At 67.9% G+C, this 109,694-nt stretch carries 115 protein-coding genes, 1 tRNA gene and 2 pseudogenes (2 of these 118 cut by a window edge); 50 read left to right on the forward strand and 68 right to left on the reverse strand.

Annotated elements, in window-relative coordinates; translation table 11 throughout:
- Positions 1–951 carry the 3' portion of a GGDEF domain-containing protein gene (locus MGN01_RS07065; RefSeq protein ID WP_147045891.1) on the forward strand. The gene continues 276 nt to the left of window position 1, outside the view, so the window shows 951 of its 1,227 coding nt (coding positions 277–1,227); its start codon lies off the left edge, out of view; it ends in the stop codon at positions 949–951.
- Positions 952–1,013: 62 nt separating this feature from the next.
- Here the strand turns inward: MGN01_RS07065 and MGN01_RS07070 are convergent, their stop codons facing one another.
- From MGN01_RS07070 to MGN01_RS07115, 9 genes are all read right to left on the reverse strand, one after another.
- Complete coding sequence (locus MGN01_RS07070; RefSeq protein ID WP_147045892.1) at positions 1,014–1,457, reverse strand: cytochrome c-type biogenesis protein; 444 nt, start codon at positions 1,455–1,457, stop codon at positions 1,014–1,016.
- A gap of 122 nt (positions 1,458–1,579) precedes the next feature.
- Positions 1,580–3,580, reverse strand: coding sequence for a heme lyase CcmF/NrfE family subunit (locus tag MGN01_RS07075; RefSeq protein WP_147045893.1), 2,001 nt, complete (start codon positions 3,578–3,580; stop codon positions 1,580–1,582).
- Positions 3,581–3,764: 184 nt separating this feature from the next.
- Positions 3,765–4,265: a cytochrome c maturation protein CcmE gene (gene ccmE / locus MGN01_RS07085; protein WP_147045894.1), complete on the reverse strand. Its 501-nt coding sequence runs from the start codon at positions 4,263–4,265 to the stop codon at positions 3,765–3,767.
- A 153-nt stretch (positions 4,266–4,418) separates the two neighbouring features.
- Positions 4,419–6,050 carry a c-type cytochrome biogenesis protein CcmI gene (gene ccmI / locus MGN01_RS07090; protein ID WP_147045895.1) on the reverse strand — a complete coding sequence of 544 codons (1,632 nt, stop codon included), beginning with the start codon at positions 6,048–6,050 and terminating at the stop codon, positions 4,419–4,421.
- A gap of 78 nt (positions 6,051–6,128) precedes the next feature.
- Positions 6,129–7,541, reverse strand: a complete 1,413-nt coding sequence (locus MGN01_RS07095; RefSeq protein WP_147045896.1) for a sensor histidine kinase — start codon at positions 7,539–7,541, stop codon at positions 6,129–6,131.
- A gap of 66 nt (positions 7,542–7,607) precedes the next feature.
- Positions 7,608–8,279 carry a response regulator transcription factor gene (locus tag MGN01_RS07100; RefSeq protein ID WP_147046042.1) on the reverse strand — a complete coding sequence of 224 codons (672 nt, stop codon included), beginning with the start codon at positions 8,277–8,279 and terminating at the stop codon, positions 7,608–7,610.
- A gap of 47 nt (positions 8,280–8,326) precedes the next feature.
- Positions 8,327–8,689: a PepSY domain-containing protein gene (locus tag MGN01_RS07105; RefSeq protein ID WP_147045897.1), complete on the reverse strand. Its 363-nt coding sequence runs from the start codon at positions 8,687–8,689 to the stop codon at positions 8,327–8,329.
- 204 nt (positions 8,690–8,893) lie between these two features.
- Entirely contained in the window at positions 8,894–9,118 is a 225-nt protein-coding gene (locus MGN01_RS07110; protein WP_147045898.1) for a hypothetical protein, read from the reverse strand.
- 53 nt (positions 9,119–9,171) lie between these two features.
- Positions 9,172–9,579, reverse strand: coding sequence for a hypothetical protein (locus MGN01_RS07115; protein WP_238257656.1), 408 nt, complete (start codon positions 9,577–9,579; stop codon positions 9,172–9,174).
- A gap of 302 nt (positions 9,580–9,881) precedes the next feature.
- On the opposite strand from MGN01_RS07115, the gene MGN01_RS23935 reads away from it, so the two are divergent.
- Positions 9,882–10,031 carry a hypothetical protein gene (locus tag MGN01_RS23935; protein WP_174804569.1) on the forward strand — a complete coding sequence of 50 codons (150 nt, stop codon included), beginning with the start codon at positions 9,882–9,884 and terminating at the stop codon, positions 10,029–10,031.
- Positions 10,032–10,153: 122 nt separating this feature from the next.
- On the opposite strand, the gene MGN01_RS07125 is transcribed toward MGN01_RS23935, so the two are convergent.
- Positions 10,154–10,717: a lysozyme gene (locus tag MGN01_RS07125; protein ID WP_147045900.1), complete on the reverse strand. Its 564-nt coding sequence runs from the start codon at positions 10,715–10,717 to the stop codon at positions 10,154–10,156.
- A gap of 100 nt (positions 10,718–10,817) precedes the next feature.
- Here MGN01_RS07125 and MGN01_RS24385 point away from each other — a divergent pair, with 100 nt between their 5' ends.
- Positions 10,818–10,940, forward strand: a complete 123-nt coding sequence (locus tag MGN01_RS24385) for a hypothetical protein (RefSeq protein WP_280178538.1) — start codon at positions 10,818–10,820, stop codon at positions 10,938–10,940.
- On the opposite strand, the gene MGN01_RS23995 is transcribed toward MGN01_RS24385, so the two are convergent.
- The 12 genes from MGN01_RS23995 to MGN01_RS07185 all read right to left on the reverse strand — a co-directional run bounded on the left by MGN01_RS23995 (position 10,941) and on the right by MGN01_RS07185 (position 21,985).
- The gene (locus tag MGN01_RS23995; RefSeq protein WP_210246070.1) at positions 10,941–12,536 is read right to left on the reverse strand and encodes a DUF2793 domain-containing protein; all 1,596 of its coding nucleotides are present in this window, start codon (positions 12,534–12,536) and stop codon (positions 10,941–10,943) included.
- A 108-nt stretch (positions 12,537–12,644) separates the two neighbouring features.
- Positions 12,645–16,508 carry a baseplate multidomain protein megatron gene (locus MGN01_RS07135; protein ID WP_147045901.1) on the reverse strand — a complete coding sequence of 1,288 codons (3,864 nt, stop codon included), beginning with the start codon at positions 16,506–16,508 and terminating at the stop codon, positions 12,645–12,647.
- Positions 16,496–16,957 carry an NlpC/P60 family protein gene (locus MGN01_RS07140; RefSeq protein ID WP_147045902.1) on the reverse strand — a complete coding sequence of 154 codons (462 nt, stop codon included), beginning with the start codon at positions 16,955–16,957 and terminating at the stop codon, positions 16,496–16,498. Before MGN01_RS07140 ends, MGN01_RS07135 begins: the two co-directional genes overlap by 13 nt.
- Positions 16,958–17,017: 60 nt before the next feature.
- A complete protein-coding gene (locus MGN01_RS07145; protein WP_147045903.1) occupies positions 17,018–17,911 on the reverse strand; it encodes a phage/gene transfer agent baseplate hub protein in 894 nt (297 codons plus the stop codon).
- A gap of 179 nt (positions 17,912–18,090) precedes the next feature.
- On the reverse strand, positions 18,091–18,732 hold the full coding sequence (locus MGN01_RS07150; RefSeq protein ID WP_147045904.1) for a DUF2460 domain-containing protein: 642 nt from the start codon (positions 18,730–18,732) through the stop codon (positions 18,091–18,093).
- Between the two features lie 45 nt (positions 18,733–18,777).
- Entirely contained in the window at positions 18,778–19,353 is a 576-nt protein-coding gene (locus tag MGN01_RS07155; protein WP_147045905.1) for a phage tail tape measure protein, read from the reverse strand.
- 7 nt (positions 19,354–19,360) lie between these two features.
- Positions 19,361–19,558, reverse strand: coding sequence for a phage tail assembly chaperone (locus tag MGN01_RS07160; protein WP_147045906.1), 198 nt, complete (start codon positions 19,556–19,558; stop codon positions 19,361–19,363).
- A complete protein-coding gene (locus tag MGN01_RS07165; protein ID WP_147045907.1) occupies positions 19,555–19,902 on the reverse strand; it encodes a gene transfer agent family protein in 348 nt (115 codons plus the stop codon). The genes MGN01_RS07160 and MGN01_RS07165 overlap by 4 nt, the downstream gene beginning before the upstream one ends.
- Positions 19,903–19,980: 78 nt before the next feature.
- Positions 19,981–20,391, reverse strand: coding sequence for a phage major tail protein, TP901-1 family (locus tag MGN01_RS07170; protein WP_147045908.1), 411 nt, complete (start codon positions 20,389–20,391; stop codon positions 19,981–19,983).
- A gap of 166 nt (positions 20,392–20,557) precedes the next feature.
- Positions 20,558–20,938, reverse strand: a complete 381-nt coding sequence (locus MGN01_RS07175) for a DUF3168 domain-containing protein (RefSeq protein WP_306437166.1) — start codon at positions 20,936–20,938, stop codon at positions 20,558–20,560.
- On the reverse strand, positions 20,935–21,276 hold the full coding sequence (locus MGN01_RS07180; protein ID WP_147045909.1) for a head-tail adaptor protein: 342 nt from the start codon (positions 21,274–21,276) through the stop codon (positions 20,935–20,937). Before MGN01_RS07180 ends, MGN01_RS07175 begins: the two co-directional genes overlap by 4 nt.
- Positions 21,277–21,412: 136 nt before the next feature.
- The gene (locus MGN01_RS07185) at positions 21,413–21,985 is read right to left on the reverse strand and encodes a head-tail connector protein (RefSeq protein ID WP_147045910.1); all 573 of its coding nucleotides are present in this window, start codon (positions 21,983–21,985) and stop codon (positions 21,413–21,415) included.
- A 28-nt stretch (positions 21,986–22,013) separates the two neighbouring features.
- On the opposite strand from MGN01_RS07185, the gene MGN01_RS07190 reads away from it, so the two are divergent.
- Positions 22,014–22,766, forward strand: a complete 753-nt coding sequence (locus MGN01_RS07190) for a S1 family peptidase (RefSeq protein ID WP_147045911.1) — start codon at positions 22,014–22,016, stop codon at positions 22,764–22,766.
- Between the two features lie 109 nt (positions 22,767–22,875).
- Positions 22,876–23,721, forward strand: coding sequence for a S1 family peptidase (locus tag MGN01_RS07195; protein ID WP_147045912.1), 846 nt, complete (start codon positions 22,876–22,878; stop codon positions 23,719–23,721).
- Positions 23,722–23,796: 75 nt separating this feature from the next.
- Here the strand turns inward: MGN01_RS07195 and MGN01_RS07200 are convergent, their stop codons facing one another.
- The gene (locus MGN01_RS07200; protein WP_147045913.1) at positions 23,797–24,372 is read right to left on the reverse strand and encodes a DUF2239 family protein; all 576 of its coding nucleotides are present in this window, start codon (positions 24,370–24,372) and stop codon (positions 23,797–23,799) included.
- 217 nt (positions 24,373–24,589) lie between these two features.
- On the opposite strand from MGN01_RS07200, the gene MGN01_RS07205 reads away from it, so the two are divergent.
- Positions 24,590–24,838, forward strand: a complete 249-nt coding sequence (locus tag MGN01_RS07205; RefSeq protein WP_147045914.1) for a hypothetical protein — start codon at positions 24,590–24,592, stop codon at positions 24,836–24,838.
- Between the two features lie 21 nt (positions 24,839–24,859).
- Here MGN01_RS07205 and MGN01_RS07210 read toward each other — a convergent pair.
- The 5 genes and pseudogenes from MGN01_RS07210 to MGN01_RS07230 form a co-directional block, all read right to left on the reverse strand.
- A pseudogene (locus MGN01_RS07210) lies at positions 24,860–26,130 on the reverse strand (phage major capsid protein).
- Positions 26,127–26,620: pseudogene (locus MGN01_RS07215) on the reverse strand (HK97 family phage prohead protease). Before MGN01_RS07215 ends, MGN01_RS07210 begins: the two co-directional pseudogenes overlap by 4 nt.
- Positions 26,621–26,694: 74 nt before the next feature.
- Complete coding sequence (locus MGN01_RS07220) at positions 26,695–27,858, reverse strand: phage portal protein (protein ID WP_147045915.1); 1,164 nt, start codon at positions 27,856–27,858, stop codon at positions 26,695–26,697.
- A gap of 176 nt (positions 27,859–28,034) precedes the next feature.
- On the reverse strand, positions 28,035–29,339 hold the full coding sequence (locus MGN01_RS07225) for a DNA-packaging protein (protein WP_147046043.1): 1,305 nt from the start codon (positions 29,337–29,339) through the stop codon (positions 28,035–28,037).
- A gap of 75 nt (positions 29,340–29,414) precedes the next feature.
- A complete protein-coding gene (locus tag MGN01_RS07230) occupies positions 29,415–29,948 on the reverse strand; it encodes a hypothetical protein (protein ID WP_147045916.1) in 534 nt (177 codons plus the stop codon).
- 387 nt (positions 29,949–30,335) lie between these two features.
- On the opposite strand from MGN01_RS07230, the gene MGN01_RS07235 reads away from it, so the two are divergent.
- The 4 genes from MGN01_RS07235 (at position 30,336) to MGN01_RS07250 (ending at position 32,537) form a co-directional block, all read left to right on the forward strand.
- Entirely contained in the window at positions 30,336–30,614 is a 279-nt protein-coding gene (locus MGN01_RS07235; RefSeq protein WP_147045917.1) for a hypothetical protein, read from the forward strand.
- 347 nt (positions 30,615–30,961) lie between these two features.
- Positions 30,962–31,177 carry a hypothetical protein gene (locus tag MGN01_RS07240; RefSeq protein WP_147045918.1) on the forward strand — a complete coding sequence of 72 codons (216 nt, stop codon included), beginning with the start codon at positions 30,962–30,964 and terminating at the stop codon, positions 31,175–31,177.
- Positions 31,178–31,746: 569 nt separating this feature from the next.
- The gene (locus tag MGN01_RS07245) at positions 31,747–31,962 is read left to right on the forward strand and encodes a DUF6894 family protein (RefSeq protein WP_238257653.1); all 216 of its coding nucleotides are present in this window, start codon (positions 31,747–31,749) and stop codon (positions 31,960–31,962) included.
- Positions 31,963–32,306: 344 nt separating this feature from the next.
- On the forward strand, positions 32,307–32,537 hold the full coding sequence (locus MGN01_RS07250; RefSeq protein WP_147045919.1) for a DUF6894 family protein: 231 nt from the start codon (positions 32,307–32,309) through the stop codon (positions 32,535–32,537).
- A 325-nt stretch (positions 32,538–32,862) separates the two neighbouring features.
- Here the strand turns inward: MGN01_RS07250 and MGN01_RS07255 are convergent, their stop codons facing one another.
- The 3 genes from MGN01_RS07255 to MGN01_RS07270 form a co-directional block, all read right to left on the reverse strand.
- Positions 32,863–34,737 carry a cation:proton antiporter domain-containing protein gene (locus MGN01_RS07255; protein ID WP_147045920.1) on the reverse strand — a complete coding sequence of 625 codons (1,875 nt, stop codon included), beginning with the start codon at positions 34,735–34,737 and terminating at the stop codon, positions 32,863–32,865.
- A gap of 982 nt (positions 34,738–35,719) precedes the next feature.
- Positions 35,720–36,379 carry a DUF1345 domain-containing protein gene (locus tag MGN01_RS07265; protein WP_147045922.1) on the reverse strand — a complete coding sequence of 220 codons (660 nt, stop codon included), beginning with the start codon at positions 36,377–36,379 and terminating at the stop codon, positions 35,720–35,722.
- 38 nt (positions 36,380–36,417) lie between these two features.
- A complete protein-coding gene (locus MGN01_RS07270; protein ID WP_238257651.1) occupies positions 36,418–36,648 on the reverse strand; it encodes a BrnA antitoxin family protein in 231 nt (76 codons plus the stop codon).
- Positions 36,649–36,894: 246 nt separating this feature from the next.
- Between MGN01_RS07270 and MGN01_RS07275 the strand changes: the two genes are divergently transcribed.
- From MGN01_RS07275 to MGN01_RS07285, 3 genes are all read left to right on the forward strand, one after another.
- Complete coding sequence (locus MGN01_RS07275) at positions 36,895–37,203, forward strand: hypothetical protein (protein ID WP_373319149.1); 309 nt, start codon at positions 36,895–36,897, stop codon at positions 37,201–37,203.
- A 129-nt stretch (positions 37,204–37,332) separates the two neighbouring features.
- Complete coding sequence (locus MGN01_RS07280; protein ID WP_280178539.1) at positions 37,333–38,079, forward strand: phosphatidylserine decarboxylase; 747 nt, start codon at positions 37,333–37,335, stop codon at positions 38,077–38,079.
- 22 nt (positions 38,080–38,101) lie between these two features.
- The gene (locus MGN01_RS07285) at positions 38,102–38,929 is read left to right on the forward strand and encodes a CDP-alcohol phosphatidyltransferase family protein (RefSeq protein WP_147045925.1); all 828 of its coding nucleotides are present in this window, start codon (positions 38,102–38,104) and stop codon (positions 38,927–38,929) included.
- Between the two features lie 34 nt (positions 38,930–38,963).
- Here MGN01_RS07285 and tam read toward each other — a convergent pair whose 3' ends face one another.
- Positions 38,964–39,737: a trans-aconitate 2-methyltransferase gene (tam, locus tag MGN01_RS07290; protein WP_147045926.1), complete on the reverse strand. Its 774-nt coding sequence runs from the start codon at positions 39,735–39,737 to the stop codon at positions 38,964–38,966.
- A 135-nt stretch (positions 39,738–39,872) separates the two neighbouring features.
- On the opposite strand from tam, the gene mscL reads away from it, so the two are divergent.
- Positions 39,873–40,301 (forward strand): large conductance mechanosensitive channel protein MscL, encoded by a 429-nt coding sequence (gene mscL / locus MGN01_RS07295; protein ID WP_147045927.1) that lies wholly within the window; start codon positions 39,873–39,875, stop codon positions 40,299–40,301.
- An 11-nt stretch (positions 40,302–40,312) separates the two neighbouring features.
- On the opposite strand, the gene MGN01_RS07300 is transcribed toward mscL, so the two are convergent.
- The 6 genes from MGN01_RS07300 to MGN01_RS07325 all read right to left on the reverse strand — a co-directional run bounded on the left by MGN01_RS07300 (position 40,313) and on the right by MGN01_RS07325 (position 46,244).
- Positions 40,313–40,579 (reverse strand): hypothetical protein, encoded by a 267-nt coding sequence (locus tag MGN01_RS07300; protein ID WP_147045928.1) that lies wholly within the window; start codon positions 40,577–40,579, stop codon positions 40,313–40,315.
- Positions 40,580–40,757: 178 nt separating this feature from the next.
- Complete coding sequence (locus tag MGN01_RS07305) at positions 40,758–41,171, reverse strand: DUF1236 domain-containing protein (RefSeq protein WP_147045929.1); 414 nt, start codon at positions 41,169–41,171, stop codon at positions 40,758–40,760.
- A 232-nt stretch (positions 41,172–41,403) separates the two neighbouring features.
- Entirely contained in the window at positions 41,404–42,150 is a 747-nt protein-coding gene (locus tag MGN01_RS07310; RefSeq protein WP_147045930.1) for a sigma-70 family RNA polymerase sigma factor, read from the reverse strand.
- A 181-nt stretch (positions 42,151–42,331) separates the two neighbouring features.
- Positions 42,332–43,150 (reverse strand): class II glutamine amidotransferase, encoded by an 819-nt coding sequence (locus MGN01_RS07315; protein WP_147045931.1) that lies wholly within the window; start codon positions 43,148–43,150, stop codon positions 42,332–42,334.
- A 101-nt stretch (positions 43,151–43,251) separates the two neighbouring features.
- A complete protein-coding gene (locus tag MGN01_RS07320; RefSeq protein WP_147045932.1) occupies positions 43,252–44,370 on the reverse strand; it encodes a hypothetical protein in 1,119 nt (372 codons plus the stop codon).
- Positions 44,370–46,244 (reverse strand): quinol:electron acceptor oxidoreductase subunit ActD, encoded by a 1,875-nt coding sequence (locus tag MGN01_RS07325; RefSeq protein ID WP_147045933.1) that lies wholly within the window; start codon positions 46,242–46,244, stop codon positions 44,370–44,372. The genes MGN01_RS07320 and MGN01_RS07325 overlap by 1 nt, the downstream gene beginning before the upstream one ends.
- A gap of 349 nt (positions 46,245–46,593) precedes the next feature.
- Between MGN01_RS07325 and MGN01_RS23450 the strand changes: the two genes are divergently transcribed.
- Together MGN01_RS23450 and MGN01_RS07330 are read left to right on the forward strand one after the other, a co-directional pair.
- Positions 46,594–46,755, forward strand: a complete 162-nt coding sequence (locus MGN01_RS23450; RefSeq protein ID WP_170245860.1) for a hypothetical protein — start codon at positions 46,594–46,596, stop codon at positions 46,753–46,755.
- Between the two features lie 259 nt (positions 46,756–47,014).
- Positions 47,015–49,615, forward strand: a complete 2,601-nt coding sequence (locus MGN01_RS07330; protein WP_147045934.1) for a P-loop NTPase family protein — start codon at positions 47,015–47,017, stop codon at positions 49,613–49,615.
- Between the two features lie 39 nt (positions 49,616–49,654).
- Here the strand turns inward: MGN01_RS07330 and MGN01_RS07335 are convergent, their stop codons facing one another.
- The 10 genes from MGN01_RS07335 to MGN01_RS07380 all read right to left on the reverse strand — a co-directional run bounded on the left by MGN01_RS07335 (position 49,655) and on the right by MGN01_RS07380 (position 56,326).
- Entirely contained in the window at positions 49,655–49,864 is a 210-nt protein-coding gene (locus MGN01_RS07335; RefSeq protein WP_147045935.1) for a hypothetical protein, read from the reverse strand.
- 230 nt (positions 49,865–50,094) lie between these two features.
- Positions 50,095–50,433, reverse strand: coding sequence for a hypothetical protein (locus MGN01_RS24000; protein ID WP_147045936.1), 339 nt, complete (start codon positions 50,431–50,433; stop codon positions 50,095–50,097).
- 335 nt (positions 50,434–50,768) lie between these two features.
- Positions 50,769–50,845, reverse strand: a tRNA-His gene (locus tag MGN01_RS07345).
- A 107-nt stretch (positions 50,846–50,952) separates the two neighbouring features.
- A complete protein-coding gene (locus tag MGN01_RS07350) occupies positions 50,953–51,318 on the reverse strand; it encodes a hypothetical protein (RefSeq protein WP_147045937.1) in 366 nt (121 codons plus the stop codon).
- A gap of 76 nt (positions 51,319–51,394) precedes the next feature.
- Entirely contained in the window at positions 51,395–51,841 is a 447-nt protein-coding gene (locus tag MGN01_RS07355) for a YeeE/YedE family protein (RefSeq protein WP_238257647.1), read from the reverse strand.
- Between the two features lie 11 nt (positions 51,842–51,852).
- Entirely contained in the window at positions 51,853–52,284 is a 432-nt protein-coding gene (locus tag MGN01_RS07360; RefSeq protein WP_238257645.1) for a YeeE/YedE family protein, read from the reverse strand.
- A complete protein-coding gene (locus MGN01_RS07365) occupies positions 52,281–52,718 on the reverse strand; it encodes a protein tyrosine phosphatase family protein (protein WP_147045938.1) in 438 nt (145 codons plus the stop codon). The genes MGN01_RS07360 and MGN01_RS07365 overlap by 4 nt, the downstream gene beginning before the upstream one ends.
- 271 nt (positions 52,719–52,989) lie before the next feature.
- Positions 52,990–54,711 carry an ATP-binding protein gene (locus tag MGN01_RS07370; RefSeq protein ID WP_170245862.1) on the reverse strand — a complete coding sequence of 574 codons (1,722 nt, stop codon included), beginning with the start codon at positions 54,709–54,711 and terminating at the stop codon, positions 52,990–52,992.
- Between the two features lie 180 nt (positions 54,712–54,891).
- Positions 54,892–55,896, reverse strand: a complete 1,005-nt coding sequence (locus tag MGN01_RS07375) for an alpha/beta fold hydrolase (protein ID WP_147045940.1) — start codon at positions 55,894–55,896, stop codon at positions 54,892–54,894.
- Positions 55,897–55,909: 13 nt separating this feature from the next.
- Positions 55,910–56,326: a DUF4174 domain-containing protein gene (locus MGN01_RS07380; protein WP_147045941.1), complete on the reverse strand. Its 417-nt coding sequence runs from the start codon at positions 56,324–56,326 to the stop codon at positions 55,910–55,912.
- 331 nt (positions 56,327–56,657) lie between these two features.
- Here MGN01_RS07380 and MGN01_RS07385 point away from each other — a divergent pair, with 331 nt between their 5' ends.
- Complete coding sequence (locus tag MGN01_RS07385; protein WP_147045942.1) at positions 56,658–56,840, forward strand: hypothetical protein; 183 nt, start codon at positions 56,658–56,660, stop codon at positions 56,838–56,840.
- Positions 56,841–56,894: 54 nt separating this feature from the next.
- On the opposite strand, the gene MGN01_RS07390 is transcribed toward MGN01_RS07385, so the two are convergent.
- Entirely contained in the window at positions 56,895–58,766 is a 1,872-nt protein-coding gene (locus MGN01_RS07390) for an ABC-F family ATP-binding cassette domain-containing protein (protein ID WP_147045943.1), read from the reverse strand.
- Between the two features lie 163 nt (positions 58,767–58,929).
- Here MGN01_RS07390 and MGN01_RS24100 point away from each other — a divergent pair, with 163 nt between their 5' ends.
- The 6 genes from MGN01_RS24100 to MGN01_RS07420 all read left to right on the forward strand — a co-directional run bounded on the left by MGN01_RS24100 (position 58,930) and on the right by MGN01_RS07420 (position 64,078).
- The gene (locus tag MGN01_RS24100; RefSeq protein WP_238257643.1) at positions 58,930–59,217 is read left to right on the forward strand and encodes a hypothetical protein; all 288 of its coding nucleotides are present in this window, start codon (positions 58,930–58,932) and stop codon (positions 59,215–59,217) included.
- Between the two features lie 99 nt (positions 59,218–59,316).
- On the forward strand, positions 59,317–60,324 hold the full coding sequence (locus MGN01_RS07400; RefSeq protein ID WP_147046049.1) for an LLM class flavin-dependent oxidoreductase: 1,008 nt from the start codon (positions 59,317–59,319) through the stop codon (positions 60,322–60,324).
- A 238-nt stretch (positions 60,325–60,562) separates the two neighbouring features.
- Positions 60,563–61,255 (forward strand): Crp/Fnr family transcriptional regulator, encoded by a 693-nt coding sequence (locus MGN01_RS07405; RefSeq protein ID WP_147045944.1) that lies wholly within the window; start codon positions 60,563–60,565, stop codon positions 61,253–61,255.
- Between the two features lie 38 nt (positions 61,256–61,293).
- On the forward strand, positions 61,294–62,388 hold the full coding sequence (locus MGN01_RS07410) for an ABC transporter ATP-binding protein (RefSeq protein WP_238257641.1): 1,095 nt from the start codon (positions 61,294–61,296) through the stop codon (positions 62,386–62,388).
- A complete protein-coding gene (locus MGN01_RS07415; RefSeq protein WP_147045945.1) occupies positions 62,385–63,299 on the forward strand; it encodes an ABC transporter permease in 915 nt (304 codons plus the stop codon). Before MGN01_RS07410 ends, MGN01_RS07415 begins: the two co-directional genes overlap by 4 nt.
- Positions 63,296–64,078 carry an ABC transporter permease subunit gene (locus MGN01_RS07420; RefSeq protein WP_147045946.1) on the forward strand — a complete coding sequence of 261 codons (783 nt, stop codon included), beginning with the start codon at positions 63,296–63,298 and terminating at the stop codon, positions 64,076–64,078. Before MGN01_RS07415 ends, MGN01_RS07420 begins: the two co-directional genes overlap by 4 nt.
- A gap of 74 nt (positions 64,079–64,152) precedes the next feature.
- Here the strand turns inward: MGN01_RS07420 and MGN01_RS07425 are convergent, their stop codons facing one another.
- The 5 genes from MGN01_RS07425 to MGN01_RS07450 form a co-directional block, all read right to left on the reverse strand.
- Complete coding sequence (locus tag MGN01_RS07425) at positions 64,153–64,302, reverse strand: DUF3309 domain-containing protein (RefSeq protein ID WP_147045947.1); 150 nt, start codon at positions 64,300–64,302, stop codon at positions 64,153–64,155.
- A gap of 103 nt (positions 64,303–64,405) precedes the next feature.
- Positions 64,406–65,449, reverse strand: coding sequence for a cysteine synthase A (locus MGN01_RS07430; protein WP_147045948.1), 1,044 nt, complete (start codon positions 65,447–65,449; stop codon positions 64,406–64,408).
- 265 nt (positions 65,450–65,714) lie between these two features.
- Positions 65,715–67,337 (reverse strand): ABC-F family ATP-binding cassette domain-containing protein, encoded by a 1,623-nt coding sequence (locus MGN01_RS07435; RefSeq protein WP_147045949.1) that lies wholly within the window; start codon positions 67,335–67,337, stop codon positions 65,715–65,717.
- A 68-nt stretch (positions 67,338–67,405) separates the two neighbouring features.
- Entirely contained in the window at positions 67,406–67,621 is a 216-nt protein-coding gene (locus MGN01_RS07440; RefSeq protein ID WP_147045950.1) for a hypothetical protein, read from the reverse strand.
- Positions 67,622–68,105: 484 nt separating this feature from the next.
- Positions 68,106–68,294 (reverse strand): hypothetical protein, encoded by a 189-nt coding sequence (locus MGN01_RS07450; RefSeq protein ID WP_147045952.1) that lies wholly within the window; start codon positions 68,292–68,294, stop codon positions 68,106–68,108.
- A gap of 290 nt (positions 68,295–68,584) precedes the next feature.
- Here MGN01_RS07450 and MGN01_RS07455 point away from each other — a divergent pair, with 290 nt between their 5' ends.
- The 3 genes from MGN01_RS07455 to MGN01_RS07465 all read left to right on the forward strand — a co-directional run bounded on the left by MGN01_RS07455 (position 68,585) and on the right by MGN01_RS07465 (position 72,389).
- Positions 68,585–69,478, forward strand: coding sequence for an outer membrane protein (locus tag MGN01_RS07455; protein ID WP_147045953.1), 894 nt, complete (start codon positions 68,585–68,587; stop codon positions 69,476–69,478).
- Between the two features lie 259 nt (positions 69,479–69,737).
- A complete protein-coding gene (locus MGN01_RS07460) occupies positions 69,738–71,000 on the forward strand; it encodes a hemolysin family protein (RefSeq protein ID WP_238257639.1) in 1,263 nt (420 codons plus the stop codon).
- A gap of 180 nt (positions 71,001–71,180) precedes the next feature.
- Positions 71,181–72,389 (forward strand): MFS transporter, encoded by a 1,209-nt coding sequence (locus MGN01_RS07465; protein WP_147046052.1) that lies wholly within the window; start codon positions 71,181–71,183, stop codon positions 72,387–72,389.
- Between the two features lie 23 nt (positions 72,390–72,412).
- Here MGN01_RS07465 and MGN01_RS07470 read toward each other — a convergent pair whose 3' ends face one another.
- From MGN01_RS07470 to MGN01_RS07480, 3 genes are all read right to left on the reverse strand, one after another.
- Complete coding sequence (locus tag MGN01_RS07470) at positions 72,413–73,558, reverse strand: DUF2778 domain-containing protein (protein WP_147045954.1); 1,146 nt, start codon at positions 73,556–73,558, stop codon at positions 72,413–72,415.
- Between the two features lie 287 nt (positions 73,559–73,845).
- The gene (locus MGN01_RS07475) at positions 73,846–75,189 is read right to left on the reverse strand and encodes a thermonuclease family protein (protein WP_147045955.1); all 1,344 of its coding nucleotides are present in this window, start codon (positions 75,187–75,189) and stop codon (positions 73,846–73,848) included.
- 26 nt (positions 75,190–75,215) lie between these two features.
- Complete coding sequence (locus MGN01_RS07480) at positions 75,216–75,992, reverse strand: hypothetical protein (protein ID WP_238257637.1); 777 nt, start codon at positions 75,990–75,992, stop codon at positions 75,216–75,218.
- 277 nt (positions 75,993–76,269) lie between these two features.
- On the opposite strand from MGN01_RS07480, the gene MGN01_RS07485 reads away from it, so the two are divergent.
- From MGN01_RS07485 to MGN01_RS07495, 3 genes are all read left to right on the forward strand, one after another.
- On the forward strand, positions 76,270–77,211 hold the full coding sequence (locus tag MGN01_RS07485) for a lipid kinase (protein ID WP_147045956.1): 942 nt from the start codon (positions 76,270–76,272) through the stop codon (positions 77,209–77,211).
- Between the two features lie 97 nt (positions 77,212–77,308).
- Positions 77,309–78,055: a TerC family protein gene (locus MGN01_RS07490; RefSeq protein ID WP_147045957.1), complete on the forward strand. Its 747-nt coding sequence runs from the start codon at positions 77,309–77,311 to the stop codon at positions 78,053–78,055.
- A 154-nt stretch (positions 78,056–78,209) separates the two neighbouring features.
- The gene (locus MGN01_RS07495) at positions 78,210–78,428 is read left to right on the forward strand and encodes a hypothetical protein (RefSeq protein ID WP_147045958.1); all 219 of its coding nucleotides are present in this window, start codon (positions 78,210–78,212) and stop codon (positions 78,426–78,428) included.
- Between the two features lie 16 nt (positions 78,429–78,444).
- Here MGN01_RS07495 and MGN01_RS07500 read toward each other — a convergent pair whose 3' ends face one another.
- The 4 genes from MGN01_RS07500 to MGN01_RS07515 all read right to left on the reverse strand — a co-directional run bounded on the left by MGN01_RS07500 (position 78,445) and on the right by MGN01_RS07515 (position 82,048).
- Positions 78,445–79,293: an acid phosphatase gene (locus tag MGN01_RS07500; protein WP_147045959.1), complete on the reverse strand. Its 849-nt coding sequence runs from the start codon at positions 79,291–79,293 to the stop codon at positions 78,445–78,447.
- A 77-nt stretch (positions 79,294–79,370) separates the two neighbouring features.
- Complete coding sequence (locus tag MGN01_RS07505) at positions 79,371–80,243, reverse strand: alpha/beta fold hydrolase (protein ID WP_147045960.1); 873 nt, start codon at positions 80,241–80,243, stop codon at positions 79,371–79,373.
- A 144-nt stretch (positions 80,244–80,387) separates the two neighbouring features.
- Entirely contained in the window at positions 80,388–81,242 is an 855-nt protein-coding gene (gene dapD, locus MGN01_RS07510) for a 2,3,4,5-tetrahydropyridine-2,6-dicarboxylate N-succinyltransferase (RefSeq protein ID WP_147045961.1), read from the reverse strand.
- 98 nt (positions 81,243–81,340) lie between these two features.
- Entirely contained in the window at positions 81,341–82,048 is a 708-nt protein-coding gene (locus MGN01_RS07515) for a glutathione binding-like protein (protein WP_147045962.1), read from the reverse strand.
- A gap of 159 nt (positions 82,049–82,207) precedes the next feature.
- Between MGN01_RS07515 and MGN01_RS07520 the strand changes: the two genes are divergently transcribed.
- The 7 genes from MGN01_RS07520 (at position 82,208) to MGN01_RS07550 (ending at position 89,095) form a co-directional block, all read left to right on the forward strand.
- Entirely contained in the window at positions 82,208–83,572 is a 1,365-nt protein-coding gene (locus tag MGN01_RS07520; RefSeq protein WP_147045963.1) for an oligosaccharide flippase family protein, read from the forward strand.
- A 35-nt stretch (positions 83,573–83,607) separates the two neighbouring features.
- Complete coding sequence (locus MGN01_RS07525; RefSeq protein WP_373319151.1) at positions 83,608–84,738, forward strand: GNAT family N-acetyltransferase; 1,131 nt, start codon at positions 83,608–83,610, stop codon at positions 84,736–84,738.
- 135 nt (positions 84,739–84,873) lie between these two features.
- The gene (locus MGN01_RS07530) at positions 84,874–85,623 is read left to right on the forward strand and encodes a YebC/PmpR family DNA-binding transcriptional regulator (RefSeq protein ID WP_147045964.1); all 750 of its coding nucleotides are present in this window, start codon (positions 84,874–84,876) and stop codon (positions 85,621–85,623) included.
- Between the two features lie 209 nt (positions 85,624–85,832).
- Positions 85,833–86,204 (forward strand): hypothetical protein, encoded by a 372-nt coding sequence (locus MGN01_RS07535; protein ID WP_238257634.1) that lies wholly within the window; start codon positions 85,833–85,835, stop codon positions 86,202–86,204.
- A 55-nt stretch (positions 86,205–86,259) separates the two neighbouring features.
- Positions 86,260–87,513 (forward strand): adenosylmethionine--8-amino-7-oxononanoate transaminase, encoded by a 1,254-nt coding sequence (locus tag MGN01_RS07540; protein ID WP_147045966.1) that lies wholly within the window; start codon positions 86,260–86,262, stop codon positions 87,511–87,513.
- A 148-nt stretch (positions 87,514–87,661) separates the two neighbouring features.
- Entirely contained in the window at positions 87,662–88,054 is a 393-nt protein-coding gene (locus tag MGN01_RS07545; protein ID WP_147045967.1) for a response regulator, read from the forward strand.
- Positions 88,055–88,423: 369 nt separating this feature from the next.
- Positions 88,424–89,095, forward strand: a complete 672-nt coding sequence (locus tag MGN01_RS07550) for a MarR family winged helix-turn-helix transcriptional regulator (protein WP_147045968.1) — start codon at positions 88,424–88,426, stop codon at positions 89,093–89,095.
- Positions 89,096–89,233: 138 nt separating this feature from the next.
- Here MGN01_RS07550 and MGN01_RS07555 read toward each other — a convergent pair whose 3' ends face one another.
- Both MGN01_RS07555 and MGN01_RS07560 read right to left on the reverse strand, forming a co-directional pair.
- Positions 89,234–89,416, reverse strand: coding sequence for a hypothetical protein (locus tag MGN01_RS07555; RefSeq protein WP_147045969.1), 183 nt, complete (start codon positions 89,414–89,416; stop codon positions 89,234–89,236).
- 194 nt (positions 89,417–89,610) lie between these two features.
- A complete protein-coding gene (locus MGN01_RS07560) occupies positions 89,611–89,877 on the reverse strand; it encodes a hypothetical protein (protein ID WP_147045970.1) in 267 nt (88 codons plus the stop codon).
- 362 nt (positions 89,878–90,239) lie between these two features.
- On the opposite strand from MGN01_RS07560, the gene ileS reads away from it, so the two are divergent.
- From ileS to MGN01_RS07585, 5 genes are all read left to right on the forward strand, one after another.
- Positions 90,240–93,227: an isoleucine--tRNA ligase gene (gene ileS, locus MGN01_RS07565; protein WP_147045971.1), complete on the forward strand. Its 2,988-nt coding sequence runs from the start codon at positions 90,240–90,242 to the stop codon at positions 93,225–93,227.
- Positions 93,228–93,300: 73 nt separating this feature from the next.
- A complete protein-coding gene (lspA, locus tag MGN01_RS07570) occupies positions 93,301–93,822 on the forward strand; it encodes a signal peptidase II (RefSeq protein ID WP_147045972.1) in 522 nt (173 codons plus the stop codon).
- Between the two features lie 123 nt (positions 93,823–93,945).
- Positions 93,946–94,680: a hypothetical protein gene (locus MGN01_RS07575; protein ID WP_147045973.1), complete on the forward strand. Its 735-nt coding sequence runs from the start codon at positions 93,946–93,948 to the stop codon at positions 94,678–94,680.
- Between the two features lie 177 nt (positions 94,681–94,857).
- On the forward strand, positions 94,858–96,234 hold the full coding sequence (locus MGN01_RS07580) for a M16 family metallopeptidase (RefSeq protein ID WP_147045974.1): 1,377 nt from the start codon (positions 94,858–94,860) through the stop codon (positions 96,232–96,234).
- A 58-nt stretch (positions 96,235–96,292) separates the two neighbouring features.
- Complete coding sequence (locus tag MGN01_RS07585; RefSeq protein WP_147045975.1) at positions 96,293–97,576, forward strand: M16 family metallopeptidase; 1,284 nt, start codon at positions 96,293–96,295, stop codon at positions 97,574–97,576.
- Positions 97,577–97,666: 90 nt separating this feature from the next.
- Here MGN01_RS07585 and MGN01_RS07590 read toward each other — a convergent pair whose 3' ends face one another.
- The 3 genes from MGN01_RS07590 to hemE form a co-directional block, all read right to left on the reverse strand.
- Positions 97,667–98,008, reverse strand: a complete 342-nt coding sequence (locus tag MGN01_RS07590) for a lysozyme inhibitor LprI family protein (protein ID WP_147046055.1) — start codon at positions 98,006–98,008, stop codon at positions 97,667–97,669.
- Between the two features lie 39 nt (positions 98,009–98,047).
- Entirely contained in the window at positions 98,048–98,485 is a 438-nt protein-coding gene (gene hemJ, locus MGN01_RS07595; protein WP_147045976.1) for a protoporphyrinogen oxidase HemJ, read from the reverse strand.
- Positions 98,486–98,569: 84 nt separating this feature from the next.
- Positions 98,570–99,634 (reverse strand): uroporphyrinogen decarboxylase, encoded by a 1,065-nt coding sequence (gene hemE, locus MGN01_RS07600; protein ID WP_147045977.1) that lies wholly within the window; start codon positions 99,632–99,634, stop codon positions 98,570–98,572.
- 499 nt (positions 99,635–100,133) lie between these two features.
- Here hemE and MGN01_RS07605 point away from each other — a divergent pair, with 499 nt between their 5' ends.
- The 8 genes from MGN01_RS07605 to MGN01_RS07640 all read left to right on the forward strand — a co-directional run bounded on the left by MGN01_RS07605 (position 100,134) and on the right by MGN01_RS07640 (position 106,546).
- Positions 100,134–100,964, forward strand: coding sequence for a pyruvate, water dikinase regulatory protein (locus MGN01_RS07605; RefSeq protein ID WP_147045978.1), 831 nt, complete (start codon positions 100,134–100,136; stop codon positions 100,962–100,964).
- Positions 100,965–100,972: 8 nt separating this feature from the next.
- Positions 100,973–101,599, forward strand: a complete 627-nt coding sequence (locus tag MGN01_RS07610) for a Maf family protein (protein WP_147045979.1) — start codon at positions 100,973–100,975, stop codon at positions 101,597–101,599.
- Positions 101,600–101,610: 11 nt separating this feature from the next.
- Positions 101,611–102,570 (forward strand): cation diffusion facilitator family transporter, encoded by a 960-nt coding sequence (locus MGN01_RS07615; protein WP_147045980.1) that lies wholly within the window; start codon positions 101,611–101,613, stop codon positions 102,568–102,570.
- On the forward strand, positions 102,570–103,403 hold the full coding sequence (locus MGN01_RS07620; protein WP_174804570.1) for a shikimate dehydrogenase: 834 nt from the start codon (positions 102,570–102,572) through the stop codon (positions 103,401–103,403). The genes MGN01_RS07615 and MGN01_RS07620 overlap by 1 nt, the downstream gene beginning before the upstream one ends.
- Positions 103,400–104,017: a dephospho-CoA kinase gene (coaE, locus tag MGN01_RS07625; RefSeq protein ID WP_147045982.1), complete on the forward strand. Its 618-nt coding sequence runs from the start codon at positions 103,400–103,402 to the stop codon at positions 104,015–104,017. The genes MGN01_RS07620 and coaE overlap by 4 nt, the downstream gene beginning before the upstream one ends.
- Before the next feature lie 37 nt (positions 104,018–104,054).
- Positions 104,055–104,789: a DNA polymerase III subunit epsilon gene (gene dnaQ / locus MGN01_RS07630; protein WP_147045983.1), complete on the forward strand. Its 735-nt coding sequence runs from the start codon at positions 104,055–104,057 to the stop codon at positions 104,787–104,789.
- A gap of 87 nt (positions 104,790–104,876) precedes the next feature.
- A complete protein-coding gene (locus MGN01_RS07635; RefSeq protein ID WP_147045984.1) occupies positions 104,877–105,284 on the forward strand; it encodes a ribbon-helix-helix domain-containing protein in 408 nt (135 codons plus the stop codon).
- An 80-nt stretch (positions 105,285–105,364) separates the two neighbouring features.
- A complete protein-coding gene (locus MGN01_RS07640; RefSeq protein ID WP_147045985.1) occupies positions 105,365–106,546 on the forward strand; it encodes an extracellular catalytic domain type 1 short-chain-length polyhydroxyalkanoate depolymerase in 1,182 nt (393 codons plus the stop codon).
- A gap of 87 nt (positions 106,547–106,633) precedes the next feature.
- Here MGN01_RS07640 and panC read toward each other — a convergent pair whose 3' ends face one another.
- Both panC and MGN01_RS07650 read right to left on the reverse strand, forming a co-directional pair.
- The gene (gene panC / locus MGN01_RS07645; protein WP_147045986.1) at positions 106,634–107,491 is read right to left on the reverse strand and encodes a pantoate--beta-alanine ligase; all 858 of its coding nucleotides are present in this window, start codon (positions 107,489–107,491) and stop codon (positions 106,634–106,636) included.
- Positions 107,492–107,538: 47 nt separating this feature from the next.
- Complete coding sequence (locus tag MGN01_RS07650) at positions 107,539–109,209, reverse strand: OpgD/OpgG family glucan biosynthesis protein (protein ID WP_147045987.1); 1,671 nt, start codon at positions 109,207–109,209, stop codon at positions 107,539–107,541.
- 57 nt (positions 109,210–109,266) lie between these two features.
- Here MGN01_RS07650 and mdoH point away from each other — a divergent pair, with 57 nt between their 5' ends.
- A protein-coding gene (gene mdoH, locus MGN01_RS07655; protein ID WP_147045988.1) for a glucans biosynthesis glucosyltransferase MdoH crosses the window boundary here: on the forward strand, positions 109,267–109,694 show its start. 1,462 nt of this gene lie beyond the right edge of the window; 428 of the gene's 1,890 nt are visible here — the first part of the coding sequence; it begins with the start codon at positions 109,267–109,269; its stop codon lies beyond the right edge, outside the window.

A 109,694-nucleotide genomic window follows, 5' to 3' on the forward strand; every position in this document is an offset into this window, starting at 1 on the left:
CCGCTCCGGCAGATGGCCTGCGTGCTCAGCGTGAGCCTCGTCGCCATGGGAGTGACCCTGAACAGCGCGCGGATCGTGTCGGAGCCTCACGGCGACGTCTATCTGATTCTCGCGGCGATCATCCCCCTCGTCGTGGGCATGATCGCGCCGCTCTCGTTCCGGCACGGCATCATTTACTGCACCGCCTGCTTCACCCTCTATGTCGGCTCGATCACGGTCTTCAGCCTCGGCGACCATGACGGGTTCGGCGTACCGATGCTGGTGGCGAGCCTGATCCTGGTGCCGCTGAAGCTGACCTACGCTCAGGAATGGGAGACGAAGCAGAGTTTCCTGCTCGGCCTGCGCGAGCGGATCCAGGCCCATGCCCTGGCCGAGGCGAATTCGCGGCTGATCGTCCTCTCGGAGACCGATCCCCTGACGAGCCTCGCCAATCGGCGCCTGTTCGATCAGCGGCTGGACGAGGCCTGGAAAACGGCGATCCGCGAGGAGCAATGGCTAGGCCTCGCCGTGGTCGACGTCGACCACTTCAAGGCCTTCAACGATGCCGCCGGCCATTCGGAAGGGGATCGCTGCCTGCGCGAGATCGCCTCCGCCCTGAGCGGGGCGGTGGCTGCACAGAATGGGCTGGTCGCGCGGTTCGGCGGGGAAGAGTTCGTGGCCTTGCTGCCAGGCGCGACGCCTGAGGCGATGCTGGAAGCCGGTCAGGCCCTGCACGACGCGGTCACCCGGCTGGCGCTACCGCATCCCGGCCGATCCGGAGCCTGCGTCAGCGCCAGCGTCGGCATCACCTCGGCACACGGCGCGACGGGCGCGTTCGGCGTGACATCGGAGGGGCTGCTCGAGGCGGCGGACCAGGCGCTCTACCGGGCCAAACATGCCGGGCGCAACCGCGTGGAAGCCGCCTGTCCGAGCCTGGCTCTGCCGACCGTACGGCCAGCGCGCGCTGCCTAGAGCAGGCTCGATCCTGATCGATCGATCACGGTTTCTGCGCTTTCACCGAAACGCAGCGCGATCTAGCGCCGCTCCAGCAGCGCATCGACCTCGGCCTGCTCGGCCTGAGACAATCCGGCAGGCTTTTCCGGCGCCTGGCGGCGGGACAGGCGCCAGATCCCGAACCCGCCGAGCAGCACCGCCAGCAGCGGCGTCAGCCAGAGCAGCAGCGTGTGCCAGGCGAGAACCGGCTTCAGCAGCACGAACTCGCCGTAGCGTGCCACGACATAGTCGACGACCTGCCTGTCGTCGTCGCCTGCGGTGAGGCGCTCGCGCACGATCACCCGCAGGTCCTTGGCGAGTGGAGCGTCCGAATCGTCGATCGACTGGTTCTGACAGACGAGACAGCGCAGGCCTTCGGAGATGTGGCGGGCGCGGGCTTCGAGGGCGGGATTCTTCAGGACTTCATCAGGTTGAACAGCGTGAGCTGGCGCAGCGGACAGCAGAAGCATGGCGGCAAGCGCCATGCGTCTCCACCACACAGCCTGCACCCCACCACGCTCCTCATGCCGAGCTGCTCGGAAGGAGCCCCGAAGCACGAGGAGTCGTGTGGCTGCCATCGGCCGCCCCGGCATCGTCCTGGGCGGCGTCATTCCGCCGGCACCGCATGCGGCGGCAGCTTCGCTTTCGCCTTTGCCGGGGCACCGACGCGGATGCGGCGGTCGGTGAGGGAGACCGCGCCGCCGAGCGCCATCACCACGGCGCCGAGCCAGATCAGCAGAACCAGCGGCTTGTAGTAGAGCCGCAGGCCGATGGAGCCATCGGGCATGACCTCGCCCAGGCTGGCATAGACCTGGCTGAACCCGATGGTCTTGAGGCCGGACTCGGTCACCGTCATCTTTCGGGATGGGTAGAAGCGCTTGCCCGTCTCCACCGGGCCGACGGCGTCGCCGTGGGCGGTACGCAGCGTCAGGAAGGCCGCGGTCTCCTCGTAGTTCTCGCCGGTCCGGGGGCCGACCTTATCGAGGGTCGCCACGTAGGAGCCGACGGCGAGCGTCTGACCGGGCTTGAGCGTCGCGAGGCCTTCGACCGCCCAGCTCTGGGCGGCGATTCCGATCACCACCACGCCGACGCCGGCATGGGCGATGGCCGTGCCCCAGGCCGAGCGCGGCAGGCCGGCAGCGCGCCGCCCGATCGTACCCCAATCGCGCGCCCGGCTGGCGCCGTAGCCGCGGGCACGGGCGATGATCTCCAGCGCCGAGCCGATGATGAGATAGGCGCCGAGCCCAATGGCGACGGGTGCCATCACCGGACCACCCCAGGCTAGCGCTGCGGTGCCGATGGCGACGACGAAGGCGATGGCGAAGGCCGCGAACAGGCGCTGCGTCGCGGCCGAGATGTCGCCGCGCTTCCAGGCGAGCGACTGGCCGAAGGGCACGATCAGCAGGAGCGGGATCGCCAGCGGCACGAAGGTCCAGTTGAAGAAGGGCGGACCGACCGAGATCTTCTGGCCCGTCAGCATCTCGAGCAGCAGCGGATAGAGCGTCCCGACCAGGACAGTGGCGCAGGCGGCGACCAGAAAGAGGTTGTTCAGGACGAGCGCGCCCTCGCGCGAGATCGGCGCGAAGATTCCGCCCTGGCGCAGCATCGGCGCACGCCAGGCAAAGAGCGTCAGCGAGCCGCCGATGAAGACGACCAGGATCGCCAGGATGAAGACGCCGCGGGTCGGGTCGGTGGCGAAAGTGTGCACCGAGGTCAGCAGCCCCGAGCGCACGATGAACGTGCCCATCAGGGAGAGCGAGAAGGTGAGCACCGAGAGCAGAACGGTCCAGACCTTCAGCGCGTCGCGCTTCTCCATCACGACCGTGGAGTGCAACAGCGCCGTGCCGGCGATCCAGGGCATCAGCGAGGCGTTCTCGACCGGATCCCAGAACCACCAGCCGCCCCAGCCGAGCTCGTAATAGGCCCAGTAGGAGCCCATCGCGATGCCGAGCGTCAGGAAGACCCAGGCGGTGAGCGTCCAGGGACGCACGGCGCGAGCCCAGACCGCGTCGATCCGGCCGTCGATCAGCGCCGCGGCGGCGAAGGCGAAGGTGATCGAGAAGCCGACATAGCCGAGGTAAAGGAGCGGTGGATGCACCGCGAGCCCGAAATCCTGCAGCAGCGGGTTGAGGTCGTTGCCCTCGATCGGCGCCGGGGCGACCCGGTCGAAGGGGTTCGAGGTCGTGATGATGAAGAGCACGAACACGAAGGTGATCGTGGCCTGCACCGCCAGCGTGTTGGTGCGCAGAACTGGCGGCACCGAATTCCTGGCCAAGGCAACCATGGCGCCGAACAGCGACAGGATCAGAACCCAGAGCAGCATCGAGCCCTCGTGGTTCCCCCAGACGCCGGAGATCTTGTAGATCAGGGGTTTCAGCGTGTGCGAGTTCTCGACGACGTTCTTGACCGAGAAGTCGGACATCACGTGCGCGTAGGTCAGCGCGCCGAAGGCAAACAGGATACAGGCGAAGACCCCGAGCGCCGCCGGCACGGTGGTTTCACGCAGGGCCTCGTCGCCCGAGCGCGCCGCCCAGATCGGCATCGCCACCTGGATCACGGACAGGGCCAGCGCCAGGGCGAGGGCGAAGTGGCCAGCCTCTACGAGCATCGGAAGGCACCCATTACGCCGATCCCATCCATCCACCTCATGCCGAGGTGCCACGAAGCGGAGGCCTCGAAAGAGGGCTCCAGTCTGCGTCCGGATCCCTGGAGCCCTGCTTCGAGGCTGCTCCGCAACACTTCAGAATGAGGTGTGTTGTTGGAAACGAGGCAGGCGAGGGCCGTTCCTGACATCACCGCTCGCTGCGCTTGCCGAGGGAACCCTCCGGCCCCTCGGCCTTCGGCACCGGCTTGCCGCCCGTGCCCTCCTGCCAGCGACCCTGCGCCTTCAGCGCATCGGCAACCTCGCGGGGCATGTAGGATTCGTCGTGCTTGGCGAGCACGGTGTCGGCGCGGAAGGTGCCGCCAGCATCGAGCGTGCCCTCCGCCACGACGCCCTGCCCCTCGCGGAACAGGTCCGGCAGCAGCCCCTTGTAGTGCACGGGGATGGTGCCCTTCGTGTCCGTCACCGAGAAATCGACCGTCTGATCGGCGCCGCGCTTGAGCGAGCCGTCGAGGACGAGGCCGCCGAGTCGGAAGCGGGTACCCGGCGCAACGCCCTGCGCAGCGACCTCGGCCGGCGAGCGGAAGAACACGATGGAACCGCTCATCTGCCAAAGGATCAAGCCCACCGCGACGGCGAGCACAGCGCCGCAGCAGGCAATCAGGGTGAGGCGGCGGCTCTTGCGGGTCACGTGTCCGTCCCAGGGCGCCGGCCTCGATGCGCACGAGCCTGACGTCGTTCTAAACTGTCGAGCCGGGTTTCCGACGCCCAGGCGCCGGGGTCAAGGCTGCCGGCCGGGACGTATTGTCAGGGGCGAAGCCGTGCCGCGGGCCGTGCTGCCACGTCATTGGCCGGCGGCAGCGGTCCTGAGGTTGAGATCGCGGGCGAGGCCGTCGAGACGCTGGAGGGCGCCGGCGTCAGCAGCGAGCGCCATGCGGGCGCGGTCCAGAGCGCCAGCCGCGGCCGGGCGATCGCCGAGGGCGGTATAGGAGCGCACCAGCCGCATCCACTCATCCACGCTGCCGCCCTTAGCCGCCAGGCGACGATCGAGGCCTGCCACCATGCCGCGGACCGCAGCCTCCCGCTCGGCCGCAGGCATCGCCTGGATCGCGGCGGCGGCCCCGTCCGCGGCTCCGCCGGAGGTTTCCGACGGCATCATCGCGTGAGGCCGAGGATCGGGGCGCAGGGCCGCATCAGCCTGCGGCGAGGCATTCCCGGCTTGCTGCGGCTGGGAGGCAGCGCCTGCATCGCCCTGCCGGCCGGGCTCGGCGAGATCGAGCGCCTTGGCTTCGGCCTCGAGCCGGGCGCGGCCCTCGGCATCGTCGGCGAGCGCCGTGCGGCCGCGCTCCAATGCCTCGCGCGCCTTGTCGCGCTCGCCGAGCGTGCCGTAGGAGCGCACGAGCCTCATCCACTCCTCGGCACTTCCGCCCTGCTGGGCCAGACGCCGGTCGAGGCCCTCGACCATGCTCCGGATCGCGGCCATTCGCTCGTTCGGCGGCAGCGACTGGAGGCCGGCAGCCGGGCTCGCCGGAGGCTTGGCCTCGGTGGGGCGAGGCTCGTCCGGCTTCGGAGACGCGGCCTTGGCATCCGCCTCGGCCTTCGACGGTTCGGAAGGGGGCGCCTCACCCTTCAGGCGGGCGAGGTTCTGGCGCACGAGGCCCATCCAGGGCGCGTCCTCGGGACCTTGTGCAGCCAGCGCTTCGAGACGTTTGGCAGCACCTGCCGGGTTACCGGCGAGCTCGTCGCCACGCGCCAGATAGAATTGCGGCTTGGCCGAGGTCGCGTCGAGGCTGAGAGCGCGCTCGAACAGCTTGCGGGCCTGCGGCGTGACGGCGCCCTCGCCGGCCGCGACCATGGCCTCGCCCCAGTTCGCGAGCCGCTCCGAATTCTCACCCTGCAGACGCACCACCTGCTCGTAGGCGCGGGCGGCATCATCGAAGCGGCCGATGCGCATGTAGACGGGCGCGATCACGGTCCAGCCACGGGCATCGTTCGGGTTGCTGGCGAGCTTGGCCTCGACCTGGGCGATCGCCTTCATCATGCCCTCGCCGCCCTGCTGCGCAGTCTTGCGGTCGGCCTCGGTCTGCGAAGGAAGGTTGGGGGAGCCGTAGAGCCCGTAGACCACGAGCGCCACCAGCGGCACGGTCGAGAGCGCGAAGGCGGAGGCTGCACGGCGCTGGCGCAGATGCGGCTCGGCGATCGGCCCGGCCTCTTCCATGCGGCCCTCGCGGCTCGCCCGCAGCAGGCGTCGCGCAGCCTCGGTGCGCGCGGCCTCGGCCTCCGACGGGCCGATCAGGCCGCGGCCGAGATCGCGCTCGATCTCGGCGAGCTGGTCCTCGTAGAAGGCGGTCTCGGTGGAGAGGCCGGCCTCACCGGACGAACCTTGCTCGGTCTTTTCGCGCCGGGCGAGCGGCCATAGCAGCGCGAGCACGGCCGAACCGGTCATGATTGCCAGGATGAACCAGATCGCCGTCATGGGAGCCTGAATGCGCGGAGCCGTCTCGTGCCGCGCATGCGGCTTAACACAGAGCAGGCGGATGGTAACGGCGACGGACTAACGCTGTGCGGCAGCCGCCGGCCCGTCTCCGGGCACCTCCAGCACCGCGCGCAGGCCGCCGAGGGCCGCCGCCTCCAGGCGGAAGCGCCCGCGATAGAGCGCGGCGAGATCCGCGACGATGGAGAGGCCGAGACCGGAGCCCGGCTTGCTCTCGTCGAGCCGACGCCCACGGGCGAGAACCGCAGCGCGATCCTCCTCCGGCAGGCCGGGGCCGTCATCCTCGATGGTGATGAGCAGGCGGGCGAAATCGTGGTCGGCCACCGGCGCGGCCGCGATGACGACGCGGTCATTTGCCCATTTCGAGGCATTGTCGACGAGGTTGCCGACCATCTCCTCGAAATCCTGCTTCTCGCCGCGGAAGCGCAAGCCGGGCGGCACGCGCACCTCATAGGCGATGTCCTTGTCGCGGTAGATCTTGCCGAAGGTGCGCACCAGGCCGGCCAGAGCCGGCTCGATCTCGGTCGAGGTGCCGAGCGTGCCGGCGAGCGCCGCGGCGCGGGCGCGGTCGAGGTGGTAATTGACCTGGTCGCGCATCACCGCAGCCTGCTCGCGGATCTTCTCGGCAAGCTCCGGCGGGGCGTCGCTCGCGCCCACCTCGTTGACGATGATCGAGAGCGGGGTCTTCAGCGCATGGGCGAGGTTGCCGACCTGGGTGCGGGCGCGCTCCAGGATTTCGCGGTTGGTGTCGATGAGCAGGTTCGTCTCGCTGGCGAGCGGGGCGATGTCGTGGGGATACTCGCCGGGGATGTGATCGGCCTCGCCGCGGCGGATGGCACCGAGCGCCGCACGCAGCCGTTTCAGGGGCGCGAGACCGAATCGGATCTGGAGCATGGCCGTCACCGCCAGCGACAGGCCGAGCAGACCGAAGGTCACGGCGAGCGAGAAGCGGAAACGGTCGACGTCATTGACGATCTCGTCGGCCGGGCCGGCGACGCGCACGGTGTAGCGCCCGTCCTGGCCGACATCGACGTCGCGCTCGACGATGCGCAGGAGCCGATCGTCCTGGCCGTGCCCGTAGCCCTGGCGGATCTGGCCGATCGTCGCCGTGCCGGCTGTGTCGGGCCCTTTGAGCGGCACGCCGACGAGGGAACGGGACTGGCGCAGATCGCGCGGCTTCGCATCCGGATGGCCCACCTGCCAGTACCAGCCCGAGAGCGGTAGGTCGAAGCGCGGATCGCCGAGCGCGAAGGAGCGCGCCTCCGGATCGGGGCTGACGAGATCGGTGGCGAGGTTGTTGGCATAGACCAGCAGCCGGCTGTCGAAGCTGCGCTCGGTATTCTCGCGATACAGCGTGGTGAGGATCCAGGCGGCGATGACCAGGATTGCCGCGCTCGACAGCAGCGCCGAGACCGCGAGGCGCACGCCGATCGAGCGGCGGCGCATGGGCAGCCAGGAGAAGCGGTCGGTCATGCTCTGTCGCGGCTGTTTACGGGCGAGGAGGTCATCCGCGCCGATCTCGGCAAGATCTGATCGTCCCTACCCCTTCGTCTGCGCCCCATCGATCAGGTAGCCCAGCCCGCGCACGGTCTGGATCAGGTCCACGGCGAGCTTCTTGCGCAGACGGCCGACGAAGACCTCGATCGTATTCGAGTCCCGGTCGAAGTCCTGGTCGTAGAGATGCTCGGTCAACTCGGCGCGGGAGACGACACGGCCGGTATGGTGCATCAGGTAGGAGAGCAGCCGGTATTCGTGGCTCGTCAGCTTCACCGGGTTGCCGTCGACGAAGACGCGACCGGAGCGCGTGTCGAGCACCACCGGGCCACAGGAAATCTGCGAGGTGGCGTGGCCGGCGGCACGCCGCAGGATCGCGCGCACCCGGGCCATCAGCTCCTCCATGTGGAAGGGCTTGGTGACGTAGTCGTCGGCGCCGGCATCGAAGCCGTCGACCTTGTCCGACCAGCGGTCGCGGGCGGTGAGGATGATGACGGGGGTCTTCACCCCGGCCCGGCGCCAGTTCTGGAGCACGGTGACGCCGTCGGTCTTGGGCAGGCCCATATCGAGGATGATCGCGTCGTAGGGCTCGCTCTCGCCGAGGAAGCCGCCCTCCTCGCCGTCGAAGGCCGTGTCGGCGACGTAGCCCGCCTCCTCCAGCGCCTTCACCACCTGCCGGTTGATATCCCGGTCGTCCTCGACGACGAGCAGACGCACCTCAGCCACCCCTCGTTTGGCAGCGCCCCGAAGGGGACGCGCTCACGTTATTGTCCATGCACTTGCCCGGACTGGGCGTCCACCATCACTCGCACGAACTGCCCGTCGCGGCGCAGGGCCGTGAGCACGTAGACGAGCCCGGCCTCCTGCTTGCACAGGGTCGCCCGCTGGATCTCGGCGCGCGGATAGACGTTGCGCGCCGCGCGGATCGCGGTGAGTGGCGGGACAACGCGCTTCTCGGCGACGGATTCGCGCATGTCGGCAGGCGAGAGGCAGCCTTCGATCCGGCCCAGAGGGCGCGTCTTGACCGGCGCCGGTCCCTCGGTCTCCTCGGCGAGCGTGCCAACAGCACCCGTCGCGATCACCGCGACGGCTGAGACGGCAAGCAGCATGGCAAGCGCGTGATGCATGGTGCCTCCTTGTCGAACCGAGGCACTGAATGCGTGCTGAATAGCCGCCGCCGTTCGAGATCCGAGATACTTCATGCAATCGCGCCGCGTCGAAGGCGCCCGCCACCCTGCGCCGGAAACAAGACTGGACATAAGGCCGGCGGATCGGCGCGGTTCCATGCGAAGGCCATGGCATCGCCCACAGGGTCCGCGAGCCCCGATCGCTCAGGCATCTGCGCCGAGGCGCTCGACGAGGCGGGTGAGGTTGGCCTGCAGGGCGAGGCTCGCGAGGTCCTGCAGGTCGACATGATCCAGGGCAGCCTTGCGCAACGCCAGCACCGAGAGGTCGAAGCTGCGCCGCGCGGCGTGAAGCCGCCGGATCACGGCGGCACTCCGGGTCCGGGGCCGGCCGGAGGGCAGGGCTCTCGCACGGGTGAACAGGCGGGTCATGCCGGCTTTCTCCCTCGTCGTGACGGGCGGCTGAGTGACAAGCCGCCGCGCCCTCATCCCTGGCCACCGAGCCGGACTTCGCCGATCCGGCGCAGGATCTCGTCGAACTTTTCGCGCGAGCGCTCGTCGCTGCGGTCGACCCCGCGTGCGATCTCACTGGAGATCCGGGTGAGGTCCTCCAGCACGCGAGTGCGGCTCTCCAGTGCCGCGGCGACGGCGGCGTTGGTCTGCGAGGCCCGCTCCAGGGCGGTGGCCGTGGTGCCGGTCTCCTCGATCCGGGCCTCCAGCGCGCGCAGGTTCTCGCGGTGCAGGTGCAGGCAGGCGAGGCCGAGCAGCACAGCGACGATCCAGCCGGCACCGCCGTCGCTGAAGAGCAGGTGGATGGCCTCCAGGGCGATCTTGTCCATGGCGCCCTCCCTCTCCCCGATCGCCGCACGGGCCGGGATGGTCTCGTGCGGCACGCTCAGTGACCTCAGGTGACCGCCCGGTGCCGGCGCGCGGCGTCGAGAGTGGGCGCGAGGGTGTTGGCGGCATTGGCCCCGCTTCGAGCGGAAGGCTGCGAAAGATCTTCTCGGCGATGCCGGTGGGTCCGCCCGCCGCCTCGATCAGCCAGGCCGGCGCCTGGTCGAGCGCCCGCTGCACGGCATGGGCGATCACGGCGGAGCCAAGAGGGATCGTCAGGCTCTTGCCGCGTACCGCTCCGGCAACGGCGTTGAGCGCGTAGTCGGCGGCGTTGCGCACCAGCCGCTCGACGAGCGTCGTGGTGACGAGGAAGCGCAACGGACCGGCGATCCGCGCCGCGGCGGCGCCGGCCGCGGTGACGGCGAGCGGCACCAGCACCGTGCTGAGCATCTGCGCGCCCGCGATGACGGCATCGCCCCAGTTCACGATCGCCTCGGTGGCAGCGGCCTGAGCCGGCGTGCAGCCCGCGGCGACGGCAGCGGGCAGGCCGGCGGCAATGGCGAGGCCGCGGATGTGATTGGTGACGGGCATGGCTGTCTCCTCGATGAGCGGACGATGCGGGGCGAGCGGGGTTCAGGTCGGCAGGAGCCGGCGGATGCGCTGCCGGAGCTCGGCGAGCCGGCCGGACGGCGCGGCGCCCGCCGGTTGGGCGGGTGCGGGCAGGGCGACGGGATGGGCGTCGCCCCGGCGGGCACGGGGTGCAGCCTTGGCGTAGGGCGTCACGAACTGGTCGTGCTCGGCCTGCCGTCGCGAGACGACCTCGGGCGGCTTTCGCCAAAGCAGGATGGCTTCGGCGCAGGCCCGCCGGTCGCCGCAATTGAGCGCGCGCAGGAAGCGCGACCGCTGGAAGCCGCCAATGCCGATGTTGAAGGCGATCGAGATCAGCGCGTCGCGCTCGTGATCGGCCACCGGCACCGTGATGCAGGTGAGGATCGGCAGGGCGTGCGAGGCGAGGTCGTCGAGGAAGAACGCGTCCGCCTGCGCCTGCGTGATCACCTGTCCGAGCATCACACCCCTGGTGTGCCCGTAGCCGATGGTCGGCACGCCGACACTGTCGCGATAGGCCTTGAGCCGCACGCCCTCGCGCGCCTTCAGCGCCGCGATGCCGAGCGGCGTCATGATCGCGGATGCGGTCATGGTCGGTCTCCGTGATGTCGAGGGAAGTCGCTGAGCCGTCGGCCGAAATTTTCGGGCAACACGACTGCGCTATGCGGGCCTCCCGATCGGGAGGAAGCCGATGACGCCTGAGGACAAGCGCTGGGACCGCGCCGTGTGGTCTCTCGACGCCGCCGCGGCCGTGATCGTGGCCGGTCTCTGCCTGATGCTGTGCATGCTGGTGTGGCTGCGCTGGGTCGGCTGATCACGCCATCTGGCGGCCGGCGAAGAGGGAATCGCCTGCCGCGACGTAGCCATCCGCGCCGGTGAAGCGGACGAAGACCTCGACGGCGTCGCCAGCGGCGAGCGTCAGGGCCGAGGTGAGGCCGAGCGCGGTGACGCCATTGACGAGCGCGCCGGTGGCGCAGGCGCGGCCTCGCCCAGCCGGGCTGCCGTTCCGGTAGAATTGAGCTTCGAAGGCGCTCGGCGCATTGCTGCCGTTCGCCTTGAAGACGACGGCTGCGTCGAACCCGTAGAGGCCGGCTTCGGGCGCCACGAAGCGGTTGCTCCCGGCCGAGAAGGCGCCCTGGTCGTTGCTGTCGGCGCTGTTGAACTGCACCTTCGTCCAGGCCGCGGCCGGGATGTAGTTGTCGAAATTGGTGGCCGCCGCGAACTTGGCGAAGTTGCTGATCCGGGCCCAGGCGGCGCCGGTGTGCCACTTTAGGGCTGTCGCGGTGCTGTCGGCATAGAGCTGGCCCAGGGCCAGGCCCGTCGTGGGGGCCGCGGCGAGCGGCGCCAGCCTTACCGCACCGTTGGCCTCGGCGGAGAAGACCTCGGCGCTGCCCGTGCTGCCGGCCGGCGTGGTTCGGATCGCGACGCGCGTCCCCTGTGCCGCGTCGGTCCAGGGCTCCGTCGCGAGGAAGGACAACTCGGCCCGCGCCGTCGCAGCATAGCCCGTCGCGCCGTGGCCGAGGGCGGAGACCCGGCCGAGGCTCGCGCCGCTGGCCAGTGCCGCGGGCGCAGCCGCCGTGCCTCCGGCCGTGCGAAACCTGATCGCGCCCGCCGCGCCCGCTCCAAAGCCGTCCAGCACCAGCCCTGCCGGCTGTCCGTCGGCGCCGGAGACGCGCAGGGCGGTCTGCAATGGAGCCTCCGGCAGCGCGCCGGCCTGGGCGCTGACCTCGAGCGGCGCCACGATCCGCGCAAGCGACAATTGTCCGGTCGCAGCCGAGGCCGTGAGCGCCGTGATGAAGCCGGCGCCGTCCGGCGAGACCTTCAGCGAAACGTCGTCCGAGCCGAGGGTGCCGAACAGCGCCCGTGTCGAGAAGCCGGTCTGGAAGGCTAGCGCGGCATCCCGCGCCGCCGCCTGCTTGTCGAGCGTCAGCCGCAGGTCGCCCGAGCCGGGGGTGAGGTCGTCCCAGGAGAACAGGGCGGCATCGGATTTCACCGCGAAGCGATTGGTGGCGTCGGGGCTCGTGCCGATGCCGAGCCGCGCCAGGCTCTGGATGGTGGCGAGACTCGTCTTGAGGCTGTTCCAGGTCGTGCCGTCGAAGACGTAAAGATCGGCCTCGTCGACGAGGTAGGCGAGCCAGCCGGGCCGGGGCCCGGCGCCGATCCAGACGCCATCCTCGAAGCGCACGACCTGGCCCGACAAGCCGGCCCAGGCCCCGGTCGGGCCGGCCGCAGTGACGAGATAGCGATCGCCCTCTGCCGGGTCGGCTGGCGGCGCAGACAAGTCCTTGTCGAGACAAGCGAGTTGAACCAGCGCATCGAGGGCGGCGAGCGCCTCGTTGTGCGTGACGTGCTTCTGCGCCTGGGCCGCCGCGAGCAGCGGCGGGCCGAGACGGGGCGTGGTGTCCGCCATCGGATGGGCTCCGTGTGGGTGAGGTCGAATGGGTCCAGGTCGATCTGACGGACCTGCGCGTTCCCTGTCCCCGCGCGGGGACAGGGAATGGACGTCGTTCGAACCCCTTCAGGCCGATCTGATTGGCACCCGCACGCGGGTCGAGGGTCCGCGCCCGGCGATGCCGCCGATCTGGGCGATCGCGGCGTCGATCATCGTCTGGGCACCCCCGAAATCGGCAGCTTCGTCGGCGGTCGCGTAGAGCGCGTTCGCCATGTCGGCGGAGAGGGTGCGGACGAGGCTGCCGTCGTCGCGATAGAGGTCGAGGGCATAGGCCTCGCTCGCCTCGTCGAGGGGGATGTCGGCTGGCTCCCAGGCATCGCCGTCTCGCCGCGACCGGCGGATCCATGTGAAGCGGACGCCCCCCGCCTCGCGCCGCGCCCGCAGGTAGACCGGGCGCATGGGTCGGAATGCGGCGAGCCCTGCCACCGCCGTGAAGCCGGTCACCGCGGGATCGCCCGGGTCGCGGTCAGCGGGGCCGACACGGTAGGCGAATTCGCGGCCGGCCTCGTCGAGGCGCTCGACCAGGGGGACCACAGCGCCGTCGTCGAGGCGCACGATCAGCGCGCCGGCCGGCACGGTCCGCGACGCCGCGGCCTCGCTGCCTGCAAGCCCACGCAGGAGGGTGGTCAAACGGAAGGTGCCGGCGCCGATCAGCTCGGCACAGGCGGCAGACAGGATTTCGGTCGTGCCGTCGGAGCCGATCAGCGCGAAGGTATTGGCACCGGCCAGCGCCGCACCCTCGTCCACCGAGGCGAAGCCCTCGGCATGCCGAAGCGTGACATCGAGCCTCGCGGCGCGGTCGAAGCGCCAGAGCGGTCCCGGCGGCAGCGGCGACAGCGTGGACCCGAGGCAGGCCGGGTGCTCGACGAGGCGCTGCACGATAAACGGCGCGCCCAGACCGGCCGCGCGCCAGACGGCCATCAGGCCGGGCCACGGATCGGCGGCAATGGCGAGGTATTGCAGCGCTCCCGGATCGCCGCGGGTGACGGGCAGGTCGAGCGCGACCGCGAAGGGCGGGCCGGGCAGAGCCGGCGGTCCGGCACGCGAGCGGGTGTCGGTGGTCAGCGCATTTCCGCCATCTGCCGTCACGACCGGGGCTCCGGCAGTCTCCACCGCCCGGCCCGAGGGACTGTCGCTGATCCGCGTGATGCGGTGCAGGCTGCCGTCGGGCAGAATCAGCCGGTCGCCCGGCTCCAGGTCGAGCCGGCGCGGACTGACGGAGAAGCGTGCGGTGTCGCGCGCGGCAAGCGCGGCATCGAGCGCACCCTCCGCCAGGGCTTGCGCGGCACCGCGCCGGGAGACGATAGCCGCCTCGATGCGGCTCTCGCGCCGGCGCGTGCCGCCCGGGCGCAGGGCAGCGGCGGTGGCACGCCGGTATTCGTCGCTCTCGCCGTCGCTGAAGCCGATCTCCAGGCTGCGGGGCAGGGCGCCGTCCTCGACGCGGATGTGGCTCAGCGGAGCGCTCCCATTCTGCGGCTCGACGAGATCGGCCACCGAGAGGGTGATCGGCCGTGCCGCCTGCGGCCCGCGGATCAGCAGCCGCCCTGCCGCCACCGACACGTCGAGGCCGAAGAGCCCGCAGAGACTTTCGAGCACGCCGCGCGCCGAGAGCGGTCGGTCGATAACGAAGCCATCGACGAAACCGTCCGCCGCGATCGTCGCCGGCGCGGTGATGCCGAAGGCGGCGAGGATCGCGGCGATCAACCGGTCGAGTTCCTGGCCCTCGCTCCGTCCTGTGATCCAGTGACCGAGCGCCCAATTGCTGGCATCGGACCAGACCGTGTCGAAGGCTGGGAAGGCGGGAAACGGCCGCGCGTCCCAGCACCAGACGAAGATGCCCTCCGGGTCGACCATGCGCAGGCCGCTCCCTGGCCAAACCGTATTATGAGCCGGCTCGAAACCGGTCATGGCCGGGTCGAAACGGGAGAGAATGGCCTCCAGGCCACGAGCCTGGATCAGCGCGTCGCGGCTGCCGCGGGAGAAGGGCGGCAGGGCGTTCTCCGAGGATTTCGGGTCGGGAAAGGCGTTGGGGCCGTTGGTGCTGCGGTCGACCGCCGCCACGCCGATCTCGGTGAGCCAGATCGGTTTCGAGCCCGGCACCCAGGCCGTGGTGCGCGTCTCGATCCCGCCGTCGCGCTCGACATGCGGGTTCGACCACCAGGCGACGAGATCCTTCGCCCGGTAGATCCATGGCTTGCGGTAGGCGCCGTCGCTGATCGGGGTGCGGATCTGGGCCGCGCGGTCGTCGTCGCTCGCATAGTACCAGTCGAAGGCCTCGCCCGCGCCGAGGCGGCTCTTCAGATAGGCGCGGTCGTAGATCGTGGGGGCCAAAGCCGCGTCAGCATGGGCATCGCCGTCGCGCCAGTCGGAGAGCGGCGGGTAGTAGTCGATGCCGACCGCGTCGATCGCCGGATCGGCGAAGAGCGCGTCGAGGGGAAAGCGGATCGTCGCGCCGCCCTCGCGGACATGGGCTCCGTACTCGGTCCAGTCAGCCGCGTAGACGAGTTTCGCGGAATGCCCGAGGATTGCGCGGACATCCTGTGCGAGCGCGCGAAGCGCCTCGACCGCAGGATAGCCATCTGGGCCGCGCACCCGGGTCAGGCCCGGCAATTCGCTGCCGATGATGAAGCCGGCGAGACCGCTGGCGCGCAGCAGGCCGGCGTAATGCAGCACCAGCCGGCAGTAGCCCTCGAAGAAGGCCGCCACCTGGCCCGCAGCCGTGGCGGTCCCGTCCGGGCTGCCGGGCTGATCGGGCGCCGGATCGCAGGTGATGCGCCCGCGCCAGGGAAAGGCCGGCTGGCTCTGCGTCGGACGATAGGGATCGGGCAGGGCGTTGCCGGCCGGCACGTCCATCATCAGGAACGGGTAGAGCACGGTGCCGAGCCCGCGCCGGTTCAGCTCCGCCACGAGGCGCACCAGCCCGGCATCCGAGGGCGTACCGCCATAGGCCGGGTTTCCATCGACCAGCGAGACCATGCCCGCCGTGAGCCGGGTCAGGCCGGCGACGCTCCACCTGTCGCCAATGGTCGCCTTGGTCAGGCTGTCGACGCGCGGGGCGATCTTGCAGTGTCCGGCGCGCAGGTCGCTGCCGAACCAGCTCACCACCACCGAGACCCTCTTGAGGTTCGGGCAGAGCGCCTGCAGCGCGTTGAGGGAGGCGAGGACGTCGCTGGCGTGGGAGAGCTGGAAGCGGTTGGCCGGCCGCGTCGCGCCGAGACCGGCATCGACGCTGACCGGCGTGGGATCGAGGCCGAATTCGGTGGAGCCGGGAATCAGGCAGACCGCCCTGATGTGCCCCGCGATGCCGTCGACCGGCCGGACCACCTCGAAGGCGAGCTGCGGGATGCGGTTGCCGAAATCGGCGAGCGCCAGCCGCTCGAACACGACGTAGGCCAGCCCGCGATAGGCAGGCGCGCGATCCGCGCCCTCCTTGGCGACGATGAGCGGGTCCGCCGCCTGGTCGGCGCGGCCGGTATGGACGCGCATCGCTCGCGTGGTGAGGTCGATCTCGCGGCCATCGGCCCAGACGCGGCGCACGAAGGCGATCTCGCCAGCGCAGATCCCGACCGCGATGTTGGCGTAGTAGCCATAGCTCGTCGTGACGGTTCTTGAGCCGCCGCCCTTCGCGCCCGAGGACGAGCGCTGCACAAGGGTGTTGGCCACTTCGAGCGGCCGCGTCGCCCAGATCAGCGTACCGCCGAGGCGGGCGCGGCCGTAGACGCGCGGGATCGGCTCGCCCTCGGTGGAGGTCAGCCCGGCGACGTCGCTGAGGCGCGGCCCCTCGACATAGCGCGTGCCGCCGCCGAACAACGCGCCGTCGATGAGCGATCCGCCGGCCGCGCCGAGCACCTTGCCCATCGCCGAGCCGATCGGCCCGCCGAAAGCCGTGCCGACCACGCCGCCGACCGTGCCCAGGATCAGGGTTGCCATGAGGGCGTCTCCGGGAAGCGGAAGACATGCGCGAGGTGCCGCCGCCACCAGGGCGTCAGCGCCACCTCGGTGACGGCCGCACCGTCATGCGCGTGGATCATCGTGCCCTCGCCCGTCGCGAGGGCGCAGTGCCGGGCCGGCAGATGCGCGTGGAAGGCGAAGAGCAGGACATCGCCGGCCGCAGGCTCGCTGCCTGCCTCAACCGGCACGAGATGCCGTCGCGCCGCCTCGACCAGCGGGTCGGTGCCGCCGGGCGCGGATTCGGCCCAGCTCGCCGCATAGGGCGGCGGCGCCTCCGGTTCGGGGCCGAGCACCCCGCGCCAGACGCCGCGCAGGAGGCCGAGGCAATCGCAGCCGACATGCTGGAGCGACGCCTGATGGCGATAGGGCGTGCCGATCCAGGCGCGGGCTTCGGCGACCAGGGCACGGGCGAGATCGGGTGGCGACATGCGGCTCTCTCATCTGAAGCGCACAAAGCCCTCTCCCCTCCATGGGGAGGGTTCACCGGGTCACCGGAACAGGCTTCCGCCATCGAGCGCGGTGCTCGATCCCGGCGCCGGGCGGATGACGAAGTCGTTGCCGGGCATATGCGGAAAGCCCTGGAAGTTCAGGCTGTTCGCGATCTTCTCGCGGCAGGTCGCGAAGCGCTTGTCGCAGCCGGCCGTGAGCGTGAAGGCATCGCCGGGGCTGATCGCGCGGGCCGGCGGCTGCCAGAGATCGAGGGTGACAGTGGTGCCGGATCGGCCGTGCGCCCGTAGATCCGCGTCGAGGCTGGCATTGGCGCCCGACATCCAGCGCAGGCGCCCGGCCGCGAACCAGCATTCAGCGAAAGCGCCGCCGAGGCCGACGGCCAGCCGGCTCGGACCGGCCAGCGCCAGCACGGTCCCGCTGGTCCGCCAGCGCGGATCGGCGAGATCGATGCCGCAGCGGGGCTCGCCGAGTTCGGCGTCACAGGTGGCGCGGTAGAGACGGCCTTGCTCGACGTCGAGCGCCTGCATCAGCCCGCGCAGTTCCGCCACGAAGGCCGTGCCGGCGCGACGGATCTCGCCGAGGGTGGCGACGTCGAGGAGCAGCCGCGCCTCGGGCGCGCTCCAATCGACCAGCCAGGTCTCGACGCTCGCCCCGTCATAGAGCCCGGCCGCGATATCGTCGGGCGCGATGCCGGCGGAACTCAGCGCGCCCGCGACGTCCCCGCCGCCCACGGCGAAGCCGAGCTCGGCGCTCGCTTCCGCCGCTTCGAGGCCGCTGCCGGCGGCGTAGGTCAGGCCGTCGAGGGTGAGGTCGCGGTCGTGGTCGGTGAAGCCGAGCGCGACGCCGTCGCGGCGGGTCAGTGACCAGCAATGGCAGAGCGTCGTTGCGCCCTCCGCGAGGCGCGCGGCGAGAGCGGCGGGCATTTCTCGCATCGGGGGCTCCGGGTTGCGTGAGGCCCAACCATCCCCCTCATCCTGAGGTGCTGCGCAGCAGCCTCGAAGGAGGCCTTCAGAAATCGCGCGATCGCTGGAGCCCTCCTTCGAGGCTCCGCTGCGCTGCGCACCTCAGGATTAGGGCGGTGGGTGGGACGGGTTGTGCGCAGCGCGTGGCGCTACGGCACGATCTCGACGAGCGGCACCTTCGGGATCTCGCCGGCGGTGAAGGCGGCGAGGTCGATGACGAGGTCGTCGGTGTCGAAGCGGACCGGCACGTCGAACGCGTAGCCGGCTGTGATCGCCGCGCCCGGCGCCGGCACGGCAGGGGCGGCGAAGGTGACAAGCCCGGTCGTGACATCGCAAGCGAACGCGTTGGAGGGCAGCTCGATGCCGTTCACCGCAACCCGCACGCTGCCGGCCACCGGCTTGGTGATGGCGCGGCGATAGGGGGCAGGACCGTTGCCGTAGGTCTTGGCAAGGGCGAAGGCGGCCGTGCTGCCGTCGCCGGTGGCGATGGGTTGGTCCGTGGGCGCGGGCGCGCGGCTCGGTGGGCCGGAGCGCCAGTCGACCCGGTCGCGGTAGCGAAAGCCGTAGAGGCGCCCGCGCCGCTCCTCGAAGAAGGCGAGCACGGCGTGCAACGCGTCGAGCGTGCGGATGCCGAGGCCGGCATCGTAGCGCCGCCGGGAATCCGCCCAGCGGCTGTTGCGGTGCTCGCGCCCTGAGGCCAGCGCGACGATCTCGGTGAGCTGGCTCGGGCCGCCACTGCCGCGAAGCGCCACGTCGAGGGGAAAGCAGACCTCGTGGAAGTCGCAGGGCATGTTGGGTCCTCGGAAGCGCGGGGTGGAGCGGGCGGGTCTGGAGGCTCACAACGCCCTGCGGCCCCGCGCCACCGCCCGGGCCAGGCTCGCGGCGACCTGTGCTTCGGACCTGCGAAAGCTCTCGGCATCGGGCGTGGCGATGCTGACGTTGATCGAGACCGGGCGCTCGCCGGAGGAGGCCACGCCGAGGCGGCCGTCGCTGCCGCGCCGGAGGGGGAGGATCGCCTCGGGGCCGGCCTCGCCCATCAGGCCGGTCCCGCCCTGCATCGGAAAATAGGTTGGCGCGGCGACGATGCCGCCGCTGGCGAAGGGCTTGACCCGGCCGGCCGCGATCACACCGCCCCGGGCGAAGGCGCTGGCAGCCGCCTCCCCGGCGCCGCCGAGGAGGCCTTTGACCAGGCTTGCCAGCCCCTTGCTGACCGGCGTCAGCGCCGCCTTGAGGGCGATGCTCGACAGCTTGGTGGCGAGCGTGCCGAGCACGCCGTCGAGCTGGCGCCCGGCATTGAGATTGGTGGCGAGGGCGCACGACAGGCTCTGCCCGAAGCGTCTGGACAGCCGGTCGAGGGTTTCGAGCTGCCGCGCCCGGCTCGCATTGGCGCGGTCGAGGTCGGTATCGGCCATGGTGCACTCACGGATCAGGGAAGGCGGCGAGCAGGCGGTCGAGATCGGCCCGGCTGGCGGCGGGCGTGCCTCTCACACCGGAGGAGGCGGCGAGTTCGCGCGGCGTGGCGGCCCAGAAGGCTTGAGGAGTCCAGCGCAGGGCGTGCAGCCCGAGCGCCAGGGCATCGTCCCACGGAAAGGCGAAGGCGGCGGCCTCCGAGGTCACGCCCTCCGTGGCACGCGAGGGTCCGGCGGCATCTCCGCCTCGCCGAAAGCGGCAACCAGGGCTTCGCCGACGGCCGCCGCCACCGCGGCGAAATCGCCGGCCAGCGGCAGCCGGGCGACCGCCGCGTCGTCGAGATCGTGCCCGCCGCCGCGTAAGGCTGCACCGAGCAGGGTGATGACGTCGCGGGTCGAGAGCCGGCCGGTCGAGGAACGCTTGGCGAGACCGACCACGTCGCCGGCCTGAAAGGCGTCCTCCAGCTCGGCCAGCGCGCCGAGGGTGAGGCAGAGCGTGTAGCGCTCTCCGCCGAAGACGAGCGGCACCTCGCCGCGTCTGCGATTGGGCATGGGGGCTCCGGATTCTTTGGAAAATCCCACCTGCATCTCAGGATGAGGGGATTTGGGTAGGACGAGGGTGTGATCGGCTCAGAGCGCCGTGAAGCCGAGCGGCCCGGCGGAATCGAGCGCCATGTCGAAGGTGACTTCGCCGGCATGGTCGCCCCGGTATTCGAGGCTGGTGATCTGGAAGAGGCCCTCGATGGTGCCGAAGGACGGCACCACGACCTGGTAGGCGTCGATCGCGCCATCGAAGAAGGCTTGGCGCAGCCGGGCATCAGAGGCGCCATCGCGAAAAACGCCGGAGCCTGAGATCGAGGCGCGGCGCATGCCGGCGCCGGCCAGCAGCTCGCGCCAGCGCCCGGCGGAATCCGCGTTGGTCACGTCGACGGCCTCGGCGTTGAAGGCGATCTGCCGGGCGCGCAGGCCGGCCACCGCGACGTATCCGCCGGCACCGTCGCTGGCCCGGATAAGCAGGTCCTTGCCTTTCTGGGCGGTCATGATGGGCTCCAGGATTCTCGATTGCGATCAAACACCTCCCCCGTCATTGCGCGCGCAGCGAAGCAATCCAGGGCAGCATCGATCGCGGTGGCCTGGATGGCGTCGGCTTCGCCTCGCAATGGCGGCGAGATTCAATGGGCGATGGCATCGGTGACGGCGGTCAGCCTCACCGTGGCCCGGATCTCGCCGGTGGCCTCGTCACGGTGGGTGGCATGGCATCGAGGCGCAGCCAGCCCAGAGCGTGGCCGTCGAGCGTGAGCCCGGCTCCGTCGACGAGCGCGGCGATGCGCTCGGCGGCGTCGAGGGCGGTGCGGGTCGAGCCGCGCTTGCCGAACACGGTGAGAGCGAGGCTGATCCGGTATCGCCTTGCGCCGTCGACGGAATCGTCGCGGGCCTCGGCGTCGCCGAACACGGCGTAGAGCGGCACGGCGCCCGGCGGAGGCTCGTCGGAGAGGCGCAGCGCGCCGCCCATGGCCTCCGCGAGGATCGCGTCGCCGCCGAGTGCGGCGAGGATGGCGGCGCGCAGGGGAAGCAGGGGGCTCGTCATGCCGCCTCTCCCGGTGAGATTTCCTCGACCTCGCAGACGAGGTCGCGGCGGCCGCCATCCGGGTCGGCGGCGGAGCGGATGGCGAAGCGGCGCGGGCCTGCGGCGAGGCGCATCTCGGGGGACACCCCCGCGCGCCAGCGCAGGGCGAGGCGATAGACGACAGCCGCATCCCCGCGGCCGTTGCGTCGCCGTGCGTCGGTCTCAGCGCGTTCGAGTGAGCCCCAGACCACGGGCCCGGCCACGTAGCGGCGCAGGCTGCCGCCGAACCCGTCCGGCGCGTCGAGAGGCATTTCGAGCACGAAGCGTCGCCGCCGCGCGCCGATGGGCGTGTGGGTCATGGGGAACGTTCCGATGGTGGAAGGCGGGCCTCGTCCCCGCCCGGGGGCGCCGCCGCGCGCTGCGCCGGCCCGCTCCACGGCGGTTTGGCGCGGGCGAGGAAAAGGCGGCGCGCAGGGGGCCGGGCGTCCGGAGCGTTTAGAGGTGCATCAGCCAATGCTGCGCCACGAGTTCGGCGACGGCCGGCGGCGGTGCGAGCAGGTTGTCGGGGGTCGCATCTCCCCGGTTCTCGAACCAGTCGGCGACGAGCATGCGGATCGCCTGGGCGAGCGGGGCCGGAACGGGTGGCCCGTCGCCGCCGCAGCCGGCGGTGACCTCGATCAGGGCGGCCTTGCGCAGCAGCAGCGGCACGGCCGGGTCGACGCGCAGGCAGGGCGCCTCCCATGGGTCGGGGCCGACGCGCAGCAGGCCGGTGTCGATCTCCTCGACCACCGCATCCGCGCCGACGATCCCGGCCCGCACGACCGACAGAAGTGGGCTGAGCGGCAGCGGCAGCACGCCGCCGGCCGGCCAGGCGGTGAGCATCAGCCGGTAGCGGGCCGGCCGCACGAGCCGGCGCGTCGCCGCCTCGATGCTGGCGCGGGCTGCGGTGATGAGGCCAGTGATCAGGGCATCCTCGCCGCTCTCGTCATCGTCGAGCCGCAAGTAGCCGCGCATCTCGGTGAGGCTCACCGGCTCGACGCCGAGATCCGCGACGCGTATCGGGGTCATGCTTCACCTCCCGCAGAGATGGTGTTCGATGCACAGGGCGCGACACGGCGTGGGCCGGCTTGCCAGCTTCGTATTGCTGGCGTTTTGCGGCCTCGGTCTCGGCTCCGCCGCTGCCATCACGGGCGGCCGCGACGCGCCGCATTCGGCCGAGGCGCGCTCCGCCGTGATGGTGCTCACCTCGAAGGGCGGCGCCTGCACCGGCGTCGTGGTGGCGCGCGATGCGGTGCTCACGGCCGGCCATTGCGTGCAGGGCTTCGCCGAGAACCGCGTTCATTTTCGCGACGAGGCCGGCAAGCCCGTTCTGCTCGATGTCGCGGCCCGTGCGGTCCATCCGGGCTACGACGCGGACGCGATTCGCGGCCGCACGCGCTCGATCGATCTCGCCCTTGTGCGCGCGCGTGAGCCCCTGCCCGCCCGATTCGTGCCGACGGCCTTGAGCGATGCGATGCCCGGCCAGGGCCAGTCCCTCACCTTCGGCGGCTACGGCGCGGTGCGCGGCGACGATTTCCGCTCCACCGGCACATTCCGTCTGGTCGATCTGCCGGTGGTCGAGCCGCACGGGCCGAGCCGCATCCTGGTCTGGCTGCACGCGGCCCGGGCCGGCGGCTGCAACGGCGATTCCGGTGGGCCGATCTCGGACGGCAGCGGGGTGCTCGCCGTCGCGGCCTGGGTGCAGAAGGTCTGCGGCGGCCTCACGCAAGGCGTGCTAGTCGGGCCGCAGCGCGCCTGGATCGACCGGACCCTGGCGGGCTGGGGCAGCGCCGCGCGTTGGTCACACTGAGCGCCGCAGGCCATCTTCGCCAGGGAACTCCAGCTTGGCCAGGGCATTGGCTTCGGCTAGCCTGGACGTCCGAAGGTTTCGAGGCGCGCCGGGCGCTGGAGACAACACCATGGCCGCAGGTCCCGTCCGTGCCGCGATTGCCGGCGCCGTTCTCGGGCTCGTTCCTCTCTCAGCCCAGGCCGTGGTGCAGGGTCAGGTCAGCCGCGATCCCGACGGGTTGCGCGCCTCGGTGGTGCGTATCGAGAGCACGACCGGCGAGATCTGCTCCGGCACGCTGATCGCGCAGGATCTCGTCCTCACCGCCGCGCATTGCGTGCAGCATCAGGCCGGATACAGCGTCGTGGTGGTCGATCCCTCCTTCAGGCAGCGGCGCATCCCGGCCCTGGCGGCGACAACCCATCCCGATTTCGTGCCCGGCACCTCGCCGGAGGATCAGCCCGGCATCGACCTGGCGATGCTGAAGCTCGCCCAGCCCGTCGGCCCCGGCTTCCGCCCCCTCGATCCGAGCGGCAACGGCTCCATCGATTCCGGCGAGGGCGTCGACATCGCCGGCTTCGGCGTGGTGGCCGAGAACAAGCGCGGCACCGCGCGCACCCTGCGCACGGCCCGCCTCGTCTCGATCGGCTCGCTCCAGGTCGCCAACCGGGTCACGGTGGTCACCGACGCGCGCCGCCTCGCCGAGACGGCCGGCGCCGGTGCCTGCCTCGGCGATTCCGGCGGGCCGATCCTGCGCAACGGCCGCATGGTCGGCGTGGTGAGCTGGTCGAGCGGCGCCATGCGCCAGGACAAGCGCGCCCGCACCGCCTGCGGCGGCTTCACCGCCGTCACGCCCACCGGCGAGCATGCGAGCTGGATCCGGGCCCGCGCCTCGCAGCTCGAGGCGATGCAGGCCTCCGCGACCGAGGTCCGCCCGGTGGAATGGGCGGCGAAGCCCGGCCGCCGCCGCGCGCGCTGAGCGTCACGCGCCGGTCCCGGCTGGATCGCTTCGGCCTCGCCCTGCACCGACGGGCGAGACGGGAACCCGATCCCGTCAGCCGGAAGCCGGGCGAAATGCCGGTTCGGCCAGATGCGCGGCGTGCTCGCGCAGGTCGTCCGGCCATGCCGTGATCGCCGCCGCGAAGCCTTTCGCATCGCCTGCATAGAGCGCCCGCGCCGCATCCTCGTAGCCGGGCCGGTCGCCGGCGGCCGTCGCCATGAAGCGGTCTGCGGCTTCCTGGGCGCGCCGCCGCTCCTCCGGACCCGAATCGGCACGGCGCGCCTCCTCGACGAGCCGGCGCAGGGCCACCGAGGCTCCGCCCGGCTGAGCGCCGAGCCAGTCCCAGTGGCGCGGCAGCAGCGTCACCTCGCGGGCGACGACGCCGAGCTTCGGCCGGCCCGGCCCCCGCGCCGGTGGCTCCGGCGCCGCGAGCCGAGCCCGCAGCTCGGCCTCCGATCCGCGCAGGTCGGCATCGACCGTGCGTCCCGTGGCGTCATCGAAGACGAGGACCTGGGCGCTCACATCCTCCGCGAGCAGCGCCTTCACCGTGACGAAGACGTCGCCCGGCGCTCCGCGCGCCAGGCGGTTGCCGCCATGAAAGGCCGTGTAGATCCGTTCGTCCCTGGCCATCGCCGCCTCCTGTCTGACGGCTATTTTACCCGGATCAATCACGGAATCAATATCATCCGGATAAAATATGAAAGTCAGTTATCATACAGTATGCCACCAAAATACTTCGCGTCGGATACGGAGATCGCAGTACCCAAGCAGAAAAAATTCCGGTCATTGATCAAATCGTAATCAGTAAAGCGCCATGTTCATGCTGGCTTTCACTGAGTTCGCTGCCATGAGCAAATGGGTTCCCGCCGTCGCCTCGATCGGGCTGATCTGCATCATGGTGCTGCCGACGCCGGGCGTGCTCGGGATCACGATCGGCACCTGCTGCCTTCTCGCCATCATCATTTCGGCCAGCCTCATCCTGTTCGAGCGTGTCCTCGACACGGTGGCGAAGCCGGTGGCTGACGCATTTCGCCGGGTCGTGAAGGGTAAGAAGCGCTCCGTCCATGCCGCCTCCCTCGTGACGCGCAAGCGATAGCGGCCTGCGCGCCAGCCGAGGTCAGGCGAACTTCAGAAGCTTGATCGCGTCGAAATCCTGCACGCCGCCACCGACGCGCTTGGTCGTGTAGAACAGCACGTAGGGCTTGGCGGAGTAGGGATCGCGAAGCGTCCGCAGCCCGGTCCTGTCGACCACGAGATAGCCGCGCTTGAAATCGCCGAAGGCGATCGAGAGGCTGCCCGAGCCGATATCGGGCATCGCCTCGGCCTCCGCGACGGGGAAGACCATCAGCGTCGCGGCGCGGTCGGCCGCGCTCGGCGGCTGCCAAAGGTAGTTGCCGTCGGCATCCTTGAACTTGCGGATCGTGCTCTGCACGCGGCGGTTCAGGACGAAGGTGGCGTTCTGGCGGTAGCCGGCGCGCAGGGCATAGATCAGGTCGAACAGCACGTCGGCCGGGTTGCTCGCCGGGAAGGCCGAGGCCGTGCCGGTGCCGAGGAAGCCGATCTTGCCGGGCGCCCAAGACGCGTTGGCCACGGTGTCGTAGGCGAGGAAGCCGTGCGGCCGGCCGATGCCGTTGCCGGTGACGAAGGCCGTGCTCTCCTGCTCGGCGAAGACGTCCTCCACCTCGGCCGAGAGCCAGGCATCGATGTCGACCACCGCGTCGTCGAGCAGCGTCTGCGTCGCCGCCGGCATGGCGTAGAGCTCCATGGCCGGGAAGCTGAGCTCCGAGAGGTTCGGCGCGTCGGTCTGCGGCCGCGCCGCCGTCTCCGCCACCCAGCCGGCGGCCGGGCCGGTGGGCGAGAAGGCGCGCTTGTAGAGGCCGCCGGAGATGGTCTGCACCGTCGCCAGCGCCCGGATCGGCGAGATCTGCGCGAGGCGCCGCAGCACCTCGCGCTCGATCGTCGCCGGCACGAGGTAGCCGCCATCCGGCCCGGAGCCGGCCGAGAGCGCCTTCTCCTCGAGCCGCTTCAGTCCCGTGCTCTCGCCGGCCCGAACATAGAGATCGAAGGCAGCCTTATGCTCGGTGCCCGCGATGTCGCGCGGCCCCCGTCGGAGCCGGCGAGCGGCGGCCGGGCGCGGTCGAGGCTGATCCGGTCGAGCCGGAACCTGGCCTCGTCGAGGGCCGTGTCGATCCGGGCGAGCTTCTCCTCGGTGAGCACGTCGGCCGAGAGCCGGGTCTCGATCTCGCCGAGCCGGGTGTCGTTGGCCTCCTTGAAGGCCTCGAAGGCGCGCGCGAAACCCTCGAGCGCCGCATCGACGGCGCCGGTGGCGGCCTTGTGCTCGGTGAGCGGAGAGGCGGACTTGGTCTCGATGGGGCTGTGTGCGGTCATGCAATCCTCGACGGTTGACGGTGATCGTGAATGCAGGCGCGCATGCGCTGCGCCTGGCTTCGGAGACGGCCGGCGAGATCGGTCGATGCCTGCGTCAGCATGCGCGCGCCGGGCTGGAGCGGGAAGGTCACCAGCGAGACCTCCCAGAGATCGACCGCGACGAGCCGTCGCCCGCCGCGCTCGGGCATCGCCCTCACCACGCGAAACCCGATGGAGAGACCGTCGAGACGCCCTCGCGCATCAGCGCGTCGACCTCGCGAGCCCGCTGCACGGCGAGATTCAACCGCCCCTCGACGCGAAGCCCCCGCGCATCCTCGACGAGCGAGAGCCAGCGCCCGATCGGCTCGGCCGGATCGTGCTGCCAGAGCATCCGCACCCCGGCCGCGCCCCGCCGGGCGACGCTCGCAGCGAAGGCGCCTGCCACCACCGTGTCGCGGCCGAGATCAGGCACGCCGAACACACTGGCAAAGCCGGCAAAAAGACCGTCCACTGGGACACCTCCGGTGATGCAGAGTGCCGGGCGCCGTCATGGCACGGCAGCGAAAAGGCGACGGGCGCGCGGGCTCAGTCCCCGCCTTCCGCCATGGCGGCCGGATATCCTGCCGCCTGGCGCTTCTCGGCCAATGTGAGGAAATCCGCGTTCGCCACGCGCCGCCACAGCGATTCCCGCTCGACGGCGAGCGCCTCGATGGCATCGAGGTCGGGCTCCAGCCGGGCCGGGCCAAGGGCCGGCTCGAGCCAGGTGGCGATGGCGGCCGCGGTGCGACGCACGAGCGGCACGATGGTCTGGCGGTAGAAGGCGCGGTTCGCCTCGGCGTAATTGGCGTGGGTGTTGTCGCCCGGCAGGCCGAGCAGCAGGGGCGGCACGCCGAAGGCCAGCGCGATCTCGCGGGCGGCCGAGGCCTTGGCCTCCACGAAATCCATCTCCTTCGGCGACAAGGCCAGCGGCCGCCAGTCGAGGCCGCCGTCGAGGAGCAGCGGGCGGCCGGCATTGCCGGCACCCTGGTAGTTCGCCTCCAGCTCGTTCTTTAGCCGGCTGAATTGTGCCTCGCTCAGCGCCGCGCCGGTCGAGGGTGCGAAGACCAAGGCGCCGGAGGGGCGGGCAGCGTTGTCGAGCAGCGCCTTGTGCCAGGCGCCGGCCGCGTTGTGGATGTCGAGGGAGACGGCCGCCGCCTCCATCGGCGAGAGACCGTAATGGTCGTCGAGCGGGTTGAACTGCGCGAGATGCAGGATCGGCGGAAGCGGACCGGTCTGCTCGTAGCGGATGCTGCGCCCGCCCGCGCTGTACAGGTAGGCGCCGATCCAGCCATCGGGGCCAGGGACGGCGCGCATCCGGTCGGGGCGAAGGCAGAACAGCTCACGCGGAACGCCCTCGAGGCCGACGGCTTCGAGATAGGCGTTTCCCGACACCATCAGATGCCCGTAGACGCCCTCCAGGAAGCCCGCGCCGCCCTCGCGCGGGTTCGGCCGGGCCAGCAGCGCGAGCAGCGGATGCGCGTCGCTGCCGCCGTCGAGCGTGAGCGGCAGCGTGGCCGCCGCCTCGGCGACGAGACGCACGCAGCGGTGGGCCACGGCGTTGCGGGCATAGCCCTCGCGGGCGAAGGCCACGGGCTCGCGGGCGGACCAGACCGGCCGGCCCTCGCCGTAGAAGGCCACCGTCGCGGGGGCGGCCTTGGTGGCCGGCGCGTAGCCGGCCGCGCGGGCGAGGCGGTTCAGGAGGTTGGGCATCTGACCTCGCTTCTGCTGCGTCCACCCGACCGGCTCTTCCTGATCTGCCGCGAAGCAGCCTCGCAGCCGGAGGCCAGGAATCGCCGAGACGTCCGGAGCCCTCCCGCGAGAGCGACGCCCCGCGCCGCCACCGGATGAGGGGGCCGGGTGGGATTACCATTCGGGGCTGGCCTGCCTCACAACACCCGCACGCGCGGCTCGGCCTGGGGCGTCAGCATGAGATGCGTCAGCGCCCAGACCAGGGCATCGAGCCGATCGGGCGAGGCGCCGGTGGAGAGGCCGCCGGGGCCGAAATCGCAGAGTTCGTCCTCCAAGGCCGGCAGGGCGCCGACATGGTGGACGCGGCCCCTGGCGTAGAGCAGCGAGACCGGCTCGGCCCGCAGATACTTTCCGCGCGTGGCGCGCACCGGGGTGACGGGCACCGAGGGGTCGACCTCGGCCATCACCGAGGTGACCATCTCGCCGCCCTGGTTCACCTCGACGACGAGGGCGTCGGCGCGCAGCCTGTGATAGAGCGCCAGAGCCGCCCGCGCCCAGCGTTCCGGCGGGGCCTGCCCCAGCGTGGCGTCGGCGATCACATAGGCCGTGCCGTCGGAGGCGAGCCCGGCGGCGACGATGCCGCAGGCATCGGCTCCGGCACGGGAGGAGGCTGGCGGATCGACCGCCACCACCAGCCGCACCAGGACCGGCGCGGCGGCCACACGGGCCGCCTCGATGGCCTCGCGGGTCCAGAGGGCGTCGGCCCGGTCCTCGATCAGCTCACCGTCGAGTTCCTGCCGGCCGAGGCGGGTGCCGGCATAGCGGCCGACCACCGTCTCCAGAAAATGCGGCGCCAGGTTGTGCGCGTTGTCGGCCGTGCGGGCGCGGGTGACGGCGGTGCGCGGATCGTCGAGCAGCCGGCGCAGCAGCGGGACCGGCCGCGGCGTCGTGGTGACCAGGCCGCGCGGATGCGTGCCGAGGCGCAGGCCGAACTGGATCATGTCGAAGGCGGTCTCGGCGTAGCGCCATTTCGCCACCTCGTCGGACCAGGCCGCCCCGAATTGAGGCCCGCGCAGGGAATCCGGCTCCTCCGCCGAGAAGGCGAGGGCGACCGCGCCGTTGGCGAAGGTGAGCCGGCGCCGCGAGGGCTGCCAGAGCGGCCGCGCCCCGCCGAGACAGGGCAGCGCGAGCAGGCCCGAGGGCCCCTCGATCATCACGTCGCGCACGTCGGCATAGGTCTCGCCGACGAGGGCGATGCGCCCGACCGGCTCCGGCGTCAGACCGGGATCGCCATGGGCAAGCCCGCGCACCCATTCCGCGCCGGCCCGCGTCTTGCCCGCGCCGCGCCCGCCGATGAAGGCCCAGGTCGTCCAGTCGCCGGGCGGCGGAAGCTGGTCGTCGCGGGCGAGCTGCAGCCAGTCATCGGCGAGCGCCGCCAGATGCTCGGGCGGCAGGCTCTCCAGGAAGGCCGTCAGCGTGCCGGCCTGCCGCGAACGCCTCATAGCGTCGCGCGAGATCCGCGCGGAGGGCGGCGAGATCCTGCCAGCGCTCTCCATCCGCGTCTCCGTCGGGGTCGGTTAAGCGTGGGCCGAGAGGTCGTCGAGGAGGCGCTTGAGGCCACCGAGGTCGCGCAGGAGCCGCGCGGTGTCGTCGGCCGGGCCGGCGCTGCGCAACTTGTCGTCGAAGGCCGCGATCTGGCGGGCGATGTGGTAGCGCAGGGCCGCGTCGAGATCGGCGAGGTCCGGTGCCCCCGCCGGCAGCGGCCGCGTCGCGGGGGCCCTCACCGCCGTGAGCCCGCAGGCCAGCATCAGGACGCCGGTCTCGTCGCGCTTCACCCCCATCGCCTCGGCGAGGTCGCCCGGATCGAGGTCGCCGCGCCCGAGTAGCCGGGCGGCCGCCGCCACGCGCCGCTTCGTCCAGTAGCGCGGATTGGTCTCGAGCCGGGAGGCGCGTGTCCAGGGCCGGATGCGCGCCTGGCTGTTCCAGAGACGCACGGTCGCGACGGGGACGCCCGTCTGCGCGGCGATGGCCACCATGCTGAGATCGCTGTCTTCCAGCAGGGCCAGGACGCCTTGGCGCGTCTCCGGCGTGTGCGGGCTCCGGAATGCCATCGCCGCCCCCGCCGTCTCGTCACACCTCTGGAACGTTCACTGTTTGTACTCAAGCAGCGTCGCGCTGTCAATCGCAAAATTCCTATCGAAGGAATTTATTGTGAGATGAGGGGATGCAGAGGAAAAGCGGCGGACCGGAACCCGTAGCGCGAAACGCGGCTCGGTCCGCCACCCGTTCGGCTTCGCCGTGACGAAACCGGAGCGGTGTCCTTTAAGAGCGCCCGCAGGCCTCGGCTGCAATGGGTAGAAAGTACGCCTTCGAAAGGAGCACGCCGATGGTTGCTGCCGGCGAGCGGGGGCAGCCCGGTGCTGAGCGTCATCCATCGTACAGTTCGGGAAATTTCTCCTCAGCGCCGCGTTCGTTTGTATTCCCCTACAGGAGACACGATGAACACGATCCGACTCGCCCTTCTGGGTGGCTTGATGCTCGCTTCCCCGGCGATCGCGCAGCCCGCGACGGCTCCGGGCGCGGGGCAGCCGGCCTCCCGTCCCGTCACCGGCGGGCAGAACAACACCGGCAACGACCGAGACGCCGTCGTGCCGCGCGGCTCCACCGGCGCCGACACCTACCAGTCAAATTCCTCCGCGGCCGGCAACGCCGCCCAGCCGGAGCGCGCCGTGCCGCAGGGCAGCGGTGGCGCGAGCGGCAGCGGATCGTCCCAGTAAGGCGCGTCCCGAGGCCGCCCGGCACCGGCTGGGCGGCCTGCCGCAGGATGGGCCTCCCCGACGTCAGGGATAGACGAACGGGTCGAGACCCCGGCCTTCCCGGTGATCGACTGCCGCGCGCAGTCGCCCCCTCCATTCCGACCCCTCTGCCATGCCGACCGGCCCCGGACGCTCAAGGCCGCTGCCCGGCCAGCCGGGCTGCGTGCGGCGCGGCACATCGCTCCGGTAACCGGGATGCGAGGCTCGCGAACATGAACGGAAGCCGACAGACGATCTCACCGCCCGTTCAAGAGGACGTGGCTAGGGTCGCTGGGCTCAGAGATCCCTCGAAGGGAAGTTACGACGCCATGGAAACCGAAGCCCTTGAACGGCCCGCCGATCTCGCTGTCTGGCCTGCTCTCACCGAGAGTGCCGCGCAGATGGTCTCCACGCATTACGCGAGTCTGCGCGAGGCGCTCGCCGCCGCGGCCCGCGTCCTGGCCGATTCGTCCCGGCAGCCCTGGATCATCACCGAGGACGGCGAGATGCTCGCCCCAACCGCCATCCGCGGCTATCTGAACTGAGTAATTCATCCGCACGCATCGAATCGTGCACCGGCCCGTTCGCGCCCATCGGGGCTGCGTCGGCATCCCAAGGCCGCCCATCGAGGCGGCCTTTTTGCTGTCGATCGCGCGGCTATGCTGCCAATTGTGAAGCGGCGGTGAGACGCCAAGAACTGACCAAATCTTCTCCCGCGTAGCCCAATGTGGTGTTGTCGCAGGGATCTTATCGAACTATTGAATAGTTAATCTGGCCGAATCAGTCGACGCCCTATTCCGGGCGAGTTCTGTCGTGAAGAAGGCGAGTGAGTTTCTGCAGAACCTTGCGGATATGCTCGCGAACCTGCGCGTCTTTATCCGAAGAGACCTTAACAGTATTTTCTCTTAGGGTCCGCTCCTCTTCAGGCACGACATGGGTACTCCTCTGCTAAAAAGGCTGAGTACTCGACTTAGCGGATATCCAATTCAACATTCATACCACATATTAGATCAACAATACAGTGAAGATTGCAGCGGTCCACCCTCAAGCTTGTGGTTTACTGCGTACTCACGGGCCGAAATGGCTGTCCTGGCCGTCAGCCTAGGAGAGGAAAGTGTTGGCGCGATATTATTTCGACTTGGATGACGGGCAAACGATCATCCGCGACGAGGATGGCGTCATTGCCGACAACTTCGCTCAAGCCGTTGAGCAGGCCCGTCGCGCCGTCGAAGAGATGCGCGCCAGCGGGGAGCTTCCCGAGACGACCGATGGCTGGTTCCTCATCATCCGCGACGAGGATGGCGACGAGCTGAAGCGCGTTCAGCTTTGACGCCGTGACGGTCGCCCGATGCCGCCGCCAAGCGCGGCCCAAGACTGGAGCCTGTATGCGTCTCGACGCCAAAACCGCACGGGAATCAGCGGGTTGCAGGTCTTCCGTCCGTGCCCCGAGATCCACGTCCCGTAGGTCGATATCGATGTAAGCGACGGACGGCGAACCTTCAGAGACGCCACCGGCAAAGTCATCCGTGAAGCCTCGCTCTCGCGACGGAGCAACGGGCGGATGAGAGAACGCTTTCGAACCTTTGCTTTGCGCGCAATCCGGAATGCATTAAGTATCCAATCCGACCGCCGGCAACGAAGCTTGCGGCAACCCAAGGCGGAAACCTGGGCGCGATGGGGCGGTTTTTCTTCGATATTTACGATGGCGTCGAGCTACGCGACGATGTCGGCCGCGACATGGAGGACGGCGCGATCCTGCGCGCCGAAGCGCTCAAGGCCGTGACCCATCTCGCTGCAGCCGAAGCGGAAGATGCAAGAGAGACGACGCTCGTTCTGACAGTGCGGGACGAGGGGGGTAACCGTCGGCTGAAGGTGCGTCTGGTGTGTCAGGTCGAGGAGTTCTAGCCGCCTCCTTCCCGAGCTCCATCAGAACCATATCCAGGAGAGTTCGAAGGCGGAAACTGCCTTTCCTCCCGAGGATGGACCGAGCCTCCTGGCAGAGAGCCGTGACACCCCCGAGAGCGCAGTGATCGTCCGGCACGTACAACCTCGATCGATAGTCCCATTCTTAAGCAGGCTAGTTCTTCTTTTCCGGAGGCGTCCAGCAGCCTTCGGTTGAATGTCCGCAACTGTACAGTTCCAGGGCGATCACCTCGCTAGCCGCGCCGTCATGGCGAGGCGAAGAGCCGGTGCAGGCGCTCCCATCATGTGGCGGCCCCGAGCGGAGACATCACAGAAACCGGTCTGTGCCCTCATCGTGCTGATGTCTCAGTTCAGGGGTTCCCCTGACGGGTCCCGTTGTCTTGTCCGATCCGAAGCGGCTTTCGGTCCGGGCCGAATCGATGAACAGGCGGGCCTCGCCCTCTCTGATGCCGAGACTGCGCAAGGCGTAGAGCGACATGCCGAGCGACAATTCCCGCTCTCCCATCAGGACAAGCCCCACCCGATCCTCCTCGAGCCGCAGCCGCTCGGCTTCACTGTGGGTGCGCACCACCGTGTCGATCGCCGGGTTCAACGCGCGTGCGGCCTCCACGAGCCGGTGGGCCTGATGCGGATCGGGCGTGGCGATCACGAGCAGATGCGCCTCCCGGATGCCGGCCGCTTCGAGAATCCCGGGCGCCGTTGCGTTCCCGAAGACCGCCGGAATGCCGGCTGCGCGCAGATCCAGCACGCGACGCCGGTCGCGCTCCACCACCACAAAGGGCAGATCCCAGGCCTGCAGCGTCGCGCCGATACTGCTGCCCACGCGCCCGTAGCCGACGATCACGACGTGGTTGCGTCTGCGCGACGTCTCGGACGAGGCGGCCGCGTCGGCCGCGCCTCGGCCCTTGAAAGGCGCAGCAAGGCCCGGATGCCTGGCGACAACCTGCTTCATCTGCGCCGCGAGGGCGAAGAACAGCGGGTTTAACGTGATCGAGAGCAGGGCGCCTCCCAGGATCAGATTGCGCCCCTCTTCCGGCAGCAGTTTCAGAGAGAGGCCGAGCGTCACCAGGATGAAGGAGAATTCGCCGATCTGGGCCAGGCTCGCGGCGATGGTCAACGCCGTGCCGATCGGGTGCCGGAAGGCGACGACGATCGCCACGGCGGCGAGTGACTTGCCGATCATGATCACGCCGAGCACCGCGAGGACCGAGAGCGGCTCGCGCAGGAGAATGCTCGGATCGAACAGCATGCCGATCGAGACGAAGAACAGGACCGCGAAGGCGTCTTGGAGCGGCAGGGAATCGGCTGCGGCCTGATGGCTGAGATCCGACTCGGCGAGCACCATTCCCGCGAAGAAGGCCCCGAGCGCGAAGGAGACGCCGAACAGCTCCGCCGAGCCGAAGGCGATCCCCAGCGCCATGGCCAGAACCGCGAGGGTGAACAGCTCACGCGAGCCGGTCCGCGCCGCCTGATCCAGCAACCAGGGGATGACGCGGCGTCCGGCAACCAGCATCAGGCCGGCGAAAAGCCCGACTTTGGCGAGCGTCAAAACGACGGTGAGCAGCAGGCTCCCGGCATAGCCGGGCCCGACCAGATGCCCGATGAAGGCGTTGACGGTGCCGGCCGTCGTGTGGGTGGTAGCCTTCGCTTCGCCGCCGAGGGAGGGCGCGATCGCCGGCAGGACGACGAGCGCGAGCACCATCGCCAGATCCTCGACGATGAGCCAGCCCACGGCGATGCGCCCGTCATCGGTGTCGAGCAGACCGCGCTCCTCCAGGGCCCGCAACAGCACCACGGTGCTCGCGACCGACAGCGCGAGGCCGAAGACCAGTCCCTGGCCGAGGCTCCACCCCCACGCCGCGGCAAGGCCGACGCCCATGGCCGTTGCCGCCACGATCTGCACGACGGCCCCCGGCAAGGCGATCGCGCGCACGGCCATGAGGTCCTTGAAGGAGAAGTGCAGACCGACGCCGAACATCAGGAGGATGACGCCGATCTCCGCCAGCTGGCCCGTGAGATTGCTGTCTCCGACAAATCCCGGCGTGTACGGCCCGAGGAGAACGCCCGCGAGCAGATAGCCGACCAGGGGAGGCAGCCTGAGACGCTGCGCGAGCATTCCGCAGACGAAAGCGAGCGTCAGGCCGACAGCGATGATGGCGATCAGTTCGGTCGCATGCGGCAAGGGATCGTGGCCTTCGGAAACGGACGGGGTGTTCGCAACAATGATCTTAGACGCAGGCGGCCGGGAGACAGATCCCGGCGGGAGCGCCATGCGGCCTCAGCGCAGCCGAACGGGCGAGGCAGGCAGGGGCGAGCGGAAGCCGCCGACGCCACGGCCGTCGGGAGGCCGCCAGACGCGGTCGTCCCGGGCGCAAAGGCTGCGACGCATCCTGGCCCGGGAGGCATGGCCCGCGCCGGGGTGACCGGGGCAGCCTCGTCCGGCCGGCTCGCGAGACCTCGCGGCCCTCCACCGATGCGGGCGGCCCGGATGCTGGGACCTGCGGGGAGGGCATGTTCGACGAGGCGGGCTGCGCGGCCTTCCCGACGCGCGTGCGGTTCCCTGCCTAAGCGGGGAGCGGCGATGCGGCGGGCCGGCTGGAGCCTTACCCGCCCTTTGCGCTGGCAGACGGCTCGGATGAGTCTGCCTCATCCACGAGCCCGCGCCGTTGGGGTCTGGCCTTGCACCCTGCACGCCGGAGAGGGGGAAACGTTCAGCTGAGAGCTCCCGTGACGTCGACGAAGCCTTGCGCCCCCGTTGCCAGGCAGGCCTCGAGCAGCAGGCAGAGTCCGCCAAGGAGCACGACCCCGGTCGCGGCTCGCACGAGATCTCTCGTGCGAACGGGCGGCCTGGCCGGCCGGCCGGCGAGCGAGCTTCGCGCTCTGCGAGCATGCGAGGAGGTGCGGTGCATGGGGCGACTCCGCAGCGGAAGGTGTCGTTTTGTGAACGCTCCCTGGTTGAGCCTTCATCCCGGCGCGCGCCGCTTGCCGACCTTGCCTGTGCGCTGTCGCACAAGGTTTGAGGGGAAAAGAGATTTCGCCCTGCTCGTTGTCGACGATGACTGAGCTTGGACTGTTCTTCAGGCCGAGGCAGGCCCTCACGAGGCCCCACCATTCCGCAAAGACCGATCGGGCCGGAGCCGGGACAATCGCCGCTGCCCCGCGGCTCAATGCTGGACGAAGCCGGCCGCCATGTTGATGGCGAGGGCCAGGATGCTGGTGTTGAAGAAATACGCGTAGATCGTCTGCACCGTCGCGATGCGGCGCATGCGCTTCGAGGTGATGTCGGTGTCGGAGGTCTGCGACGTCGCGCCGATCGTCACGGAGAAGTACAGGAAGTCCCAGAAATCAGGGTTCGCGTCGCCGTTAAAGTCCAGCCCGCCGCGGCTGCCGCCCTTCTCGTCCGAGCCGTAATAGACATGGGCGTAGTGGATCGTGAAGACGATCTGCACGAAGACCCAGGTGCAGACCATCGTCGCGGCGGCCAGGGCGAGATGGGCCGCCTTGTAGCCGTCATGCTCCTGCTGGCCGAAGACCAGCATGGCGACGGAGCCGATGCTCGCGGCCGCGGCCAGGATGGCGAAGAGCGAGATCACCGGCGCGCTGTCGTCGAGGCGCGAGGCCTCGCGGCGCAGGGCGTCGGGTGTGCCGTCGGCGGCGTTCCAGGTCACCATGGTCGTGTAAACCACGACAGCGGCGCACCAGCCGAGGAGCAGGCGCGTCCAGATCGAGGCGAAGGGCAGGGCCGCCGTCAGCACGAGCGCGACGAGGATCGCGCCGAGGAGGCGCGGGCGCATCCAGAAGGCCCGAAACGGGTTCACGGACATGCGGCGCTCCCCGCCTCGGGCAGGCCGGGCCGCCTCGCTCAGGACAACCCGGCCGCCTCGCGGAGCGCGGCGTTGAGGCGATCCTGCCAGCCCGGCCCGTCGGCCTGGAAGTGTTCCAGCACGTCGCGATCGATGCGCAGCGAGACCTGCTCGCGCGCCCCCGGAATGACCGGCCCCTTCGCCACGGATGCGGCCTCGACCGGCTTCGTGGTGGTCTTCTTGAAGGCCGCCTCCGCCGCGTCGCGGGCGCTCATCGTCGATCGTGCCATGGCTCTCGCTCTCCGCCGGCCGGAGGATCCGCCGGCCCGTCCCGCTCGTTGCCGTATCGATGCGCCGAGCCGCGCGTCCGCGCAATGGGGCACGCCGACATCCCGTTCCCGCCGCGCAGTGGGGTGATGACAGGAAATCAGAGGATCGAAGCGATCGCGGCGATCGATGTCGTGCCTGCCCCTGGTGTTGAGGGGGCAAGCCGTGTTTCAAGCAGCCTGCAACAAGAGACGTGAGGGAGCGAAACCTTGAAGAGATTCTGGATGGCGGCCGTTGTCGGGCTCGCCACGATTGTTCCGGCCCTGGCACAGCCCTATGGCGGGCGGGACTACGGCTACGACAGACGCGATTACGACCGCGACTACCGTGACCGCGGTTACAATGACCGCGACTACCGCGGACGCGAGCGCAACCGCGGCGACTATGCCTTCGACGAGCGCGAGTACCTGCGCTGCAACCCCGATGTCCGCCGCGCCATCGTGAACGGGCAGGTGACCTCCGGCCTCGCCCATTACCGCACCTTCGGACGCCGCGAGAACAGACGCCTGAGCTGCTGACCGGGGCCCGTTCCGGGACATGGCCGCCGCCGGGGCGGCCGACGATGCGGCCCGCCCGGCTCTCGCCGGACGGGCCGCAGCCGCTATGGGCCGCAGCCTCGCCGGTTGACGGCGGCGCGGGTGCCTGCCATCGCGAGACGACGCGCGAGACAGTGCCAGGGCGCCATGACCGACCTCTTCGAGACGATCCGCCGGACCCTCGTGCCGATCCACAAGGAGGGCTACCCCTTCATCCTGATCGGCATCGTGCTCACGGTGCTGCTCGGCTACTTCGCCCAGGCCTTCTTCTGGATCTTCCTGATCCTGACGCTCTGGGTCTGCTACTTCTTCCGCGATCCCGAGCGGGTGGTGCCCTCCGGCGAGGGCCTCGTCATCGCCCCGGCCGACGGGCGCGTGAACCTGATCTCCACCGTGGTGCCGCCGCCCGAGCTCGACCTCTCGCACGAGCCGATGCTGCGCATCTCGGTCTTCATGAACGTGTTCGACTGCCACGTGAACCGCGTGCCGGTGACCGGCCGGATCGGCCAGATCCACTACACGCCCGGGCTCTTCCTCAACGCCGAGCTCGACAAGGCCAGCGACGACAACGAGCGCAACGGCCTCGTCATCGAGACGATCCACAAGGGCGTGCCGCTGCGCGTCGGCGTGGTGCAGATCGCCGGGCTGGTGGCGCGGCGCATCGTCGGCTTCGTCTCGGCGGGCGACACGCTTCAGACCGGCGAGCGCTTCGGCCTGATCCGCTTCGGCTCGCGGGTGGACGTCTACCTGCCGACCACCGCCCGCGTGCTGGTTGGACTCGGCCAGAAGTCGGTGGCCGGCGAGACGGTGCTCGCTGATCTCGGGGGCGGCCCGGAGCGGGCGTTCCGCCGTATCTGAGCGCCGAGCGGACGGAGGCGACATGGACGATCTTTTCCCGCCCTTCGCGCCGGATGCGAACGAACCCCGGCGGCGGCGGTTCAAGCCGATTCCGTTCCGGATGATCGCGCCGAACATGATCACGCTGCTCGCGCTCTGCCTCGGGCTGACCGCGATCCGGCTGGCCTTCGAGGGGCGATTCGAGCCGGCCGTGATCTCGGTGGTGGTGGCGGCGGTCCTCGACGGGATCGACGGGCGCGTGGCGCGCCTGCTCAAGGGCACCTCGCGCTTCGGCGCCGAGCTCGACTCGTTGGCCGACTTCGTGAATTTCGGCTGCGCGCCGGCCCTGATCCTCTACGGATTCGCGCTCCACCACCTGAAATCGGTCGGCTGGATCGTGGCGCTCGTCTTCGCCATCGCCATGGCGCTGAGGCTCGCCCGCTTCAACGCGATGCTCGACGATCCGAACCGGCCCGAATGGAAGAAGGACTTCTTCGTCGGCATGCCGGCACCGGCCGGCGCGCTCACCGGCATGCTGCCACTCTACCTGCACTTCCTCGGCCTGACCTTCGAGCGCTGGGCCGCGCCGGTGCTGCTCGTCTACGTCCTGTGCATCGCCCTCCTCGTGGTCTCCACCGTGCCGACCTTCTCCGGCAAGACCTGGGGCAAGCGCGTGCCGCGCGAGCACGTGCTGCCGATCTTCCTCGTCCTCGTCGTGGTGTTCGGCCTGGTGATCAGCTTCCCCTTCGAGACGATGGTGACGCTGGCGGTCGTCTACCTCCTCGCCCTCCCGGTCGGCGCGATGCAGTACCGCCGCCGCGTGAAACTGGAGGCGGCTGCGCCAACGCTGAACGAGACCCACGAGCCCTGACCCCTTCCCGGGCAGGGTGGGACGGTGCGATCGCTCAACCCCGCCGCGCCACCACGAAGAGGCGTGGAAAGCGCAGCAGCACCCGCCCGTCGCGCCGCCGCGGATAGGCCTCTTCCAGCGCCGCCTCGTAGGCCGCGAGGAAGCCGGCCCGCATGTCGTGGTCGAGCGGTGCCAGGAAGGGCCTCAGGCCCGTCGCCTGGAGCCAGGCGACGATCGCAGCTGCATCGGCCAGTGGGTGGACATAGGTCGTCTCCCAGGCGTCAACGCTGCAATTGGCCTCCCGCAACCAGTCGTAATAGGCCGCTGCCGGCGGGATCCGCTCGCGCATCGACTCGGCATCGCCGATCAAGTCGCTCCAAGGTCCGTCGGCCGCCACCCTGCGCATCAGAGCATGCGAGGGTTCGTTGAGGTTGTTGGGCACCTGGAACGCGAGGCAGCCGCCAGGCCGAAGCAGGCGCGCGAGCCGCGGGACCAGGGTCTCATGGTCGGGCAGCCATTGCAGCACGGCGTTGGAGAAAATCAGGTCCGGCGGATGGTGCGGCGCGTAGTCGCGAAGGTCGGCCTGCACGAAGTCGACGCGCGGCAAGGTGCTCCGAGCCTGGGCGAGCATGTCCGGTGCGCTGTCGATCCCGGTGATGCGGGCCTTCGGGAAGCGCGCGGCGAGCAGTGCGGTCGAATTGCCCGGGCCGCAGCCGAGATCGCAGACTGAAACGCCCTGGTCGAGCGGCACGCGGGCCAGGAGGTCGGCGGCTGGCCGGGTCCGCTCCGCGGCGAAGCGCAGGTACTGCGCGGCGTTCCAATCCGACATGCCGCCCTCACCCACGCGGTGCCTGAATTTCGACCGAGGGATGCAATCGATCGTGGAAAGTCGAGCCCAGCCGCTTGGCATGCCCGCATCCTGCAATAGCCTGACTGCCGGACTCGCAAATTCAGGAGACGACGAATGTTGGAGGAATTCAAGAAGTTCGCTCTGCGCGGCAACGTCGTCGATCTCGCGGTCGGCGTGATCATCGGCGCGGCCTTCGGCGCCATCGTCACCTCGCTCGTACAGGACATCATCATGCCGATCATCGGCGCGGTGACAGGCGGCCTCGACTTCTCGAACTACTATGTCGCGCTGTCATCCAAGGTAACTCCGGGCCTCGCCTACGGCGATGCCAAGAAGCTCGGTGCGGTGGTCGGCTACGGCCAGTTCCTGACGCTCGCGGTGAATTTCACGATCGTCGCCTTCGTGCTCTTCATGGTGATCCGGGCCATGAACAAGCTGAAGACCAAGGAGGAGGCCAAGCCCGAGGCCGTTGCCGAGGTCCCGGCCGATGTGAAGCTGCTCACGGAAATCCGCGACATCCTCGCCGTGCGCACAAAGATTTGAGCCCCACGGCCTCAGCCGGTTTGGAGCGGCGGCTTCAATGTGGGTCCGAAGGCTTCGACAATCTGGTCGAGCGCCTGACCCACGGCCTCAGTGCCCTCCTCGTGCGTCTTGAGGCGGGTCTCAAGCCGTTCGATCTGAGGCACAAATTCGTGTGGTACGCCTGCCTCGTCACCGAGGAAGCGCGGCTTGCCATCGCCAACTGTGTAGATCGTACGAAGCTGTTGGCCGAGATGATCACGCACCGGTTCTGGCAGGCTCGTATCGCTGTCGTCGTTCATAGGTCGTTCGCACCTTGCATCTCTCAGGCAAATCAACGGGCGAACGGATCAAACGTTGCCGAAACGAGGTGAAAACTGTCGAGCAGTGAACGCTGCAACGGTCATTCTATGAAAAAGGCTCCGGCACGAGGTGCCGGAGCCTGTTCTCGACGAGTCGAATAAACTCGTCAGCGTGGGATCAATTGATCACTTCGATAATGTGGCCGCGGGTATCGACGAGGACCGGCGTATCGTTCACGACGGTGTAGCGGGTGCCGCGTGCGACGCGGTACTCGCTCGGCACATCGTAGTAGGTCACGCCGGAGCGGGGCAGCTCGGCACCCACAGCGACGCGGCCATTATAGTCGTAGGAGCGAACGTTGCGCTCACGCACGTAGGAGCGAAAGCGCGGGCGATCGTCGACGCCGAGAATGCCGCCGACCGTGCCGGTCGCAGCGCCGACGGCACCGCCAACCACGGCACCGATTGGCCCGCCGACATCGGCGCCTTCCTGCGCGCCGCGCTCAGCGCCGCGAATGGTGCCTTGCGCCTGCGCAGCCATCGGCAGCGCCAACGCGATGGTGGTCACAGCGAGAAGAGTCTTGAGTTTCATGGGACGCGTCTCCGTTTCCGATTTCTCGCAACGCAGCGAGCGTTGCGGACACGGCCCGGTAACTCCGCGACTCCGAAAAGGGATGCATCGAAAAATAAAAAGAGCCGATTCTTTTCGGCTAAGCCTCTCGCTCAGAACAGAATTTTTCAAGCCTAGTGATGGGCATAAGATCCGCTTCACGGCTGCCGGCATCGCTTCGGTGAGCCCGTTCCGGCTCTCCTACAGGGAGAGTTCAGGCTTCCTTTGGCATCGCCGATTGGATGAACCGGTCGGAGCCGAGGTCTTCCTCGTCGTAGCCGAGCAGCTCGGCGAGGCGGCCACGGGCGCGGCTGACGCGGCTCTTCACCGTGCCGACCTTGCATCCCATGATCGTCGCGGCCTCCTCGTAGGACACGCCTTCGGCACCCACGAGCACCAGCGCCTCGCGCTGGTCCGGCGGCAGCTTGGCCAGCGCTGACTGGAGGTCCTCTACGTCGAGCCGGTCTCCCTGGTGCGGGGCGGTGGCGAGGCGCGCCGCGTAGGAACCATCCTGGTCCTCGACCTCGCGCACGCGTTTGCGGTGGTCCGAGTAGAAGATGTTGCGAAGGATCGTGAATAGCCAGGCATTCAGGTTGGTGCCGGGCTGGAAGCGGGCGCGGTGCTGCCAGCCCTTCATCAGCGTGTCCTGGACGAGGTCGTCCGAACGAGCCGGGTTCGAGGTCAGAGAGAGCGCGAAGGCGCGAAGTGAGGGCACGGCCGCGAGCAGGCCGTTGCGGAAATCGGGATCGACGCGCTCGCCCTGCGCCTTCAGCGCGGCCTCGAGCTTCGTGATGAGATCGGCGAAGCGGGCGGTGACCGCATCCGGTGTTTCGATCGACTCGTAGACGGTGCGCAGCTGGTCGCCGAGATGCGTACGGATGCTCGCAGAGAGGTTCGGACGCCCTTCGGCGCCGTCCTCCGCGGGACGATCGAGGGTATCGGCGGTCTCGTTGCGGCTCATGATGCGATAAGCGTGCTTCGATCGGTGAATGTCGGGCGGCCCCAGCACCATCCCTACGCAGACGCCGTGACTGTATCGTATCGCGAAGGCGGGCGCACCCCGAGGAGCGAGCATGCCGGCCCGGCTATGATCGCTATCAGACCTTTTTCCGACCGGCGTGTCCCGCCCGCATCCGGATGGCTCAATTGCAGCCGCAGGGCAGGGCAACCTGGACGGGGCGGCGTCCCGGCCGCAGCAGACGCACGGCGCCGTCCTTGAACGCCACAGTGTCGCCGCGGGCAAGCTCGGTCCAGGTCTCATCGCGGGTGAGCGCCCGGGTCGCGATCATGGTGACCACGTCGGTCTCGGTCGTCTCCTGCGCGAAGTCGACGCGCCAATCCTCGTCGACCAGCGTTGCGGTGCCGAATGGCGCGCAGCGGGTGAGGTAGCAAAGCCGTTTGCCGCAATGGGCGTAGAGTACCCGGCTGTCCGAGAGGAGCATGTTGAAGACGCCGAGCGTGCCCAGGTCGCGGCACAGCTCGGCCACGAAGGTGTCGAGTTGCGCCGGTCGAGGCGGCTTCGGCCAGCGCTCCTGGAGCTGCGACATGATCCAGCAGAAGGCGTGCTCGCTGTCCGTCGAACCGACCGGCTCGAAGCGGCCGAGGGGCCGCCGCTTGATGCCCTTGAGCTGGCCGTTATGCGCGAAAGTCCAGCGCCGCCCCCACAGCTCGCGGCTGAAGGGATGTGTGTTCTCCAAGCTGACCCGGCCGCGATTGGCCTTGCGGACGTGCGCGACAACGATGCGGCTCTTGATCGCGTAGCGGCGCAGAAGCTTGGCGAGTTCCGACTGCGCGCTCGGATCGGGATCGTGGAACGAGCGGCAGCCGCGGCCGCCCTCGTAGAAGGTGATGCCCCAGCCGTCGGCATGCGGCCCGGTCTCGCCGCCGCGCTTGGCTAGGCCGGCGAAGGAGAAGCGGATGTCAGTGGGCACATTGGCGCTCATGCCGAGCAGTTCGCACATGGGCTTTCGAGATCAGCTCGTGTCGCGCGCCGCGAACGCGGCTGTCGATTGCCCCTTGATGTAGGACAGGCGAAGCGGACTTGGGAAGCGGGGAGCAGCCCTCACCGCGCGGGAAACAGCCTGCGCGCCAGAGGGATCAGTCCGACAGCCATGCCGGCGACGCCGACGAGCGTCAGGGCGTCGGTCAGCGTAATCTTGAACGAGCCGCGCATCGCGGGCGTCACGAACCAGTAGACGGCGAGGACCTGCACCCCTAGCGCCAGTGCCGCCACGACACGGGTGCGGTACTCGCCGGGCTTCAGGGTCACCGCTGCCGCGAGGAGGACGACCACTCCGGCGAAGGCGGCGAGCACCAGCCCCTCGCCGACGAGGCGCGCGCCGTACCAGAGTGTGGCCTCGGGCGAGCCGAGCACCAGCGCCTGCACGAGATGCATCACCGCCCATATCGCGAGCAGAACGGCGAGTGGTGTGAGCCGATCGAGCCGGCGTCGCGAGGGACCGACATCCGGCGGGGCAACCAGGATCGCCGCGCTCAGCGCCAGCGCGCTCCAGCCCGCGAGCAGCACCAACCCTGCGAGGCTTGAATGAAACCGTGCGAACACCGCCATGACCAGATCGGCTGCCGCGAGCGTCCCACAGACGATGTGCAGCCCGAGGCCGAGGATGGCGCGTCCGTCGTCGATGCGGCCAGCCTTGCCCCAGGGTTCGCCGCCGCGCCGCGCGAACATCATAGATAGGCCGATCCAGATCAAGAACACGAGGGTGAGGCGCAGGATCAGGAACGGCGTGGTAAACCAGATCGCGGCGAGCGGCGTCTCAGGCGGGGCTCCAGTTGCCCAGGGATAGAGATCTGGCAGGACAGCCAGGATTGGCAGCGCGAGCAGCGCCGCAACCGGCATCAGGCCGAGCAACCAGCGCAGGGTCTCAAGCAGGGCCGTCTCAGGCTGGGGCCGCCAGGCATCGGCCCGCTCGACCATGATCGCCACAGGAAGCGCCCCCACGGGCAAGGCGAGCAGGCAGAGCCAGGCCGGCAAGTAGGAGACTGCTAGCCGATGCCAGCCGCCCAGCAGCAGGGCGAGGCCGAAGGCCACCGCGCCGATGCCGAGCCCGGCGGCGCTGCGCCTGGCCGGGGCGAGCAGGAAGGCGCGCGCGGTTCGGGGCAGCGCGACCTCCTCCCTACGGCCGGCCTCGTCCCGCGATGGGTCCCACGGGAGGCTCATCAGGCGACTTTCCGGATCGTCAGCGGCCGGCCGTCCGCCGCGGGCAGAGCCATCAGCCGCTGCTCGATGCGCTCGGCCTCGCCTGGCTCGCCGCCGACCCGCGCCGTCAGCACGAAGCTACTGCGTCCGGCCTGCCAGACATCAGCATCCCTGGGCTGACGCCGGCCCCGCGCCGCAAGGAGCGCCGCCAAAGCCGCAAGTGTGCCTGCGGTCAGCGCTGCCATCAGACTCGGAAGGACGAGGGAGGGCCAGGCGCCCCAGGGTGCAGCGCCGGCCGCCAGCGGGATTGCAGTGAGGCAGACCGCCAGAACGCCGCATCCGCCGAGAAGCGCGCCGGCCAGTGCGGTGAGTCGAATCGGGGTGACGGCCGGTCGCAAGACCTCGAGAGCCTCCGGGATCGGCACCGGGCCCAGCGCGTCGAGACGCAGGCTGCGGTCGCGTGCCCGTAGTACACTGGCCGCGGCGGCGAGCGTCCTGGCGGAGGCGAACTCGGCCGCAACAAACCGGACTCCGGCAGAGGACAAAATCCCTGGGTCCGGGATTTTCGGTGGCGGGGCGGTGAGTGCTCCCACTGGATTGTGAGCGAGGACAAGCGCACGCATCTGCGCGATCGAGACGATCGGCAGCGTCTGCAGAACGAGGATCAGTCCGGTCAAGAACAGGGCGACAGAGCCCGCGAGAGCGGCGATGCCTGCGATATCGGCTGCGGGCGGGACCAGTGCGGACGCGTCCCGGAGCGTGACGGCGAGACCCATCGCGCGGTCGGCATAGGCGCCGACGGCAACGAGCGTGCCGACCACGGCGACGGCCAGACCCGAGCGGCGCAAGCGCGGCAGCCAGAAGAGCTGTGGCGGCAGCAACCCGCAGGCGACCACCGTCCAAAAGGCCGGGGCGAGGTCGCCGTGGAAGCCCCGCGCCACGGTGTCCCGCGCCGCCGCCTCGCCATGCAGCAGTACCGCCAGGATGGTGGTAGCGTGGCAATACAGGCTGGAGAGGCCGAGGACGAGGATCAGCCTGGCCAAGATGTCGAGATGGCGGCGGGTAATCAGGCCGCAGAGCCCGTGCGTCGCGCGGATCACAACGACCGCGGCGGCGCTCGCTCCAACCCCGGAGAGCACGGCGTCGACGAGAAAGGTGACCGGCAGGAGCGTGTCCTGCCGTCCCGGCGCCGCCGTGGCTGCCTGCATGACCGAGGCGCCTACCTGCAACGCGATGGCGAGCAGGGCACCGAGCAGCGCCGTAGAGCGATGCGCCTCCTCCCAGAGTCGCCATTGCAGGGCCGAGCCGCGCCAGCCACCCGCCAGCCAGCCGTAGAACCGGGAGGCGCCAGGTTCGTGCAGGATCGCGAGATCGGGCAACAGGCCGATGAGCCAATGGCTGGCGCAGACCACGACGAGGCTAGCGGTGCCAGCCACCTGCCAGGAGGCGGCCGATCCGAAGGGCGGAGACAGGCCGATACCGTCCATCCACGGCGCCGCCGGTGCACCGGCGCAGAACCCAGCGGCGATGGCGGCGAGCAGCGCCACCGTCTCGGTGATGCGGCCCACCGCACAGCGCCACTCGACACCTGCAAGCAGCAGTACGGCCGAGACCAGCAGACTTCCTTCCGCGATTCCGATCCAGCCCTCGTAGCTCGCCACGGCGACGAGCGCGCCCTGCTCGGCCGACCTCGGGACGAGGGCGCAGACAGCCGCCAGCGCCCCGCAGGCCCCGGCTGCGATCAGCCAGCGTCGCCGCCCGGCCCGCGGCGCGAGCACGATGTCCGTGACGATGCGGGCGACGCTCTCGACACTCTCGCCCGGCGCGACGATCCGCTCGCCATAGAGACTCTCGGGCAGGGGCGTGAGAACCTTGGGGAACGCTTTCGCCGTCACGATGCCGAAATCCGCGACTGCCGGTGACGTACTCGCTCACTCATCGCCGATCGCCCGCTCCCCTCGACGACACTTCGGTTCCTCCATGGGCCGTGCCAGCTTTTCGCTGGCACCCTAGCGGGATCGCCAGCATTCGGAAAACCGAGGGCATCCGCGCGATAGCGCAAGGGCCTAGAAGCGTCACACGCGTGGGTAACGGACCATGGGCGAAGCCACTGCCGATCCGCTCGCACGCTATGAGCGGTTCTTCGCTCGCCCCTCGCCGGCGAGCCCGACTTGGAGGAGATGGCTTCACTCTAAGCCTCGGCTTTCATCGCGGCGACGTCCACGGGCGTGATGGCCAGCCGGAATGACGATCGGATCCAGGGCGATGCGGATGCACGGCATCGACACCGTGCTGATCGACTGGATCGCGCCCTATGCCACGGAAGCCAAGCCGGACACGGACATCGCCTTACCGTCGGCCCTCTCGGCCAAGTCCTCGACGGATAGCCCCCGGGTGTTCGGCTGATGACCGGCGACGAGCTCGCGCTGCTGAGGGAGTACGGGAACGTCTGAGGATGTGCCGCGCCGCACCTGTCGAGTGCATCCCCAGCCTCTCCATGCCCCGCAATCCGACGCGTCTTCGCGGAAAATAGCTGGAGCTTCAGGCGGTTCGTTTCGTACGGCCTCGCTGGAGAACCGGTTTCCACTTTTGCGCATCATGCTCTAAGCCCGCTCGTGCATGAGACGCATCGAGCCCCGCCATCGCAGCCCCGTGCGGCCCGTCGATGGAGCGTGATCCGATCCTGTTCGGTTGGCGCTCGGCGCCGCGGGCGCACGCCCTGGCCGTGGCGCTCGGCGTCGGGCTCGGTACCCCGCTCGCCCTGTTCGCGCTGCTCTGCCTGCGCGACCTGATCGACCTTCTCGTACCGGGAGCCTCCGAGCCGCGGCGCTTCCTGGCGCTGGCCCTGCCGCTTCCCGGCCATCCACCGGCAGTGCTTCCGATCGCCTCCGGCTTGCCCATGAGCGGGCATGGGCTGCTGCTCGCGGCGTTGCTCGGGCTCGCCGTCGCGGCTCTGGCCTTCGCCGGGCTCGGCTGGCTGGTTGCCCGCGTCTGCTTCTCCGCCCAGGCTCGGGCAGCATCGCGCCTGCGCGCCACGGCCGTCGATGCGATCCTGCGCGCTCCGCCTGGCGCCCGCGAGGACGTACGCGCCTTGCCCGGCCTGACAGGGTCGGCGCTCGCCGGATTGCCTGCTGCCGGCATCCTGGTGCCGGCTATGACGCTCGCCGCCGTGCTGCTGGCGCTCGCCACCGCTGCGCTCGTTGCGGCGCGCCTCGTCCCGGCGATGGCGATCGGCCTCCTTGCCGTCGGCCTCGCCCGCGCTCTTCAGATCCGACGCGGACTCGAACGCACCAGCCTGCGTCAGCAGGAACAGGCGGCGGTGGAGGCCGGGCTCGGTGACCTGATCCTGCGGATGCCCGCCGTGCGCGCGCACGGCTCGGCGATGTTCGAGCGGCGTCGGCTCGGCCTGCGCGCTCGCGCCACGCACGGCACCCTGGCCCGGGCCGAGGCCGCGCTGGCCTACGCACGCGCGCCGGCTCTCGCCCTGGTCGTGCTGCTCCCCGCGATCTTCGTGGCGACGGCCCTCTGGCACGGCCCGGGCGCGCCTGAGGGGGCCGAGCCCACCATGCCTGGCGCGCTCGCTGCGGCGGCGGCCGCCTTCGTGCTCGCAGCGGCCATGATCGCGGCGTTCGTGCGGCTGTGGTTCCTCAGGATGGAAACCGCGCCGACCTATCAGAGACTGGCGCAAGCCCTCGACGGACTCGCCGACAAGCGGACCGCCCCGCATCGCGCAGCCGCCTTCCCGACCTCGGGCCCACTGATCGCCACCGATGCAGGTGCCTACGATCCGGCGAGCGGTGAGCGGCTCACAGGCCTCGACGCGGTGCTGCCGATGCCAGCCCATATCGCCATTGTCGGCGAGCGCGGCAGCGGGGTGCAGGCGCTCGCAGCGCTGCTCGCCGGCCAGATCGAGCCGAGCGTCGGCGCGATCACCTATGGTGGGGTCGACTTGCGCAGCCTCGACCCGGTCGAGCGCGCCCACCGCATCGCCTTCGCTGGCTCGGAGGCGATCCTGATCGAGGGCACGCTGAAGCAGAACCTGCTCTACGGCGCGCGGATCGACGAGCGTGAGGCGCTCGGCGAACAGGGCCGCATCGCGCTCCTCAAGCTCTCGGGTCTCGATGCCCTGATCTACGCGCGGGGCCTGGAGGGCACCATCGACCCCGACGCCGAACCGGCAACGGCGCAGGCCATCGTCGCAGCCCGCGCGGCGGTGCGCGAGGCTCTCGCCGCGCAGGGCATGGCCCGGCTCGTCGAGCCGTTCGATCCGGCCCTCTACAACCATCAGGCGACGGTAGGCGAGAACATCCTGTTCGGTGAGGCGGTGGGCGCCACCTTCTCGCAGGAGCGGCTTGCCGGCCACCCCTACCTGCGTGCGGTGCTGGAGGCGGAAGGCCTGACCCGCAGCTTCATCGAGATGGGTCTCGCCATCGCACGCTCCACTGTGGAGATCTTTTCCGACCTGCCCGACGACCACCCGCTTTTCGACGGCTTCTCGCTGTTTCCGGCGCGCGAGCGCGGCTTCTTCGAAGATCTGATCGCCCGCCAGCCCGACGGGCGCAGTTGGCGCCGCGGCCCCGCCGGTGCACGCGACCGCGAGCGGCTGATCGGCCTCGCCCTGCGCTACAGCGAGACGCGTCACCGCTTCGGACTGATCGATCCGGAGCTAGAGGAGCGGATCGTCGGCGCCCGTGCGTCCTTCGCGCGGCTAATGCCCCCGAAATTCAAGGACAAGATCGATCTCTACGATCCTGCCCGCGTCACTGCCGCGGCGAGCCTCGAGGAGAACGTGCTGTTCGGCCGCATTACCCAGGGCGAGGCGGGTGCCGAGCAGCGCGTGCGCGCCCTCATTCGCCAGGTGCTCGCCGACCAGGGGTTGGAGCCCGCCGTCTACCGGCTCGGGCTCGCCAGCCGCGTTGCGTCGAGCGGTCCAGGCACGGCTGTGGCTCGGCGGCAGGGCCTCACCGAGGGCGGCATCGGCCCGCGCGACCGGGTCGCCATCGACCTCGTGCGCTGCCTCGTACGCCGGCCCGACATCCTGGTGGTTGGCCTGCTGCCGGACGAGCGAAAGTCGGAGGAGATCGCCGCGCGGATCATGCGCCTGCGCATGATCCGGCAGAATCTAGGCCTGATTGTTTGCCTGCCCGACGCCGAGACCCTGAGCCGCCTGCCCCCCTTCGACGCGGTGCTCACCGTCGCGCGCAACGCCGCGACGCTGGCGAGCAGCAGCCCCGCTGACCAACCTGCGCCTTCGCACGCAGCGTAAGATTCCGTTTCGACGACCGCGATCGGACTGAGTAGGCTTTCAGCGCCTGTCTCGGGACGGGTCGACGTGCAGGAAGCTGCGCTCGCCGGTCGCCGCCTCGGCAATGAGCTGGATCGTATCGAGCAGCTCAGCCATGGACTTGGTCCCGGCCGGCCGGAATTGAGCATCCGCCGTGACGCTGCGCTTGGCCGTGCGGCCGGCGGCCACCTGCGCCTCGCTGAGTGCGTCGAAATCCCGGTGGCGAGCCATGGCCTTTCCTCTCGACTGTCGGTGAGGGGCCAGCGTGATCGAGTTATGGTTGACAGATGGTTAACGCACGGCTGCGGCGTGTGAATTGTCAACTCAATCGGCTGTGCAGCATGCGAGGGCGGCGCACCTTTCCCGAGAAGTGGAGAAGGGATGCCGCCGACGGAGCCTGCAGCATCCGTCATGTTCTTCTGGCCAATGGACGGAGATGGCGCTGAGGCAGGTTGGAGGGCCTACACGAAGAAGCCCGCCAGCATGATTGCCAGCGGGCCCAAGTCGAAGGGTTGGGACTCCGGATCAGGGGTGACCCCAGCCGGCATGGACCGTGGGCCGTCATATGCGCTGATCGGAAACCCCGACCAGCGGGGCCCGTGACGGCGAACTGCCACCCACGAATTCTGCTCCCTGCCGTCGCGGCCATCCATGACATGGATCAGGATCGCGCCACGAAAGCCAGCCCGGCCGAACGGCTCCGGGAAGCGGTGAGCAGTGCCGGCTAGCGGCAGCAGCCAAAACAAGAAACCCGCCTCGGCATCTCTGCCGGGCGGGTCAGTTGGGGAGGAGACGTCCATGAGCGTCATCTCGCCAAGCGCTAGGGAATAGGATTGTTCAAATCAGCAGTGCTTCGTACCGTTTCGGACACGATCTATATGAGCAAAAACTGATGATATTAGGAAAAATCGCCCGCACATACCGACGAGATCAATATCTGTAAGTTCGAAGATTTGATCGCAGAGAAAGTGGCGACCGCGCTCGTGCACGATGGATCTGACCATCTGCTCGCCTAAGCCGTACCCTGGATCAGCTGTCGCGACGCGCGGCGACACACTTCCGATCGGCCGCGTTCCGCCAAACGAAAAAGGGGCTGGCGCCCGCGCCAACCCCTTAAATCATCAGTCGAAAGACATGGTACCACCGCCCCGGCTCGAACGGGGGACCTCTTGATCCACAATCAAGCGCTCTAACCAACTGAGCTACGGCGGCACAGTGGCTGCGGTGTATCGAAGGGATCGGCGCTTTACAAGCGGATCCGCACACTCGATGCGCGGATGGTGACCGAGCGCGCGTGGCGAGCATGGCACGGCCCTCGGCTACTCTCCGGGATGAAGCGTCTGGCGGCTCCAGCGGGACTGCAGCCAGGCGAAGATCCAGGCCGCGGCGACGCCGAGGCCGGCCGCCATCGCCTTCACCAGAAAATCCGGTACGCGGCCGTGGCGGCTTGCCGTGAAAACTTGGCCGACCTCCAACCCTGCTGCGACGGCGACGCCCACCGCGAGGGCGAGCAGGCGGTGGCGCGGATAGCCGACGGCGAAGAGAAAGCCGAGCAGCGCGTAGGCCAGCGCCCGCTCAAGATTCGCATTGTCGACGATGACCGGACGCAGGCCGATCGGCGCAAGCGTCACGATGACGAGCGCAGCGACGAGCATCCAGGCCATCAGGCGCGCGAGCTTGTGCATGGGATGCGTCGTCGCTCGGGTGGCTGGCTTCGGTCAAGTGTGACACGGCACTGGCCTCATGACGCCGAGGGAATGATTAAGAAATCTGCCTACCGATACCGGAGGTCGCGCCCCGAGGCTCATGTCGGACGACGATCCGATGCGCCGTCATGCCCAGGAGCATCGCTGCCACGAAGACCGCAGCTGGCAGTGCGCCGGTGGAGAGCGCCGCCACCGCCGGACCGGGACAGAAGCCTGACAGGCCCCAGCCGATCCCGAACAGGGCCGAGCCGGCAATCAGGGGTCGGTCGATCCGACGACCCGCCGGGATCTGGAAGGTCTCGGCCAGAGCCGGCCGCGGGAGCCGGCGCACGAGCTGATAGCCGAGGGCCGAAACCGTCACGGCCCCGCCGAGCACGAAGACCAGACTCGGATCCCACGCACCCCCGACGTCGAGGAAGCCGCGCACGCGGGCAGGGTCGAGCATGCCCGACAGGGCCAGGCCCAGGCCGAAGATCAAGCCGAGCCCGAGGGCTGTGATCATGCGCACCGGCATCATGATCCAGACCACCAGGGCATGCTGATGCGCGTGAGCGCCGTCGTGAACATCCCGGCGAACACGAAGGTGAGCACGGCTGCGATCGAGCGGGGCGACAGTCGTGCCAGCCCGGCAACGCCGTGCCCGCTGGTGCAGCCCGAGCCGAGCCGCGTCCCGAAACCGACGAGCAACCCGGCGAGAGCGAGCACCGGCAGCGAGGCGACGATCCGCATCTCGGGCCAGGCGCCGGCAATGCCCGCATAGGCCGGCGGTCCGAGCACGAGACCGGCGACGAAAGCAGCATCGACCCAGCGGCGCTCGCCCCGGTCCGTGCCGAGGCCGGCGACCAGTCCGCTGACCCCGGCGATGCGGCCGTGCAGGAGCAGCATCAGCGCCACCGACAGTCCGATCAGGGCGCCGCCGGCCAGGGAGGCCCAGTAGGAACTCACACCTCTCCTCCGCCATGGGCATCGAGCCAGCGCGCCGCGCCGGAGAGGTCGATGCCGAGCCGCGCGCCGTAATCGAGCAACTCCTCCCGGCCGAGATTGCCGGCGAGCACCTCGCCGATCGCCCAAAGCGTCAGCGAGCGGGTGCCGCTCCGGCAATGCGCGACGACAGGGCCAGGGGCAGCCAGCACTGCCTCGCGGAAGCGGTCGACATCCTCGCGGCTCAAGCTAGGGCCTGTGACCGGGATGTGGAGATATGAGAGGCCAGCCGCCTCGGCGGCAGCGGCTTCTGCCTGCGTGCCGAGCTGTCCAGCCTCCTCGCCGTCAGGGCGGTTGTTGATGAGAAGCGTCGTGCCGGTCTCGCCGAGGGCTGCGATCTCTGCCTCGCTCGGCTGATGCGCGACCGAGAGCTTGTCGTTGACGGGCGTGATCTTCATGGGCGGTCTCCTACCGGCGCAGACCCGGCATCCTCTGTCGCGTATCGCGTGAGACGCCGTGAAACAAGGCTTTCAAATTGGAAGTTATCCTCGAAATATTCATTTAAAACAATAAGTTAGTATAATAACCCCACGAAGACGTTGACCTCCTCAAGGGGCTGCCACGGCACTGAGGGGCAGCCGGCCTCGCTCAAATGAGAAACTAGGCAGGGCGATGGCCTCGCCCGTTTTTACGAGCGGCAAGAATGGGTCGGGCCAATCCCGGCGGGGTTCAGGCGGCCACCGGCAGCCTGATCTCCGCTGTGGTGCCGGTGCCGACGTGGCTGTCGAGCCGCAGGCTTCCCCCCGCCTGCGTCGCGAAGCGCTCGACCAGCGAGAGGCCGAGGCCGGAGCCCTTACCGGATTCCTTGGTGGTGAAGAACGGCTCGGTGGCACGCTTCAGCATCTCCGCATCCATGCCGCGGCCGGTATCCTTCACCGACAGGACGATGGTGTTCCCCTCTTCCCGCACGGAGATGTGGACGCGCCCACCTCCAGCCATGGCGTCGCGCGCGTTGACGACGAGGTTGAGCAGGGCCGTCTCCAACTCGGTCGGATCGACCCGGACCGGGCGCAGGCCCCGGGGCGCATCCAGCGTGATTCTGATCTTGGAGCCGACCGCCTGGCCGAGGAGGTCGAGCACCCCGACCACCAGATCCGAGACCGGGACGACGACCGGCGCTTCGTCCTCCTGGCGGTGGGCGAAGGCGAGCAGCCGCCGCGTCAAGGCTACGCCTCGCTCGGCTCCCTGAGACGCACTCTTCACGTAGCCGTCGACCCGTTCGATATCCTCGGGTCTGCGGCCGGTCAGGCGCTTGGTGGCGAGTTCGAGGTTCACGAGCACGACGTTGAGCAGGTTGTTGAAGTCGTGCGCGATGCCCCCGGTGAGTTGACCGAGCGCCTCCATCTTCTGGGCCTGCCGCAGAGCCGATTCCGCCTCGACGCGCTGATGCTCCTCGGCGAGCAGCAGCGCCTGCATCGCCGCCTCGTCCCGCGACTTCACCAGCGCCATGCGGGCCACGGAGAACAACAACAGCGTGGCGATGGCGGCGATGATGAGGTTGATCAGGACCTGGCTGCGCCAGGGCGCCAGCACGTTGTCCACGGCGAAGCCCACCTCGACATAGACCGGGTAACCGTCCACCTTGCGGAAGCCCGAGATCCGCCGCGCGCCGTCGAGCGGCGAGACGTAGTCGATCGTACCATCGGCGAGGTGCCGGATGCCGGCCTCGCTGGCCGCGGCGGTGGTGATGGGGCCGAGCGCGCCCGTTTGCTCGGGATCGATCGAGGGGCGGCCGGGAATGGGTGGGATCTGCGCCAACACGCGGGTATCGGCGCGGATCAGGGCAACACGGTCACTCTGGTTAAGGGCGAGAGTGCGGTAGAACTCCTCGAAATATTGCTGCGAGATCGCGATCACGAGCGCGCCGTGGGTTGCGCCGGGAATGTCGTGGCGGCCGCGTGAGGTGAGAAGGACGGTCTTGCCGGAGATCCGGCTCCTGACCGGCAGACCGATCACTAAGCCGTCACGACCCTGGAGCAATCCCGGTCGGTCGCGGTTGGCTGCAGTCGCGTTCTGGATGTATTCGCGATCCCCGACATAAGTCTTGGGCACCGGGAAGTAGCGGCTATGCGCGATGGCCGCGCCATCCGCGTCAACGATGGTGATGCCGTCGACGGAGCGCATGTCCCTGTCGATGGTGGAGAGGTATTCGTGCAGCAGCTTCTCCTGGAACTGCCCCTCCGTGTGCAGCAGGTGCTCCTCGATCCGGCTGAAGGCGGCGTTGTAGCCGTCGAAGGTCGCCGCAGCCTGCTGCGCCAGCAGTTCCGCCATGCGGGTGGTACGGTTCGTTGCATTGTCGAGTAACAGGGCCCGGCTCTGCAGCGTCACGAAGGCGAAGACGGCCGTCGGGACAATGAGAGACAGCACGAGCAGAAGTCTCAGGAGGCCCATGGCACTCCTGAGACGTCGAAAGGACCCTCCCAGGCCTTCGAGCATCTGATGTCCCGCTCGTTCAAGCTGATTCGCGCCCGATCATCCTGAGAAGATCGAGGATCAGCAAGTCGTTAGGCCGGAAATCGAACAGGCGATGCAAGAATACAGCGCCGCACAGGTTGCAGACGATTTTCGAGGTCAACGAACACGTTTCAGAAAATCATCGTAGAGACGGAAAACAGCGTTGCCGTCCTCGAAATGCGGGAAGGCGCCCGTCGGCAAGCGATGGACTGTCCAGTTGCGCCGGGAGACGGCCTCGCCAACCCGGTCGTAATCGGTGAAGTCACCGCGCGACCCACGCAGCATCCAGACCGGCAGGCGCAGATCCGCATAGAGGCGGCTGACGTCAGTCGGGAAGAGGTAGCCCGAGAGGAAAGAGAACGGCGCGTATTCGGCACCGGGCTGACGCGCCGAGAGCTGGTCGTACTCGAACAGGCCCTCGTCGATATCTTGCGAGCCCCAGGTGCGCTCCAGGAAGTAGCGCATGCTCGGCCGGCTCACGAGGGCGTCGAAGAGCGGCCGCCTCCAGAGCGGGAAGCTGGCGATCTCGCGCGCCAGCGGGCGTCGGCGGTCGCCGCCTGCGGGGCCGTCGCCGGAGAGGCGCTCATCGAACCCGACGGGGCTGATCATGCCGAGGCTGGCATAGTCCGCAGGCCGCTCCACGGCGGCACGGGCGAGATAGGCGCATGGCAGTGACAGCGCGATGGCGTCGATCGCCGCTCCGCCGTGCCGGCCGCGGATCTCCTGCGCGATCGCGTGGATCGCATCCGTCATCAGGTGTGGGGTGTAGGCGCGGTCCGAGCGCTCCGAGAAGCCGAAGCCCGGCAGGTCGAGGGCATAGACCGGACGGCTCTTCCGGTAATGCTCGTAGAGCGGCCTTACCTCGTAGGCACTGGCCGCGGCATTGACCGAGTGGATCAGAAGCAGCGGCACGCCGGCCCGCTCGTCACAGGCGTAGAAGTTCACCGCACCAGCCCGCGTCCGTAACACCCGGCGGCGGCCGGGCAGCGCCGGAGGCAGCGGCACATGCCCTCGGCCAAGATGGCTCCAGGCGATCCATGCACCGGCAGTGGCCAACGGCAGCAGGGCGAGCGTCTTGGCCCTGTGCCTACGGGCGGGGCGGCGGTCTGGATGAAAGATCATGCGGGCCTTCTCCTTAGCGCCGTTTCATCTCGTCGCGCCGCATCGGCATGGCGTCGATGGTCGCGAACAGGGTTTGGGGTGGGATCGGCTCCGCAGAGGAGAGCTTCGGGCCGCCATCCTTGCCGACCAGCACGGCGCGAAAGGCGCCCTCGGACAAACCGAGCCGCTGCCGCAAGGCCGCGGCCTGTTTGCCCGAGCCGACAGCCTCGATCACGACGAGATCCCGCTCCTTCACGCCACCGCGCGCCGAGGCCAGCGCCTCACGCTGGGCCCGCAGCCGGGCATCGTCCGCCTCGGGGGCCGCGATGACGAGGACACGCGACGTCCAGAGATGCGCGGCCAGCGGATCGTCACTCGCGGCCACCGCCGAACCGGCAGTTGCCGTCGCGATGAGAGCAGCCCCCGCGAGGTTTCCGATCCGGCCTACCATATCGTCGTCTCCCGCCGCCCAGACTACGCTGTGCCGGCCTCGAACCGGCCAGCTGTCCCGCTCGACAACGTTCTTAAGTTTGTTCGGATCGCAGCAAGGACGTCGCAGCCTGACGATTTGTCCGAGATCACGGTCTCTGGAACAGCCGGAAATCAACGCGCCAATGGATTAAAATAATTCACCGGACGTAAGGCTGCAAAAGATAAGATTTGGGCTTCGTCTACGCGCTATCGGCGAAAAGGCTTCTTTGTTTCCCGCGAAGACTTTGCTTGAGGCAGCGTGGCGCTATCTTGCCTCTGGCGCGGGCAGTGACCCACATATGAGGATACGGATGTCCACACGGCTTCTCGGCGGCCTCGCCGCTCTCGTCCTGACTGCCGGTCTGCAGATCGGATCGGTACAGGCCGCTCCCTTGACGACGGGTGCCGGTCATTCGGGTCCGGACGACACGACCCTCGTGCACAGCATCCGGCACCGTCATCACCACCACCATCATCACCATCACCACCGCTGAGGTGGCGAGCACGGGGAGGGGCCTTCCGGGCCTTTCCCCGTTGCGGTGAGACGGTCAGGCAGAGGCGCCCTCGATCTCACCGCTCAGTTCCAGCCACTCCTCCTCGGCGCGGGCCAGGGCAGTTGCCGCGTCGGAGCGCATCTTCGCCAATTCGCCGGCCTTGGCCGCGTCCTTGAGGAAGGCCGTGCCGTCGCCGAGCGCCGCATCGATCTTCGCGATGGCGGTCGAGAGCTTCTCCATCCGCGCCTCGGTGGCTTCGAGTCGCTTGCGCAGCGGCGCCAGCGCAGCGCGCCGCTCCACCGCCGAACGCCGAGCCTCCGCCTGCCGGCCGCCGCTGCTCTCCGAAGCACGATCGTTGTCACGCTCCGGACCGGCCAACACGAGGCGGCGATAGTCGTCCATATCGCCGTCATAGGCCTTTACCGAGCCGTCGCCGACGATCCAGAGTCGGTCAGCGCAGGCTTCGACCAGGAAGCGGTCGTGGCTGACCAGGATCACGGCACCCTCGTAATCGTTGATCGCCTCGACGAGGGCTTGGCGGCTCTCGATGTCGAGATGGTTCGTCGGCTCATCGAGGATGAGGAGATGCGGCCCCTCGAAGGCCGCAAGCCCCATCAGCAGCCGCGCCTTCTCGCCGCCGGAGAGCTGGCCCACCGGCGTATCGGCTTTGGAGGCCGGAAAGCCGAGTCGTGCGGCAGCCGAGCGGACGTGCGCCTCGGGCGCATCCTTCATCAGGTCGCGGACATGGGCGACGGCGCTCTCGGCCGGGCGTAGCTCGTCGAGCTGATGCTGAGCAAAATACGCCACCTGCATCTTGGAGGAGCGGCGCATCTCGCCCGAGAGTGGTGGTAGCCGGCCACCGATCAGCTTGCAGAAGGTCGACTTGCCGTTGCCGTTGGCGCCAAGCAGCGCCACCCGATCATCCGGTGCGAGGCTGAGATTGAGACCCTTCAGCACGATGCGCTCACCGTAGCCGGCCTGTACCCGCTCCATGGCAACGATGGGGGGCGAGAGCGGCCGCTTCGGGCTCGGCAAATGGATAACCGGGACATCGTCTTCGAGCAGAGCCGCGATCGGCTCCATCTTGGCGAGCCGCTTCATGCGCGATTGCGCCTGCCGGGCCTTGGTGGCCTTGGCCTTGAAGCGGTCGACGAAGCTCTGCAGATGGGCCCGCTCGGCGTCCTGCTTCGCCTTGGCCTTGGCCTGCAAGACGCGCTTTTCGGAGAGCTGCCGGGCAAAGCTGGTGTAACCGCCCCGGTAGATCGTCAGCTTGCCCCGGTCGAGATGCAGGATGTGATCGACGCACTCGTCGAGCAGGTCACGGTCGTGGCTGATGATGATGGCGGTGCGCGGGTACTTTTCGAGATAGTCGTAGAGCCAGATCGTGCCCTCGATATCGAGATAGTTCGTCGGCTCATCGAGCAGCAGCAGATCGGGCTCGGAGAACAGCACCGCCGCGAGCGCCACGCGCATGCGCCAGCCGCCGGAGAAGTCGGCACAGGGACGTGCCTGTGCCGCTGCATCGAAGCCGAGCCCGTGCAGGATTGCTGCCGCGCGGGCCGGGGCGGAATGCGCGCCGATATCGACGAGCCGCGTCTCGATCTCGGCACGGCGCAACCCATCGGCATGCTCAGCCTCGGCCATCAGCCGGGCACGCTCGGTGTCCGCGGCGAGCACAACCTCGTGCAGCGTCTCCGGCCCGGCCGGCGCTTCCTGTGCTACGGCGCCGATCCGCATGCCCTTCGGCATCGACACGGCTTTGCCGTCGACCGGCAGCTCGCCGAGGATCGCGCGAAACAGGGTTGTCTTGCCTGCGCCGTTGCGGCCGACAAGTCCGACACGCGCACCGTCGGGGATTGCAAAGGTTGCCGCATCGAGGATCAGGCGTTCGCCGATGCGGTAGGAGAGGTCGTTAACGCGCAGCATGGGCACGTTCTGAGCGGCACCGGCCTCCTGTGCAAGACAGGATGCGCTTGGCCTGCGTCACAGCGAACCGGCAGCCGCAAATTCGGGCGCAGCTCTGGCGACGATCTGGACAGATTGCATCTGAGAACATATCAAGAACATCGAATCAAGCATCGAGGGTAGCATGCAGATCGCAGACCTGTGGACGGAGGGCTCCCAGCCGGTTCGCGCGCGCGGCCGGGCATCGTCGCGGACACCGGCTGATCTTGCCCGCCGTCTCGGAGCACGCTCGGTGCATTTCGACCTGCTGGAGCAGGACCGCGACAGCTGGGGCTGGGCCCTGCGGAACGCCTATGGCGAGGAGGTCGCACGCTCGCATGTCGCCTATCCGAGCCGCGTCCAGGCTTCGGCCGCTGCGGTGGCCTTCTCCCGCCTCGTTGCGGAGGCTGGGCGTCAGGTCGGCGGGCGCTGACGCCTGGCATCGCTTGCGAACCGGCCTGCGGCGCACGATGTTGCTGGGTGAGGGAGCGTCATGGCTGCACAGGTTGCGGCCCGAAAGCGATTGCGCGTGATGCCCCCGCTCTCCATCCTCGATCTCGCCTTCGTGCCAGAAGGTTCCGGGCCGGCAGATGCCTTGCGCAACAGCCTCGACCTGGCACGCCATGCCGAGCGACTTGGCTACCGGCGGTTCTGGCTCGCCGAGCACCACAACATGATCGGCATCGCCAGCGCAGCGACCTCGGTGGTGATCGGCCACGTCGCAGCCGGCACCAAGACGATCCGCGTCGGGGCCGGTGGGATCATGCTGCCGAACCATGCCCCGCTCGTTATCGCCGAGCAGTTCGGCACGCTGGCAACGCTGCATCCCGGCCGGATCGATCTCGGCCTCGGCCGCGCCCCCGGAACCGACCGCCAGACGATGCGGGCGCTGCGCCGCTCCTTCGAGGGAGCCGATACCTTCCCGCAGGACGTGCTCGAGCTGCAGTCCCTGTTGGGACCGGCACGGCCGGGCCAGGCCATTCAGGCGGTGCCCGGCACGGGCACCAACGTGCCGCTCTGGATCCTCGGGTCGAGCCTCTACGGGGCACAGCTCGCAGCGGCGCTGGGGTTGCCCTACGCCTTCGCCTCGCATTTCGCGCCCGATGCGCTGCTGCCGGCGCTGGCAGCCTACCGCTCGCAGTTCCGCCCCTCAGCGCAGTTGGACAAGCCCTATGCCATGGTCGGCGTGAATGTCGTCGCGGCCGAAACCGACGAGGCGGCGCGCCGGCTGTTCACCTCGCCGCAGCAGAATTTCACCAACATCATCCGGGGCACGCGCGGCCTGCTACGACCTCCGATCGACGACATCGACGCCTATTGGTCGCCGGCTGAGAAGCTGCACGTCTCGCAGATGCTGTCACGCTCCCTGGTGGGATCGCCGGAGACGATCCGGTCGAGCCTCGATCGCCTGATCGACGAGACCGGCGCCGACGAGCTGATGGTAGCCTCCGCCATCCACGACCACGGGGCGCGGCTGCGCTCCCATGAAATCCTGGCCGAGGTGCATGGCGGGAGCGGTGCACTGCGCGACGTGGCCTGACACTCCGGCAACCGATCGGGTGTGGGTTATGTCTCCGCCGGAGGCGATCGCCCGCGCCGACGCCTTGACCGTAAACCACCGGAACGCCACGATCGAATCGGCCCTCAGGCCGTCGACGCCCGCGTGAGAGGCGTCCTGCCGCTCTGCGGCACCTGAGGTCGCCGTCGCATCGACTTCGCGGTCCCGTGCCCGCTCGATCGTGCTACGGCGTAGCGGCGTCGGGCAGGGGGGTTAGGCAGTGTCGAGCGGCCGGCTGGCGACTATTCCGTTCTTCAAAGAACCGGAAATCGATCTCACCCCCTACGAGACCCGCTGCCATTGGCGCCGGTTCGACGAGAACGAGGTGCTGGTCGATTACGACGACATCTCCACCGACGTGTACTTCCTCGCCACCGGCGAGGTGCGCATCCTCAACCGGACCCAATCCGGCAAAGAGGTGATCCTCGGCGAGATGCGCGGCGGCGCTTTCTTCGGCGAGCTGTCGGCGATCGACGGGGTCGGACGCTCGGCCAATGTCACGGCGCTCACCCGCGGCGAGGTCTGCGTCGTGCCGGCCAATGTCTTCCGCCAGATCGTTTTCGCTTCCGAGGCGATCGCCGACCGGCTGTTCCGGCTACTCGCCAAGCGCGTGCGCGAGCTGAACACCCGCCTCATGGAACACGCGCTGCTCGACCTGCGCCATCGGCTCTATTCGGAGTTGCTGCGCCTCTCGGTGCCGCGCGCTGGCCACGACGGTGAGCGCGTCGTCACGCCGCCGCCCTATCACCACGTCCTCGCGGCCCGCATCGGCTGCCGCCGCGAGCAGGTGACGCGTGAGTTCACCGTGATGGCGGGCGAGGGGCTGATCGATCGCACCCGCGGTGCCCTCGTCCTGCGCCGGCCGGACATACTGGAAGCCCGCGTCGCCGAAGCTCTTCGCGAAGACGGTTGAGCCTCGGCTCAGCGGCAAGACGTGCAGTCAGCCCTCAGGTGCAGTTTCCTTCTCTGACCCCGACCGACCCGCTCCTGCGCATCGACCGCGTCACCAAGCGGTTCGGCGCGCATCGGGCCGTCGATGACGTGTCGCTCGACCTCGCTGCCGGCGAATTCCTCTGCCTGCTCGGCCCCTCTGGCTGCGGAAAGAGCACCCTGCTGCGGCTGATCGCCGGGTTCGAAACACCGGATGCCGGCGCGATCATGCTCGGTGGTGAGGATCTCGCCCGCCAGCCGCCGCACCGGCGGCCGGTGAACATGATGTTCCAGTCCTATGCGCTGTTTCCGCATATGAGCGTGGCTCAGAACCTTGCCTATGGGCTGCAAGGGCTCGGCCTCTCCCGCGTCGAAATTACAGAGCGCGTGCAGCGGCTGCTGCGGCTCGTGAAGCTTGAAGGCTTCGAGGCGCGGCGCCCGGATAAACTCTCCGGCGGCCAGCGCCAGCGGGTCGCGCTTGCCCGGGCACTGGCCCGCGAGCCGCGCCTTCTCCTTCTCGATGAGCCTCTGGGCGCCCTCGACCGGGCCCTGCGCGAGGAGACACAAGGAGAGCTGCGTGCCATCCAGCGCCGGCTCGGCACCAGCTTTGTCGTTGTCACCCACGATCCAGAAGAGGCGATGGCGCTGGCCGACCGCATCGTCGTGATGGACCGCGGGCGCATCTTGCAGGCGGGACCGGCTCGCGACCTTTACGAGCACCCGGCAACCCGCTTTGTCGCCGGTTTGCTCGGCGACGTGAACCTGATCGCCGGCACGCTCGGGCTGGAGGATGGTGCGACGCGGGGCGTCCACACCGCTTTCGGCTGCCTGCGCGCCTTGCCTTCGCTGGCCCTGGCCGACGCCGCGGCCGGGACGGCTGTCGTGATAGCCCTGCGGCCCGAGCGGCTGCAGCTCGGCACCGGCGATAATACGCTCTCGGGCACGCTCGTCGATGCTGCCTATCTCGGCGATCGAGTCCGGCGGCAGATCCGCATGACGGATGGGACGATGCTGCGCGCCAGCGCGAGCCTGCCGGGAAATCCCGGCGACGCCGGCATCGGTCAGTCCATCAGTCTCGGCTTCGCACCTGACGCCGCCTGGATCCTGCCGGCATGAGCGTCTCGACGGCACGTCCGCTCGGGCGCTGGCTGGTGCGGGCGCTGCCGCTCATCTGGCTTGCCCTGTTCTTCTTGGTGCCCTTCGTCATCACCCTGAAGATCAGCTTCTCGACCCCGGCGACGGCCCAGCCGCCCTACCTCCCGGTGATCGACTGGAGCAATGGCCTGCAGGGCTGGCGCGAGTTCTTCTACGCGCTCGATCTTACCAACTATCAGATGCTCGCCGCCGATTCCCTTTACTGGGAGGCGACGTTGTCCTCGCTGGTCTATGCGGCAGCCGCCACGGCAGTCCTGGTCCTGATCGGCACGCCGATGGCGCTTGCCATGGCGCGTGCTCGTCCAGGCCTGCAGCCCATCCTCGTGGCGATGGTGGTGGTGCCGTTCTGGACGAGCTTCCTGATCCGCGTCTATGCCTGGATCGCGATCCTCAAGCCCGAAGGCCTGCTCAACGCCACGCTGCTGAAGCTCGGCCTCATCGCGCAGCCGCTCGAGATCCTGAACACGCCGCTCGCGGTGATCATCGGACTTACCTACGCCTACCTGCCCTTCCTCGTGCTGCCCCTCTACGCCGTGCTGAGTCGGCTCGACCCGGCCCTACCGGAGGCCGCGGCCGATCTCGGCGCCTCCCGCATGCGCATCTTCTGCACGGTGACGTTGCCGCTGGCGATGCCAGGGCTCGTGGCCGGAGCGCTGCTCTGCTTCATCCCGATGGTCGGCGAATTCATCATCCCAGACCTGCTCGGCGGCTCGGAAACGCTGATGCTCGGCCGCATGCTCTGGATCGAGTTCTTCTCCAATCGCGACTGGCCGATCGCCTCGGCGGTGGCAGTGCTGCTGCTCATCCTGATCGTCGGCCCGGTCGTGATGTTTCGAGGAGCCGAAGAGAGGAGGGAGGAGGCGCTGCGATGACCGCCTTCAACCGCCTCGCCCTGACGTTGGGTCTCGGCTTTCTCTACGCGCCCATCGCCGTGCTCGTCGTCTACTCATTCAACGACTCGAGGCTGGTCACGGTCTGGAGCGGGTTCTCCACGCGCTGGTATGGCGTGCTCTTCAACGATGGGCCGCTGCTCGCCTCTGCGCTCGCCTCGCTGAAGGTAGCGGCGCTGTCGGCGACCATTGCCGCAACGCTCGGCACGCTGGCCGCGCTGGCGCTCGACCGGCATGGACGCTTCACCGGTCGGGGCGCCTTCACCGGGCTCCTCTACGCGCCGATGGTGATGCCCGAGGTGATCACCGGACTGTCGTTGCTGCTACTCTTCGTCGGTATCGAGATGGAGCGCGGCATCCCGACCATCGTGATCGCACATGCCACCTTCGGCACCGGCTTCGTCGCGGTGGTGGTCGGCGCGAGGCTGAAGGGGCTCGATCGCTCGTTGGAAGAAGCCGCCGCTGATCTCGGAGCCGGCCCGATCCGCGTGTTCTTCACGGTGACGCTGCCGCTGCTTGCGCCCTCGCTGGCGGCCGGGTTCCTGCTCGCCTTCACGCTCTCACTCGATGACCTCGTCATCGCGAGCTTCGTCTCCGGTCCGGGAGCGACTACGCTGCCGATGCGGCTCTACAGCCAAGTCCGACTCGGCGTGAATCCAGAGATCAATGCAGCTTCGACGCTGCTCGTGGCCGCCGTCAGCCTCGTGGTGCTCTGCGCGTCCTGGCTAAGCGCCCGCAAGGGCGGCACGACGGCAGTCTGACGAAAAAAGCCGCGGGCGAAAAACCCGCGGCTTTGGTTAAGAAATGCTTCACGTGAAACATTGGCGCTGGGCGCTCAGATACGTCCCGTCAGCAGCAGCACGATCAACACGATGAGCAGGATGCCGCCTAGACCGAACCCAGGGCCGCGATAGGCACCACCGCCGAGGAAGTTACCACCTCCGAACAGCAGCAGAATCAGGATGATGAGGATAATGGTGACCATCGACGGGCGCTCCGGGCGCTCAGGCACCGTCGCCTGAGCTAGACCGTTCAAACGTCGCGGTGTCGTGAAACGTTCACGTCGATCAACACAGATTTTCCGATGCTTACGCCTCGGCCCGCCAGTCGGGCAGCGTTCCGCCTGTGTCGGCAGCGAGCCAATCCGGCGTCGGCAAGCCCTTCTCCCTTAAGAAGGAGGGATTAAACAGCTTCGACGCGTAACGTGCGGCGCCGTCGCAGAGGATCGTCACGATGGTGTGACCAGGTCCCAGGTGACGCGCCAACCGGATAGCGCCGGCGACGTTGATGCCCGATGAGCCGCCGAGGCTGAGCCCTTCCTCCTGCATGAGTTGGAAGACCTGGGCCACCGCCTCTGTATCTGGAATGCGGAACGAGACGTCCGGCTTGAACCCTTCGAGGTTCTTGGTAACGCGACCCTGGCCGATCCCTTCGGTGATCGAGGAGCCCTCGGCCTTGAGCGTGCCGGTCGTGTAATAGGCATGCAGAGCCGAGCCGTCGGGATCGGACAGGGCGATCGTCACACCAGGCTTTTTGGCACGCAGGGCCTCGGCGATGCCGGCGAGGGTGCCGCCCGTGCCACAGGCGCAGACGAAGCCGTCCACCGCGCCATCGGTCTGCTCGAAGATCTCCGGGCCGGTATGCTCCACATGCGCCCGGCGATTGGCGACATTGTCGAACTGGTCCGCGAAGAACGCGCCTGCCGGTTCTGTAGCCGCGAGCTTCTCGGCGAGCCGGCGTGCGGCGTGCACGTAGTTATTGGGGTTTGCGAAGGGCACTGCCGGCACCTCGACGAGGCGGGCGCCTGCGAGGCGCAGCGTCTCCTTCTTCTCGGCCGACTGGGTCTCCGGGATGACGATGACCGTGCGGTAGCCCCGCACAGCGGCCACCAGGGCCAGCCCGATCCCGGTATTGCCGGCCGTGCCCTCGACAATGGTGCCACCGGGTCGGATCAGCCCCTTCGCCTCGGCATCCTGCACGATCGAGAGCGCCGCTCGGTCCTTCACCGAAAGGCCGGGATTCAGGAACTCGGCCTTGCCGAGGATGGTGCAGCCCGTCTCCTCGGAGGCACGGGCGAGCCGGATCAACGGAGTGTTGCCGATCGCGGCGAGGACATTGGATTTCGTCTGCATGGCAGCCGGTTTAAGCGCGGCCCGCTCGCTTGGCGAGAGGACCGGTTTTCTAGCGGGCACTGGGCTTGGAAGACGCTCAACCGACCGGGCAGAACGACGATGGAATTCTCGACGCCCCTTATTTTGAGGTGCCGCGTCCAGCAGGCTCGGAGCACCCTCACGGCTGATCCAACGAGGACTGTTCGATTGGCTCAGGGATCAGAGTGCTTCGCAGCCATGCAAAGAGCGGTCGCGCGGCACCTCGGCATACGGATCGTTGTGCTACTCAGCTCCGCAGCCCCGGCGCCTCCTGACCAGTCCGCGCAACATACTCGGTGTACCCGCCGCCATATTGGTAGATGCCCTCGGGCGTGAGTTCCAGCAGGCGGTTCGAGAGCGCAGCGAGGAAGTGCCGGTCGTGGCTCACGAAGAGCATGGTGCCCTCATAGTTCGAGAGCGCCGTGATCAGCATCTCCTTGGTGGCGATGTCGAGGTGGTTGGTGGGCTCGTCGAGTACCAGAAAATTCGGCGGATCGTAGAGCATCTTGGCCATCACCAACCGGGCCTTCTCGCCACCTGACAGCACCCGGCAGCGCTTCTCCACGTCGTCACCCGAGAAGCCGAAGGCGCCTGCGAGCGCGCGCAGCGAGCCCTGGCCGGCTTGAGGGAAGCTCGATTCCAGATCCTCGAAGATGGTGAGATCGCCGTCGAGCAGGTCCATCGCGTGCTGCGCGAAATAGCCGAGCTTCACGCTGCCGCCGACCGTGACCGTGCCGGCATCGGGCGTGGCCGTGCCGGTGACGAGCTTCAAAAGGGTCGACTTGCCGGCGCCGTTGATACCCATCACGCACCAGCGCTCACGCCTCCGGATCGAGAAATCGAGCCCCTCGTAGATCCGGCGGCTGCCGTAGCTCTTGTGCACGTTCTTGATCATGACGACGTCGTCGCCGGAGCGCGGTGCGAGCTGGAACTCGAAGGCGATGCTCTGCCGGCGCTTCGGGGGCTCTACCCGCTCGATCTTGTCGAGCTTCTTCACCCGGCTCTGCACCTGCGCGGCGTGAGACGCGCGGGCCTTGAACCGCTCGATGAACTTGATCTCCTTCGCCAGCATCGCCTGCTGACGCTCGAACTGCGCCTGCTGTTGGCTCTCGTTCTGTGCACGCTGCTGCTCGTAGAAGGCATAGTCGCCCGAATAGGTGGTGAGCTGACCGCCGTCGATCTCGATGACCTTGCCCACGATGCGGTTCATGAACTCGCGATCGTGCGAGGTCATCAGCAGGGCACCGTCGTAATTCTTCAGGAAGTCCTCGAGCCAGATCAGGCTTTCGAGATCGAGATGGTTCGACGGCTCGTCGAGAAGCATCACGTCGGGGTTCATCAGCAGGATGCGGGCGAGCGCCACGCGCATCTTCCAGCCGCCCGAAAGCTTGCCGACGTCGCCGTCCATCATCTCCTGGGAGAAGCCGAGACCGGAGAGCACCTCATAGGCCTTGCCCTCCAGGGCGTAGCCACCGAGCTCCTCGAAGCGCGACTGAATCTCGCCGTAGCGCTCGATGATGGCCTCCATCTCGTCGGCCTTGTCGGGGTCGGCGAGATCGGCCTCGACGCGCTTCAGTTCGGCGGCAACATCGCTCACCGCGCCGGCACCGGCCATCACCTCAGAGACCACGGAGCGGCCGGCCATCTCGCCGACATCCTGGCTGAAGTAGCCGATCGTGGTGCCGCGCTCGGCCGCGACCTGACCCTCGTCCGGCTCCTCCTGGCCGGTGAGCAACCGAAACAGCGTGGTCTTGCCGGCCCCGTTCGGCCCGACGAGCCCGGCCTTCTCACCCTTCTGCAGGGCGGCCGAGGCCTCGATGAAGACGATCTGCCGGCCGTTCTGCTTGCCGACCTTGTCGAGGCGTATCATGCCGTCCGCGATTGCTTTGGGGGAGTTGGCGCGGACTTACGGCATGGCTCGGTGGAGCGGAAGGGGCGTTAACCGTCGAGGTAGCCTGACTTGCGCAGCTCGGTCGCCACGGCTTCGAAATACGGCTCGCCGGCTGAGAGCAGGCTGATGGAGGGCACCGGATCATCCTCGTCGACGATCCGGTTCGCTGTCTTATGAGACGGTGGCGTGGCAAGACCCGCCGTACCGATTCCCAGAAATCCTACTGCTGTGAGAACCACTTCACTGACCGAAATCATGGCCATGCGTCCTCCGCGGCACCACGATGGGCCGCGGAAAACAGGCGCTAACGCAATTGTAACGATTGTGCGACGAAGCGTGCCGGATCGCAGAAATATTCAGCTCCGGGCAAGCTTTGACGGTCCAGTGTGGTGAGTGCGCGACGGATACCGTGACCTCGTTGCATCGCACCCAAAACCAGTACTGGTTTCCGGGATCGTGATGCGCGAGCGTGGCAGCCTGACGCCGCGCGACCCGCTACACACCCCGCTCCCGATTCCTTCGCAAAGCGTCCGATCTCATGACGGTCATCGTTCTCGTCCTCGCCGGCAACCTGGCCCTCGCCGGCCTCTTCTCCCTCGTCGCCGTCGCCTTCGACTGACCTTTCATCGCGCACGCTCGCGACGTCGCGGGACATCCGTCGACAAACGCCTTATCGGCATGACGAGAAAGGCCGCCCGATCCCTGGATCGCGGCGGCCTTCGCTGTTCTGGCGCGAGGGCCGCGCGATCAGCGAGGCGGCGTCTGGAGCTTGGCCAGCAGCATCTCAAGCCGCTCGCTGACCGGCTCAGCGAGGGTGGCGGCGTAGTGCGAGCGTAACGTTTTGCCGAGGTGGCGGCGGGTTCCGGCGGTGAGGGGTGGGACGTCGTTACGGTGCGGCAGCGTCTCGGTCCTCGCATCGAGCTGGATCTTGGCCATGAAACCACTCCCCGCGCGACGCGACCGGCTGCGTCCACGGGCCGATCCTGCGGCCAGCTGGTTAAGAAGGCTTTTACGACAAATGCCATCGATCTCTGTCGTTAAGACGCCCGGCACATCAGCGGCGGCGTGACAGGAGGCGAGGCCACAGGGGCACCTCGGAACATCATCCGTGACCTCGACGTCCCGCCCTTACGGCGCCGACGAGAATCCTGCGTTCGGCACGACAGCCAGCCTGCACCGCTTGCTTCGGTAAACCGTCGTTAAGCATGCTGCGACACAATCGAGGCATGGCGACGTCCTCCTTCCCTTCTCGCTCAGCCGTTTGGTTCGGGTTGGCCCTGGCGCTCGCCTCGGGTCTCGGACAGGCCTGGGCGGCCGATCTGCCGTTGCGTTCCACGCTGCCGCCGATGGTGGAGCTGCCTCCGGCGCCTCCGGTGCCGGTCTGGAGCGGGTTCCACGTCGATCTCGACGGCGGCTACACGCGCACCGGCAGCCAGAACCTTCGCACCACCGGTACCAATGCGCTGGAGCAGATGCTGATCGACGTCGGCAACGTCGGCCGGGTCAACATGCCGTCGAGCTCCTTCGTGCTGCGCGGCGGCTTCGGCTACGACCTGCAGCCGGTGGCGGGCTCGGGCCTCGTACTCGGCCTCGTGACGGATGCGCTCTACACCGAGCAGCAGCGCGACCGCACCGCGGCCTTCTCGTTCGGCGGCAACGACATCAGCCTTGCGGCGCACCAATCGCTCGACTTCCTCGGCACCCTGCGCGGCCGGCTCGGCTACGGGCTCGGCCCCGTGCTGGTCTATGGCACCGGCGGTCTCGCCTACGGCCAGGTCAGCCTCTCGGCCCAGACCTCGATCTCCGGGCCGGCCTATACCGGGATCTATGACGGCGGCAGCTATCGCGGCATCGAGACCGGCTACGTCTATGGCGGCGGCATCGAGTGGATGGCGCCCAGCAGCCTGATGCCGGACCTCGTTGGACCAGGCCAGCTCGCCTTCAAAGCCGAGTACCTGCGCTACGATCTCGGCAGGCGTACCGTTGCCGTGAACGGGATGGGCGCGGTCTTCGGCCCCGGCGGTCCGGGCGCGATCGGCCACACGGCGAACGCGGCGTTTCGGAGCGAAGGCCAGCTCATCACCGCCGGTCTGACCTACCGCTTCTCTGGGGCGAACTAAGGCGAAGCCACCTCTCGATCCCTGGAACTCTCCCGCGGGGTCCCCTGGCATGGGCATTTCAGGACAATGCCCAGGGTTGGGGTGGGATGAAGACGGTGCAAGGAGCCCGTCTTCTCGGCCGCATCGCCAACTCGCCCCTTCACGCCGCACCTGCATTCGGCTCTAAGCGGCAACGGCCGCATTCTCGCGGTAACACGCCTCGGAGGGCGCAATTTTCAGCGACGGCTGGTCTACGGGGCTCGGACTGCTGGCGGTCCTGGTGCTGGTTCTCGCCAACGGCTTCTTCGTCGCGGCGGAGTTCTCCCTCGTCGCGGTGCGGCGGTCCCGCGTGGCGGAACTCGTCAACGAGAAACGGCTCAACGCGACCGCCCTGCAGCGGGCGACCGACCGGCTCGACGCGCATCTCGCCGCGACGCAACTCGGCATCACCATCTCCTCCCTGGCGCTGGGTTGGATCGGCGAGCCGGCGCTCGCCCACCTGATCGAGCCGCTCTTCTTCTTCCTTCCCGAGAAATTCGCCGGCATCGGCGCGCATACGCTGGCGGTGACGGTGGCCTTCGTGGTGATCACCGCCCTTCACATCGTGCTCGGCGAACTGGCGCCGAAGAGCCTCGCGCTCCAGCGTAGCGAGCGCACGGCGCTGGCGATCGTGCGGCCGCTCTCGCTGTTCCTTCTGGTCTTCCGCCCCGCCATCATGTTCCTCAACGGTCTCGGCAACGGCGTGCTGCGGTTGATGGGCCTGCAGCCGGGTTCGGGCGAGGAGAACCTGCCCTCGCCCGCCGAGCTGAGCCTTCTCGTCTCCGCGAGTCAGGAAGCCGGCTTCCTGCACGAGGCACAGGAGGATGCGGTCGCCCGCATCCTGGCGCTCGGCGACCGGCGCATCCGCGAGATCGTCACCCCGAGGAACGAGGTCGACTGGGTCGATCTCGACGACGACAAGGACGAGATCGTCAAGGCGATCCGCGAGTGCCGCCACGAACAGATCGTGGTGAGCCGCGGCCAGATCGACGACGTGGTCGGCGTATTGAGGAAGCAGGACCTGCTCGATCAACTCCTCGACGGCCGGCCGCTCAAGGTGGAAGCGGCGATGCGCGAGCCGATCGTGGTGCACGAGGGGCTCGCCATTCTCAGGGTCCTGGAGGCCTTCCGCACCAAGCCGGTGCGCATGGCGATCGTTGTCGACGAATATGGCAGCCTGGAGGGCATCGTCACCCAAACGGACCTGCTCGAAGCCATGGCCGGCGAGATCCCCGAGCCTGGGGAGGAGGCCATGGTGATCGAGCGTGAGGACGGGTCGCTGCTCATGGACGGCATGATGCCGGCGGGCGAGGCCTTCGACCGTCTCGGCTTCTCGGACCGCCCGCGTTCGGGCGAGTTCTCGACGCTGGCCGGCTTCGTCATCGTCGAACTCGGCCGCATCCCGGCCGAGGGCGACGCCGTCGACGCCCAAGGCTGGCGCCTCGAGGTGATCGACATGGACGGCCGGCGCATCGACAAGGTACTGGCGCAGCGGGTGCAGTAGCAGTTTTCCCACAGACCCCGCAGCGGCTGGCGGCGCAGAGGCCGCGCGCTGGCCCACGCGCGTAAGAAACAGGCCCAACCCTGGTGGCAGGCCGCACGGGAGCTTCCTATCCTGCCGCCGCGCCGGCCGCCAAAAGCTGGCGAGAGACGAGGTCAGAGGTTCGCCGTGTCCGTCGCCGCCATGTCCCGCGCCCCGAACCGCGCGCAAACGGTCTTCCCGGTGCTGGTGGCGGCAAGCGTCTGCCATCTGCTGAACGACATGCTGCAGGCCCTGTTGCCGGCCGTCTATCCGATCCTTCAGGGCAGCTTCGATCTCAGCTTCGCGCAGGTCGGCTGCCTGACCTTCGTCTATCAGATGACCGCCTCGATCCTGCAGCCCTTCATCGGGCACTTCACCGACAGGCGGCCGATGCCGTACTCGCTGCCGTTCGGCATGGCCTCGTCGATGGCGGGATTGCTGACGCTCGCCTACGCGCCCAATTTCGCACTGCTGCTCGTCGGCGGCATGCTGCTGGGCATCGGCTCCTCGATCTTCCATCCGGAATCCTCGCGCATCGCGCGGCTGGCCTCGGGTGGATCGCACGGGCTGGCCCAGTCGCTGTTCCAGGTCGGCGGCAATCTGGGCTCGGCGCTGGGTCCGCTCGCCGCCGCCTTCATTGTGCTGCCACGCGGGCAGAGCGGTCTAGCTTGGTTCGCCCTCGCTGCGGTCGGCGGCATCGTCATCCTGAGCGGGCTCGGACATTGGTACCGCGCCAACGTCCGGACGGGCCGATCTGCGGGGGCGGCCTCCGCCCGTCACGCCACGCTATCGCGGGGAGAGGTGTCGAAGGCGATGGCGGTGCTGATCGCGCTGCTGTTCTCGAAGTACATCTACCTGGCGAGCTTCACGAGCTACTACACCTTCTACCTGATCGAGCGGTTCGACCTCTCGACCAGGTCGGCGCAGATCTGCCAGTTCGTATTCTTCGCTGCCATCGCGGCCGGGACGATCGCCGGCGGTCCGATCGGCGACAGGGTCGGCCGTAAGCTCGTGATCTGGGTTTCGATCCTCGGCGTCCTGCCGTTCTCGGTGGTGCTGCCCTATTCCGGGCTGGCGCCGACGATTGCTCTCAGCGTGATCATCGGCTTCGTGATCTCATCGGCCTTCCCAGCCATCGTGGTCTACGGCCAGGAGCTGATGCCTGGCCGCGTGGGCATGGTCTCGGGTCTTTTCTTCGGCTTTATCTTCGGCATCGGCGGGATCGGCGCGGCGATGCTCGGGACGCTGGCGGATTGGAAAGGCATCTCCTTCGTCTTCTCGATCTGCTCGTTCCTTCCGGCGCTCGGTATCCTGACGGTGCTCCTGCCGAACCTGCGCGGATCCGAGGCTGAAGCCGGTAACGCCGCCTAGACAAGGAGCGGCCAGGGGCGGCCTCACTCCGCCGAAGCGCGGGCACCGAATAACCGGCTGGCGAAGCTCGGCGTCCGATCGCCCTTGTATCCGGCCACCACGACGACGCGGCGGACTTCGCCACGCAGGTAGGCGGCGAGGAAGCGCGGGTAGTTGCGGAACGAGATGCAGCCGTTCGAGGCGCCTGTCGGGCCGAGCATATACGTGTGCGTCAGCAGGCCGTTGCGGTTGTAGATCGCGCCGGGGCCGCCGACCGGGTGCAGGCGCAACGCCCGCACGCCGTGGAACAGCGCTTCCCGTTCGGTAAGGTCATAGGTGCCGGGCGGCGTCGAGCCGCGCATGCGGCGGTGAACATCGTGCGGATTGTCGAAGCTGGAGCCGAGGCCGGAATGGGCCTCCAGCACCTCGCCGCTCGGCAATGTCACGCGGCCGGCGCTGATGTCGTAGATCGCCGTGCCGCCACCGGCCTGCGGGGCAGGGGAGGAGCGGCGCGGGCTGGTGTCGAGGCTGCTCGCGTCGACGCCGGCATAGGCCAGCGCCTGCTGCTTCTCGGTGGCCGGCTTGGCGCCGAACACCGTGTCGAAGAAGGAGCGGTCGGCCTCCTCGTTCTGCTGCTGCTGCTGCGCCGCGGCACGGTTGCGTGGCATCGTTGTGCGCTCGGCAAGCCGGGCCACGGCCGGGGTTGGCACGGCCATCAGGTCGGAGGGGCGACGCACCGGCAACGGCACGGTCTGCGCAACGACCGGCGGCGTTAGCAGGGCAGTCTGCTGGATCGGAGGCTGTGCCGCTGGCGGACGCGACGCTGTCACCGGTGTGCGCTCGACGAGGGCAGCGACGACAGCCGGCTTCGATGTGGCCACGGCGGTCGGCTCGAAGGCCGAGTTCAACGTGGCCACCGCACGCAGGCCCTGGGCACGTCGGCCGAGGGCAGGCGTCGGGTCGAACAACCAGGCATCGCGCTGCGGCGAGGGGGTGATGGACCGTGTCGCGGCCGGCTCAGGCATGGCAGCCTCGGGACCGGGAGCCGGATCGGGCCTATTCGAGAACCGGGGTAGGGCACCGACAAGGATCGCTGCCGCCGCCGTCATGGCGAGAAGGTCGGCGCGGAACCGGCGACGACGACGGGGGCGGCGAGCGGAGCGGCCGGACGGGTACGCGTCGTCGATCATGCGGGCGGTACTCGGATACGCGTATCCCGCACGGACGCCGCCCGGCCATAGCCTCACCCGTGAGGGCGAACCTGCTGGCTGGACCGGCCAACTCTTCCGTCAGGGAAACATCAACCTTAACTGTCCGCCATTGAGCGCTGTTTTGGTTAATCTCCGCTAAATCGAGACGAGGCTTTCTGCAGATATCGTGAGCGGAGGACGCGCCATCTCATCCGTCCCGCTTCAGAAGGCCCCGGCTTCGCTGCAGCACTTCGGGATGACATGAGTGGGTGAAACGCGGTCGTTCCCTACCGCTTCCACACGCCGAGTCGCTCGCTGCGGGCATGGTCTTCGGCAGCGACGAGGTCGGGGGAGGCTTCGGAGGAGGCACGGCCGCCACCGTTGAACAGCACGACCTCCGAGAGGTCGCGCCCCTCGATGGTGCAGAGGAAGGCACTCGAGCCGGGCGCCGGACGGCAGGTCACGGAACGGCCGCGGATGTACTTCGTCAGTTCGTCGGCCTGACCGCCGCGCACCCACTCGACGCCGAACAAATGGATGACCATGCCTGAGACCCTCAGTGTCGCCGTGTCGATCACCTGGGGCACGCCAGCGAGATCGCCCGGGTTGCGGGGCAATTCGTCGACGGGTGCTGCCTCGGCATCCTCCGGCGCCGGTTCGGGAACGGAGGCAGGTGGCTTCGTCTCGGGGAGCCGCGGAGCGGCATCGTTGCGCGCCTCGGCGGCAGGCTTCGGCGTCTCCTTCGGGACGTTCTGATTCTGGGCGTTCTGGTTCTGGGCCACCTGCGGGGGCGTGTCCGGTCCGTCATCGCCACCCCGCAGGGTCGTGAGCACCACCCATCCGAAAACCAGCACCGTGGCCGCGGCGAGACCGAGAAAGGCGATGCGGTGCAGGTCGAAGGTGTGCCGGTCGATCACTGGCAGGACATCACGTCCGCGCCGGGCGAGATTGGCGAGCGCGCTCTCGCCTCTCGGCTTGGCCGAAGGCGTGGGGGGAACGGCCTCCGGGCTTTCTGACACGGGAGATCGTTCGATCCGGTCGCACTCGACGGCAGCCGGCGTGGGCCTTGCCTTGAAGCGCTCGCCGAGTTGCCGGCGCCAGCCCTCGAAACGGCCTCCGGCCGCCGTGGCGAGGGTGCGGCCGCGCTCCGCCGAGTGCGACGCGAGGGACCTCGCCAAGGCCGATTGCGTCTCGATGAGCCGCGCTCCGGCGGCCTTCACGTCCGCCAGCGTGTCGTGTGGCGGCTCGGGAGGCGGGAGCGGGACAGGGTCGACGGTTTCCGGCTCGGGCGGCGCCGCGAACAGGTCGGGATGGCGCTCGCGAAGCTCGGCGACGAGGCTGCGCAGGCTCATCGGAGCGCTGATGTCGCCACCCTCCTCGGCACCGGCATCGCTGTCGCGGATGAGCCGGGTCTCGCCGTTGCGGTCGATCACCCGATAGCCTGGCTCATCGGGAGAAGGCTCGACCTCGGCCTCCGCGAGAAGCTCCAGGGTGCGACGTGCCAACGGCATGGCGTGTTGGCGATCGAGCTCAGCCCGGATCTGGCTGCGCAGCCGTTCGTCGTCCTCCGGCGTCGGGCCGCGCCGTGGCACTGCCTCGTCCCGCACCATTTCGGCAGCCTCAGCCGTCATTCCGTCATCGTCTCCAGCGGGCCGGCTCAAGCACCATCGCCTCGAGCGCCCGGGCCGAGCGCCACATTGCCTCGACGCAGGACACGGCTCGATTCCGAAACGATCACCGGGCGCTCTCCCGCAAAGCTGATGGTGAGCGCCAGTTCCGACAAGCCCTGCGAGCGGGCGCCGCGCGCCGGGTTCTCGGCACGGAAGTCGATGACGGTGCGCAGTGTGCAGGATGTGCTGGCCACGTTGCAGGCGATGCGCGTGGCACCGGCCTGGGGCTGGTAGCGCCGTTCGGGCCAACGCCGGACGAAGCGGCGCTTCTCGGCAATCAAGGCGGTGAGGCTCGTGACGCGGCCGTGGAAGCGCACCCGGCTTCCGTAGAAGTGTGGTGCCGAGGCGAGCATGGCCTCACTTGAGGAGGAGACACTGCCGAGATAATCGGCCGCCAGCCGTTGTGCCTGCGCTGCCCAATCCGTGAAGCGCGGATCGGGAGAGGTACTGATCTCAGAAGGTGCAGCGATCGGGCTCGCCCCCTCACGTCGCGCCAAGCGGCGATCGCGGCGCTCGGCGCGCGTGGTCCGGCGGGCGGAATGGCGGTTGGCCGCCTCTGAAGCGTCCGGCGTGCCCTCGGCCCGTGCCTTGGCCGGCTCGGGCGCCGCCACGGCGGGCTTGGTTTCATCCGCCTTAACTCCATCCGTCTTGGCGGGAGGATCGACCCAGGTCGAGGCAGGGCCGGCGATGGCTGGCGTGAGGAGCATCAGCCCGCTCAGGCTGGAGGCGGCGAAGGACGCGGCAAGAATGGAAGAGGAGCGCATGGCGTCACCGGAAGCTGGGCCGCATCGTCATGCGATGCATGTAACCTGCGCCTGGGCGGCAGGCGAGGGAGGGCTGTCGTCCAACTCCGATAGAGGCCTGGACGGTTCCCTGGCCCCTCCGGCCTTGCCGCCGAACCGGGCCTCCCCACCTTGAGGGTAGATGGATCCCGGATCCCTCTCGCGGTCGAGGCGTCGACCGTGATGTCGGGTCCGCTCACGCCGCACATCCGGACTGCCGATCGTTGCTCCCATCCCTCGCACCCGACACGGGCCCCGCATGACCGTCCCGAGCGCGCTCCCGCGCCGCGCCCTGATGATGGTGAACCCGCGCGCCCGCAACGGTGACTTGCCCCTCGACGCCATCCGCGACAGCCTGCGCACCGGGGGCATCGAACCGGTCGAACCGCCGGCCGGCGAATCCGCGCAGACCGATTGCAGCACCGTGATCACCCGTCACGCGAGGGGATGCGACCTGATCATCCTCGGCGGCGGCGACGGCACGCTGAATGCAGCGGCACCCGCAGTGATCGAGACCGGGCTACCCCTCGGCATCCTGCCGCTCGGCACCGCCAACGATCTCGCACGCTCGCTCGGCCTGCCGCTCGACCCCCTGACAGCGGCACAGATGATCACGACCGCCGAGCCGCAGGCGGTCGACCTCGGCTGGGTCAACGGCCACTACTACTTCAACGTCGCCAGCATCGGCTTCTCCGCCGACCTCGCCAGCGAGCTCACCGCCGACGCCAAGAAGAAATGGGGCACGCTTGGCTACGCCATCGCCGCCTTCCGCCTCCTGCGCCGCGCTCGGCCCTTCTCGATCACGATCGAGCATGACGGCATGGTGGAACGGGTGACGACGATCCAAGCCTCGGTCGGCAATGGCCGGCATTACGGCGGAGGCATGACGGTGTCGGAGAATGCCACCGTCGACGACGGCAAGCTCGACTTCTACAGCCTCGAGGTCGCGCATTGGTGGCGCTTGGTGGCTCTTTTGCCGGCTCTCCGTCGCGGCACGCATGGTCAGGCCGCGGATGTGCGCGCCTTCTCCACCACCGAGATCGTGCTGAAGTCGAAGAAGCCGCGGCCGGTGAACACCGACGGCGAACTCGCCACGCACACGCCGGCCCATTTCAAGGTGGTGCCGAAGGCCGTGCGGATTTTCGCGCCACCGCGGGATGAAAGGCCGGCGACGGCCGTTCGCTTTCGAATGCCGTTCTAGCGGCATGACTTCCGGACTTCTCGTATGGAACGGCCCTGCCGACCGGGACGAGACGACACCGATGAGTCCTATTCTTCTCTGAGAGGAGCGACGCCGCGTGGACAGCATCCTTCACCTCATCGCTGATCCAACCGCCTGGGCGGCGCTCGCGACGCTCGTGGTCATGGAGGTGGTGCTCGGCATCGACAACCTGATCTTCATCTCGATCCTCACCAACCGCCTGCCGGAGAACCAGCAGACGAGGGCGCGCCGCATCGGCATCGGTTTGGCGTTGATTCTGCGGCTCGGGCTGCTCGGCACGGTGGCCTGGATCGTCCACCTCACCGAGCCGGTTTTCGAGGTCTTCGGCAAAGCCATCTCCTGGCGCGACATGATCCTCATCGCGGGCGGCCTGTTCCTGCTCTGGAAGGCGACCAAGGAGATCCATCACAGCGTCGATCCCAATGGCGGACACGAGGAGAAGACGGGTCCGCAGCTCGGCTTCGCCGCGGCGATCGGCCAAATTCTGGTGCTCGACCTCGTCTTCTCAATCGACTCGATCATCACCGCGGTCGGTATGACCGAGCACGTGCCGATCATGGTGGTGGCGGTGATCACCGCAGTCATGTTGATGTTGATCGCCGCCGATCCGCTGTCGCGCTTCATCGCGGCCAACCCGACCGTGGTCATGCTGGCTCTCGGATTCCTGATCATGATCGGCATGACGCTGATCGCCGAGGGGTTCGGTGCGCATGTGCCGAAGGGCTACATCTACACCGCCATGGCTTTCTCGGCGGGTGTCGAGGGCCTGAACATGCTCGCGCGGCGCCGACGCCGGAAACGGGTCCCCTCACCAGAGGCGTGAGCCAGGGGAGGAAACGCGATCGAGGCGCATCGACCTCCGGCACCATCGAGATCTGCCATGGCACCGCCCGTGCGATGCTATCGAGTGTGGTCAAGCGCGATGCGGATAGATTCCGAGCGCGCTCAAAGGCGGAAAAAAGCCGAGGAGACAGTCGATGTCCGAGGCCTCTAACCCCGGCGTGAAAGTGGTGGCGCTGTCGCACGATCTCATACGCCAGCGCTCCATCGTCAAACTTGTCTGGACCCAGGATCCCGAGAAGAGCGTCGCTTTGCCGGTGCCGTTCGGATGCAGCCTCGACGATGTCCGCGACGAGGCCGAGAAGGCCTTGCGGGCGCTCTCGGCCGAAACGGCTGCCCTGGTCGTTGGGTCCTAGAGCGGCAGAGCCTCGCCTAAGGTAGTGGCTCGCGCGTAGCGACCTCTTCCCGCCGGCAGATCGCCGCGTCGGGGGCCGGGGCGTCGCCGGCCAAGGCGGCCTTGAGCTCCGTGCGGGCCTTGTCGAGATCGGCGCGGAAGCCAGCATGACCCATCAGCGCCGCGACCACGGCAGAGGCGTTGGTGCGTCCGGCCACCACGTCACTCATCCAATGCACGCCGCAAACGACGCGACTCTCGCCGTAGAGGCGGCCGCGCACGAGGAGTGGCGTCGCCTTCTCGGGCAGCAGGCTCGCCATGATCAGCGCGTAGGCCCATCCCTGCGTGGCATGGCCGGACGGGTAGCTGAAGCTGTCGGCGAGATGGGGATCACGCGCGACGCAGATCGGTGCGTCGTTGCCAACGAAAGGCCGCAGCCGCCGATAGTGGCGCTTGGGTGCTCGTACGGCGCGCACCAGGTCGAGGCGGGTGCGGTCGAGCAATGTGATCAAGGTGGGAACGCGCCGCGCATCGAGCCGTCGGCCGAGCACACAGGAAAGATTCTCCAGCAGCGCAGCGGCGCCCTCAGCCACGTCGCTCGTGGCAAATTCCCAGCGTGGGGTCCCAACCAGCGCGCGCGTTGCGTTGTAAACCGCACGGTCCGCAGCATCCGCCGCCGAGTGCCCGCCAGGCGGGGCAGGCAGGATGGCCAACGTGTCGGGTGCAGTCTCGTCCGTGAGATATGGTGTCTGCGCCGGCTTGTCTGGATTCACCGGATCGGCGTTGAGCGAAGGGGCTGGCTTCTCCTTGGTCTGCGCGGCCGGCTCGGCAGAGAGCGGTGAGGTCGACAGCAGGAGCGCAGTCAGCAGGCAGATCAGGCGAGGCATCACATCGGTCCCGAATGAGGATGGGGCGAGAAGGTCCCCTTGGCATCGACGTACGAGGCCCCGGTCACGGTTCCGTCTTACACCACACGAATCGCTGCAGCGGTCTCGCGCGGATATTCTTCGTGCGGACTCAGCGCTCCAGGAATGCGGGCTGCCGAGACCCGATTGTCGTCGATCAGCGCATCCATCTCGGCGCCGGAGCGGCGCGGAGCCGATTCCGGCCGCAACACCTTGATCGGCGGCAGTTCGTGCCGTAACAGACTGAGGAAGTCCGCGCGGCTCTCCACCGGATCGAGCCCACCGGTGACGAAAGCCGCCGTGCCGAAGCGTCCACCGTCCTGGCGCGCGATCACGTGCTTGGCCGCGATGACCTCAGGCGTGACATGGGTCGGATCGGCATAGACATGGGCGCGCATCATCCGGCCGATCACCGGGCGGCTGACGTTGAGCCGATAAAGCCACTCGCCCGTCACCGGTCGCTCGAGTGCTCGGCGAATTCGCCCAAACCAAGCGACGCGCGCTTCGCCCATGACTGTCGGCAGCGGCCCACGCCAGGTCGGCGCAATCAGAACCAGCCGCTCGAACAGCGACGGGTGACGCCCGGCTGCCGCGACCAGATAGCCGGCCGCATGTCCCGCAGCGATGCCGATGGCGTAGGGACCGGGCGCGGCGGCGAGGAACGCATCCAGGAAAGCATGCAGGCTCGCGGGTTCGAGTGGCAACCGCCCCCGATCCCGCGCGCCGAAACCCGGCCAGTCCGGCACGAGGCAGTGATGGGAGTCCGACAGCTCGCGCGCCAGTGGCAGCATCTCCTCGCGCGCCGAGATCGAGGACAGGGGCGGTAGAAGCAATGTCTTCGGCCCTGCGCCGAGTTCATCGCAGGGCGTCGGGACAAGCCGGCCGGCAACGCTCAGATCGAGGAGACAGGTGGTTTGCGCGGGGGTTGCCATGTGGACCGGACCTGGCTGACGCGAGGATCTACCGACCGAATCTGCGAACGATGCGCTGCTTGCGGACTGGCATCACGCCGAACCCATCGCTCCAGATCCTGTCTCTTCCCGTCATCGCAGGTCGCGAACGTGCCAAGCGGCGTCTCAGGTCCGCAGCAACTCGTTGATTCCGGTTTTGGCGCGGGTTCCCGCATCGACGCGCTTCACGATCACCGCGCAGTAGAGACCTGGGCCCGGGCTACCATCCGGCAGCGGCTTGCCGGAGGTCGTACCCGAGACGACCACCGAGTAGGGCGGCACACGGCCGTAGAAGGTCTCGCCAGTGCTGCGGTCGATAATGCGGGTGGAGGCGCCGATATAGACGCCCATCGAGAGCACCGAGCCTTCGCCGACGATCACACCCTCGGCCACCTCGGCGCGGGCGCCGACGAAGCAGTTGTCCTCGATGATGACCGGGTTAGCCTGCAGCGGTTCGAGCACGCCTGCAATGCCGGCGCCGCCGGAGATATGGCAGTTCTTCCCAACCTGCGCGCAGGAGCCGATGGTCACCCAGGTATCGACCATGGTGCCCTCGCCGACATAGGCGCCGAGATTGATGAAGGACGGCATCAGCACCGCCCCCGGTGCGATGAAGGAACCGCGGCGCACGAAGCAGCCAGGCACGGCCCGGAAACCACCGGTGCGGAATTCCTGCTCAGTCCAGCCCTCGAACTTCGAAGGTACCTTGTCCCACCACGGCGCCGCATTCGGACCACCCTGGATCGCGTGCATATCGTTGAGGCGGAAGGAGAGCAGCACGGCCTTCTTCAGCCACTGGTTCACCTGCCAGCCCTCACCCGGCTGATCGCCAGTCTTGTAAGCGACGCGCTCCCGGCCCGAATCGAGCAGGTTCAACGCCTCGTCCACAGCCTCGCGCACGGCACCGGTCGTCGTCGTGGAGACGTTCGCGCGGTCTTCCCAGGCGGCTTCAATGGTCTGGGCGAGATCGTCGTGGGACATGGGAGACTTTCGGCACGAGACAGGTAGGCGGCCTCTCTACAAAAGCCGCCCGTACCTGTCACCGTTCGCAGCTCAATGCTCCGATAGGCCAACGCTGCTCAGCGCTTGGTGTTGGCTGCTGTCTGGCCGAACATGACCTTCTTGGCGTCCTCGCTCATGGTCTTGCCGAAATCTGGGTTGACTTCCGGCGCGGGAGCATAAGCGGCCTTCGTCGCCGGGCGCTCGGCAATTGCTTCGAACCAGCGCTTGAGATGCGGATGGTCGTCGAGGCTCTGGCCCTGCTTCTCCCAGGGCACGATCCACGGATAGGCTGCCATGTCTGCAATCGAATAGGCGTCGCCTGCTACGAACTCACGGTCGGCGAGGCGCCGGTCGAGTACCCCGTAGAGACGGTTGGTCTCGTTCACGTAGCGATCGATCGCATACGGGATCTTCTCCGGCGCGTATTGCGAAAAATGGTGGTTCTGGCCGGCCATCGGCCCGAGACCGCCCATCTGCCAGAAGAGCCATTGCAGCACCTCGGCCCGCCCGCGAATGTCTTCCGGAATGAACTTCTTCGTCTTCTCCGCGAGGTAGAGCAGGATCGCGCCGGATTCGAACAGCGAGATCGGCGCGCCGCCATCCAGAGGCTCATGGTCGACAATCGCCGGCATCCGGTTGTTCGGGGCGATTTTGAGGAAGTCCGGTTCGAACTGCGCGCCCTTGCCGATATTCACCGGATGGATTCGGTAGGGCAGGCCGGTCTCCTCCAGGAACAGCGTTACCTTGTGGCCGTTCGGAGTGGGCCAGTAGTGCAGGTCGATCATCGTGTGCTCCGAAAAAAACTGATTTGCGGCCCTCTCGGCGGCTCACATGCTCTTCTGCCCCCGACTCGGCAACCGGCTTAACCCGCTCGAAACGCTGCCGCCGCTAGAAGGCCATCTGGTGCGTGTGCGCCCGCGCACGCCGTCTCGCGGAAGGCCGTCATGGCAGCGGGTCTCAGCGTCGATGCCGCCTTCGGAGCTGTCCTAGGTCGGCTCAAGGCTGTGCGTGCGGGCGCTGGCTTCTCCGCCGCAAGCGTCTTTGCGGTGCGGATCACGGCAGCCGGATGCGCCTATATCGCCCAAGTCCTGATGGCTCGCATGATGGGCGGGACGGAATACGGTATCTTCGCCGCCGTCTGGGTCTGGATCGCGATCCTCGGTCATTCAGCGACACTCGGACTGTCGCAGGGCGCCTGCCGCTTCATGCCGGCTGACGAGGCGCTCGGCCGCCATGCCGAGGTGCGCGGCTTTCTGATCGGTGGGGCGGCCGCCACTATGGTCGGAGGTCTCGCCTTATCCGTCCTCGGGCTGCTGATTCTGAATATCGAAGGCAACCTGCTCGCCGGTCCCTACGGCGCGCCGATCGTCCTCGGCGCACTGGTGCTGCCGCTCTTCGCTTTCCAGGACTATCTCGAAGGCGTTGCCCGAAGCCGCAACTGGGCCGTGCTCGCCATCGCGCCGCCCTATCTGCTGCGGCAGGGCCTGATCATGGCCGCGATGATTCTTGCGGTGCTGCTCGGGGCGCCGGCCAAGGCCTCCGTCGCAGTGGCCTGCACACTGTTCGCGACTGCGCTCGCCGTGACGATCCAAGCCAGCCTGCTGCTGAAGCGTCTTGGCCCAACCACGCTCACGGGAAGCCGGCGCTACCGCTGGCGTCAATGGCTTGCTGCCTGTCTGCCGATAGCGGCCGGCGATCTCGCCACTGCCGCCTTTGGCTTCGTTGACGTTGTGCTCCTCGGTTTCCTGATGTCACCCGACGCCGTTGGACTCTACTTCGCAGCGACGCGCATTCAGCAATTCGTCGTCTTCGTGCATTACGCGGCTTCGGCAGCCACCGCCCAGCGCTTCACCGCCGCGAAGGCGCGCGGCGACTTTACCGGGTTGAACGCCTTGGTCCGCGACCAGGCGCGCTGGGTGCTCGGTGCAACAGCTCTCGTCGGTGCGGGCATCGTCGTCGCGGCCCCGCTGCTGCTCGGACTATTCGGCCCAGAATTCCGCGAAAGCCTTCCGGTTCTGACGGTCCTCGTTCTCGGCAGCGTGGGCGCGAGCCTGTTCGGTCCCGGCGAAGACCTTCTGACCATGCTCGGCGGTGAAAAGCTTTGTGCAGGTATTACCCTGGCGATGCTCGCCCTCGGCGCGGGGTTCTGCCTCGTTCTGGTGCCCTGGCTCGGCTTGATCGGCGCGGCGCTCGCCATGGCAGCGGTGACAATCCTCCGGGCCGCCGGCATGGCCCTCGGCGCCCAGGCCATCCACGGCATCGCGACCCCCGCCTTCTCGAAGTTGTTCGTGCGCAGGGCCAGCCCGTGATCGCACTCTCCCGCCGGCAGGACGTGGCCCGAAACATCGCTCGCAAGCAGCAATCGATCGAGATCGTCGACGCGGCCGCGCTCGCTGCCGAGTCCGACGCCTGGGACGATCTCATGGCGCGCGCCGTCGCGCCGCATCCGCATTTCAGCCGTCATGTCATCGAGGCGCATATCCGGGCCGGTCTGTTGCCCGGCGACACCGCCTTCATTGCCGTGCGCGATGGTGGCCGGCTCAACGCTCTCCTGCCCTTTCGCAGAGGCCTCGACATCATCGGACTCGGCCGCCTGGTAGCGCAGCCCGCGCTTTCACCCTTCATGCCGTCGAGCGCACCGTTGGTCGCGGCTGAGAACCTCTTCGAAACACTGGCGCTGCTTGTTAGCGGTCTCGCCGAAGCCTCCCGCGGTCGTGCCTGGCGCTGGCCATTGCTGACGGTCTCGAGCTTGGCCGGCCGCGGTCTGCTCCACGCTATGCGAGAGTCCGGTTGGACCGTCGGCATCGTGGCCGAGTTCGAGCGTCCGGTCCTCGACCGCCGCCCCAGCCACGACGCCTTTCTGAAAGACCATCCCCATAAGAGCCGGCTCAAGGATCTGCGCCGCCGCCGCCGTCGGCTTGCCGAAATGGGCCGCCTCGACCTCGTCACCGCGACGGAAGGGGAGGCACTTGCCGCCGCGCTCGACGACTTCCTCGCCCTGGAACTGGCGGGGTGGAAAGGCGAAGCTGGTACGGCATTGGCCTGCCGTTGCAAGACGCTCGCTCTCGCGCGAGGTCTCTTTGCCAACCGGCCCGGCCCGGTATGCGTCCGAGCCGACACGCTGAGTCTCGACGGACGTCCGCTCGCCGTGAGCCTCGCCCTCGTTGCAGGCGGGACCGCCAACCTGCTCAAGACGGCCTATGACGAGCGCGAACGAGCCCTAGCCCCCGGCCTCGTTCTCGAGGCTGAGATCGTGCGTGTTTTCCATGAGACCACCTTCGCCCAAAGGCTCGACTCGGCCACCCTCGCCGGTTCAGCCCTGGAGAGTCTCTACCGCGAGCGCGAGACGGTCGCCGAGATCGTCGCCGTGCCGCCGAGCGGGGACACGCATCTGTCGCTTGAACGCCGGGTGTCGTTGGCTCGGTTCGAGCACAGGGCGCGTCACGAGGCCAAACGGTTGCTGAAGCGCGGCTGAGCGAGTCTCATCCATGCGCGTTGCCACTGCGCGCGAGGCCGCCCTATAAGGCTCGCCCATCCAAACACCTGCGGTGTCGAGGATCCCTGTCCCGGGAGGCCTCCGCCGATCGACGAACACAATGAAGGTCGCGCCATGGCCGGGCATTCCCAGTTCAAGAACATCATGCATCGCAAGGGCCGCGTCGACGCGGTCCGCTCCAAGGTATTCGGCAAGCTCGCTCGAGAAATTACGGTGGCGGCCAAGCTCGGCACGCCCGATCCAGCGATGAACCCGCGCCTGCGCGCCGCCGTTCTTGCTGCCCGCGCGGAAAACATGCCGAAGGACAACATCGAGCGCGCCATCAAGAAGGCGACCGGTGGCGAAGGCGAGAACTACGAGGACATCCGCTACGAGGGCTACGGCCCAGGCGGCGCTGCCCTGATCGTCGAGGCGCAGACCGACAACCGCAACCGCACCGCCTCCGATGTGCGCTCGGCCTTTACCAAGTCCGGTGGCAGCCTCGCCGAGACCGGCGCGGTCGCCTTCATGTTCGACCATGTCGGCTTGATTGAGTTCGCTCCCGAGGTTGGCGATGCCGACACGGTGCTGGAAGCCGCCATCGAAGCCGGTGCGGACGATGTACGCTCCTCCGAGGACGGCCACGAGATCTTCTGCGAGCAAACCGCCTACGGTGAGGTCTCGAAGGCGCTCGAGGCGCGGTTCGGCGATCCGCGTCGCACCTCGTTGATCTGGAAGGCACAGAACACGATCGACGTCGATGACGAGACGGGAGAAAGGCTGGTGCGCCTCGTCGAGGTCATCGAGGATCAGGACGACGTACAACGTGTCTTCGTGAACTTCGCTCTGTCAGCCGAACTCATGGCTCGACTCGAAAATCAGTAACCATCTGCGGCATTCTGACGCGTTTCGTTGCCGGAGAGTGCATCATTTGCCTGCCTTATGTGCTGGCGTGCGAGCGGTGACGGGATCATGCTGCCCGGATTGGCACTGTAGCCGTATGCATCCCGTGGATGGCTCTTTCCCTCTTTGATGCGGTGCACAGGGTTCGGGGAAGCGCCTAGTCTCAGGTCATGACCAATGCGAGTCGTGCCGTGAAGAAGAGCCCGAAGTCCTTCGCAGACCTCCCCCCGATCCGGGTGCGCAAGGAGCCGCCGACCATCGTCGAGGCTGTGGCCGCCGCGCAGGATCTCGCCGATGACCTCGAACAGCAGGTCGAGATTGCGGCTGGGCTGATTGGCTTGACCTCCGACGAGGTGCGCCCGCACGTGCTCGCCGCCGCCAAGGAGCGGCAGGAGCGCCCGCGCGGCCGAGTCGTCGAGCGCGGTTTCGACAGGGTGTCGGACCGGATCACAAGCCCCGGCTCGCTCAGCCGCTCGCCGCGCACCGTGGTTGTCGAGCGCCGAACCCGTCCGGCCGTGGTCATCGAGCGCCGCAGCGGGCGTCCGCTGGAGCCGCGCCGCTGATAGGCTCGCCTCACCGGACTTGACCACAACCGACGCCGCCTCGCATCCCGTCCCCATGACTGAGCGGCGCGGCGATCACCTCTGGCGACCCTATACGCAAATGAAGCTCGCCGCGCCTCCGCTCGAGGCTGTGGCGACCCTCGGCAGCCGGATCACGCTGGCCGACGGACGCGAGCTGATCGACGGCATCGCTTCTTGGTGGACGGCAGTCCACGGCTACAACCATCCCCATATCCGTGAGGCCGTCGGCAACCAGCTCGGGCAGATGCCGCATGTCATGTTCGGCGGTCTCACTCACGCGCCCGCCGAGCGCCTTGCCACACGCTTGGCCGCCCTATTGCCAGGGGAACTGAACCACGTCTTCTTCACCGATTCCGGCTCGGTGGCGGTCGAGGTCGCCCTGAAGATGGCCGTTCAGTTCTGGCTGAACCGCGGCGTGCAGGGCCGGACCCGGGTGCTCGCTTTCCGCGGCGGCTATCATGGCGACACGATGGGCGCGATGTCGGCCTGCGATCCCGTCGAGGGGATGCATCACCGCTTCGGCGCTTATCTCCCGGCCCAGGTCTTTTGCGAGTTGCCGCGAATGCCCGAGCAGGAAGCAGCGCTCGACAAAGCCTTGACTACGCATCGGCGCGAACTTGCAGCGGTCATCGTCGAGCCGCTGGTGCAGGGAGCTGGCGGCATGCTGATGCATCCGCCCGAGACTCTGGCAACGGTCGCCCGGCTCTGCCGCCGCCACGGTTTGCCATTAATCGCCGATGAAATTTTTACGGGTTTCGGTCGCACCGGGATGATGTTCGCCTGCGAGCAGGCCGGCATCGTGCCCGACATTCTCTGCCTGTCGAAGGCGCTCACCGGCGGCACCATGGCGCTCGCTGCCACCGTCGCCACTACAGAAATCTTTACTGCCTTCTGGTCCGACGATCCGGCGCATGCGCTGATGCATGGCCCGACCTTCATGGCGAACCCGCTTGCCTGCGCCGCTGCCAATGCCAGTCTCGACCTGTTCGAGACCGAGCCGCGCCTCGCTCAGGCCAACGCTATCGAGAAGAGGCTCACCAAGGGCCTGGAACCGCTGCGTGGAGCGGCGGGCGTCGTGGACGTGCGCGTGCTCGGCGCGATCGGAGCGGTGCAGCTTGGCGGTATGCCCAACCTCGCCGCGCTCAAGTCGCGTTTCGTCGAGCACGGCGTTTGGGTGCGTCCGTTCGGGGACGTCGTCTACCTCACGCCCGCTTTGACCATCTCCGACAGTGACCTCGACCGCCTGACTGACGTCGTCCGCCTCGTCATCGGCAAGGGCATGGCCTAGCTCTCTTACTGCGACATTGATGACGCATTGCAACCACGGCTTTCGTTCCTCGTTGGCTGATCACGAATCCACCTCTAGCCTTACCAAGCCAGCAACGAAGCGGCGCAAAGCCGCCTGATGGGTCTCGATTCAGCTCAGGAGTGACAGCGTGGCGAGCGACACGACGATTCCAGCAGACGATCGCCCCGTGATCCTCCTGGTAGAGGACGAGGCGCTGACCATCATGGATCTCGGTGACGTCCTTGAAGATGGTGGCTACGACACCGTCCAGTGCGCTTCCGCCGAGCGTGCACTCAGCATTCTCCAGGCCCGTCCCGACATCTGCGGCCTCGTCACCGATGTCGAGCTCTCAGGCCGCACCAACGGATTCGAGCTCGCCAACACAGTTTCCCAGGCCCGGCCGGAACTACCAATCCTGATCGTCTCAGGGCGTGCCGCCCCCGATCCAGACCGAATGCCGCAAGGTGCTCAGTTCATCGCTAGGCCCTGTGCCGGCGAAGATATTCTAGCCCGGCTCAAGAGTCTGATGCCGACCTGTTGATACGGTGTTCTCCGATCATCTCGGATATTTCATCATCAATACGGGCACAGCGAAACAAGCAGATCTGACGATCCAACGTTGCGGATTCTGTTCTAGATTGCTTCGCTGTGCATATAGCAATCGCAAAGCTCTCGGCTGCGGCGCCTTATTCTGAATTTTCTGGCAATCGATCGGGCTTGCTCTGCCGATGGCGTTGACTATAGCCCAACCATGCTAGGTTGAGTCTATGATGATGAGAGCAACAACAAAACAGAGCCGAATAAGCTTTACGTCATCTCATCGTCACGGTTAGGCTGGCAGAAGCTCCTCAATCGAGTGGTGCTGAGAGGCAAACCGCTCGCCTATCAGTCCATTCGGGGAGCATTGGCCATGTTGGCGAGCCATTTAGAGGCGGCAGACGCAGCCGTGACAACGGCGCCTGTGCAGCCACATGGCGGTCAATCCTCGGAGACGGGCAAGCGTGCTGTGAGCAAGAACGGCAAGCTAGCTAAACCGATGCGGCCGCCGGCCGCCAAGAGTGTCGGCTGGGCGCTCGTCCAGGCTGCCCGCCTCCATCGTGCCCGAGTCGGTGACCGGCTTGCGGCACTCGATCTCTTTGCCGGCCAGGAGCAGGTGGTCCAAGCGCTGGCCGTAGCCGGATCGATGACCATGGGCGACCTCGCCGCGACTCTGCGCGTGCGTCCGCCCACTGCCTCGAAGACCATCTCACGCCTCGCGGCCCTCGGCTTCGTTGAACGTCGCGCCGAAGCTGGCGACGGCCGCATCGTGCGTGTGCGCCTCACCGAAACCGGCATGGCCAAAGCAGCGGCAATCGAGAAGATTTGGGACGAGGTTGAGACCGAACTGCTTGACGATTTCGAGGGCAAGGAAAAGCGTCGGCTCCGCAAGCTCCTGCGCAAGGCGGCCGGAAACCTCGCCGATGCCGCAGGCGTCACCGGCCACGAAGTCGATCCGGAAACCGAAGCCGACCCGGATGACGAGGCCGAGGCCGAGACGTTGATCGGCCCCGTTGCCTCAGATGCGGTGGTACGCCCGGCCTAATTCATATGACTTCCAGGTGATCGCTACTTAGGCTTCACCGCATTGCGAACACAGCGAAGCAGAACCGACGCGCTGACAGTGCGGGTATCGTCCTCGATCGCTACTTCGTTGCCTCGCAATGATGACAGAAGCTTGGATTTAGTCGCGGCCGTCGGACTGGCGCGCTAGGCGCAGAGCCCGCAGTCGCTCCGTGCGATCGTCCAACGCCCGCCGGTCGGCCTCGATCTCTTCCCAGATCGCCGAAGCTCTCGCCTGCTGCTCGGCCGCCTTTGCAGCCTTGGTCTCGGCGCGATCGATGACGTGGCTCTGGTCGCGGGACATTCCGGCTCCTCTCCAGTTTCCAAGGGGGTAGCTAGAGCGTCATCCGGCGAAGGGGATACCGAGTCGCTCGAAAAAGCGCGTTGGGCCAGAAACCTGAAGCTGATCGCCGTCCTCTGCATGACAGAGAGAAGGCTGGTGCCCGTCTCGATTCATCGCGCCGGCAGCATCGAGCCGCCGGCGCGCTGCATCGACGCTCAGCGGTGGTGACGATGATGGTAGCCGCGATGGGAACGCATACGGGTGCGATAGGCGCGGCGGCCCGGATCGATGCCGAGAACGCCGTTGACGCCACCGACAGCACCGCCAACCGCACCACCCACGATGCCGCCCACCGGACCAGCCACGCGGTTGCCCTCGCGAGCACCACGGCTCATGCCACCAGGAACGCCCTGCGCTTCGGCAGCGCTCGACAGGGTCAGGGCCGACAGAGCCACCGTAGCAGCGAGGAGGAGGTGTTTCATGCGGATCTCTTTCGTGCTTCTCGTTGTATTCCGCTTCCAGGGTGCTCGTGGGCTCCCGGACTCGTGTGGTCTCAACGGCTAGGCTTGGCAAAAGTGCCATGGAAGACTGCGCATTCCCGGCTTCGTGATGAAGCGATCACACGCCGTTGTCTGCTGGCGTGAGGAGAACGGCGCTGCTAGAAGCGCCAAATGCTCGAGGCCCATGATCTGACGGGCGCGCTGTCGCGCCTTCGAATTACAGGCCCGGCCTCCGCCTGAGCGCCGCGCCTGACGCGCGGCCGGGCGCAGATGCCGGAACAGGTCCGCATGAGCGCCCCACGGCCCGCCTCCTGACACCGCACGAGACGAGCAAGACCAGACCGATGACCGAGTCCGCCAAACCTGCCGCGCCGGATGATGCCGGCCCGAGCCGCGACTATTCCAAGACGCTGTTCCTGCCCAAGACCGAGTTTCCGATGCGCGCCGGCTTGCCGACACGCGAGCCGCTGCTGCTGGAGCGCTGGGAGCGGAACGACCTCTACGGCCGCATCCGCCGCGAGTCCGCCGGGCGCCCGCGCTTCGTGCTGCACGATGGACCGCCCTATGCCAACGGCAACATCCATATCGGACACGCGCTCAACAAGATCCTCAAGGACGTCATTGTGCGCTCGCAGGGCGCTCTCGGGCACGATGCCGACTACGTGCCTGGCTGGGACTGCCATGGCCTGCCGATCGAGTGGAAGATCGAGGAGCAGTACCGTGCCAAGGGCAAGAACAAGGACGAGGTGCCGATCCTCGAATTCCGCCAGGAATGCAGGGCTTTCGCCGCCCAGTGGCTCGACGTGCAGCGTGAGGAATTCAAGCGGCTCGGCGTTACCGGCGACTGGGCGCATCCCTACTCGACAATGGCTTATCCGGCCGAGGCCCGCATCGCCTCCGAGTTGATGAAGTTCGCCGTCACAGGCCAGCTCTATCGCGGCTCGAAGCCGGTGATGTGGTCGGTGGTCGAGAAGACTGCTTTGGCCGAGGCGGAGATTGAGTACGAGGAGCATGTCAGCGACACGATCTTCGTCGCTTTCCGAATGCGTGATGGTGCTCCGGCCGAGTGGGCCGGTGCACGTATCGTGATCTGGACGACTACGCCCTGGACGATCCCTGGCAACCGCGCCGTCGCCTATTCCAAGCGCGTGGCCTATGGGCTCTACCGCGTTACGGCGGCTGCCGTGGATAACTGGGCCAAGGTTGGAGAGAGCTACCTGCTCGCCGATGCGCTTGCCGAGACAGTGTTCAAGGCTGCCCGCGTCGAGGCCTATGATCGTATTGCCGATGTCTCGCCGGACGCCTTCGCCGGGCTGACGCTTTCGCACCCGCTGAACGGCCACGTCGCCGGCTACGAGTTCGCTGTGCCGCTGCTCGAGGGCGATCACGTCACTGACGAGGCGGGTACCGGCTTCGTGCATACAGCACCGAGCCACGGCCGTGAGGACTTCGAGGTCTGGATGGCCAATGGCCGCCGACTGACGCAGGCCGGCATCGACACCCGCATTCCCTACACGGTCGACGCCGAGGGCGTTTACACCGACGAGGCTCCAGGCTTTACGGGCAAGCGCGTCCTCACCCACAAGGGCGAGAAGGGAGATGCCAACAAGGCCTTGATCGCAGCGTTGACTGAGGCTGGTTCCCTGATTGCCCGCGGCGTGTTGCGCCACCAATACCCGCATTCCTGGCGCTCGAAGAAACCCGTTATCTTCCGCAACACGCCGCAATGGTTCATTGCGATGGACAAGCCAGTGGATGCGCTCGGCAACCGTACGCTGCGAGAAGTCGCCTTCGAAGCGATCGAAGAAACGCAGTGGGTTCCGCCGCAGGGCAAGAACCGCATCAACGGTATGGTCGGCAACAAGCCGGACTGGGTGGTTTCACGGCAGCGCGCCTGGGGCGTGCCAATCACGGTTTTCGTCAAGAAGGGCACCAGCGAGGTGCTGCGCGATGAGCGGGTGAATGCTCGTATCGCCGAAGCCTTCGCGGCCGAGGGCGCCGATGCCTGGTTCTCAGATGCAGACGGCGCGCGTTTCCTCGCCCCAGATCATGATCCGGCGGACTACGAAAAAGTCACCGACGTCCTCGACGTCTGGTTCGATTCGGGCTCGACCCACGCCTTCGTGCTCGACGATCCGGAAGCCTTCCCGGGTCTCGCTGGCGTCAAGCGCGTGCGCGAGGGCGGCCGAGACCGTGTGATGTATCTGGAGGGTTCCGACCAGCATCGCGGCTGGTTCCAGTCCTCGCTGCTCGAATCCTGCGGCACGCAGGGCCATGCGCCCTACGACGTGGTGCTCACCCACGGCTTCGTTCTCGACCCCAAGGGCGAGAAGATGTCGAAGTCGAAGGGCAACGTCGTCGCGCCGCAGAGTGTGATCAAGGAATCGGGCGCCGACATCCTCCGGCTCTGGGTCGCTGCTTCTGACTATTCGGACGACCTCCGGATCGGGCCAGAGATCGTCAAGACCTTTGCCGAGACCTATCGCAAGCTGCGAAACTCCCTTCGCTGGATGCTCGGCTCGCTGGCTCATCGGGTTCCTGGGGATGATGTTTCGTTCGCCGAAATGCCGGAGCTGGAGCGGTTCATCCTACACCGGCTTGCTCAGCTCGACGGCGAGATCCGCGAGGCCTACGCGGCTTTCGACACCAAGCGGATCGTGGCACTGCTTAACGGCTTCATGACTGGCGATCTCTCGGCCTTCTACTTCGACGTGAGGAAGGACGCGCTCTACTGCGACCCGATCTCCTCCGTGACCCGCCGTGCTTCATTGCAGGTCATAGACGAGGCGTTCTGCCGCGTCGTGATCTGGTTGGCTCCGGTTCTTGCCTTCACGGCGGAAGAAGCCTGGCTGGACCGCTACCCCTCCGAAGACGGCTCGGTGCACCTCCAGACTCTGTCGGAAACCCCGGCCGCTTGGCGTGACGACGCGCTCGCCGCCCGTTGGCAGGAGATCCGCCGGGTCCGCCGCGTGGTTACCGGGGCACTCGAGATCGAGCGTGCCGCCAAGCGCATTGGTGCCAGCCTTGAGGCGGCTCCGCAGGTCTTCGTGTCGGATCCCGACCTGCTCAGTGCGCTCGATGGCGTGGACTTTGCCGAGATCTGCATCACCTCCGGCATTAGCGTCGGCGCCGGCGAGGGGCCTGCCGAGGCTTTCCGCCTTGATGACGTCAAGGGCGTCGCAGTCGTGCCCCAGCCCGCAGAGGGCCGGAAATGCGCCCGTTCCTGGCGCGTCTCACCCGATGTCGGCACGGACCCGGCCTATCCCGACGTGACCCCACGCGACGCGAGGGCATTGCGCGAGTGGGATGCAGCGCATCCGGGTGAGGCCTAATGCGAGGTCGTAACACCCGATCTTCTCCGGTCTGCCGGGGAAGGACAGCGGCTTCATCCTGCAGGATCCCGTCGTGACGCCTTTCCGCCTCGGCCTCGCCTCTGCCCTGGTCACGCTCGTTGCGGACCAGGTCTCGAAGCTAGGGCTCTATCTCGGCACCGACCTCGTGCTGACCCAGCCGTGGCGGGTTGCGCCTTTCATGGACTTCGTCGTGGTCTGGAATCGCGGCGTGTCCTACGGAATGTTCCAGCAGGAGGGCAACCTCGGCCGTTGGCTGCTGATCGGCCTTTCGACCTTAGCGGCACTGGCGCTCGGATTCTGGATGAGCCGGGCCTCCTCGCGCCTGCTCGCGGTGGCGCTCGGGCTGATCGTCGGAGGAGCGGTCGGCAATGCCATCGACCGTGCCGCGTTCGGCGCGGTGTTCGACTTCGTCCACCTGCATGCCGGCCAGTGGTCCTGGTACGTGTTCAACGTTGCCGACGCGGCAATCGTCGCCGGTGTCGTTGGCCTAATCCTCGACAGCCTCAGGCCCGAGCGTAAGGTGCATAGGGGAGCGCAACGCAGCCTGCCGGACACTCTCGATTCCAGCCGATGACGGTCGTAGGATCGACGACCGCCATACCTTCGCCCGAAAACCAGCCCACGGAATACCTTTCGGCGCCCGCGCATCGGATGCGATTCCCCATCAGCGCCGGAACGGCCGAAACTCGAGGGCAGAATGAGCGGGCAGCGCGGAATCCTCACGGTCTTCACGGCTAGTCTCGCTCTCAGTCTCCTCGCCGCTGCTCCGGCCCGTGCCGCCGAGGGCGAGTTCATGCGCGATGCCATGAGCAGCATCGGCCTGATCGAGCCGGAACGCCCACCCATTACCTACCGCGAGCGGGCGCCGCTGGTGATGCCGCCGGCTCTCGGCGCCCGTTCCGCCGCAAAGAAGCATCCGAAAGGCAAGGCCCTCGATACGACGAGCGCCGATCCGACATTGCCGCTTCCGCTTCCGACGCCGCAGGCACAGCAGGATGATCCGTCCTGGCCGAAAGATCCCGAAGTAACCCAGCGCGAGCGCGCCCGGAGCGAGGCGAATAAGCCGATCGTGCGCGGGGCGCAGGGGCGCATGAACGACAACAACGAAACGCTGTCGGCTGCCGAGATGAATCGCGGCCGCCGTGCCGGCGCAGGCCTGTCGAATGATCCGGCGCCCCGCCCGGGTGGTGAAGCTCGCGATTCGAGCTGGTTTGATCCCCTCGCCCTATTCGGCGGCAAGAAGGATGAGCTTCAGCCCTCTATCGTCGAGCCCGAGCGCGATGGTCTGACCGATCCGCCGACTGGCTACCGCAAGGCGCCGATCAAGACGGTGAAGACGCAGAACGGTCCAATGGGCGGTTCAATCAGTGGTAATGAAGAGGCCGATCCGCGCGCCTATATGCGCGAGCAGAGCCAGCAGAGCGGTTACTGACCCTCTCGCATTGCCTCTGCCCGTCCGAACCGTTCGGCAACCGAAGGTTCGGTTTTCATCACCCGTGAGGGTGGCCAAGAGGTCACACCCTGCGGTACGGGTCTTGCCCCGGTGAACGAACCTCGCGACAGTCCGGGACGCGATCTCTCAAAGACCAGACGCACGAAGGACGTCAGGATGTATCTCCCCCGGAAGGCCAACGCCCTGCTTGGGCCGGTGCGCGGCCACGCGCATGCCGGCCGCGTGGAGGCGGCGCCGTTCGGAGGCTCGGAGGCCGGCGGTCCCGACGTCTCGTCCTTCGTCCTCGACAACGGCCTCGACGTCGTGGTGGTCCCTGACCACCGCGTGCCCGTTGCCACCCATATGATCTGGTACCGCAACGGTTCGGCGGACGATCCGCTCGGCCAGTCGGGCATCGCGCACTTTCTCGAGCACCTGATGTTCAAGGGCACGGAGCGGCACCCGGCCGGAGCTTTCTCCAAGGCGGTCTCGTCGCTCGGTGGCCAGGAGAACGCCTTCACCAGCTACGACTACACCTCCTATTTCCAGCGCGTCGCCCGTGACCATCTCGCGGCCATGATGGAGTTCGAGGCCGACCGGATGAGCGGACTCGTCCTGTCCGACGAGGTGGTCGCGCCTGAACGCGACGTAGTGCTGGAAGAGCGTCGCATGCGGGTCGAGACCGATCCAAACGCCCAGCTCTCTGAGGCCATGGCCGCCTCGCTCTTCGTGCATCATCCCTACGGCATTCCGATCATCGGCTGGATGCACGAGATCGAAGAGCTGAACCGACACCACGCCATCGACTACTACAAGCGCTTCTACACGCCGGAGAACGCGATCCTGGTAGTGGCTGGCGATGTCACCTCCGACGAAGTACGCCGGCTCGCCGAGGGCACCTATGGCAAGGTCGCGCCCCATGGTGCCCGGCCGAAGCGTCATCGCGCCCGTGAACCCGAGCCAAAGGCCTTGCGTCGCGTCTCCGTTGCCGATCCGAAGGTCGAACAGCCGACCCTGCAGCGCCTCTATCTGACGCCATCCTGCGTCACCGCGCAGGGCGGCGAGTGTCACGCGCTCGAATTGCTGGCCGAGGTCATCGGTGGCGGCGCCACCTCCTACCTCTACCGCAGGCTGGTGCTGGAGACCTGCGTCGCGGTGAATGCCGGCGCCTGGTACATGGGCTCGGCCATCGACGACACCCGCTTCTCGGTCTACGCCGTGCCGGCCGAGGGTGTGAGCCTCGAACAGCTCGAGGACCATGTCGACCGTGCCTTGCGAGGTATCAGCGAGGCCCTGTCACCCGAGGCGATCGAGCGCGCCAAGACCCGGCTGGTCGCCGAGACGATCTATTCCTCCGACAGCCAGTCCTCGCTCGCGCGCATCTATGGCGCGGCACTCGCCATCGGCGAGAGCATCGACGAGGTTCGCCGCTGGCCCTCCGACATCGAGGCGGTGACGCGCGACCGGCTCTCTGCCGTCGCGGAGCGTTATCTCGTCCCGTCCCGTTCCGTCACCGGTTACCTGACCAACGACCGCGAACCGGCCGCCGCCTGACCTTGTTTCGCGCCTACGAGGCCGAACCCGTATCCGAGACGCCGAAGGACTGTTTCCGATGAACCTCGCCGAGACTGGCACCCGCACCGTGTCATCGCCCACCCAGGCGATGCCGGTAGCGGCCGCCCGCGGCATCGAGGCCTGGTACGTTCCCTCGCCCCTCGTCCCGATGATCGCCGTCGCCTTCACCTTCGAGGGCGGCGCTGCGCAGGATCCAGAGGGGAAGGCCGGTACCGCGCAGATGCTGGCTCGCCTCCTCGACGAGGGTGCCGGCGATCTCGGCTCGGACGCTTTTCAAGAAGCACTTGCCGCACGCGCCATCGAGCTGCACTTCCATGCTGGCCCCGATTCCATCGGCGGCTCGTTGAAAATGCTGGTCAAGCATGCCGACGAGGCGATCCGCCTTACGGCGCTCGCGCTGGCCGAGCCACAGCTCGACCCGATCGCGATCGAGCGCGTGCGCGCGCAGATGATCGCGAGCCTGCGCTACCAGCAGAACGATCCCGGCGTGATGGCCTCCCGGCGCTATTTCCGCGAGGCGTTTCCGGATCATCCCTACAGCCGGCCCTCGGCGGGTACGCTGGAGAGTCTCGCCGCGATCACCCGCGATGACTTGGTCGCCATGCACCGGTCCCTGATCGGCCGCGGTGGGCTCAAGGTTGCCGTGGTCGGTGCAGTGGAGGCCGAAGGCGTTGCCGCGATGCTGGAGAAAGCCTTCGGTGGCTTACCGGAGGCAGCCCCGCTGACGGCGGTTCCCCCCACGCATATCCACGATCTCGGCCGCCGCATCGTGGTGGATCTCGACGTGCCCCAGTCAGTGATCCGCTTCGGCCTCGGCGGTGTCGCCTGGCGCGATCCCGACTTCATCCCGGCCTATGTCCTCAACCATATCCTCGGTGGCGGGGCCTTCACCTCGCGCCTGTTCCAAGAGGTGCGCGAGAAGCGCGGCCTCGCCTACTCTGTCGGCACCTCGCTGACCTCGCACCGGGCGGTCGCCATGACCTGGGGCTACACGGCCACCAAGAACGAGCGTGTCGTAGAGGCACTCGACGTGATTGGCGACGAGATCGCCCGGCTGGTCCAAGATGGCCCTTCGGACGAGGAGTTGCAGAAGGCCAAGGATTACCTCACCGGCTCCTACGCATTGAGCTTCGACACCTCGACCAAGATCGCCAATCAACTCGTGCAGATCGCCTTCGAGGGTCTGGGCATGGACTACATTGCTCGCCGCAACGACATGGTCGCCGGTGTTACCCAGGCCGATATTCGCCGCGCCAGCGCCCGCACCTTCGCCGACGGCAAGATGCTGGTGGTAGCCGCAGGGCGGCCTGTCGGGCTTTGAGCCGCGCCAGGCTGAATTCCAACGCCGACGACAGTTCCGGGACCGCACACGGAGTGCGGCCCTGAATGACACTGTCCGGGACCAACCCGCCTATTGCGGACCCTGTTTGGCGAATTCTGAAAAGACGCCGCGTAGGACCTTGAGCCGGGTCTCGTAGGCCTGTCGCAGACATGCGATGTCGGCTGCGCAGGTCCGACGCTCCTTGAGCCAAGTCTCCTGATCGTCCTGCAGCTGGGCGCGATTTCCCATCGCCAGTAGGTCCTTCAGGATCTCGAAGCGCACGGCTAACTCGACGTCGCGGTCGTTGAGCGTGGGTGTCGCGCAGATCGCCTTCTCGTCCGCAGTCTCCGCCTTTTCGCAGGAGAAGCTCGCCGCATTGGCAACCGCTGGCCCGGCAAGCACGATTGCGGCAGCGAAGCCGAAACGGCGCATCATCGATGCAGTCCCCTTTTTACACGCGGGATAGCTGCCTCAGCCCCCCGGCTTCACGACGGCCAGAATGACGATGAGGATCATCAGGAGCGTTGGTACCTCGTTGACGACACGGTAGAACCGGCTGCCATGTCGATTCCGGTCGGCCGCGAAATCCTTGACCATTTTCGAGAGCCAGCCGTGGATTCCGCTCATCACCACAACGAGCAAGAATTTCAACTGCAACCAGTATGAGGTGTAGTAGCCGCTCTTCACAGCGAGCGTGACACCGAAGATCCAGGTCAGGATCATGGCGGGAGTCATGATCGCCTTGAGCAGCCGGCGCTCCATGATCTTGAAGGTCGCCGACTGCACCTCGGACCCTGCAGGCAAGCCGGCGTGATAGACGAAGAGGCGCGGCAGGTAGAGCATCGCCGCCATCCAGGCGATCAGCGAGACGATGTGACCGGCCTTGATCCAAAGGTAGAGATTGTCCACGGGCTCGGGAGGCTCCGGCTGAAGGGGCGGCTTAGTCGCTCGCCCTGTCCATAGCCCGCCTTGCCTCGGACCGTCGAGGGCGGCTCACGCCTCTCGTCTGAGCCGTGCCAGCATCTGCTCCACATGCGCGACCGGCGTCTGCGGCGTGATGCCGTGGCCAAGGTTGAAGATATGCGGCAGGCCTCGTGTCGCCTCTAGGATGGCATCGACCTCGGCGTCGAGCGCAGCGCCACCCGCGATCAACGTCTCCGGATGGAGATTGCCCTGCGTCACGGTCGTCTCCGGCAGCCGCGTACGCAAGGCGGCAAGGTCCACACCCCAATCGACGCCGACGGCGCTGGCATGGGTTTCCGGGACGACCCGAGCATGTCCATCGATGCCGGAACCACGGCAGAACACGATGATCTTCGCATCTGGAACGCGCGTCCTGACGCCCTCAATCATCCGTGCGATCGGCTGCAACGACCAGCGTGCCAAAGCATCACTGCCTTCTGGCAGGACGCCGGCATGGGATTCGAAGATCTGAACCGCATCTGCCCCGGCCTCGAACTGGCGGATGAGGTATTCCGTCTGCACGCGCACGAGCCGATCGATCAAAGCCTCCACGAGACTGGGATCGGCCGTGGCCAGTGCCCGCGCTGGGGCTAGATCGGGCGTGCCACGCCCACCGATCATGTAGCTCGCCACCGTCCACGGAGCTCCGCAGAAGCCGAGGAGCGTCGTCTCGTGTGGCAGCCCAGCCCGAATACGCGACACAGCCTCGAAGACCGGCGCGAGATGTGTGAAGATCGCAGGATCATCCACCTCCCGCAGGGCCTCGAATTCCGCTCGACCGGTGAGAGCATCGAGCCGAGGTCCTTCACCCACGACGAACCGCACACCTTGTCCCAGCGCGTGCGGAACAACGAGGATGTCGGAGAACAGGATTGAGGCCTCAAACCCAAAGCGGCGAATAGGCTGTAAGGTCACCTCCGTGGCGAAAGCGGGATTGTAGCAGAGGTCGAGGAAAGAACCGGCCTGGGCGCGGGTCTCGCGATATTCGGGCAGGTAGCGTCCGGCCTGACGCATCATCCAGGCGGGTGGCGGCGAGATCGCCTCGCCCGACAGCACGCGTAGGACCTTGCGGTCCTCCGTTCTCACCCCAACCATCACCCGTTCCGATCCTGTCCTCTTTGTAGCGCCAAGCATACAGCCAGGCTTTCCCGCGGGAAGCCTGATCGTTCAGGCTCGAGGCCTGCCATTCCCACACAGGCCCTTTTCTAAAGAGAAAAGAGACTCTTAGACTCTGTTTCTTCTCTTGGAGGCTGAGTCATGGGTTCGCAAATCCATCCACAGGCCGTCCCCATCGCCACGCCGTTAAGAGGGTTTTAACGGATCAGCTCTACTCTGATGCAATCGCAAGCCGTGTCAGCGGTTTGTATGGACATCACGGCCGTTCCGTGCCGAACGGTCCCGGATTCTCCCATTTCGGCGTCGCCACGAGTCCGACTCGACGGATTGTTGACACGGGAGTCGACAAGACATCCCTTGCGCTGGCTGGACCGCCACAGGAAGCCGGCTTATCCCCATTCGTCGACTCCCCAGTGCCAAGCCTGGGGACAAACCGTTCGAGCATGTCGAGCTCGTTTGCGGGAAAAGCGAATTCGCCATGGGCCGCAGCTACTTCCACCTTCATCTCGTGTCGGATTCGACGGGCGAGACGTTGATCAATGTCGGGCGCGCGGCGGCGGCTCAGTATGAAGGTGTCTCGGCCATCGAGCATGTCTACCCGCTGGTTCGGTCACGGGCGCAGCTCGAGCGCGTGGTCTCTGAGATCCAGGCGGCGCCCGGTCTCGTCCTCTACACCCTTGTCGACGACGAGTTGACGTCACGCCTCGCAGAGGCCTGCCGCGAGACCGGATCGCCGACGCTCAACGTGCTGCAACCGGTGCACGCGCTATTGCGCTCCTATCTTGGAGCGAATTCGACCGCTCGCCCGGGCGCGCAGCACATGTTGAACGCGGAGTATTTCAAGCGCATCGACGCGATGAACTTCACGCTCGCGCATGATGACGGAAACCTGCCGCCGGATATCGACGAGGCCGACGTGGTACTTGTCGGCGTGAGCCGGACCTCGAAAACGCCGACATCGATCTATCTGGCAAATCGCGGCCTCAAGACCGCGAATTTCCCGCTCGTCCCTTCGATGCCATTGCCGTCGGCGCTTGCCGAGACACGGAAACCCCTGGTGGTGGGACTGATCGCGTCTCCCGAACGCATCGTCCATATCCGCCAGAACCGCCTCTTGAGCCTGAAGGCCGACGACAACTCGATGTATGTCGATCGCGATGCGGTCGCCGACGAAATCGCAGCGTCCCGGCGGCTCTGTGCCAAGCAGCGCTGGCCGACGATCGACGTGACGCGCCGGTCGATCGAGGAGACTGCGGCCGCCATCCTCGATCTCTATCGCGAGCATCGATTGAAGTTCATCGCGACGTGAACGGATCGATGGCGGAGTATCAGACAGGGCTCTGGCTTGCCGAAGCACCTCTCATCCTGGCTTCAGGCAGTCGAACGCGGGCCGAACTTCTGGCCAGTGCCGGACTTGCTGCACAAATCGTCAGGCCTTCGGTCGATGAGCGAGCCATCGAGACCGAAGCGCAGGGTTTGAGTCCGTCTGATCTCGCCCGTCGTCTTGCGCAAGCAAAGGCGAGAGAGGTTGCAGAACGGCATCCGGGTCGCATGACGATCGGCGCCGACCAGGTCCTGGATCTCGACGGAGAGGTTTTTCACAAGCCGGCCGATTTAGGTGAAGCTCGGACACACCTGAGCCGGTTGCGGGGGCGAACCCATGCCCTGCATTCCGCGGTTGCCATCGTTGGCGATGGGATCGGCGAAGTCTTTCATGAGACGGCGCATCTCACCATGCGCGCTCTCGGTGCGGAGGCGATCGAGGCCTATCTGGCCTTGGCGGGAGAGGATCGGGTGACGTCGAGCGTCGGTGGCTACCAGCTCGAAGGGCCCGGGATTCACCTGTTTGAGCGGGTTGAGGGAGACCATTCGACGGTGCTCGGCCTGCCGTTGATCCCGCTGCTCGCCAGGCTGCGAGCGATGGGTCTCCTGGCGATCGCATGACGGGATTCGGAATGCCGGGCCACGCACACGACGAACATGGTCACCATGATGATCACGGACATCATGGCCATGGACCGGCAGGGCATAGCCACGCGCCAAGGGATTTCGGCAAGGCCTTCGCCATCGGGATCGCGCTGAATCTCGGATTCGTCGTCATCGAAGCCGGCTATGGAATCCTGAGCAACTCGATGGCGCTCGTGGCCGATGCTGGCCACAACCTGTCCGACGTGCTCGGCCTCGCTGCGGCCTGGGTCGCCTCGGTCCTGGTGAAACGGCGGCCGAGCGCGCGCTTCACCTACGGCTTGCGGGGATCCTCCATCCTCGCGGCCCTGTTCAACGCGGTGTTCCTGCTGATCGCCACCGGTGCGATCATCCTGGAGGCGGTGCAGCGGTTCCTTTCACCGGCACCGGTTGCCGGGACGACCGTCATGGTCGTTGCGGGGATCGGCATCGCGATCAACGGATTCACGGCCTGGCTGTTCGCCTCCGGGGGCCGGAGCGACATCAATATCCGCGGGGCCTACCTGCACATGATGGCGGATGCCGTCGTGTCGCTGGGCGTGGTGCTGTCCGGCCTCGTCATCCTCGCCACCGGCCTCGACTGGATCGACCCGCTGGTGAGCCTCGTCATCGCCCTGTTGATCATCTGGAGCACCTGGGGGCTCCTGCGCGACAGCCTCGGCATGGCCCTGTCCGCGGTACCGCCCGGGATCGATCCTGCCGCGGTTCGCGCAGCCCTCGAGAATCGCCCTGGGGTCGATACCCTGCATGACCTCCATATCTGGTCGATGAGCACCACCGAGACCGCTCTGACGGCCCACCTCGTCACCCGGCACGAAGCCCTGGCGGACGATTTCCTTCGCGAGACGGCGCGGGAGCTACGTGAGAAGTTCGGCATCGCCCATGCGACGCTGCAGATCGAGCGGCCCGGCATCGCCGATTGTACCCTGCCGGCGGAATGCGAGGCGTGATGCGCAAGGCTTTTGTCGTCGGCCACCCCATTGCCCATTCACGCTCGCCCCTGATCCATGGGCAATGGCTGCGGGATCTCGGGATTGCGGGCTCCTACGAGCGCATCGATGTGCCACCCGAAGACTTCGCGGCCTTCGTGCGCGGGTTGGCGCAGGCCGGTTTCGCCGGCGGCAACGTGACCATCCCCCATAAGGAAGCAGCTTTTCAGCTGGCGGACAGCCTCACCGCGCGTGCGAAAAAGATCGGCGCGGTGAACACGCTTGTGGTCCGCGAGGACGGCATCCTCGGCGACAACACCGATGCGCCCGGTTTCATCGCCCATCTCGATCAGTCGCTCGGCCCCGACTGGCTGCCGCGTTCCGGCGGAACGGCGGTGGTTCTTGGCGCCGGTGGCGCCGCGCGCGCGGTCGTCACCGGGCTGGCCGAGCACGGGATCAACCGGATCCTCGTCGCCAACCGAAGCCCGGAGCGTGCCCGCGCCCTCACCGCAATCGAGCCCGAGCGCATCGAACCCATCGATTGGAGCGCCTTGCCGAAGGAGCTCGCGAGGGCCGGCCTTCTCGTCAACACCACCTCGCTCGGCATGACGGGCCATCCGCCGCTCGACCTCGATCTCGACGCCCTGCCGGCGACGGCAGCGGTGGCGGATATCGTCTATGCTCCGCTCGAGACACCGCTTCTCTCTGCCGCCCGCGCACGGGGACTCCTAGTCGTCGACGGCCTCGGCATGCTCCTCCACCAGGCCGTGCCGGGTTTCGAGGCCTGGTTCGGCGTCCGCCCGCAGGTGACGTCGCAGTTGCGCGACCTGATCGTGGCCGATCTCACGCGATGAGCGAGCCGGACCGCGACCGACCCCGGGTCGTGCTGGGCCTCACCGGCTCGATCGGCATGGGAAAATCCGCGACAGCTGGCCTTTTCGCCAAGCATGGCGTGCCGGTTCATGACGCGGACGCGGCGGTTCACCGCCTCTACGCCCCCGGCGGAGCGGCAGCCGAGGCGATCGGGCAGGCCTTCCCCGGAAGCCTGGGCCCCGACAGTGGCGTCGACCGCGAGCGGCTTCGACAGATCGTGCTCGGCCGGCCGGAGGCGCTCCAGAGGCTGGAGGCCCTGGTGCATCCTCTGGTCAGGGACGAGAATCGTGCCTTCCTCAAACGGCACGCGGGGGCGCCCCTCGCGGTTCTCGATATCCCGCTCCTGTTCGAGACCGGGGCCGAGACGCGCTGCGATGCGGTCCTCGTCGTCAGCGCCCCGCCGGAGGTCCAGCGTGCCCGTGTCCTCGCTCGCCCGGGCATGACGGAGGCAGCCTTCGAGGCGATCCTCGCCAAGCAGATGCCGGATGCCGAGAAGCGTGCCCGGGCCGATGCCGTGATCGACACCAGCCTCGGCTTCGCTCATGCGGAGGCCGAAATCGTCGCCCTCATCGCGCGGCTGACGGATTCAGGCTAGGGTCGTCCCGTCAGCCTCTCACACGAAAATCCGAAACATGCTGCGCGAGATCGTCCTCGATACCGAGACCACCGGCACGGATGCGAAGGGGGGCGACCGGCTGATCGAGATCGGCTGCGTCGAGCTGATCAACCACATTCGCACCGGCAAGACCTTCCACCGCTTCGTGAATCCCCAGCGGCCGGTCTCGGAGGGCGCGTTTGCGGTGCACGGTCTGTCCGACGCGTTCCTCGCCGACAAGCCGGTCTTCGCCGACATCGTCGACGCCCTGCTCGAATTCTGCGGCGATGCGCGCCTGGTGATCCACAACGCGGCCTTCGACGTCGGCTTCCTCAACATGGAATTTGCCCGGCTCAAGCCGTCGGCGCCTCCGCCGATCGTCCTGGAGGACGTGGTCGATACGCTGGCGCTGGCCCGGCGCCGGCATCCGGGCGCGGCCAACAACCTCGATGCCCTGTGCAGTCGCTACGGGATCGACAACACCAAGCGCACCAAGCACGGGGCCCTGCTCGACGCCGAGATCTTGGCGGAGGTCTATATCGAGCTCCTCGGCGGCAAGCAGACGAGCCTCGGACTGGCGGCGGTGGCGGCTGGCGCAGCGGACTCCGATGGCCGGACCGCGGATAGACCGGACGAGCCCATCGTTCTTCCCGTCCGCACGATGCGCAACCGGCTCACCGAGAGCGAGCGTGAACGCCACGCGGCCTTCATCGGCACGCTCGGGGGAAGCGTGATCTGGCGCGAGTATCTCGGCGAGGACAGTGGAGCCTAGACGGGCTCGCGCCGCCCCACCGCTCATCTTGCACTGCAGCAAAGACCCTCCATATACCATCCATATGGATGGTGAGGGGCTGAGTGGATGCGGCAGGCGTTGTCGAAACCGAGCGATACCGAGAAGATCACGATCAATCTCGGCTATGTCGATCTCGGGCATATCGATCTGCTGGTCTCGGAAGGCGTCTATGCCAACCGCAGCGATTTCATTCGCACGGCGATCCGCAATCAGGCCGAGCGCCATGCCGACCTGACCCGGCAGTCGATGGCCCGCAAGAGCGTCGAGCTCGGCTTGAGGCACTATCGGCGGTCCGAGCTCGAAAGCCTGTTCGCCGCAGGCGAGACGATCGACATCCGCGTCCTCGGCCTTGCGGTCATCGAAGCGGACGTACCCGCGGATCTTGCCCGCGCGACGATCGGCTCCGTTGAGGTGCTCGGCAGCCTCCAAGCCAGTCCGGCAGTCCGCGAGGCGCTGGCCGACCGCCTGCGCTGACCCCCCTCGATGTCTCCCTTTTTCCTCCCGACGCGAGGCGCCCTGCGCTGCGGCGGCTGGCTTTTACGGAAAGCGATCCGATGACCGAACGTGGCTTCAAGATGCCGAACCTCGCCAACCTGGCGGAGGCAAGCCGGCTCATTCGCGATGGACGATTCAACGAAGCGTCGGCGCTGGTCCAGCGCGGCCTGTCCGGTGAGCCGGAACGCGCGGGCGCTACACGATCGAGGACGGCGCAGGCCGATCGTCACGCCGCGATCCTGCCCGAGCGCCTCCGCGAGGGTCTCGGGCAATTGCTGCGCGGCCTGCGCGAGTCTCCCCTTGCCAAGGGACTGAAGGGGTTCGAGTTTCACGGCCTGCAACCGGAACCCGAGGGTCGTCGGGACGAGCGCTTCGTCCCGCGCCATTTCAGCAACGCGGCCGGCGCCCGTGACTACAAGCTGTTCATCCCCACCGGCCATGCCGGACGGCGCCCCCTGGTGGTGATGCTGCATGGCTGCACGCAGTCGCCTGACGATTTCGCGGCCGGCACGCGCATGAACGAGCTGGCCCAGCAGGACGGGCTTTACGTCGCCTATCCGGGCCAGACCCGCGGCGCCAACGCGCAGAAATGCTGGAACTGGTTCGAGACGCGCGACCAGGGCCGCGAGCGCGGCGAGGCCGGGATCATCGCCGGGCTGACGCGGGCGATCATTGCCGAGCATCCGATCGATCCGGCGCGGGTCTACATTGCCGGCCTGTCGGCGGGCGGGGCCGCGGCGGTCAACATCGCGCGGGCCTATCCGGATGTGTTCGCCGGGGTTGGCGTCCATTCAGGCCTGGCGGCAGGCTGCGCCCGCGACCTGTCATCGGCGCTGATGGCAATGCGGGCCGGCGCCCCGGGCGCCGAATTGCCCGGCGGCAGCTCGGGTTTCGGCACGGCGCAGGCCGCTCGTGTCCCCACCATCGTCTTCCACGGTGCCAGCGACACGACGGTGAATCCGCGCAACGGCGAGGAAGTTCTGGCTCAAGCCGGTGTCAGTGGCCTGTCGCCGAGCCGCGAGAGCGGGACGAAGCCCGGCGGCCATCGCTACACGCGCACGCTCTATCGGGACGCGGGTGGCCTGGTGCAGGCAGAGTCCTGGCAGGTCGACGGGTCCGGTCATGCCTGGTCCGGCGGCAGCCCCTCCGGCAGCTACACCGATCCCCTCGGACCCGACGCCTCGCGCGCCATGCTCGACTTTTTCGCGCAGCACAGGCTCGGCGATAGCCGGCAGCCGTGACCTCGCTCGTCCCGCCCGAACCCTCATCCTGAGGCGCCCACGTCAGCGGGCCCTGAAGGAGGGCACGGATCGGATCCGCAGGCCCGTTCAGGCCCGCGGCAGGACGGCGACGTTGTCGATCAGCCGGGTCGTGCCGAGATAGGCCGCCGTCAGGAGGCGGGCAGGGCGCTCGACCCCGGCGACAGGGGCAAGGGTCTCGCTGTCGCGCAGTTCGAGATACTGTACCGGCCCGAAACCCGCGGCGTTCAAGGCCGCGATGCCGTCGGCGAGAAGCGGAGCCGCCGCGCGCCCGTCGGCGAGTTGCTGGGCGGTCTCGGCCAGAACGGCATGGAGGCGCGGGGCGATGCTGCGCTCGGCTTCGCTGAGATAGCGGTTGCGCGAGGACAGGGCGAGGCCGTCCGGCTCGCGGATCGTCGGCATCCCGGCGATCGCGACGGGCAGGTCGAGGTCGCGCGTTACCCGCCGGATCACCTGCAACTGCTGGAAATCCTTCTCGCCGAACAGGGCGATGTCGGCCCGGGACTGGTTGATCAGCTTCGTCACCACCGTGGCGACGCCCGAGAAATGACCGGGCCTGACTTCTCCGCACAGGCCCTCCGAGGGCCCGCCCGGTTCGATGCGGCTGGAGAAGCCCGGCGGGTACATCGTCTCGGGACTCGGCAGGTAGGCCGCGTCGGCCCCGGCCTGCGCCAGCGCGGCGAGATCGGCCTCGATGGTGCGCGGATAGCGCGAAAAATCCTCCGTCGGTCCGAACTGGGTCGGGTTCACGAAGATGCTCGCCACCACGCGCTCGCCCAGCGTGCGGGCATGGGCGACGAGGGCGCAATGGCCCTCGTGCAGCGCCCCCATGGTCGGCACCAGCACGATCCGCTCGCCCTGGCCGTGCCAGGCGCCGGCCTGGTCGCGCAGGGCGGCGACGGTCTCGAAGACGGGCAAAGGGTGCAAGGCGGCGGGCTCCGGATTCACCGGCGCATGTAAGCGCGCCGCCGCCTCTACGCCACCGCGTCCCAGGTCTCGGTGATCACCCGGCCGGCATGGGAGAGGCGCGCGCGCAGCACCACGTCGCCTGCGGGAAGCGGGTTCGGCGGGCGATACTCGGCATAGAGCCGCCAGCCGCCGGTCTGCGGCACCCGCTCCGTGAAGGGATCGACGAAGGCGCCCGCGCTTGCCGAGAGGGCGACGTCGACCTGTGCCCGCGGATCGCTCGGCAGGCCGTCGCCCTCGAAATCGATCACGTAGAGCCGGCGCTGCGGGCTCGGCGGATTGGTCGGGCGAAGGCGCTCGGCCGAGCCGATCCGGGTCGAGACCACGCGGGCCGGCGTACCGCCGAGCAGGGGAGTGGGCTCGGCCCCGACGGTCGTCAGGCCGTAGGCGAGCTCGATCGCCCGGCCCGGTGCGGGCTTGGCCGAGGGCACGAAGGCGGCCACGATGTTGTCAGTATATTCCTCGCTCGACGGGATCTCGAAGAGCTGCACCGCCCCGGACGCGAAGGCGCCATTGCCCGCCTCCGGCCTGACCCAGAGTCCGGGCCGGTCCTCGTGGCGGGCCTGGACATCGAGATAGTCGGAAAAGCGCCGGTTGCGCTGGAGCAGGCCGAACCCCTTGAGCGGGCTCGCCTCGAAGGCCGAGATCGCGGTGGACGGTCGCCCGTTGACCAGCGGCCGCCAGAGCCGGTCGCCCTCGGTCTCAACGGCGAGACCGTCGGAATCGTGCACCTGGGGGCGGAAATCGTCGAAGGGCTCGGCGCCGCGCGCGCCCGCACCGTTCTGCCCGTGCAGGAACATGCTGGTCAGGGGCGCGAGACCAAGCCGCGCGATCTCGCGGCGCGGATGCAGCGAGGCCGTGACGGCGATATGGGCGGTCTCGCCCGGCGTCACCACGAAGCGGTAGGCGCCGGCCAGGCTCGGCCCATCGAGCAGGGCCAGGACCGTGATGGTGGCCTCATCGCCGGAGGGTTCGAGGATGCGGAAGGCCGTGAAATCCGGGAATTCCTCGGAGCCCGGCCCGAAGGTGTTCACCGCCACGCCCCGCGCCGAGAGGCCGTAGGTCTGTCCGCGTCCGCGCAGCCGGAAATACGAGGCGCCGAGGAAGACCAGGAATTCTTCCTGCACGTCGGGCTTGGCGGCGTCGAAGCCGGTATTCAGGCGAAACCCGGCATAGCCGAGGGAGCGCGGGTAGCTGCGTCCCTGCAGGGCCGGGCCGAGGTCGAACAGGCTCGAATCGTAGTCGAGCCGCCGCGCCGTCCCGTCCGGCCCCTGCAGCACGACGTCGACGCGCTTCCTCTGCAGGAAGCCGCGATGGAAGGGCTGCAGCGAGAAACGCCGGCCGAGATGGATCGTCTTCTCGGGCCGGAAGGTGATGCGTTGGTAGGCGTCGTAGTCGAGGGCGGCGAGTTCCTGCGGCAGGTCCTCGGGGGCCGGGCGATACGGCTCGGCGGCGAGCGCCCTGGCCCGCTCGACGAAACCTTCATAGGTCGTCGGGGCATCGGGTGGGCCGGATGCGCGGGATTGCGCCATCGTTCTGGCACCATTCAGGTCGAACGCACTAGGCAGGAGCGTGCCCGCGGCCGAGGCGAGCGACGTCCGCAGCAAACCTCGCCGCGAGAAGCGAGCCTCCCGGGTCTCCTCCGCCTGGGTCGAAGCACTCTCGGGGCACTCGTGCATCCATCCTCCTGATCCGGGCGGGTGATCCCGGTTTCCCAACGAGCCCTCGCGACCCGCATGTCCACCTCACCTTTGTCGCACGACGTGTCCGGGGTCGAGAGACCGGCTCCCAACGGCGCCGCCGGGCCTTCGTTCCTGATCCGCCGGCTGATGCTCGCCGTGCCGACGCTCGCGACGACGGCGCTGATCGCCTGGGCGGCCTTGCGGGCCTTCGGCACGCCGGCGGGCGCGCTGGCCTGGAGCGTGCTCGTCCTGTTCGTGCTGGCCATGGCCTGGCAGGTCTTCACCGCCTGGCAGTACCTCTACGGCCTCGGCGCCGCGCTGATGGGCGACCGGGTGAAATCCGCCCTCGAGCGGCGCTCCGAGACAATCGAGCCGCGCGCCAGCGGCCTGTCGCGCACGGCCGCCGTGGTGGCGATCCATGCCGAGGACCCGATCGCGGTGTTCTCGGCGGTGCGCGTCATGGCCCGCTCGCTGCAGCGCCA

The organism is Methylobacterium gnaphalii, from assembly GCF_007992215.1.
Taxonomy (GTDB): Bacteria; Pseudomonadota; Alphaproteobacteria; order Rhizobiales; family Beijerinckiaceae; genus Methylobacterium; species Methylobacterium gnaphalii.

What these genes read in the sequence shown, in the direction of transcription:
- MGN01_RS07470 (WP_147045954.1), bottom strand. Translation starts at nt 73,558, where the DNA reads ATGATCGACGACGCGTACCCGTCCGGCCGCTCCGCTCGCCGCCCCCGT.
- MGN01_RS07425 (WP_147045947.1), bottom strand. Translation starts at nt 64,302, where the DNA reads ATGGTCACCATTATCCTCATCATCCTGATTCTGCTGCTGTTCGGAGGT.
- MGN01_RS07495 (WP_147045958.1), top strand. Translation starts at nt 78,210, where the DNA reads ATGTCCGAGGCCTCTAACCCCGGCGTGAAAGTGGTGGCGCTGTCGCAC.
- MGN01_RS07550 (WP_147045968.1), top strand. Translation starts at nt 88,424, where the DNA reads ATGTTGGCGAGCCATTTAGAGGCGGCAGACGCAGCCGTGACAACGGCG.
- MGN01_RS07580 (WP_147045974.1), top strand. Translation starts at nt 94,858, where the DNA reads ATGTATCTCCCCCGGAAGGCCAACGCCCTGCTTGGGCCGGTGCGCGGC.
- ccmI (WP_147045895.1), bottom strand. Translation starts at nt 6,050, where the DNA reads ATGACGGCGATCTGGTTCATCCTGGCAATCATGACCGGTTCGGCCGTG.
- MGN01_RS24100 (WP_238257643.1), top strand. Translation starts at nt 58,930, where the DNA reads ATGCAGATCGCAGACCTGTGGACGGAGGGCTCCCAGCCGGTTCGCGCG.
- MGN01_RS07390 (WP_147045943.1), bottom strand. Translation starts at nt 58,766, where the DNA reads ATGCTGCGCGTTAACGACCTCTCCTACCGCATCGGCGAACGCCTGATC.
- MGN01_RS07140 (WP_147045902.1), bottom strand. Translation starts at nt 16,957, where the DNA reads ATGTCGCCACCCGATCTCGCCCGTGCCCTGGTCGCCGAAGCCCGCGCC.
- MGN01_RS07335 (WP_147045935.1), bottom strand. Translation starts at nt 49,864, where the DNA reads ATGGCTCGCCACCGGGATTTCGACGCACTCAGCGAGGCGCAGGTGGCC.
- MGN01_RS07380 (WP_147045941.1), bottom strand. Translation starts at nt 56,326, where the DNA reads ATGGTAGGCCGGATCGGAAACCTCGCGGGGGCTGCTCTCATCGCGACG.
- MGN01_RS24385 (WP_280178538.1), top strand. Translation starts at nt 10,818, where the DNA reads ATGACGCCTGAGGACAAGCGCTGGGACCGCGCCGTGTGGTCTCTCGAC.
- MGN01_RS07235 (WP_147045917.1), top strand. Translation starts at nt 30,336, where the DNA reads ATGAACACGATCCGACTCGCCCTTCTGGGTGGCTTGATGCTCGCTTCC.
- MGN01_RS07220 (WP_147045915.1), bottom strand. Translation starts at nt 27,858, where the DNA reads ATGCCCAACCTCCTGAACCGCCTCGCCCGCGCGGCCGGCTACGCGCCG.
- MGN01_RS07530 (WP_147045964.1), top strand. Translation starts at nt 84,874, where the DNA reads ATGGCCGGGCATTCCCAGTTCAAGAACATCATGCATCGCAAGGGCCGC.
- ileS (WP_147045971.1), top strand. Translation starts at nt 90,240, where the DNA reads ATGACCGAGTCCGCCAAACCTGCCGCGCCGGATGATGCCGGCCCGAGC.
- MGN01_RS07165 (WP_147045907.1), bottom strand. Translation starts at nt 19,902, where the DNA reads ATGCCCAATCGCAGACGCGGCGAGGTGCCGCTCGTCTTCGGCGGAGAG.
- MGN01_RS07610 (WP_147045979.1), top strand. Translation starts at nt 100,973, where the DNA reads ATGGCGGAGTATCAGACAGGGCTCTGGCTTGCCGAAGCACCTCTCATC.
- MGN01_RS07640 (WP_147045985.1), top strand. Translation starts at nt 105,365, where the DNA reads ATGACCGAACGTGGCTTCAAGATGCCGAACCTCGCCAACCTGGCGGAG.
- MGN01_RS07450 (WP_147045952.1), bottom strand. Translation starts at nt 68,294, where the DNA reads ATGGCCAAGATCCAGCTCGATGCGAGGACCGAGACGCTGCCGCACCGT.
- tam (WP_147045926.1), bottom strand. Translation starts at nt 39,737, where the DNA reads ATGTCGGATTGGAACGCCGCGCAGTACCTGCGCTTCGCCGCGGAGCGG.
- MGN01_RS07150 (WP_147045904.1), bottom strand. Translation starts at nt 18,732, where the DNA reads ATGCCCTGCGACTTCCACGAGGTCTGCTTTCCCCTCGACGTGGCGCTT.
- MGN01_RS07455 (WP_147045953.1), top strand. Translation starts at nt 68,585, where the DNA reads ATGGCGACGTCCTCCTTCCCTTCTCGCTCAGCCGTTTGGTTCGGGTTG.
- coaE (WP_147045982.1), top strand. Translation starts at nt 103,400, where the DNA reads ATGAGCGAGCCGGACCGCGACCGACCCCGGGTCGTGCTGGGCCTCACC.
- MGN01_RS23450 (WP_170245860.1), top strand. Translation starts at nt 46,594, where the DNA reads ATGACGATCGGATCCAGGGCGATGCGGATGCACGGCATCGACACCGTG.
- MGN01_RS07310 (WP_147045930.1), bottom strand. Translation starts at nt 42,150, where the DNA reads ATGAGCCGCAACGAGACCGCCGATACCCTCGATCGTCCCGCGGAGGAC.
- MGN01_RS07615 (WP_147045980.1), top strand. Translation starts at nt 101,611, where the DNA reads ATGCCGGGCCACGCACACGACGAACATGGTCACCATGATGATCACGGA.
- MGN01_RS07170 (WP_147045908.1), bottom strand. Translation starts at nt 20,391, where the DNA reads ATGACCGCCCAGAAAGGCAAGGACCTGCTTATCCGGGCCAGCGACGGT.
- MGN01_RS07480 (WP_238257637.1), bottom strand. Translation starts at nt 75,992, where the DNA reads ATGCGCTCCTCTTCCATTCTTGCCGCGTCCTTCGCCGCCTCCAGCCTG.
- MGN01_RS07370 (WP_170245862.1), bottom strand. Translation starts at nt 54,711, where the DNA reads ATGGGCCTCCTGAGACTTCTGCTCGTGCTGTCTCTCATTGTCCCGACG.
- MGN01_RS07265 (WP_147045922.1), bottom strand. Translation starts at nt 36,379, where the DNA reads ATGTCCGTGAACCCGTTTCGGGCCTTCTGGATGCGCCCGCGCCTCCTC.
- MGN01_RS07355 (WP_238257647.1), bottom strand. Translation starts at nt 51,841, where the DNA reads ATGATCACAGCCCTCGGGCTCGGCTTGATCTTCGGCCTGGGCCTGGCC.
- MGN01_RS07485 (WP_147045956.1), top strand. Translation starts at nt 76,270, where the DNA reads ATGACCGTCCCGAGCGCGCTCCCGCGCCGCGCCCTGATGATGGTGAAC.
- MGN01_RS07465 (WP_147046052.1), top strand. Translation starts at nt 71,181, where the DNA reads ATGTCCCGCGCCCCGAACCGCGCGCAAACGGTCTTCCCGGTGCTGGTG.
- MGN01_RS07500 (WP_147045959.1), bottom strand. Translation starts at nt 79,293, where the DNA reads ATGCCTCGCCTGATCTGCCTGCTGACTGCGCTCCTGCTGTCGACCTCA.
- MGN01_RS07225 (WP_147046043.1), bottom strand. Translation starts at nt 29,339, where the DNA reads ATGAGGCGTTCGCGGCAGGCCGGCACGCTGACGGCCTTCCTGGAGAGC.
- MGN01_RS07315 (WP_147045931.1), bottom strand. Translation starts at nt 43,150, where the DNA reads ATGTGCGAACTGCTCGGCATGAGCGCCAATGTGCCCACTGACATCCGC.
- dnaQ (WP_147045983.1), top strand. Translation starts at nt 104,055, where the DNA reads ATGCTGCGCGAGATCGTCCTCGATACCGAGACCACCGGCACGGATGCG.
- MGN01_RS24000 (WP_147045936.1), bottom strand. Translation starts at nt 50,433, where the DNA reads ATGGACGTCTCCTCCCCAACTGACCCGCCCGGCAGAGATGCCGAGGCG.
- MGN01_RS07105 (WP_147045897.1), bottom strand. Translation starts at nt 8,689, where the DNA reads ATGCATCACGCGCTTGCCATGCTGCTTGCCGTCTCAGCCGTCGCGGTG.
- MGN01_RS07070 (WP_147045892.1), bottom strand. Translation starts at nt 1,457, where the DNA reads ATGGCGCTTGCCGCCATGCTTCTGCTGTCCGCTGCGCCAGCTCACGCT.
- MGN01_RS07540 (WP_147045966.1), top strand. Translation starts at nt 86,260, where the DNA reads ATGACTGAGCGGCGCGGCGATCACCTCTGGCGACCCTATACGCAAATG.
- MGN01_RS07155 (WP_147045905.1), bottom strand. Translation starts at nt 19,353, where the DNA reads ATGGCCGATACCGACCTCGACCGCGCCAATGCGAGCCGGGCGCGGCAG.
- MGN01_RS07125 (WP_147045900.1), bottom strand. Translation starts at nt 10,717, where the DNA reads ATGACCGCATCCGCGATCATGACGCCGCTCGGCATCGCGGCGCTGAAG.
- MGN01_RS07475 (WP_147045955.1), bottom strand. Translation starts at nt 75,189, where the DNA reads ATGACGGCTGAGGCTGCCGAAATGGTGCGGGACGAGGCAGTGCCACGG.
- MGN01_RS07230 (WP_147045916.1), bottom strand. Translation starts at nt 29,948, where the DNA reads ATGGCATTCCGGAGCCCGCACACGCCGGAGACGCGCCAAGGCGTCCTG.
- MGN01_RS07400 (WP_147046049.1), top strand. Translation starts at nt 59,317, where the DNA reads ATGCCCCCGCTCTCCATCCTCGATCTCGCCTTCGTGCCAGAAGGTTCC.
- MGN01_RS07650 (WP_147045987.1), bottom strand. Translation starts at nt 109,209, where the DNA reads ATGCACGAGTGCCCCGAGAGTGCTTCGACCCAGGCGGAGGAGACCCGG.
- MGN01_RS07200 (WP_147045913.1), bottom strand. Translation starts at nt 24,372, where the DNA reads ATGGCCAGGGACGAACGGATCTACACGGCCTTTCATGGCGGCAACCGC.
- hemE (WP_147045977.1), bottom strand. Translation starts at nt 99,634, where the DNA reads ATGGTTGGGGTGAGAACGGAGGACCGCAAGGTCCTACGCGTGCTGTCG.
- MGN01_RS07520 (WP_147045963.1), top strand. Translation starts at nt 82,208, where the DNA reads ATGGCAGCGGGTCTCAGCGTCGATGCCGCCTTCGGAGCTGTCCTAGGT.
- MGN01_RS07585 (WP_147045975.1), top strand. Translation starts at nt 96,293, where the DNA reads ATGAACCTCGCCGAGACTGGCACCCGCACCGTGTCATCGCCCACCCAG.
- dapD (WP_147045961.1), bottom strand. Translation starts at nt 81,242, where the DNA reads ATGTCCCACGACGATCTCGCCCAGACCATTGAAGCCGCCTGGGAAGAC.
- MGN01_RS07240 (WP_147045918.1), top strand. Translation starts at nt 30,962, where the DNA reads ATGGAAACCGAAGCCCTTGAACGGCCCGCCGATCTCGCTGTCTGGCCT.
- MGN01_RS07430 (WP_147045948.1), bottom strand. Translation starts at nt 65,449, where the DNA reads ATGCAGACGAAATCCAATGTCCTCGCCGCGATCGGCAACACTCCGTTG.
- MGN01_RS07205 (WP_147045914.1), top strand. Translation starts at nt 24,590, where the DNA reads ATGAGCAAATGGGTTCCCGCCGTCGCCTCGATCGGGCTGATCTGCATC.
- MGN01_RS07110 (WP_147045898.1), bottom strand. Translation starts at nt 9,118, where the DNA reads ATGACCCGCCTGTTCACCCGTGCGAGAGCCCTGCCCTCCGGCCGGCCC.
- MGN01_RS07555 (WP_147045969.1), bottom strand. Translation starts at nt 89,416, where the DNA reads ATGTCCCGCGACCAGAGCCACGTCATCGATCGCGCCGAGACCAAGGCT.
- MGN01_RS23995 (WP_210246070.1), bottom strand. Translation starts at nt 12,536, where the DNA reads ATGGCGGACACCACGCCCCGTCTCGGCCCGCCGCTGCTCGCGGCGGCC.
- MGN01_RS07515 (WP_147045962.1), bottom strand. Translation starts at nt 82,048, where the DNA reads ATGATCGACCTGCACTACTGGCCCACTCCGAACGGCCACAAGGTAACG.
- MGN01_RS07285 (WP_147045925.1), top strand. Translation starts at nt 38,102, where the DNA reads ATGGACGATCTTTTCCCGCCCTTCGCGCCGGATGCGAACGAACCCCGG.
- MGN01_RS07560 (WP_147045970.1), bottom strand. Translation starts at nt 89,877, where the DNA reads ATGAAACACCTCCTCCTCGCTGCTACGGTGGCTCTGTCGGCCCTGACC.
- MGN01_RS07590 (WP_147046055.1), bottom strand. Translation starts at nt 98,008, where the DNA reads ATGCGCCGTTTCGGCTTCGCTGCCGCAATCGTGCTTGCCGGGCCAGCG.
- MGN01_RS07350 (WP_147045937.1), bottom strand. Translation starts at nt 51,318, where the DNA reads ATGCACAAGCTCGCGCGCCTGATGGCCTGGATGCTCGTCGCTGCGCTC.
- MGN01_RS07195 (WP_147045912.1), top strand. Translation starts at nt 22,876, where the DNA reads ATGGCCGCAGGTCCCGTCCGTGCCGCGATTGCCGGCGCCGTTCTCGGG.
- MGN01_RS07250 (WP_147045919.1), top strand. Translation starts at nt 32,307, where the DNA reads ATGGGGCGGTTTTTCTTCGATATTTACGATGGCGTCGAGCTACGCGAC.
- MGN01_RS07420 (WP_147045946.1), top strand. Translation starts at nt 63,296, where the DNA reads ATGACCGCCTTCAACCGCCTCGCCCTGACGTTGGGTCTCGGCTTTCTC.
- MGN01_RS07135 (WP_147045901.1), bottom strand. Translation starts at nt 16,508, where the DNA reads ATGGCAACCCTGATCCTGGGCACGGTCGGCGGCGTGGTCGGCACGGCT.
- MGN01_RS07365 (WP_147045938.1), bottom strand. Translation starts at nt 52,718, where the DNA reads ATGAAGATCACGCCCGTCAACGACAAGCTCTCGGTCGCGCATCAGCCG.
- MGN01_RS07305 (WP_147045929.1), bottom strand. Translation starts at nt 41,171, where the DNA reads ATGAAACTCAAGACTCTTCTCGCTGTGACCACCATCGCGTTGGCGCTG.
- MGN01_RS07505 (WP_147045960.1), bottom strand. Translation starts at nt 80,243, where the DNA reads ATGGCAACCCCCGCGCAAACCACCTGTCTCCTCGATCTGAGCGTTGCC.
- MGN01_RS07175 (WP_306437166.1), bottom strand. Translation starts at nt 20,938, where the DNA reads ATGACGAGCCCCCTGCTTCCCCTGCGCGCCGCCATCCTCGCCGCACTC.
- MGN01_RS07185 (WP_147045910.1), bottom strand. Translation starts at nt 21,985, where the DNA reads ATGACCCCGATACGCGTCGCGGATCTCGGCGTCGAGCCGGTGAGCCTC.
- mscL (WP_147045927.1), top strand. Translation starts at nt 39,873, where the DNA reads ATGTTGGAGGAATTCAAGAAGTTCGCTCTGCGCGGCAACGTCGTCGAT.
- MGN01_RS07270 (WP_238257651.1), bottom strand. Translation starts at nt 36,648, where the DNA reads ATGGCACGATCGACGATGAGCGCCCGCGACGCGGCGGAGGCGGCCTTC.
- MGN01_RS07375 (WP_147045940.1), bottom strand. Translation starts at nt 55,896, where the DNA reads ATGATCTTTCATCCAGACCGCCGCCCCGCCCGTAGGCACAGGGCCAAG.
- MGN01_RS07145 (WP_147045903.1), bottom strand. Translation starts at nt 17,911, where the DNA reads ATGCGAGAAATGCCCGCCGCTCTCGCCGCGCGCCTCGCGGAGGGCGCA.
- MGN01_RS07190 (WP_147045911.1), top strand. Translation starts at nt 22,014, where the DNA reads ATGCACAGGGCGCGACACGGCGTGGGCCGGCTTGCCAGCTTCGTATTG.
- MGN01_RS07415 (WP_147045945.1), top strand. Translation starts at nt 62,385, where the DNA reads ATGAGCGTCTCGACGGCACGTCCGCTCGGGCGCTGGCTGGTGCGGGCG.
- MGN01_RS07605 (WP_147045978.1), top strand. Translation starts at nt 100,134, where the DNA reads ATGGGCCGCAGCTACTTCCACCTTCATCTCGTGTCGGATTCGACGGGC.
- MGN01_RS07180 (WP_147045909.1), bottom strand. Translation starts at nt 21,276, where the DNA reads ATGACCCACACGCCCATCGGCGCGCGGCGGCGACGCTTCGTGCTCGAA.
- MGN01_RS07075 (WP_147045893.1), bottom strand. Translation starts at nt 3,580, where the DNA reads ATGCTCGTAGAGGCTGGCCACTTCGCCCTCGCCCTGGCGCTGGCCCTG.
- MGN01_RS07435 (WP_147045949.1), bottom strand. Translation starts at nt 67,337, where the DNA reads ATGATACGCCTCGACAAGGTCGGCAAGCAGAACGGCCGGCAGATCGTC.
- MGN01_RS07440 (WP_147045950.1), bottom strand. Translation starts at nt 67,621, where the DNA reads ATGGCCATGATTTCGGTCAGTGAAGTGGTTCTCACAGCAGTAGGATTT.
- MGN01_RS07320 (WP_147045932.1), bottom strand. Translation starts at nt 44,370, where the DNA reads ATGAGCCTCCCGTGGGACCCATCGCGGGACGAGGCCGGCCGTAGGGAG.
- MGN01_RS07095 (WP_147045896.1), bottom strand. Translation starts at nt 7,541, where the DNA reads ATGACCGACCGCTTCTCCTGGCTGCCCATGCGCCGCCGCTCGATCGGC.
- MGN01_RS07330 (WP_147045934.1), top strand. Translation starts at nt 47,015, where the DNA reads ATGGAGCGTGATCCGATCCTGTTCGGTTGGCGCTCGGCGCCGCGGGCG.
- MGN01_RS07635 (WP_147045984.1), top strand. Translation starts at nt 104,877, where the DNA reads ATGCGGCAGGCGTTGTCGAAACCGAGCGATACCGAGAAGATCACGATC.
- MGN01_RS07300 (WP_147045928.1), bottom strand. Translation starts at nt 40,579, where the DNA reads ATGAACGACGACAGCGATACGAGCCTGCCAGAACCGGTGCGTGATCAT.
- MGN01_RS07620 (WP_174804570.1), top strand. Translation starts at nt 102,570, where the DNA reads ATGCGCAAGGCTTTTGTCGTCGGCCACCCCATTGCCCATTCACGCTCG.
- MGN01_RS07385 (WP_147045942.1), top strand. Translation starts at nt 56,658, where the DNA reads ATGTCCACACGGCTTCTCGGCGGCCTCGCCGCTCTCGTCCTGACTGCC.
- MGN01_RS07575 (WP_147045973.1), top strand. Translation starts at nt 93,946, where the DNA reads ATGAGCGGGCAGCGCGGAATCCTCACGGTCTTCACGGCTAGTCTCGCT.